Origin of the sequence: Paenisporosarcina sp. HGH0030 (assembly GCF_000411295.1) — a bacterium.
In the GTDB taxonomy this organism is placed as follows: domain Bacteria; phylum Bacillota; class Bacilli; order Bacillales_A; family Planococcaceae; genus Paenisporosarcina.
The window spans coordinates 488,667-604,009 of sequence record NZ_KE150421.1 but is presented as its reverse complement, the minus strand read 5'-3'; the positions used below and the strand labels follow the sequence as shown (position 1 = coordinate 604,009).

105 protein-coding genes, 5 pseudogenes, 1 riboswitch and 1 other annotated feature (2 of these 112 cut by a window edge) are annotated in these 115,343 nt (G+C 36.3%); of the genes and pseudogenes, 20 read left to right on the top strand and 90 right to left on the bottom strand.

The features are described 5' to 3' along the window. The 12 genes from HMPREF1210_RS03010 to HMPREF1210_RS02955 all read right to left on the bottom strand — a co-directional run. Positions 1-200 carry the 5' portion of a hypothetical protein gene (locus tag HMPREF1210_RS03010; RefSeq protein ID WP_016427129.1) on the bottom strand. It extends 10 nt beyond the left edge of the window, so the window shows 200 of its 210 coding nt (coding positions 1-200); it begins with the start codon at positions 198-200; the stop codon falls past the left edge of the window. Between the two features lie 191 nt (positions 201-391). Beyond that, entirely contained in the window at positions 392-895 is a 504-nt protein-coding gene (locus tag HMPREF1210_RS03005; protein WP_016427128.1) for a DinB family protein, read from the bottom strand. A 144-nt stretch (positions 896-1,039) separates the two neighbouring features. After that, the gene (locus tag HMPREF1210_RS03000) at positions 1,040-1,714 is read right to left on the bottom strand and encodes a hypothetical protein (RefSeq protein WP_016427127.1); all 675 of its coding nucleotides are present in this window, start codon (positions 1,712-1,714) and stop codon (positions 1,040-1,042) included. A 191-nt stretch (positions 1,715-1,905) separates the two neighbouring features. Continuing rightward, positions 1,906-2,289, bottom strand: coding sequence for a hypothetical protein (locus HMPREF1210_RS02995; protein ID WP_147640283.1), 384 nt, complete (start codon positions 2,287-2,289; stop codon positions 1,906-1,908). A 291-nt stretch (positions 2,290-2,580) separates the two neighbouring features. Further along, positions 2,581-3,459 (bottom strand): AraC family transcriptional regulator, encoded by an 879-nt coding sequence (locus tag HMPREF1210_RS02990; RefSeq protein WP_016427125.1) that lies wholly within the window; start codon positions 3,457-3,459, stop codon positions 2,581-2,583. A gap of 207 nt (positions 3,460-3,666) precedes the next feature. Continuing rightward, complete coding sequence (locus HMPREF1210_RS02985; RefSeq protein ID WP_147640282.1) at positions 3,667-4,065, bottom strand: hypothetical protein; 399 nt, start codon at positions 4,063-4,065, stop codon at positions 3,667-3,669. Positions 4,066-4,680: 615 nt separating this feature from the next. Beyond that, the gene (locus HMPREF1210_RS02980) at positions 4,681-4,875 is read right to left on the bottom strand and encodes a hypothetical protein (RefSeq protein WP_016427123.1); all 195 of its coding nucleotides are present in this window, start codon (positions 4,873-4,875) and stop codon (positions 4,681-4,683) included. A 137-nt stretch (positions 4,876-5,012) separates the two neighbouring features. After that, entirely contained in the window at positions 5,013-5,327 is a 315-nt protein-coding gene (locus tag HMPREF1210_RS02975) for a hypothetical protein (RefSeq protein ID WP_016427122.1), read from the bottom strand. A 159-nt stretch (positions 5,328-5,486) separates the two neighbouring features. Then, positions 5,487-5,834: a hypothetical protein gene (locus HMPREF1210_RS02970; protein ID WP_016427121.1), complete on the bottom strand. Its 348-nt coding sequence runs from the start codon at positions 5,832-5,834 to the stop codon at positions 5,487-5,489. A gap of 227 nt (positions 5,835-6,061) precedes the next feature. Further along, a complete protein-coding gene (locus HMPREF1210_RS02965; protein ID WP_036659335.1) occupies positions 6,062-6,556 on the bottom strand; it encodes a hypothetical protein in 495 nt (164 codons plus the stop codon). A gap of 440 nt (positions 6,557-6,996) precedes the next feature. Then, positions 6,997-7,218, bottom strand: coding sequence for a hypothetical protein (locus HMPREF1210_RS02960; protein ID WP_036659334.1), 222 nt, complete (start codon positions 7,216-7,218; stop codon positions 6,997-6,999). 267 nt (positions 7,219-7,485) lie between these two features. Beyond that, positions 7,486-7,674: a hypothetical protein gene (locus tag HMPREF1210_RS02955; RefSeq protein ID WP_016427118.1), complete on the bottom strand. Its 189-nt coding sequence runs from the start codon at positions 7,672-7,674 to the stop codon at positions 7,486-7,488. 355 nt (positions 7,675-8,029) lie between these two features. Here HMPREF1210_RS02955 and HMPREF1210_RS02950 point away from each other — a divergent pair, with 355 nt between their 5' ends. Then, on the top strand, positions 8,030-8,464 hold the full coding sequence (locus HMPREF1210_RS02950) for a DMT family transporter (RefSeq protein WP_016427117.1): 435 nt from the start codon (positions 8,030-8,032) through the stop codon (positions 8,462-8,464). Between the two features lie 185 nt (positions 8,465-8,649). Here HMPREF1210_RS02950 and HMPREF1210_RS02945 read toward each other — a convergent pair whose 3' ends face one another. Continuing rightward, positions 8,650-9,399, bottom strand: coding sequence for a hypothetical protein (locus tag HMPREF1210_RS02945; RefSeq protein ID WP_016427116.1), 750 nt, complete (start codon positions 9,397-9,399; stop codon positions 8,650-8,652). A 259-nt stretch (positions 9,400-9,658) separates the two neighbouring features. Between HMPREF1210_RS02945 and HMPREF1210_RS02940 the strand changes: the two genes are divergently transcribed. Next, positions 9,659-10,114, top strand: a complete 456-nt coding sequence (locus HMPREF1210_RS02940) for a hypothetical protein (RefSeq protein ID WP_016427115.1) — start codon at positions 9,659-9,661, stop codon at positions 10,112-10,114. Positions 10,115-10,418: 304 nt separating this feature from the next. Here the strand turns inward: HMPREF1210_RS02940 and HMPREF1210_RS02935 are convergent, their stop codons facing one another. The 6 genes from HMPREF1210_RS02935 to HMPREF1210_RS02905 form a co-directional block, all read right to left on the bottom strand. Continuing rightward, on the bottom strand, positions 10,419-10,844 hold the full coding sequence (locus HMPREF1210_RS02935; RefSeq protein ID WP_036659333.1) for a membrane lipoprotein lipid attachment site-containing protein: 426 nt from the start codon (positions 10,842-10,844) through the stop codon (positions 10,419-10,421). Positions 10,845-11,078: 234 nt separating this feature from the next. Further along, positions 11,079-11,303, bottom strand: a complete 225-nt coding sequence (locus HMPREF1210_RS02930; RefSeq protein ID WP_036659332.1) for a DUF3953 domain-containing protein — start codon at positions 11,301-11,303, stop codon at positions 11,079-11,081. Between the two features lie 107 nt (positions 11,304-11,410). Beyond that, positions 11,411-12,310, bottom strand: coding sequence for an aminoglycoside phosphotransferase family protein (locus HMPREF1210_RS02925; RefSeq protein ID WP_016427112.1), 900 nt, complete (start codon positions 12,308-12,310; stop codon positions 11,411-11,413). Between the two features lie 214 nt (positions 12,311-12,524). Then, positions 12,525-12,749 carry a hypothetical protein gene (locus HMPREF1210_RS02920; protein WP_016427111.1) on the bottom strand — a complete coding sequence of 75 codons (225 nt, stop codon included), beginning with the start codon at positions 12,747-12,749 and terminating at the stop codon, positions 12,525-12,527. 1,184 nt (positions 12,750-13,933) lie between these two features. Beyond that, positions 13,934-14,320: a DUF5071 domain-containing protein gene (locus tag HMPREF1210_RS02910; protein WP_016427108.1), complete on the bottom strand. Its 387-nt coding sequence runs from the start codon at positions 14,318-14,320 to the stop codon at positions 13,934-13,936. A gap of 129 nt (positions 14,321-14,449) precedes the next feature. Then, positions 14,450-14,812: a YxiJ family protein gene (locus HMPREF1210_RS02905; RefSeq protein ID WP_016427107.1), complete on the bottom strand. Its 363-nt coding sequence runs from the start codon at positions 14,810-14,812 to the stop codon at positions 14,450-14,452. Between the two features lie 418 nt (positions 14,813-15,230). Between HMPREF1210_RS02905 and xerA (HMPREF1210_RS02900) the strand changes: the two genes are divergently transcribed. Then, positions 15,231-16,070: a site-specific tyrosine recombinase/integron integrase gene (gene xerA / locus HMPREF1210_RS02900; RefSeq protein ID WP_016427032.1), complete on the top strand. Its 840-nt coding sequence runs from the start codon at positions 15,231-15,233 to the stop codon at positions 16,068-16,070. Positions 16,071-16,151: 81 nt separating this feature from the next. Here xerA (HMPREF1210_RS02900) and HMPREF1210_RS02895 read toward each other — a convergent pair whose 3' ends face one another. From HMPREF1210_RS02895 to HMPREF1210_RS02870, 5 genes are all read right to left on the bottom strand, one after another. After that, complete coding sequence (locus HMPREF1210_RS02895) at positions 16,152-16,484, bottom strand: hypothetical protein (protein WP_016427106.1); 333 nt, start codon at positions 16,482-16,484, stop codon at positions 16,152-16,154. Between the two features lie 170 nt (positions 16,485-16,654). Then, a complete protein-coding gene (locus tag HMPREF1210_RS02890) occupies positions 16,655-16,843 on the bottom strand; it encodes a hypothetical protein (RefSeq protein ID WP_016427105.1) in 189 nt (62 codons plus the stop codon). Between the two features lie 209 nt (positions 16,844-17,052). Next, the gene (locus HMPREF1210_RS02885) at positions 17,053-17,256 is read right to left on the bottom strand and encodes a cysteine-rich CWC family protein (RefSeq protein ID WP_016427104.1); all 204 of its coding nucleotides are present in this window, start codon (positions 17,254-17,256) and stop codon (positions 17,053-17,055) included. A 465-nt stretch (positions 17,257-17,721) separates the two neighbouring features. Further along, positions 17,722-18,147, bottom strand: a complete 426-nt coding sequence (locus tag HMPREF1210_RS02875; RefSeq protein ID WP_016427103.1) for a hypothetical protein — start codon at positions 18,145-18,147, stop codon at positions 17,722-17,724. Positions 18,148-18,245: 98 nt separating this feature from the next. Beyond that, the gene (locus HMPREF1210_RS02870) at positions 18,246-18,677 is read right to left on the bottom strand and encodes a hypothetical protein (protein ID WP_016427102.1); all 432 of its coding nucleotides are present in this window, start codon (positions 18,675-18,677) and stop codon (positions 18,246-18,248) included. A 179-nt stretch (positions 18,678-18,856) separates the two neighbouring features. Here HMPREF1210_RS02870 and HMPREF1210_RS02865 point away from each other — a divergent pair, with 179 nt between their 5' ends. Both HMPREF1210_RS02865 and HMPREF1210_RS02860 read left to right on the top strand, forming a co-directional pair. Beyond that, positions 18,857-19,177 (top strand): winged helix-turn-helix domain-containing protein, encoded by a 321-nt coding sequence (locus HMPREF1210_RS02865; RefSeq protein ID WP_016427101.1) that lies wholly within the window; start codon positions 18,857-18,859, stop codon positions 19,175-19,177. Positions 19,178-19,196: 19 nt separating this feature from the next. Further along, the gene (locus HMPREF1210_RS02860; protein ID WP_016427100.1) at positions 19,197-19,445 is read left to right on the top strand and encodes a hypothetical protein; all 249 of its coding nucleotides are present in this window, start codon (positions 19,197-19,199) and stop codon (positions 19,443-19,445) included. Positions 19,446-19,689: 244 nt separating this feature from the next. On the opposite strand, the gene HMPREF1210_RS02855 is transcribed toward HMPREF1210_RS02860, so the two are convergent. The 24 genes and pseudogenes from HMPREF1210_RS02855 to HMPREF1210_RS02740 form a co-directional block, all read right to left on the bottom strand. Then, on the bottom strand, positions 19,690-20,199 hold the full coding sequence (locus HMPREF1210_RS02855; RefSeq protein WP_036659330.1) for an HXXEE domain-containing protein: 510 nt from the start codon (positions 20,197-20,199) through the stop codon (positions 19,690-19,692). Positions 20,200-20,259: 60 nt separating this feature from the next. Further along, positions 20,260-20,472, bottom strand: coding sequence for a DUF6366 family protein (locus HMPREF1210_RS02850; protein ID WP_016427098.1), 213 nt, complete (start codon positions 20,470-20,472; stop codon positions 20,260-20,262). Positions 20,473-20,732: 260 nt separating this feature from the next. Next, positions 20,733-20,873 (bottom strand): hypothetical protein, encoded by a 141-nt coding sequence (locus HMPREF1210_RS18310; RefSeq protein WP_016427097.1) that lies wholly within the window; start codon positions 20,871-20,873, stop codon positions 20,733-20,735. 97 nt (positions 20,874-20,970) lie between these two features. Next, positions 20,971-21,180 (bottom strand): hypothetical protein, encoded by a 210-nt coding sequence (locus HMPREF1210_RS02845; RefSeq protein WP_016427096.1) that lies wholly within the window; start codon positions 21,178-21,180, stop codon positions 20,971-20,973. A gap of 334 nt (positions 21,181-21,514) precedes the next feature. After that, positions 21,515-22,039 carry a glyoxalase/bleomycin resistance/extradiol dioxygenase family protein gene (locus HMPREF1210_RS02840; protein ID WP_016427095.1) on the bottom strand — a complete coding sequence of 175 codons (525 nt, stop codon included), beginning with the start codon at positions 22,037-22,039 and terminating at the stop codon, positions 21,515-21,517. A 51-nt stretch (positions 22,040-22,090) separates the two neighbouring features. Then, positions 22,091-22,717 carry a type 1 glutamine amidotransferase family protein gene (locus HMPREF1210_RS02835; protein ID WP_016427094.1) on the bottom strand — a complete coding sequence of 209 codons (627 nt, stop codon included), beginning with the start codon at positions 22,715-22,717 and terminating at the stop codon, positions 22,091-22,093. Between the two features lie 110 nt (positions 22,718-22,827). Beyond that, positions 22,828-23,793 (bottom strand): YafY family protein, encoded by a 966-nt coding sequence (locus HMPREF1210_RS02830; RefSeq protein WP_016427093.1) that lies wholly within the window; start codon positions 23,791-23,793, stop codon positions 22,828-22,830. Positions 23,794-24,400: 607 nt separating this feature from the next. Continuing rightward, on the bottom strand, positions 24,401-24,859 hold the full coding sequence (locus HMPREF1210_RS02820; RefSeq protein WP_016427092.1) for an SMI1/KNR4 family protein: 459 nt from the start codon (positions 24,857-24,859) through the stop codon (positions 24,401-24,403). 1,400 nt (positions 24,860-26,259) lie between these two features. After that, on the bottom strand, positions 26,260-28,122 hold the full coding sequence (locus HMPREF1210_RS02810) for a bifunctional homocysteine S-methyltransferase/methylenetetrahydrofolate reductase (protein WP_016427090.1): 1,863 nt from the start codon (positions 28,120-28,122) through the stop codon (positions 26,260-26,262). Then, positions 28,119-29,312 (bottom strand): cystathionine beta-lyase, encoded by a 1,194-nt coding sequence (gene metC / locus HMPREF1210_RS02805; protein WP_016427089.1) that lies wholly within the window; start codon positions 29,310-29,312, stop codon positions 28,119-28,121. The genes HMPREF1210_RS02810 and metC overlap by 4 nt, the downstream gene beginning before the upstream one ends. Beyond that, positions 29,312-30,424 (bottom strand): methionine biosynthesis PLP-dependent protein, encoded by a 1,113-nt coding sequence (locus HMPREF1210_RS02800; RefSeq protein ID WP_016427088.1) that lies wholly within the window; start codon positions 30,422-30,424, stop codon positions 29,312-29,314. The genes metC and HMPREF1210_RS02800 overlap by 1 nt, the downstream gene beginning before the upstream one ends. 238 nt (positions 30,425-30,662) lie before the next feature. Next, positions 30,663-30,824: a YezD family protein gene (locus HMPREF1210_RS17470; RefSeq protein ID WP_016427087.1), complete on the bottom strand. Its 162-nt coding sequence runs from the start codon at positions 30,822-30,824 to the stop codon at positions 30,663-30,665. Between the two features lie 230 nt (positions 30,825-31,054). Further along, positions 31,055-33,355 carry a 5-methyltetrahydropteroyltriglutamate--homocysteine S-methyltransferase gene (gene metE, locus HMPREF1210_RS02795; RefSeq protein ID WP_016427086.1) on the bottom strand — a complete coding sequence of 767 codons (2,301 nt, stop codon included), beginning with the start codon at positions 33,353-33,355 and terminating at the stop codon, positions 31,055-31,057. A gap of 146 nt (positions 33,356-33,501) precedes the next feature. Continuing rightward, positions 33,502-33,607: riboswitch (SAM riboswitch) on the bottom strand. Between the two features lie 262 nt (positions 33,608-33,869). Then, on the bottom strand, positions 33,870-34,379 hold the full coding sequence (locus HMPREF1210_RS02790) for a hypothetical protein (protein ID WP_016427085.1): 510 nt from the start codon (positions 34,377-34,379) through the stop codon (positions 33,870-33,872). Positions 34,380-34,535: 156 nt separating this feature from the next. Then, complete coding sequence (locus HMPREF1210_RS02785) at positions 34,536-35,021, bottom strand: hypothetical protein (protein WP_016427084.1); 486 nt, start codon at positions 35,019-35,021, stop codon at positions 34,536-34,538. A gap of 123 nt (positions 35,022-35,144) precedes the next feature. Continuing rightward, positions 35,145-35,675 (bottom strand): DUF5412 family protein, encoded by a 531-nt coding sequence (locus HMPREF1210_RS18305; protein ID WP_231391041.1) that lies wholly within the window; start codon positions 35,673-35,675, stop codon positions 35,145-35,147. A gap of 137 nt (positions 35,676-35,812) precedes the next feature. Then, positions 35,813-36,178, bottom strand: a complete 366-nt coding sequence (locus tag HMPREF1210_RS02775; protein WP_016427082.1) for a hypothetical protein — start codon at positions 36,176-36,178, stop codon at positions 35,813-35,815. A 419-nt stretch (positions 36,179-36,597) separates the two neighbouring features. After that, on the bottom strand, positions 36,598-36,816 hold the full coding sequence (locus HMPREF1210_RS02770) for a hypothetical protein (protein ID WP_036659328.1): 219 nt from the start codon (positions 36,814-36,816) through the stop codon (positions 36,598-36,600). 144 nt (positions 36,817-36,960) lie between these two features. After that, a pseudogene (locus HMPREF1210_RS02765) lies at positions 36,961-37,244 on the bottom strand (DUF3784 domain-containing protein). Between the two features lie 366 nt (positions 37,245-37,610). Next, a complete protein-coding gene (locus HMPREF1210_RS02760; RefSeq protein ID WP_016427080.1) occupies positions 37,611-39,389 on the bottom strand; it encodes an ABC transporter ATP-binding protein in 1,779 nt (592 codons plus the stop codon). Continuing rightward, on the bottom strand, positions 39,389-41,143 hold the full coding sequence (locus tag HMPREF1210_RS02755) for an ABC transporter transmembrane domain-containing protein (protein ID WP_016427079.1): 1,755 nt from the start codon (positions 41,141-41,143) through the stop codon (positions 39,389-39,391). Before HMPREF1210_RS02755 ends, HMPREF1210_RS02760 begins: the two co-directional genes overlap by 1 nt. Positions 41,144-41,327: 184 nt before the next feature. Continuing rightward, positions 41,328-42,584 carry a hypothetical protein gene (locus HMPREF1210_RS02750; RefSeq protein WP_016427078.1) on the bottom strand — a complete coding sequence of 419 codons (1,257 nt, stop codon included), beginning with the start codon at positions 42,582-42,584 and terminating at the stop codon, positions 41,328-41,330. A gap of 690 nt (positions 42,585-43,274) precedes the next feature. Then, positions 43,275-43,748 carry a YjdJ family protein gene (locus HMPREF1210_RS02745; protein ID WP_016427077.1) on the bottom strand — a complete coding sequence of 158 codons (474 nt, stop codon included), beginning with the start codon at positions 43,746-43,748 and terminating at the stop codon, positions 43,275-43,277. A gap of 315 nt (positions 43,749-44,063) precedes the next feature. Then, positions 44,064-45,314: an MFS transporter gene (locus HMPREF1210_RS02740; protein WP_016427076.1), complete on the bottom strand. Its 1,251-nt coding sequence runs from the start codon at positions 45,312-45,314 to the stop codon at positions 44,064-44,066. Positions 45,315-45,947: 633 nt separating this feature from the next. On the opposite strand from HMPREF1210_RS02740, the gene HMPREF1210_RS02735 reads away from it, so the two are divergent. Both HMPREF1210_RS02735 and HMPREF1210_RS02730 read left to right on the top strand, forming a co-directional pair. Then, on the top strand, positions 45,948-46,571 hold the full coding sequence (locus HMPREF1210_RS02735; protein WP_016427075.1) for a LysE family translocator: 624 nt from the start codon (positions 45,948-45,950) through the stop codon (positions 46,569-46,571). A gap of 79 nt (positions 46,572-46,650) precedes the next feature. Then, entirely contained in the window at positions 46,651-47,868 is a 1,218-nt protein-coding gene (locus tag HMPREF1210_RS02730) for an MFS transporter (RefSeq protein ID WP_016427074.1), read from the top strand. A gap of 360 nt (positions 47,869-48,228) precedes the next feature. On the opposite strand, the gene HMPREF1210_RS02725 is transcribed toward HMPREF1210_RS02730, so the two are convergent. The 11 genes and pseudogenes from HMPREF1210_RS02725 to HMPREF1210_RS02670 form a co-directional block, all read right to left on the bottom strand. Further along, positions 48,229-48,825, bottom strand: a complete 597-nt coding sequence (locus HMPREF1210_RS02725) for an NADPH-dependent FMN reductase (RefSeq protein ID WP_016427073.1) — start codon at positions 48,823-48,825, stop codon at positions 48,229-48,231. Between the two features lie 19 nt (positions 48,826-48,844). After that, positions 48,845-49,828, bottom strand: coding sequence for a ring-cleaving dioxygenase (locus tag HMPREF1210_RS02720; protein WP_016427072.1), 984 nt, complete (start codon positions 49,826-49,828; stop codon positions 48,845-48,847). A gap of 124 nt (positions 49,829-49,952) precedes the next feature. Beyond that, positions 49,953-50,198, bottom strand: a pseudogene (locus tag HMPREF1210_RS02715) (MarR family winged helix-turn-helix transcriptional regulator); the annotation flags it as partial. Positions 50,199-50,805: 607 nt separating this feature from the next. Further along, positions 50,806-51,168 carry a YrdB family protein gene (locus HMPREF1210_RS02710; protein ID WP_016427070.1) on the bottom strand — a complete coding sequence of 121 codons (363 nt, stop codon included), beginning with the start codon at positions 51,166-51,168 and terminating at the stop codon, positions 50,806-50,808. Positions 51,169-51,929: 761 nt separating this feature from the next. Then, positions 51,930-52,700, bottom strand: a complete 771-nt coding sequence (locus HMPREF1210_RS02705; RefSeq protein ID WP_016427069.1) for a DUF817 domain-containing protein — start codon at positions 52,698-52,700, stop codon at positions 51,930-51,932. A 269-nt stretch (positions 52,701-52,969) separates the two neighbouring features. Next, positions 52,970-53,275, bottom strand: coding sequence for a DUF2975 domain-containing protein (locus tag HMPREF1210_RS02700; RefSeq protein WP_304412218.1), 306 nt, complete (start codon positions 53,273-53,275; stop codon positions 52,970-52,972). 670 nt (positions 53,276-53,945) lie between these two features. After that, a complete protein-coding gene (locus tag HMPREF1210_RS02695; RefSeq protein WP_016427067.1) occupies positions 53,946-54,344 on the bottom strand; it encodes a DUF1259 domain-containing protein in 399 nt (132 codons plus the stop codon). A 694-nt stretch (positions 54,345-55,038) separates the two neighbouring features. Further along, positions 55,039-58,761, bottom strand: coding sequence for a S8 family serine peptidase (locus HMPREF1210_RS02685; RefSeq protein WP_016427066.1), 3,723 nt, complete (start codon positions 58,759-58,761; stop codon positions 55,039-55,041). A gap of 595 nt (positions 58,762-59,356) precedes the next feature. Further along, positions 59,357-60,601: a helix-turn-helix domain-containing protein gene (locus tag HMPREF1210_RS02680; RefSeq protein ID WP_016427065.1), complete on the bottom strand. Its 1,245-nt coding sequence runs from the start codon at positions 60,599-60,601 to the stop codon at positions 59,357-59,359. Positions 60,602-61,168: 567 nt separating this feature from the next. Continuing rightward, positions 61,169-62,965: an ABC transporter ATP-binding protein/permease gene (locus HMPREF1210_RS02675; RefSeq protein ID WP_016427064.1), complete on the bottom strand. Its 1,797-nt coding sequence runs from the start codon at positions 62,963-62,965 to the stop codon at positions 61,169-61,171. Next, positions 62,965-64,887, bottom strand: a complete 1,923-nt coding sequence (locus HMPREF1210_RS02670) for an ABC transporter ATP-binding protein (RefSeq protein WP_016427063.1) — start codon at positions 64,885-64,887, stop codon at positions 62,965-62,967. The genes HMPREF1210_RS02675 and HMPREF1210_RS02670 overlap by 1 nt, the downstream gene beginning before the upstream one ends. Positions 64,888-65,084: 197 nt before the next feature. Between HMPREF1210_RS02670 and HMPREF1210_RS02665 the strand changes: the two genes are divergently transcribed. Further along, positions 65,085-65,774: a response regulator transcription factor gene (locus tag HMPREF1210_RS02665; protein ID WP_016427062.1), complete on the top strand. Its 690-nt coding sequence runs from the start codon at positions 65,085-65,087 to the stop codon at positions 65,772-65,774. Continuing rightward, positions 65,761-66,951, top strand: a complete 1,191-nt coding sequence (locus HMPREF1210_RS02660) for a cell wall metabolism sensor histidine kinase WalK (RefSeq protein WP_016427061.1) — start codon at positions 65,761-65,763, stop codon at positions 66,949-66,951. Before HMPREF1210_RS02665 ends, HMPREF1210_RS02660 begins: the two co-directional genes overlap by 14 nt. 20 nt (positions 66,952-66,971) lie before the next feature. Here the strand turns inward: HMPREF1210_RS02660 and HMPREF1210_RS02655 are convergent. Both HMPREF1210_RS02655 and HMPREF1210_RS02650 read right to left on the bottom strand, forming a co-directional pair. Next, positions 66,972-67,839, bottom strand: a pseudogene (locus tag HMPREF1210_RS02655) (IS3 family transposase); the annotation flags it as partial. Between the two features lie 217 nt (positions 67,840-68,056). Then, complete coding sequence (locus tag HMPREF1210_RS02650; protein WP_016427059.1) at positions 68,057-71,872, bottom strand: S8 family serine peptidase; 3,816 nt, start codon at positions 71,870-71,872, stop codon at positions 68,057-68,059. A 615-nt stretch (positions 71,873-72,487) separates the two neighbouring features. On the opposite strand from HMPREF1210_RS02650, the gene HMPREF1210_RS18580 reads away from it, so the two are divergent. Beyond that, positions 72,488-72,682, top strand: a complete 195-nt coding sequence (locus HMPREF1210_RS18580; RefSeq protein ID WP_196930492.1) for an ATP-binding protein — start codon at positions 72,488-72,490, stop codon at positions 72,680-72,682. Next, positions 72,619-72,792, top strand: coding sequence for an ATP-binding protein (locus HMPREF1210_RS18575; RefSeq protein ID WP_081637818.1), 174 nt, complete (start codon positions 72,619-72,621; stop codon positions 72,790-72,792). The genes HMPREF1210_RS18580 and HMPREF1210_RS18575 overlap by 64 nt, the downstream gene beginning before the upstream one ends. Positions 72,793-73,128: 336 nt before the next feature. Here HMPREF1210_RS18575 and HMPREF1210_RS02645 read toward each other — a convergent pair whose 3' ends face one another. After that, positions 73,129-73,446 (bottom strand): hypothetical protein, encoded by a 318-nt coding sequence (locus HMPREF1210_RS02645; protein ID WP_016427058.1) that lies wholly within the window; start codon positions 73,444-73,446, stop codon positions 73,129-73,131. A gap of 249 nt (positions 73,447-73,695) precedes the next feature. On the opposite strand from HMPREF1210_RS02645, the gene HMPREF1210_RS02640 reads away from it, so the two are divergent. Both HMPREF1210_RS02640 and HMPREF1210_RS02635 read left to right on the top strand, forming a co-directional pair. Beyond that, on the top strand, positions 73,696-74,373 hold the full coding sequence (locus HMPREF1210_RS02640) for a response regulator transcription factor (protein ID WP_016427057.1): 678 nt from the start codon (positions 73,696-73,698) through the stop codon (positions 74,371-74,373). Further along, on the top strand, positions 74,363-75,838 hold the full coding sequence (locus HMPREF1210_RS02635) for a cell wall metabolism sensor histidine kinase WalK (protein WP_016427056.1): 1,476 nt from the start codon (positions 74,363-74,365) through the stop codon (positions 75,836-75,838). The genes HMPREF1210_RS02640 and HMPREF1210_RS02635 overlap by 11 nt, the downstream gene beginning before the upstream one ends. Before the next feature lie 624 nt (positions 75,839-76,462). On the opposite strand, the gene HMPREF1210_RS02630 is transcribed toward HMPREF1210_RS02635, so the two are convergent. After that, positions 76,463-80,635, bottom strand: a complete 4,173-nt coding sequence (locus HMPREF1210_RS02630; RefSeq protein WP_016427054.1) for a S8 family serine peptidase — start codon at positions 80,633-80,635, stop codon at positions 76,463-76,465. A gap of 626 nt (positions 80,636-81,261) precedes the next feature. Then, a complete protein-coding gene (locus HMPREF1210_RS02625) occupies positions 81,262-85,443 on the bottom strand; it encodes a S8 family serine peptidase (protein ID WP_016427053.1) in 4,182 nt (1,393 codons plus the stop codon). A gap of 519 nt (positions 85,444-85,962) precedes the next feature. On the opposite strand from HMPREF1210_RS02625, the pseudogene HMPREF1210_RS18570 reads away from it, so the two are divergent. Next, positions 85,963-86,325 (top strand): annotated as a pseudogene (locus tag HMPREF1210_RS18570) (transposase); the annotation flags it as partial. Positions 86,326-86,640: 315 nt separating this feature from the next. Here HMPREF1210_RS18570 and HMPREF1210_RS02620 read toward each other — a convergent pair. The 13 genes from HMPREF1210_RS02620 to HMPREF1210_RS02560 form a co-directional block, all read right to left on the bottom strand. Further along, on the bottom strand, positions 86,641-86,919 hold the full coding sequence (locus tag HMPREF1210_RS02620; protein ID WP_016427052.1) for a hypothetical protein: 279 nt from the start codon (positions 86,917-86,919) through the stop codon (positions 86,641-86,643). 318 nt (positions 86,920-87,237) lie between these two features. Continuing rightward, a complete protein-coding gene (locus HMPREF1210_RS02615; RefSeq protein WP_016427050.1) occupies positions 87,238-87,762 on the bottom strand; it encodes a GNAT family N-acetyltransferase in 525 nt (174 codons plus the stop codon). 68 nt (positions 87,763-87,830) lie between these two features. Further along, positions 87,831-88,961: a DUF4362 domain-containing protein gene (locus HMPREF1210_RS02610; RefSeq protein ID WP_016427049.1), complete on the bottom strand. Its 1,131-nt coding sequence runs from the start codon at positions 88,959-88,961 to the stop codon at positions 87,831-87,833. Positions 88,962-89,240: 279 nt separating this feature from the next. Beyond that, a complete protein-coding gene (locus HMPREF1210_RS02605; protein WP_016427047.1) occupies positions 89,241-90,302 on the bottom strand; it encodes an ABC transporter permease in 1,062 nt (353 codons plus the stop codon). Between the two features lie 4 nt (positions 90,303-90,306). Continuing rightward, on the bottom strand, positions 90,307-91,173 hold the full coding sequence (locus HMPREF1210_RS02600; RefSeq protein WP_016427046.1) for an ABC transporter permease subunit: 867 nt from the start codon (positions 91,171-91,173) through the stop codon (positions 90,307-90,309). A gap of 169 nt (positions 91,174-91,342) precedes the next feature. Next, positions 91,343-91,864 (bottom strand): GrpB family protein, encoded by a 522-nt coding sequence (locus HMPREF1210_RS02595; RefSeq protein WP_016427045.1) that lies wholly within the window; start codon positions 91,862-91,864, stop codon positions 91,343-91,345. Between the two features lie 83 nt (positions 91,865-91,947). Further along, positions 91,948-92,460 (bottom strand): hypothetical protein, encoded by a 513-nt coding sequence (locus HMPREF1210_RS02590; RefSeq protein ID WP_016427044.1) that lies wholly within the window; start codon positions 92,458-92,460, stop codon positions 91,948-91,950. Between the two features lie 26 nt (positions 92,461-92,486). Then, positions 92,487-93,047, bottom strand: a complete 561-nt coding sequence (gene lepB, locus HMPREF1210_RS02585) for a signal peptidase I (RefSeq protein WP_016427043.1) — start codon at positions 93,045-93,047, stop codon at positions 92,487-92,489. 120 nt (positions 93,048-93,167) lie between these two features. Beyond that, positions 93,168-93,395 carry a hypothetical protein gene (locus tag HMPREF1210_RS02580; protein ID WP_016427042.1) on the bottom strand — a complete coding sequence of 76 codons (228 nt, stop codon included), beginning with the start codon at positions 93,393-93,395 and terminating at the stop codon, positions 93,168-93,170. Between the two features lie 162 nt (positions 93,396-93,557). Continuing rightward, positions 93,558-94,928, bottom strand: coding sequence for an argininosuccinate lyase (gene argH / locus HMPREF1210_RS02575; protein ID WP_016427041.1), 1,371 nt, complete (start codon positions 94,926-94,928; stop codon positions 93,558-93,560). Then, positions 94,925-96,133 carry an argininosuccinate synthase gene (locus HMPREF1210_RS02570; protein ID WP_016427040.1) on the bottom strand — a complete coding sequence of 403 codons (1,209 nt, stop codon included), beginning with the start codon at positions 96,131-96,133 and terminating at the stop codon, positions 94,925-94,927. The genes argH and HMPREF1210_RS02570 overlap by 4 nt, the downstream gene beginning before the upstream one ends. A gap of 560 nt (positions 96,134-96,693) precedes the next feature. After that, on the bottom strand, positions 96,694-97,446 hold the full coding sequence (locus HMPREF1210_RS02565) for an SDR family oxidoreductase (RefSeq protein WP_036659324.1): 753 nt from the start codon (positions 97,444-97,446) through the stop codon (positions 96,694-96,696). Further along, positions 97,433-98,377, bottom strand: coding sequence for an MBL fold metallo-hydrolase (locus tag HMPREF1210_RS02560; protein WP_016427038.1), 945 nt, complete (start codon positions 98,375-98,377; stop codon positions 97,433-97,435). Before HMPREF1210_RS02560 ends, HMPREF1210_RS02565 begins: the two co-directional genes overlap by 14 nt. A gap of 234 nt (positions 98,378-98,611) precedes the next feature. Beyond that, positions 98,612-98,822: a binding site (T-box leader), on the top strand. 45 nt (positions 98,823-98,867) lie between these two features. On the opposite strand from HMPREF1210_RS02560, the gene proC reads away from it, so the two are divergent. The 3 genes from proC (at position 98,868) to HMPREF1210_RS02545 (ending at position 101,727) form a co-directional block, all read left to right on the top strand. Further along, positions 98,868-99,680, top strand: coding sequence for a pyrroline-5-carboxylate reductase (gene proC, locus HMPREF1210_RS02555; RefSeq protein ID WP_016427037.1), 813 nt, complete (start codon positions 98,868-98,870; stop codon positions 99,678-99,680). 50 nt (positions 99,681-99,730) lie between these two features. Continuing rightward, positions 99,731-100,753, top strand: coding sequence for an NADPH dehydrogenase NamA (gene namA, locus HMPREF1210_RS02550; protein WP_016427036.1), 1,023 nt, complete (start codon positions 99,731-99,733; stop codon positions 100,751-100,753). A gap of 338 nt (positions 100,754-101,091) precedes the next feature. After that, on the top strand, positions 101,092-101,727 hold the full coding sequence (locus HMPREF1210_RS02545; protein WP_016427035.1) for a cupin domain-containing protein: 636 nt from the start codon (positions 101,092-101,094) through the stop codon (positions 101,725-101,727). Positions 101,728-102,932: 1,205 nt separating this feature from the next. On the opposite strand, the gene HMPREF1210_RS02535 is transcribed toward HMPREF1210_RS02545, so the two are convergent. Continuing rightward, positions 102,933-103,199 carry a CPCC family cysteine-rich protein gene (locus HMPREF1210_RS02535; protein WP_016427033.1) on the bottom strand — a complete coding sequence of 89 codons (267 nt, stop codon included), beginning with the start codon at positions 103,197-103,199 and terminating at the stop codon, positions 102,933-102,935. A 524-nt stretch (positions 103,200-103,723) separates the two neighbouring features. Here HMPREF1210_RS02535 and xerA (HMPREF1210_RS02530) point away from each other — a divergent pair. Continuing rightward, a complete protein-coding gene (gene xerA / locus HMPREF1210_RS02530) occupies positions 103,724-104,563 on the top strand; it encodes a site-specific tyrosine recombinase/integron integrase (protein ID WP_016427032.1) in 840 nt (279 codons plus the stop codon). Positions 104,564-104,793: 230 nt separating this feature from the next. On the opposite strand, the gene HMPREF1210_RS02525 is transcribed toward xerA (HMPREF1210_RS02530), so the two are convergent. From HMPREF1210_RS02525 to HMPREF1210_RS17230, 12 genes and pseudogenes are all read right to left on the bottom strand, one after another. Then, positions 104,794-106,155, bottom strand: a complete 1,362-nt coding sequence (locus HMPREF1210_RS02525; RefSeq protein ID WP_016427030.1) for a DUF4179 domain-containing protein — start codon at positions 106,153-106,155, stop codon at positions 104,794-104,796. Beyond that, on the bottom strand, positions 106,124-106,669 hold the full coding sequence (locus HMPREF1210_RS02520; RefSeq protein WP_016427029.1) for a sigma-70 family RNA polymerase sigma factor: 546 nt from the start codon (positions 106,667-106,669) through the stop codon (positions 106,124-106,126). The genes HMPREF1210_RS02525 and HMPREF1210_RS02520 overlap by 32 nt, the downstream gene beginning before the upstream one ends. A 256-nt stretch (positions 106,670-106,925) precedes the next feature. After that, positions 106,926-107,303: a hypothetical protein gene (locus HMPREF1210_RS02515; protein WP_016427028.1), complete on the bottom strand. Its 378-nt coding sequence runs from the start codon at positions 107,301-107,303 to the stop codon at positions 106,926-106,928. Positions 107,304-107,516: 213 nt separating this feature from the next. Further along, complete coding sequence (locus HMPREF1210_RS02510; RefSeq protein WP_016427027.1) at positions 107,517-107,708, bottom strand: hypothetical protein; 192 nt, start codon at positions 107,706-107,708, stop codon at positions 107,517-107,519. A gap of 271 nt (positions 107,709-107,979) precedes the next feature. Further along, positions 107,980-108,183, bottom strand: a complete 204-nt coding sequence (locus tag HMPREF1210_RS02505) for a cysteine-rich CWC family protein (protein WP_016427026.1) — start codon at positions 108,181-108,183, stop codon at positions 107,980-107,982. A gap of 150 nt (positions 108,184-108,333) precedes the next feature. After that, positions 108,334-108,630 (bottom strand): hypothetical protein, encoded by a 297-nt coding sequence (locus HMPREF1210_RS02500; protein WP_016427025.1) that lies wholly within the window; start codon positions 108,628-108,630, stop codon positions 108,334-108,336. Positions 108,631-108,711: 81 nt separating this feature from the next. Then, positions 108,712-108,921, bottom strand: a complete 210-nt coding sequence (locus HMPREF1210_RS02495; protein WP_016427024.1) for a hypothetical protein — start codon at positions 108,919-108,921, stop codon at positions 108,712-108,714. A gap of 62 nt (positions 108,922-108,983) precedes the next feature. After that, the gene (locus HMPREF1210_RS02490) at positions 108,984-109,175 is read right to left on the bottom strand and encodes a hypothetical protein (RefSeq protein WP_016427023.1); all 192 of its coding nucleotides are present in this window, start codon (positions 109,173-109,175) and stop codon (positions 108,984-108,986) included. Positions 109,176-109,815: 640 nt separating this feature from the next. Further along, positions 109,816-110,053 (bottom strand): annotated as a pseudogene (locus tag HMPREF1210_RS18295) (TIGR03943 family protein); the annotation flags it as partial. Between the two features lie 41 nt (positions 110,054-110,094). Continuing rightward, positions 110,095-110,625 (bottom strand): HAD-IIIA family hydrolase, encoded by a 531-nt coding sequence (locus tag HMPREF1210_RS02485; RefSeq protein ID WP_036659322.1) that lies wholly within the window; start codon positions 110,623-110,625, stop codon positions 110,095-110,097. A 465-nt stretch (positions 110,626-111,090) separates the two neighbouring features. After that, positions 111,091-112,188 (bottom strand): copper resistance D family protein, encoded by a 1,098-nt coding sequence (locus tag HMPREF1210_RS02480; RefSeq protein ID WP_016427021.1) that lies wholly within the window; start codon positions 112,186-112,188, stop codon positions 111,091-111,093. Continuing rightward, positions 112,185-112,730, bottom strand: a complete 546-nt coding sequence (locus HMPREF1210_RS17230) for a copper resistance CopC family protein (protein ID WP_016427020.1) — start codon at positions 112,728-112,730, stop codon at positions 112,185-112,187. Before HMPREF1210_RS17230 ends, HMPREF1210_RS02480 begins: the two co-directional genes overlap by 4 nt. A 149-nt stretch (positions 112,731-112,879) precedes the next feature. On the opposite strand from HMPREF1210_RS17230, the gene HMPREF1210_RS02470 reads away from it, so the two are divergent. Next, positions 112,880-113,257 (top strand): metalloregulator ArsR/SmtB family transcription factor, encoded by a 378-nt coding sequence (locus HMPREF1210_RS02470; protein ID WP_016427019.1) that lies wholly within the window; start codon positions 112,880-112,882, stop codon positions 113,255-113,257. Further along, a protein-coding gene (locus HMPREF1210_RS02465) for a heavy metal translocating P-type ATPase (protein WP_016427018.1) crosses the window boundary here: on the top strand, positions 113,254-115,343 show its 5' portion. 19 nt of this gene lie beyond the right edge of the window; 2,090 of the gene's 2,109 nt are visible here — the first part of the coding sequence; it begins with the start codon at positions 113,254-113,256; its stop codon lies beyond the right edge, outside the window. Before HMPREF1210_RS02470 ends, HMPREF1210_RS02465 begins: the two co-directional genes overlap by 4 nt.

Sequence of the window (115,343 nt, the reverse complement as noted above, 5' to 3'; positions counted from 1 at the left end):
CAGTTGATTAAATGTTTTTTTACTATCTTAAAAAGAGTCATTCCTTTGTTATAAACATATCTTTCTAGTTTAGCTAACCAACTATTTCCGTTTTCTCCATTGGCTATTTGAGAAGCGTGGTTTTTATGAAATTCAGCTACACGTTTATTATGTTCTTTATGACGATTGTAATTTCTGATGTGCAAAGAGTTATTTTCCATTTTTCTACTCCTTTCTTTAAATATTCCTTAATTATATTACTAAGATCGATGAAATAAAAGAACTCCTTCCTCTTCAACTAACCTGTCCCGTTAGTTCAATAAGAAAAATGCTTCACTCCTTATTGAAGTAAAGCACCCTTTAGTTGAGGAACTGTTCCATTTAAAGTGGATGGTGCTTGAGTTACTCTCATCTATTTTGAATATAGGTAAAGTCCGAAATCTTGCATAACGGAGGTGTGCCCCATTTGCCGCAACATAGTAGCTATATTGCCACGGTGATATGATCCGTGAGTGACAACGTGTAGTACCGATTCAGAAATAGAAGTTTCAAGCAACCCAGCATATGGATTATCCACCACAATCAACTTTTCAATATCTTCTTGACTTTTCAGAAGTGCTTTGTTTCGTTCAGCTAAGTCTAGAAATATTTTTTTCATTTCCTCAATACTTTTCGTTTCCACATGTTCTCTTAATTGATTCGTGAACGCCATTGCATCATTCATACTTTTACCTGAGATAATGTCAAACCATGCATAATCTGTGAGATAAATGTGAGACAACACCTTTGATACCGAAGAAAAACCACTCTGAATTTCCTTATGATAAATTTCCTTTGGAAGTTCTTTTAAACGATCAATTATAACTCCATTTGCCCATACGTGGTAGTTGTACATTTTTAATGCTGGGTGTGTCATATTAAATTCCCTCCATTTCCACTTGATTTAGTATTGACATTTGATGCCACAATATTTATATGCTGTATTATTTATAATAATCCTTCTTTAACTAAAGCCCCCGTTAGTTGAAGAAGACTAATTTAACGAACTTTTATCTTCAATTTAATTTATTTTTTTGCGACTAAAGTTATTGACTATAACCTGTACTGTTACAGTCTCAGTTATTAAAGAGGATTTAACTTCCTTTAACGCGCCCTTAACTTCTTTTTCAATTTCCTTTCCACGATCGATGCTTGCTGAATCGTTTTTTTGGATGGTTGTGTTTATTACCACAATTAACATCTTATAATTTTTTTCTATAAGTACATTTTCAATTTCTACGAAGCCTTTACCTTTTAGGTCCTCTTGAATTGTATTTATTAATTTACTCAATTGCCCCATTTGTTCTAATTCAGCTTTGTTATCATTTGTTATTTGAATATAAGCTCCGATTGCATAATCCTTAAAAATTGTTTCTTCTGCCAACATCTCAACTATCCTCTTAATGTCATTTTCCACTTTATTCAGATACTGCGGGGTACCATTTACCCGTACACCAATGTCTTTACTTTGGTGATTTATACTGATTCCTGCTATATCTAAATTTTGTTCCTTCTTTAGTTGAATTGTTATTTGTTTTGATAACATCCGGGTATTCTGGATCAGAACCTCATCCGATTGTTCTTTCTCAGATTTAACAGTTGAAGCAACTACAATTTCTTGATGCTGATGATGAATCCATATTCCACCCAATAACATACAACCAAGTGTACTCACTAAGGCAATATTTCTTTTCAAGAATCAAAGCTCCCTCTTTATTTATTGATATATCACCGGTTCGCATCACAAAGGTGTCGAAGGAATTTTCTCGTTCATTTATTGTATGCCCATTTCTAAGGGCCTATCAATAAAACAAAATGCCCTATACATTATCCTGTCTCTTTGTAATATGAAAAAATGCTTTACTCCTTATTGATGTAAAGCACCTGTTAGTTAAAAAATTCACTTGGAATATTCCACAAAATATAGTGTTTTGAATATTGTTTGGTTTCTACAACTAAGGTCTCTTCATCGTTTTCAAAGACAAGTCCTGAACCCATTTGTTCTTTATAATCCCATCCCTTTTCCTTCATAAATTCCTTTATGACATTGTATCGAGAATTTCCAGTATTCGGTGATACATACCTATTACGAATCTTTGATTCAGAAAATTGTTCATAATCACTATTTGAAAGTTCGAGACCCATTATTGAAGTCAGTATAGGTATAGGATTCCCCTCTTGAAACAAAGCACTACCGAATCTTAATGTAATTAAACCGGTCATTAGAATAAGTAACAAAAGCATTGTCAAAAAATTTTTTTTCAAATCCATCCTCCTAAAAACAAGTTTCTTCCATCTAAAATTTTACCAAAGTATTAAGTTCCTTATTAAACTAAACTGCCCCGTTAGTTGAAGAAGTTCAACAAAATAAGCGTTAATCCTTCTTGGATCAACGCGTCGAAAATACTCAATAAGCTGCCAATGTAGCCCTATATGCCAATTCATTTAGCCTAATATTATTTATTTGCATTCTGTTCTTAGCAAGCGTTAATCCGTCTTGGATCGACGCCCATTTAGTTTAATAAGAGCATTACCTACAAAGTAATCAAATTTTTACAGTCATTACTCATTAAAATCTAGATTACTTGGTTGTTTCGGTAAATGGTCTTGTGAAAGCATATTCGTCGTAGCTACTTTCTTATTCACTTCCTCAAAATTGAAACCGTCTGCCCATACTTTCCCTTCGCCAATAAGTAAAACGCCAAAGTGAATGGAGACACTTTCTTCTGGAACATCTAAAATGATAGAATAGTGATTCCACTCTGTAGTACCTTGAATAGAACGATTATCCATATTATCAAATTGAATTGTATCACCAGAAAAATTATCAATTCGAAGCCAAGCACCACATTTTGTCACCTGTTCTGTTTTTAAGAAACATGACATCTTTATTCGTTTTCCTTTGTAATCATCTGATTGGAAACCTTGCATCATTGTCGCAAATTGTTGTTCATTTGCCTCACCTTTCGCATAAAGCAATCCCGATTTTGTCCCTGTGTGGAATACATCCCCGTCTACTATTAATTCATACAGTTCCGGATTAGAACCACTTAAGTTCCATCCTTGAATTTGTTCTTGTGTGTTCATATCATTCTCCTCCTTTATCATTCGTACAACTATCATCACCTGACGATATTTTCCTGGCGGTAAGCCGTAAACATCTTTAAACGCTCGTGTAAATGCCTCTTGAGATTGAAAACGGAATAAGAAGGCGATTGTTAAAATTGATTCATCTGTTTGTAACAGAAATGATGCAGCCGTCGCTAAACGACGTAAACGTATATATTCCCCAATCGACTTCCCTGTTTCTTGTTTAAATACACGTGATAAGTGATATTTCGAATAACCAATGACGGAAGGAAAAATATCCATTTGGATTTCTTCCGTCAGATTGCCTTCGATAAAAGAGACTGTTTTTTGCGTTATTTCACTGTAATACAACTCACTCACCTCAAAATCATCATAACGAATAAATAGAAAGAATTTTTGATAAATATTGCTAAGATAAATTCCTTATTATATGTATAAATCTACTTATCTTTCTGTTTTTGACCACCTTCAATTTCTCATCTCTTCAACTAAACTGCCCCGTTAGTTCAATAAGAAAAAGGCTTCACTCCTTATTGAAGTAAAGGACCCGTATAAGACTTATTTGATTTTTTGTAACAATAATTCAGAATCATATTTCAGGTTACTTCTTGTTTCTTCATCAAGCTCTCCTGAAACTTTTTTCACAGGGTATTTCTGCTTATTAATTGTATAATGCTTCAGTTTAAGGAAGGTACTCAAGGGGAAATCAAAATCATACCATTGTTCTCTGTAGCCAATAATTCCGTGTCTTTTAATTAAGGCATCTAACTCAATTAAAACAATTCTTAAGAATTCATCATATGGATATTCAGTTTTAATTAGTGTTTGAGAGTTATCTTTGCTGCCTAATTCTTCATAATGCACTACCTCAATAAAAAGTATTTGGTTTTCTTTTAATTCAAAAGACCAAACAATTCCCTCTGGCTCACCTTCCCATTCACACTTAGTTTTTTTCATTACCTCATCTTTTGGGACACAAAAAGAGTTTAAATACATTAATGACTTAAGAAAATCATCTAAACAATTAGTTAAATAACACAATACAAGTAGCCCAGCCAATTCCACTAAGATAATATTTGAACTCCATTTCGATCTCACCTTTCCCCATACTTCTAACTTCGTTTATCCTTGTTCCACAATCCGTTAGGATAGATATTGTTAATAGCTTATATAACTAACCTGCCCCGTTAGTTGAAGAAGGTTATTTAAAATTATTAATATTAAAGTGGAACCAACTTTTATACTTTCAATCCACGCACTCACATGGTCCTCTCCAAATCTTCAATTCCATTAGTTTATTTCATGCCGTTTATTGGATGCAATCAATTCAAAATTATAATGATGTATCCTACGTTCTGAATATTCGTTGGCAATTTAATTCCCTTGATCCACCTTAGTCTTAAGTGCTCGCATCATTTCAATAGGAGTAAAAAATAGAATTCCACTTATTCCACCAACTAAAAAGCTATTTGGAAGGATGAGTTTGAGAAACAAGCCTGGATGCTCCGATAATCTAAAATACAACAAAATAAATAGAAAGGTTCCAATTAATGTAGCCCAGAAATATCGTTTTCATCTAGCGCCAATTGATGATTTATTTTCTGTAATCAATAAAGTTGGAAATCCAATAAAAAAGTAGACTAAATATACGCTAAGAGACCCTATAAGAAAGAAAAAATTTACATGTCCATCCATAGAAATAATGTAAAGTTGAGCTAATACATAAGCAATAACTGCCATAATAAATGTATACCCGAGTTTTTTCATTTCTGTTCCCCCAAGATTTTAACGTAGGTAAAAAAATTATTAGAAATTACTCAAATACGCATTATTATCTTAAACTGTAATTTTCTAATCTTAGCACCGAGGGTCTTCAACTAAAGCCCGTTAGTTGAATAAGAAGTTTAATTTTCGACTGTTTTTATATTGAATTTCATATGGTCTAAATCCCAAACATCTTCATCAGTCTTTGAAGAGACAGTTACTTCTAGTTTCTGCCCAATGCTATATCTCTCCACATCATCAACAGGTATTTCGTATACTTTTCCGTCTTTTCTACCTTCATCAACCCCGCCATATTCTTTAATAACTAACATTTCTTCTTCAACAAGTATCTCCTCTACTGTTCCTGTGAAAGTAAAGCTCTCTTGATAATTAGAACAACCAGCAATAAGTAAAAAAATAAATAATAAAAAACTTATTGAGATTTTATTTTTCACAATAACACTCCCTTGAAAAATTAGATGCTTAATACGTATTAAAGTTATAAATTGTTGTTCAACTAAACTGCCCCGTTAGTTTAATAAGAAAAAATACAAAAAATGCTTTACTCCTTCTTGAAGTAAAGCACCCGTTAGTTGAATAAGGAAATAAAGAAATTATTTCTCTTGTACATCAAGGTTTTCATAAAAATCCTCAACGATTGGATGAATATCTGGTTCAGTATAATAGTAATTTTCATTTACTTCTGTCAGTCCGAACTTGAATGTTTGTTCATCATCTTGGAAAAGAGTAATTGAATAACGCCAACCCACTCTTTTTTCTTGATTCTCATCTGGAATGAACTTTATATCTTTTATTTCGCCTAAGAATTCCTTTATTATCTCATTCTCAGTGACTGTTTTTTTATATCCCGAACTCCCATCTACTATCACTATCTTAGTTACATCATCAAGGTCTTTCTCATAGAATTGGGAAAGTGTTTTTGTTTCTAATTCACATCCCACTAAAGCGAACGCAATAAAAAAAATAAGACCAAATGTCTTTTCATCTATATTCCCCCCCTAACCACTTAGACTTTAATTTTATTAACAAGGTTTCAAATAATTCCTTGTTCAACTAAACTGCCCCGTTAGTTCAATAAGAAAAAGGGCTGTTTAAACAGCCCGATGATCTTTAACTAAAGCACCCGTTAGTTTAAGTGTAAATCTTCACATTCTTAGGTTGTAGACACTTATTCCTTCCATCCTACTGCTATATCATTGGAGGGGAATTCAATAATCAATTTAATTTGAGGTGAATAAATATATCTGTCCCAATTTCTAACCTCTTCGACTCTGTGAATAATTTTAATCAGTTTTGTTTTAATGACATGTTGAAAGTTAAGGTCAATAATATAACATATTTCATTATTTACTTTATGATTTTTAATTACTAGTTCTGCTAATACACTTTCATAATCAATAAAGTTAGAAAATATAGTTTTGTAAAACATAAGTGTCCATTCAATTCCATTATTACCAAATGGAAATTCTCCAAATAATTCATCTGTGATTCTTTTAGAATCTTCTTTTGATAAAATTTCTACTTCCTCTTCAGAATCAGTATTCGGAAATAACTCATTAACTTCCTCTAAAACAGTTTCGTATTCTCTTTTTTCCTCTTCTTCTATTCCTTTTTGTTTTTGCTTGTCTAGCAACTCTTTTAAACGTTCCTTTTTATCCTTCACCATATTCATCCTAATTATTTATTTGAGTGATATATTATTTTCCATTTTTCACTAAGCTGCTGCGTTAGTTGAACAAAGTGGTAACCAATCTTCTGTTTCAGTATGGCTAGAATCTATTTTGCTTTCTTTAGAACTCTTACCATTTTTAAATCTTTTCATTTATTAATAACGAAAAATCGTAATAATACTTTTTTACAGTTTCTCCTAATGGATTTAAAAGTTCATCACTATTTTTCCTTCTCCTAAAACTTCGATTTTAACATCACCATTTTCAAAATTAATTTTCACGCTACACTTGTAATCAGTATGCAAAGAAAATGTCCTCCTTATTTAGGTGTACTCATGAACAACTTATTGAATTAACCTCTCTGCTTGGTTAGTTCAATAAGAAAAAGGGCTGCTAATCAGCCCGATGATTTTTAACTAAAGCACCCGTTAGCTTAGGATGAATTTTTTACTTCTTTCTTCTGTTCCTTACGGTAAAAAAAACGCCATATATAAAAGATAGTCCATGCTATTACTAACACTAACAAACGAATATATTGATACTTTTGTTCACCATAAAATATAATGATGCTTCCAATAATAAACGCTGGTACCGCCAAATAAAACCACATTCTTACTTCCTTATTTTTAAAACTCAATTCAAATCGTTCACTCATTTACCTACACCCCGTATATTACTTTCTTCTAACCTTTCCTTTAATACGCTTGAAACGAATTAAGGTTCCAGATTACTTAATTTTTCCACTTCGATTAAACAAAATCCATTTTCTTATTCAACTAAACTGCCCCGTTAGTTCAATAAGTTCAACCAAAAAAGCGTTAATCCTGCTCGGATATCAACGCAACTTTTTTGCAAACGTCGCGACTTTATTCAAAACATCGCATCTTTATTTCAAAACTACACCAGGACATTGTTTTTTTTATTAAGCTACTTGATATATTCCAACCATTCTTCCCTTTTCATAGCGACCAACTAATTGTTGTTGTTGATATACGTCTACAATACAACCTCCATATTTGGAAAGTGTAGTGGCTGTGTATAAAACATCCGCTTCGAGTTGTTCGTTACATGGAATGGTTTTTTTCTTATCAATCACTAACGAGTATGTCATACCGTGATACCTCGCTTTTCAGTAATTGTACTGTCTACTCCCATACTTTCTAGCACGAATCTTGACGTTTCCACATTCTGATTGCGATGGTTTTGCGGTGACGATTTGTTTAATTTTTCAGATAATACAAAAGGTGTTTATATACCTTTCCATTAAAACCGTGTTGATTGAGGTTTTTTTATGTAGAAAAAAACACAATTGTATTTAAACTAAGGACGATATTTTTTGATTCTTTTCATTTAATAGACAAGATACTCTACACTCATCCGCGAGTGTGAGGACAGACTCAGTAGTTTAATATAGACATTGTTCGATGTATGATAGGGTTATGGAATATATGAAGGAGTTGTGTTCGATGAAGTGGATGTATTTACTGATGTCAATCGCTGGAGGAGTCGCAATTGGCATTCAAGCGATTGTTAACGGTGGATTAGGTAAGAAAGTAGGCACTATCGAAGCGTCTTTTGTATCCTTTTTAATCGGAACAATTGCTTTATTGATTACGATGCTATGTTTTGGAAAAGGCAATTTGTTTGCCATCAATGAAGTACCTAAATGGCAATTGATTGGTGGATTGCTGGGAGCTTTTTACGTATTTATCTTGGTCATGTCAGTTCCTAAAATTGGCGTAACCGCTGCTTTTTTTTCAATTATTGCTGGACAAATTTTGATTTCAGCCATCATTGACCATTTCGGTTTATTCGGAGGCCAAACATATCCTTTAAACATAAAAAAAGCAATCGCAATTTTGCTGATGTTCGGTTCCATTTATTTATATAACCAGAAGTAGTCAATTGCAACAGGTTAATAGAGTCTGCTTGTCAGTAGCATTAATTACGAATCCATAATAATCAAGAAAAAGAACTGAACGATTATGAAAGAAAAGGGATGATTAACATCCCTTTTCTCAAATATAAAATGAAAAAGAAGTTCAACAAAAAAGGCATTAATCCTTCTTGGATTAATGCCTTCATTTCACCTAAACATTGAATTAGCAATTTTAAGTAAATCATCTACTATGATATTTTGATTTTGTGTACCCTTTAAGCCGATTGAATACTTTAAATTGGCATGGTGAAACACAAGTTGATGACCAGGAGGATAGTTTGGTTGATATAATGCTTTAATTCCATTGTTCAATGTATAAAATTGATCATTCTCGCGTTTTAATGACTTTAAACCAACGGTGTTTGGTTCTACTTTTATCTGTAACAATCCATTAAAATTAACATTTTTATATCTTAACATAAGAATATCATTGTTTACATTTCCATCTACATGAGTAATTTCAAAAGGAAATTCAGATGCGGTAAGTATCCCTGTTTTGTTCTTATTTTTATATTCCTTTATGATATGTAATTCATTCATAAACGGATTGGAACCATCATACACAACATTGATATCCGTTATTTCATCTTTACTGATTGCTATTTCCCAAATAAAAGCTATTCTGTTGGAACTCTCTTCATCATCGAAATAGGCAAGGGACACAATAACATTTTCTTTTGGTGAAGGTAGACCCGAGAACCCCCTTATCGGCGTTTCTTCCCTGATCTCAGGAATCTTAACATTTAAAGATAAATATGTTCTCGCCAGTTTTTCATCTTTTTTAGTTAATGCAATAATATAGTCTCTAACTAATTCACCACTATTTGAAGCATTAGTTACACTATCTTCATTTATTGCCTCTGCACTTGGTGTTCTTTCCCAATGGATATACAACATAGTTGTTAAGCAATAGCAATACTGATGCTTTTTTCATCAAATCACCTACTTTTTAAGGTAGGATTTCCTTGAGATAAAATAATATTCTTGTTCAACTAATCTGCCCCGTTAGTTAAACAAGAGCTGTGAAAGCAGTTGAATGAACTTCAACTAAAGTTCCCGTTAGTTGAACAGCTCATAACTTAGCTGTTTTATCATAAAATTTTTCGTATGAAGTTAACGAAACTGAGAATAATGAGAATAAGGAGGTGTAGAAATTTTGAAAAGCAAATTTATTATAATTTTATTAACCACTTTTCTCTCGTTGAACGTAGCTTGGAATGTGTTTGCGAAAGATAAACCAGAAGATGAATTTTATTCTTCATTGTCAAAAAATGAACACGAGTACAAAGAATATCAAAATGCTACATTAAATATCAGGAAAAAACTTAATGGTAGTAGTGAATTACGTGATCTTGAGAAAGAACTAGACAAGTATAATTTTGGAGATTTATCTTACGATTATCCAGATATTGAGGTTTATTTTTTTGCTTCTATTTACGAAGATAAGCATATGCTCATAACGAAGTATGCTATTTATGATTTAAAAGGTAAATTTTTGAATGGTGGAGTTGGGCGAACCGCCAAAAAAGAAGCTGTATTAAATGGTGAATTTAATGGATGGAAAGACAATGTGGGAGAAGATGAACTATCCGATAATAATCCAACTGATTAAATCGCTTTTATTATCCTTAAAGTACAAAATCCTAAACCCGAGTATAGGTCGATACTCAGAGACCATTACCATCTGCACGATAGTCCTTATAAACAAACTAAACCACCATTGAACTTGGTGGTTTTTATAATGGTTTTCTTATTAAAACATCTATTCTCACTTGTTCCACTAACCTGCCCTGTTAGTTCAATAAAAAAGGGCTGCTTAAGCAATCCGATGAACTTTAACTAAAGCACCCGTTAGTTGAATAAGGCATCTTATAACAATTAACAAAAGAGCTTAGTGTTTCATTAAACATTTTTTATTAGAAATTACTTTTAATAAAGATTTCCCCATCATCTTCGGTGCTAATTTTAATTCCATCAATAAACGGTTCATTTTCTAAAATATCCTTTTTTGATAAATCTTTCGTGTCGAAAATCACATAGCCTTTAACCATAATGTTGTCTTCATTAAATTTTTTCTCTGTAATTTCATTCTCCATTAGTCTTTCATTAATCCAATCAGTTAAAACAATTTCAATAGATTCTTCAACTACTGGTAATTTCCCTTCGTTGCTTATAGTCATTTCATAACTTAACTTTTGCTTATCCAATGTTTCATCCACTCCACCGATAGAAGCCATCGCATCAGCAATTTGTAAATCTTTATTTTCTTCTTTCTCGACAGTTGTATTTGAACAACCAGTAAATATAAATAACGTCAATAACAAAACAAATATTTTTTTCACATTTAAAATCCCCTTTGGATACCTTACCACCATAAGAATCCGTATTTTATATACTTGTATATTTAACTAACCTGCCTCGTTAGTTCAATAAGAAAAATGGCTGTTTAAACAGCCCGATGATCTTTAACTAAAGCACCCGTTAGTTTAAGTAAGATACTTCACAAACTTTAATAGAATTGGTTATTTATTTAGGACTTTACACTGAATTAGTTGAAAATTTCTCCCTAAATTTAATTAGAAACTAAATAAAGCCACCGTAATAACTAATAATGATACTGGTATAAAAAACATACCCAAACTATTTTTACCTTTATTTTTAAATTCCTCTATTCCTATAATTGCAATAAAAATTCCAAGCAATAAAGATAATATTGGACCATACAAAAAATCTTTAGTAATTAAGCCGTATGCTGAAATTGCTATTACAACTAAAGCAAGAATTATTTTAATAATTTTCAACTCAATTCCCCCTCGAATTATTGAACTAAACTGCCCCGATAGTTCAATAAGAAAAAAGGCTTCACTCCTTATTGAAGTAAAGCACCCGTTAGTTGAATAAGAAGATTTCATAATAAGTTTATTTTGTAATCTTCTATTATTGTCGAAATAGTTTTATATGCTTCTTCTGCTTTCACATTATCAGAATATTTGTAGGCATCATATGTTATTAATGCTTTCCACAAAGCCCATCCTCTTGCCCTATTCCAAGTTCTTTCGTCCATGTTTATTATATCCTTGAATACTTTTCTACTGGTTTCATCAAAGAAAGTCCAAGCCATTGCTGCATCACATGAAGGATCTCCTACTCCCAATATACCAAAGTCAATAACAGCACAGAGCTTTCCATCCTTAACTAACAAATTTCCAGGGGCTATATCCCCATGAACCCACACAGGCTCTGACTCCCATTCGGAATTTAAAGCTAAGTTCCATATTTCACTCAACATACCTACATCAAAAGTCTCTTCGTTGTTCTCAATAGCATCTTGGGATTCTTTATTGTATATAGCTAGTGACGCACCCCGATAAAAATTATGCCTACCAGCTAAAGGACCTCCACTAACATCAACATCTTGTAACTCATTTAAAAATGTCCCCAAGTCTTTAGCAAGTCGATTAAGGTCATCAATATTACTATGAGATAAGTGTTCTCCCTCAAGCCACTTATATATGGACCATGACCAAGGATATTCTTCATTTGGATATCCTTTAGCTATTGGCATAGAAATTGACAAGGAAAGTTTTTCAGCTAATACCGGAATCCACTTTTGTTCCTTTTCCACTTGAGGAGCGTAGCCTGCTGCACTTGGTAACCTTACAATCATGTGCTTACCTAAATGAAATGTTCTATTATCATTTCCACCATTTTTTACAGGTGCTATTACTAAATGAGACCACTCGGGAAATTGTTCCTTTATTAGTCTTGTTACTAAATCGATATTTATAATCACTAAACACCTCTCCATTCTTTTTCCTAAATCCTAATGGATATTATCTTCCATAACCCTTAAAAACGTTCTTCAACTAAACTGCCCCGTTAGTTGAAGAAGAATTACTCTAACCTTCGTTAAATAAACCGTATCGATTTTGTTTAAGCAGCTCAGTGAACAGCATCCGTTGAGGATTTTGTTAGAAGGACTGAACAAAAGGTTATTATATAACTGGATAAAACAACGCATTTTATGTTCCCAATAGAAGAATAAAATAAGTAATTCCGTAAATAGGAAGTGCAATTGTAGTAATTAAATACATTGTCATTTCGCCTTTAGAAAGTTTTCTTTTCCACTTAGTTAGCTTAAGTTGCCTACGATAAATAATGCTGGAAATGAATATTAATATAAAAGTTAAATCCTTTATGTTTTCTAAAACGGTAATCAAATAATCTGCTCCTTTAGGGTTTTGCAATAATTTGCCCCTTTATATTAAATGACGAAATAACATAAAAAAGAATCTCGTATTTAGATAGCAAAATATGAGACTCCTGAACACCTTCCCCTATTGTTCAAAAATTTACATATATTAACTTATTCAACAACATTCCAAAAAAGCCTTCTTATTGAACTAACCTGCCTCGTTAGTTTAAGTGTAACAATTCACAATGGATGGCCGAAATCTAATTGATGTTTTGGACGTAAAAATAGACCATCGAAATGATGGTCTTGTTTAACTAAAGCACCCGTTAGTTTAAGTGCAATGTTTCACAATCTTTTTTATTCAGTAGTGAGCATAATAGAACTGAACTGATCTTATTTAGTGTGTTCCAGCATAGCAGTACATTAGAGCAAAGATAAAAATAAACGTTAAGACTGCTCCTAAAACATTTTGGTTATGAGTGCTTTTTCCATTCATTAAGTTCTTCAAAAAAGTAGTGAAATTTAAAAACCATACAACTCCTAATAACGGTACGACAAGCCAAAGCATAATTAACATAAATACTCTCCTTCCCATTTACAAAATATTATTAAACTAAACTGCCCCGTTAGTTGAATAAGAAAAAATGCAAAAAATGCTTTTCTCCTTCTTGAAGTAAAGCACCCGTTAGTTGAATAAGAGTAACAATCGTCCCAAAGAATTAAGTGGGCTAATAATAAAAAATATGAAAAATGAAACTATCCATTTTATGGTACGTATTACAAATATACCTTTAATTATTAATTTCAGATAAAAGCATTGGCAAATGAGATGTACTTTGCATGATACAAATTTTAGCAATAGCAGAATGGAGAGGAAAATAACATGCTAAGACCAAATAGTAAATACGTAGCTTATTCACTAGTTTTAAGTACCATAGCTGTTGGTTTAATGCTTTCTCATTTCATTTCGTCTTCTATAAAATCTTTTCCATACATTTTTGATATAGGTTTCATTTTATTAGGAATATCATTTCTTCTATTTTCAAACACCGAAATAAATAGCAAAAAATCTTTTTATCTCTATTTGATATGTGGAATTGTAATTATTGTTCTTTCTTTACTCAATATTTATAAACAACTATAATTTACATGAAAACTGTTAGCTTTCATGTTCTATAATTTCATATATATATTCAACTAAACTGCCCCGTTAGTTGAAGAATGGATTATTTTATTTTAGATTGTTTCTAAAATTTCTTTTGCGATTTCATCAAGTTCTTCTTCGAGTTCATTTTGTGTGGGTGTTTCGGCCACTCTTGTTAAATACTCTTTAAACTGAACTCTCGACTCTACTGGCAATTCAATAACTAAAAAGTGAAGTATATACCACTTCCAGTTATCATCATCTGAAGATAAAACATCTTGCACATGTGGAACAACTTCTTCTGGAAAAGTTAAAAGCAGTTCCAATACGCTTGGTGCCACTGGCCAATTAATATCTTGTATCCATTCGAGGAGGCCAGGCAGTAAAGGTAATATTTTATCTCTATCCATTTTTTTAATCATTTCAACTCTATCATCATCAGTTTTATGTCTAGGCAAAATATCTTTAAAGCTTTCCATATGTATCACTCCATTAGGTTTTTATACATGGCAATCTATTTATTATATCAATCCTTATTGAACTAACCTGCCCGTTAGTTCAATAAGCTCACTGATCTTCAACTCAAGAACTCGTTAGTTCATCAAGACTTATTTATTCTGAATAATAACGAGTAATAATTCTCGTGCCTTTTCAAAATTTACAAGTTCTTTATAAAAATGAGGATAATTACTTACAGAATCTTTTAAAAATGAATGTTTAGGATAAAGTGAAAAAAAGTCTTTATATAGGAATTGCAGTTGATTATTAGGGATTTTTTTATTACCTAATACATAAGAGGAACTTCCTGCGATAAGCATACAAAATTCATTAAAATCTGCATCCAGCCAATCTTCTTCTGAGATACTATCCTCGAAATCTTTTTCAATCTGTTCAATATCTTCGTTTGGGAATTCATTCATTAATTCTGTATTATAAAGATTTTCAAGTTCACTGATAAAATCATTTTTCATTTCTACCCCACCTGTATGTAATTCATTTTCCTAATAAATATATCTAAAACTGAAAAAACCTTGTTCAACTAACCTGCCCCGTTAGTTCAATAAGAACTCCACAGGGATTTATTTAATAGTAAAGTTTCGAATAACATCAATAATTAATGGAATTCCACATACTACTAACATTAAAAATCCAAAATATCGAAAAATCAATTCAACATGTTCCATGACGTCTCTCCAAAAGAAAAAGGAGGGTATAGGAAAAATCATTAATATAAAACCAACTATAAACCCATAGAAAAAGGTTCTTTGTCTATCCAACCTCTTCACCCCTTCAACTATCCTAACCCGTTATTAAACTATCAATATGTCTTAATTTCGATAGAAATGGCAATATTTCCTTTAACGATACTTTTTTTGAGGGGGAACAAAATTGCTACTGTCAAAAGCATGGGAAGCATTTGAATCTGATAAAAGGATTGAAGGCTTTTCTCCACAGACCTTAAAGGCTTATCGGCTCCAATTGTCATTACTTATTGAATATTTTAAGGATATTGAAATAACAACTCTGGACACAATTCAATTGAAAGAATACCTTGCGATTTCAGGGAAGCATTTAAAACCAGCAAGTCTTGCACATAGAATCCGATTTCTGAAATCATTATTCCGATGGTCCCATGAAGAAGGCAACATACTTAAGAATCCAGCTGCAAAAATTAAAGAACCGAAAGTGGGCAAGCGGATACCCAAGTATTTAACCGAAATGGAAATCGAACTTTTGCGTGAAGCCTGTCATTTACCAATTGAAAAAGCAATCTTTGAGTTAATGTTTTCGACGGGTTGTCGGATCGGAGAAATCGTTTCGTTAGAAAAGAACCATATTAATTGGTCCAATCGATCTGCAATAGTCAGAGGAAAAGGCGATAAGGAGAGGGAAGTTTATTTTAATATACGGTGCGACATATGGCTTAAACGCTATATGGACAGTCGCACTGACAATGACCCAGCCATCTTTGTCACTGAAAGACACCCCCATATAATGAGTGTCGCCCAAATGAGGTACATCATCAAGAGGATTTCAAATCGTGCTGGAATTAATAAAGAGATCCATCCCCATCAACTCAGACACAGCTATGCTACTCATCTGTTGAATAATGGAGCACCCATCGAAGTCATTCAAAGTCTACTGGGTCACGAGAAGAGTGAAACTACCCGAATTTACGCTCAACTAAGTGGAAGGTTACGGAAAGAATATTATCAGAAGTACTTTTAAATAAAAGGAGCAACGTCATTAAATGACGTTGCTCTATATTGACTAAAGCACCCGTTACTTTAATAAGGAAAGCTTACTTATTTACTCTCTTAAATCAATTTTCCATAAAAACTCATTTGAAATTTTCTGTGCAATTTTCAATATTTCATCCTCCAAAGCACCATCAGAGTTATCTGGAAATTCAATCTCAATTAAATTTATCCCTGTAAATTCATCTGCGGAATCATACGCATAATTACCTTGTAAATTAGCATTAATTCCTCTAATTATGATACTGGAGCCACTTAACTCCTTAGTAAACACCAATGTACTTAGTTTAGTGCAATTCATATTTAATATTAAGAAATTTCCAATGACATCAGTTTTAATAAATGAAGCAAATTTATCTGAATGAATACTTATGTAATCGTACATACACTTCCCCCCGAATCGAAGATACTTAGGTATTCGATAATCAACTTACCTATTCCCGCATCTTATTGAACTAACCTGCCCCGTTAGTTCAATAAGAAAAAAGCTGACTAGCAGCTCACTGATCTTCAACTAAAGCACCCGTTAGTTGAATAACTACAAACTAATATGATCTACCGTTTCTGAATCGCTTTAAACAGTAGATGTACAATTCCACCTATAACAAATGCATAGGCTACAACTAATGAGTCTTCAACTTCTTTAAAAGGTTTACCGTGAGTAATTATGAAAAGTAATATCCCACAAATAATCATTACGCTGCCTATGAGGTATTTATCCAAGAATCTAATTAATTTATTCATTTATATACCTCCTCCAATCTGCGAGAGATCCTATTGAACTAACCTGCCTCGTTAGTTTAAGTACATTTTTTCACAATCTTTATAGTGATATTAACATAAATATCCAACAAAAAAATCACCTCAATTCTAAGAAAAGATCGAGGTGAGATAATTTTAATCAAACTTTTTTATATTAGAAATTATCGAACTTTGTTTTAAATGATCCAACTTTATTTCAAAGCTACAGCTTCATCCCTATATTTATTTACACATTTTTTACATATACAATTCTTCCTTATATTCTCTGTAGGAACTAACTCAAAGATTCCAATAGGAAATACGCCTTCTGTATCACACCAGCAGTTACCGTGTTCTACTCTTCCTGTCATACATTCGTTTTCCTCTCCACATATAGGACAATATTTATTAGCCAATTATAACCCCTCCACCCCTATTAAACTAAACTGCCCCGTTAGTTCAATACATAATACATACTAATTTTTGTATATATCCCATTCGCCATTTGACCCATGGTATGTTTCAATTGAAAGTTGATATTTTCTAGTGCACTTTTCACACTGAAAAGTATGGTAAATATTATCGTTTGGCCAAGTACCACCAGATTTCAAATCATTTATATCACAATTACCTTCGATAAGTACAAGTGTGCCCTGGCTTATTATCGCTTTAAGTTGATTTAATAGATTAAAGTATTGGTAAGGCGATGTTATTGGTATTTTCTCATTGAAACCTTCACAATTTAAACATTTCATTTCCTCACCTTTTCATCTTTAAATACACCACTTATTGAACTAACCTGCCCCGTTAGTTCAATAAGAAAGAAGATCCGTCTAAGCTGTTCACTGATCTTTGACTAATGCACCTCGTTAGTTGAAGAATTACTTTTTTATTGTGAGTAGTGTTTTCTCGGCTACTTCAATGTCATCCATATCAAACATACTGATTTGGATTGTTTGGTCTAATTCCTTGTTTCTTTCCTCTGATTCCTCACCAACCCAACAAGTATATAATTCACAATAGTCTCCTTGCTCAAGATGACTATCCAGAATTTCAAGTAAAGCTTTCAAATATTGTTGTTTTTTTTGGTAATTGTGAGGTGAATTTTTTTTATCCTCTTTGTATAAAGAAAGACCTATTCTTTCAGCAGTAGCTACTTCATAAATATGTTTAGTTGTAATGTGTTTACGAACATTTTCTCTCTCATATTTACTCGAAAAGTTATTACCTACAATAATTAAGTCCTCGATTTCTTCATCGCTAATTGGAAGCGTGAAATTACAACCTAAATAATTCGTCAAACTCATTTGAATTCATTCTCCTTTTGGTTTACCTTATTGAACTAACCTGCCCCGTTAGTTGAAGAAGGAACACCATATCGATTCAGTATGCCCTCTATTAAAGGCTAAAATATTTTCCAAATTGAAAATTCTTCTTTTTGTCTTTTTAAATTTATCATTTGTTTCTGTCCATTGTTCGAGATGAATTCAAATTTATAAGATACATTATCTTTCGGACTGCTTCCTAATGTATTGCAGTAGTAATATAATCTTGCATCGTTGGGTTCTTCATTTTTCGAACCTTTACCTGGATATTCATTCCTTTGATTGCCTTCGATAAAAACTAAATTTTCAGGTTGTCCTAAACCCTGTTTCAAGGGGAACAACTGAGCCTCCCAATAATGTCCTGTTGAAACATATTCAACCTTCCAATCTTTATTTTCAGAATAACCGACTAATATGGGAGGAGATGTGAAATATTTAACCGCATTACTAATCGGAATCATTGCCAAAACAATTAATATAACACCTAAGATTTTGCGTGATTTACTAGTCAAACATTAAACCCCCTATTCTGAAAATGAGGCAGCTGGTTATTCAACTAAAGCACCCGTTAGTTGAACAACAACTCTTTCTTAATTATCCAGTAAACTGCCCACACGACAATTAGAGGAACTTAGATTATTTCCATAATTTATATTGCATTTAATAACAACCTGTAATAAAATACTTACATATGATATATTTTAATTCAGGAGACCAATTACTTAAATTTTTTGAGGCTTTATCGAACCCACAAAGGCTAAAAATTATTGCTGTATTATCGGAAGGAAAACAGTATGTTAGCCAACTTGCACGAGAATTAAATATGAGTAGACCGTTACTATACCTACATTTACAAAAATTAGAGGAGGCAAATCTTGTTTCAAGTGATATGGAAATTTTAGAAAGTGGTAAAGCAGCCAAATACTATATGCTTAATTCATTTAATTACGAAATCAATGAAGAATTAATTTTTAAATTAGCTTCTACCTTAACTATGAAAAAGAAGAATTAATACAAAGGGGATTGTTTGGATGAATGAAATAATGAGCATTTTTATACAACACAGTGTAATTTTGAGTTTTATTATAGGTTTATTACCGATTTTAGTAATTGGATTAATAACTTTATTTATAATTAACAAACTTTTTAAAAGGTACGAACAAAGGGCAAATAATAAGCTGTTGCTTGAACGTGAAAATACAGTATTATTGCAAAAAAGTGTGAACGATTTAAATGATCGATTAGTAGTTATCGAGAAAATGCTAAAGGAAGTAGAATAAAATCTTAGATTGTATATGGTGATCAAGAAGTATTTAACCAAGGTCTTCTTATCACATCTAGTAAACCTAAAAAGCTGATTTCTTTAAACAATAGAAATCAGCTTTTTATATTATTCAAAGAACAATTCTATAGGTATTCCTTGTTCAACTATCCTGCCCCGTTAGTTCAATAAGAAAAGGGCTGCAAAGCAACTCAATGATCTTCAACTAAAGCACCCGTTAGTAAAATTAGCATATTAGATTTCTATCCTACTTTTTTTCCAATCCAATGAGCAAGCAAAGCAACTGGGATAATTAAGAGACAAAAAGGTAAGCATAGAAAAATAATTTCCCATGTAATTACTTCATTCACTAATAATGAACGATATAAAACTGAACTGTATGGAATGATGACAATCAACGAAGTAAATGCACCAGGCGTAACGGAATGAAGAATGATAGATTGACCTATATGAGTAAAAGCGTGTAGAAAAAAAGCCAATGTAATAATGGTAAAAGTATAAATATTACCAAGTAATCCTTGAATCACATATTGATTTGCCATAACGGTTGAACTACTTACGAATAGAAATATAACTAATACGGCAACTGCAAACTGGGCTGTTGACATAGAAAATTGTTTAATGACTCTATCCGCAATTCTTTCCGGCAATATGTCATATATCCTAGTTGAATTTCTCTTCATCCACCCTTCAGCCATAATAATTTCTTCAAAATCATGAAGGATAAACATAATTGGAAATAACCATGACAATCAGCCCGATGATCTTAACTAAAGCAGCACTCGTTAGTTAAAGAAGGTTAAATAAAATCTTTAAAAAAACAGTTTATATAAAACATATCCAACTATTAAAACAACAATTAGTATTCCTGTTCCTTTCCAACCCATACCACCTGTTAAATCAGTTAAATTTTCATTTTCACCTCGACTAAATCCATCTCTCAATGCACCGCCAGGACTTTTTATCAGTTCTTTTTGTCTTAATCTTTCTCTTTTTTCTTTTGGAGTTTCTTGTCTATTATTCAAACCAAACACCCCCTATGATTACTTTATTCTCTAATTTCTTTGGGTTTACCTTCTTTTACTATCCTGCTACTTTAGTAAAAAATGTCTCCACTTATTTAGAAACGCACTCGTTAGTTGAAGAACTCCAACCACCACGGATAATCAAACTGACCATCTGAAATCTGATAGAAGTGTCCAAATATACCAAGATGAGTAATCCCAGATTCGTGAGCTACAATTGGAGTGTAGGTTGAAAACATAAAAAAGTTGACTCTTTCAACTTAAATATGAATACTTTCCGGTATTTCTTCCAAACCAATAAACTGAAGGTATTCCTGTTTTGTTGGGTTTGTCGCCATAGATAAAATAAAAATAAGAACAAGTAAGGCACTAATCATATGCCTCTTCTTTATCTTTTTCATTATCATCAAGCCCCCTCGGAAAATATTTTTTCTTATTCAACTAAACTGCCCCGTTTAGTTGAATAAGTAATCGAAATTGTCACCTCAATGATATTCTCTAAAAAATAATGACGGCAATTAATAATCCTAATCCGACAAGTATGCCACCTATTAGATCGTAATTGTTCCATAAAAAATAAAATGTGCTTTCATTTTTAAAATCATACGAACTTACTCTTTTCATTAACCATATGCCAAATATAACTAGGAAAATGAGTCCAAACAAAAGTAACATTGGAGTATCTTTTATATATACTTCAGCTTCCACAATAAATCCTCCATCGATGTATGTATTTTCAACTGTACGCGGTAGTTCAATACTCTTACTCTACCTGCATGATTATTTGATTTAATCATATCATCTATATCTATCGCTCATGAAAAAAAGAGCTGCATAAGCAGCCCATTGATCTTTAACTAAAGCACCCGTTAGTTTAGGTGAAACATTTCACAATCTTCCTTAGTTTAGCGATGGAGTATAGGAATGATACCCTCAAAATTTTGAAGTTTCTATTTTCGCCAACTATTTGGCACCAGCATTTCTATTACATCATTTCGGCAAATTGTCACTTTTAACACTTTTTATAAAGCGGTTATTGCATTTATTCTCCACTAAAGCTTTTGGCCCATTCAGCAACCCTCCGACTACTTTCTTCTTCTGACAAATCTTCAATCCTAGTCATAATAGACCATCTTACTCCAAAAGGATCCAATATACTTCCGAATCGATCACCTGAAACAAAGCTTGCAACCGGTTCCCTTACTTTTGCTCCTCTTGCTACCGCGTTTTCAAATACCTGATCAACATTAATTACGTAAATTCCTAAAGAATAACACGCATTGTCTTCATCTGGCGGCAAGGCCAATTTATATGCCGGATTCGCTGTTCCCAGCTGCAAAAAACCATTTCCAAAATCTAATTCCGCATGAACAATTATTTTATTGCCATTTCCATCTGGATATTCAGTAATATCCTTTACCCTTGCATTGAAAACAATTTTATAGAACTCTATTGCTTCAGAAGGATTCTTCACTGTTATAAATGGGGTAATAGATGTAAAGCCGTTGGGTGTTCCATTCTTTGTATATTTACCTGACACTGCCATATATTTTTTGCTTTCAGTCATTTTTACTCCTCCTTTAAATGATCATAATATATCAATTTTATGCTTATACCTTCATTGGATTGAATTCATCAACTCATAGAAATATTTGGATTCATGAGTCTTATTAAGACTGTACCAGGCATCTAATGTTTTTGAAGAAAACACACCCAGAGCTTTCAAGACTTGTACAGAAAATTCCAACGGAGCTATTCCGGATGCAGTGATCAGTTTTCCATCAGTTACAGCAGACTCCATTTTGTAATACTTTTCGCCCGTGTAAGTGGGACAGATCATTTTAAGGTATTCCAGATCATTACTTGTATGCCAACGTGAATTCAGCAATCCTGTCTGGGCAAGCCCCATTGTAGCACCACAAATCGCTGCAACCAATATACCTTCCTTTAAACACCTCTCAACTATTTTTAAGATGGGTTGGTGAATTGTTTCTGTCCATGTATCTCCACCGGGTAAAATCAATGTATCTGTGCATTCAATGCTGCACTCATCCAGTTTGATGTCAGGCAGTATTTTCAATCCCCCCATTGTAGTTACAGGAGTCTTTTCAATTCCCACGGTAACTATTTTTGATGGGGCCAACCCTTTTTTATAATATCTTCCCGAGTTCAGTTCGGCAGTTAAGTAACCTATTTCCCAGTCTGCCATTGTGTCAAACACATAAAGATATACCGTATTATTCATTTACAAGTTCTCCTTATTTTACAATTCATCAAGTGATACCAACCATCCATCAGTAATCAATGATTATCATCATAATAAAATAACTTCACTGACATCTGCTGTCAGTGAAGTTATTTTATTTGATAATATTCCATTAACTCCGACACAACAGCAACAAGTTTTTCTTTCAAACTCTGTGGTTCGATTACTTGAATGGATTTCCCGTATGATAGGAGAAAATAAGGGACATATGTATGAATTGATTTTTCCTCAAGTAAAAAGATTGCTTGATTTGATGTCCGCTCTTTCAGATGATGCCCCAAAAACCAATGCAGGCATAAGTCATCCAATGCCTCTGACCTGCCTCCGATAATTAAAGAAATTAACCCATCCTTGCCCGCTAAATCAGGTAACAGATTTTGCATAAAAAATTCACGGGCTGAAAAAGCTTCGGAACGCTTAAATATTTTTTGAGTACGCTTGATTTGTAGAATCCGGTCTGCCCGAAAGCTGCGCATTTCATTCCTTAGGTGGCAAAATGCAACAGTATACCATTTATTGTTCCAGTAAACCATTCCATAGGGGTCTATCACCCTATTCATGGATTGTTCTTCATGGCTTGTGCGATAATCAATTTCTACAGAGAATTCGTTTGCTACAGCCTGCTCCAATTCCGCTAATACCGGCTGAACAGAAGGGTCTCCCATGCGGTTTATAACTTCAAATCCGGCTAAATGACGGCTAAGTATACTTTCCTGCTCCTGATTCGAATACATTTTCAATTTTGATGTCGCATTGCCTAATGCCTCAGTCAAAGGGTATCCGGCTTCTTTTGCAAAAACAGCAGCATGAAGAAGTGCCTTTTTTTCTTCAATATCAAATAGCAGAGGTGCTCTGACAAAATGATTCAGCAAGCTATACCCGCCATTATGACCTGTATCGGATATTATAGGCACTCCACTGGCACATAGTGCATCAATATACCGATAAACTGTTCGTATATTTATTTCTAACTTTTCTGATATCTGTTTTGCAGTTATTTTTACGCCCGAATTCAGCATCCATAGAATGGCCAGCATATTATCGTTTTTCGGCATAACTTGAACCCTCACCTTTTATTAAACCTCAATATTTTATAAATATCTTTTTTATCTTCTCAAAGATCTAAATTATTAGCTTTGCGAGTCGCCTGCATCCCTTTATTCATCAATCTTTCAGCCTTTCAATCCTCACGCAGCATTCAACGTGACTCGTCTGCCTATCTTTCAACTTCCTTGAGTGGTACTGTCACATCTCTTTTCGTACCATCAATATTATACACTTCACATGAGCGGAGTGTTTGTGGCAGCACTGAGATGTTGGTGGGTTTACCAACTTTGCTACAAAGTCTCATTACTATTTACGGTCTCTAAAATTTCTACCTGCTTACTCAATTATATTACGTTCAAAATCAAACCTTAGCATTTCATCTCTTTGCACAATCAAGAAATGTAGTAAATCCCTTTCTTCAATAGATGCAAAATAATATTTCAAGTCGGTACTTATTGTACTAACCTGCCCCTTTAGTTGAACAAGAAAAAAGAGCCACCTAAGCAGCCCGAGGATCTTCAACTAAAGCACCCGTTAGTTGAAGAAGGAAAACCTTGCTTCCCTGTTAAAGCAAAGCACTTTTGAATTAAGCTATATAGTCCTCAGCAGTTAATCCTATAGAGAATTATTTAATAACTCTGATAAAAAATCTCCAAAGTTCTCTGCAATCATTTCAAAAGATTGTTCCTTTATCGGAAGCCCACCAATAAATGAAACAACAGGTGCATTGTCATCATTATTACTCAGCACTTTTGAACAATCTAGGCAGAAATACTCGCCATCATCAGCGAAATAAAAGCAAATTAGATTATTAGGCAAATCTTCTGTTTCCCTTAATTCTTTGGTAATCCAAATCATATTCGGGATTCCTGTTTCATCAGTTCCTAGACCATAAATTTCTTGTCCAAAAATATCTCCCAAACCATATTTCTTTAAAAACGCCCTATAACTTTTAGGAAATTTCACCATTAATTTATTTTCTGCATCAATAATTGTCTGTTCATCGATTTCACCTATAAAATCAGCTTCTTCTTGATTAGCTTCTATAATTTCTAGTGCTTTATTTATCGACATTTATTCTCCTCCGTACCAATCAATTTGTAATTATTTTAACACCATTCCTTGTTCAACTAAACTGCCCCTTTAGTTCAGTAAGAAAAAAAGCCGCCTAAACAACCCATGATCTTTAACTAAAGCACCCGTTAGTTGAAGAAGAACTAAGTTGTTATTTTTTTACTGAAGTTATCTTTACAAGGAAGAAAGAAATTACCAAAGAAATGAATCCAAATATAAAGACATTTAGCCAAGATATTTCTAGATTGAAAGGAGATATTTCCTCCATATTAAAAGTGTATAAGGACCACCATTCATCCCCTGTCGACAGAAAGACAGAAGCAAACAACCAAACACCAAATAACATAACAGCATTTACAAGCCAAAGGATTATATTCATGTTTCACTCCCCAATTTAACCGCTTTACAATTAATTCATTTTTGCATTCTTGTTAAACTAACCTGCTCCGTTAGTTTAAGTGAAAGCCTTCACATTCTCCAATTTATTTTAACATAAATATCCAATTAACCCATTAAATTATTTAGATATAAAATATTGAAATAATCGGATATGTAACAAAACTCGTCCTTTTCTGAACATTACACTAGGTGGATCATAAACATGTCATTATACAATTGTGTGTAATAAAGCGATGATTCACAATTGATTATCGCTTAATATATGTTCACTAGTTTCTAAATCGTTTAATCTGGTTCTCCAGTAACTCGTTCGAAAACAGATCAATCCCTCTTCTAACCTGCTGCATTGGATGGATGCTTTTTTGCGTTAATCCTTCTTACCATTCCAATATGTCACAATAAAAAACCGCCAAAACCCAGTGTATATCAGAGGATTAAGCCGGTTATCTCGAACAAGAAAATTCAGGTTAATTACGACATTATGATATCTCTTGGCCACGAAAAGATAGAAACAACGATGATTTATTTAGAGAAAGTATTTGCGAAAGAACGTCATGCAATCCATCAATGGAAACCAGAAGTGTTTGGTGAATATATATAATAGTGGAAAACAAAAACCCTTTAGTTAATAAAACACTAAAGGGTTAATCTTTTGGATAGTTAAAATAAAGGAACACGCCGTTTGCCGTTTATTGCTAACTACATCAATTTTCCAGTATTAAAATGTAATAATGCCTGTTTACAGTACCAGATCACTACCGAGATAAGAACAAATATATTTATACATTTTTTTAGTTCCTATGATCCACTTTAGTCTTACTAGCGCTCGCATAATTTCAATTGGAGTAAAATAAAGAATTCCACTTAATCCCCCACAAATAAGCTATATGGAAGAATCAGATTGATAAACATTCCTGGATGCTCTGATAATCTGAAATATAACAAAATAAATAGAAAGATTCCAATTAATGTTGCCCCGATATACCGTTTGCATAGTTGAATCAATGAATGGTGCTTACGGCAATTTTGTTCCTCTGCACTTCGCTTGCACGCTGACGGGCATATAGAGCCAACTCAACGGTTAGTTCATAACGTAAAAATGGTGTAATTAAATAAATCCCATTAAACAAGTCTAATGCTGTATCAATTAAAGACTTCGTAATTTCGATTCCTTCTTGTACCGCCTGAACCGGGTTATCATTAAATTTTGCCATGCGGTCACGAATCGTTTTCGAGATTTTGATTCCCGGTACTTCATTATGAAGAAACTCAGCGTTTTTACTGCTTAGTAAGGGCATTAAACCAATATATATAGGCGCATTAAGATGTTTGGTAGATTCGTAAATTTCGAGTAATTTTTCCTCTGAAAATACAGGTTGTGAGATGAAATAATCGGCGCCAAGCTGTACTTTCTTTTCAAGGCGCTGCACCGCTTTATCTAGATAACGGACATTTGGATTAAAAGCAGCAGCAATGCTAAAAGCAGTTTTTTGGCCAAGATCTTTTCCTGAAAAAGATAAACCTTCATTAAGTTGTTTTATCATTTGAATTAGCTCAAAGGATGACACATCATAAACAGAAGATGCTCCTGGGAAATCGCCTACTCTAGCTGGATCGCCCGTTATCGCAAGTACATCATTCATCCCTAAAGTGTGTAGGCCCATCAAGTGGGATTGCAGACCGATAAGGTTGCGGTCCCTGCAAGCTATATGGATGAGTGGTCGCATCGCCAGTTGAGTTTTAACTAGGTAACCCAATGACTCATTTGAAATACGAACAGAGGCAAGCGAGTTATCAGCCAGTGTAATCGCATCGATTCCCACTTCTTTTAAAGCTTTTGCTCCCATGAAAAATTTTGTTGTATCTAATTTCCGAGGAGGATCTAACTCAACAATAATCGATGGTTTCTTCTTTACAATTTTCTCAAGAGGCGGGAAATCCCTTTTTATTGAAATTACTTCCACAACTTGTTTAGGTGGTCTTATTTTTACGTCCTTTTGTGTAATTGGAACCACATTTTTCAATTCGGAAGCAATGGCTCTTATATGTTCAGGTGTAGTGCCGCAACATCCTCCAAGAAGACCAACTCCTTCATTGCGGAATGCCAGTGCTGACTTTCGAAAGTACTCCGCATCACCTTCATAATGAAATTTCCCATCCGTATATGCAGGCAGACTTGCATTTGGATAGGCAGAAAGAAAAGCATGTGCTGGAATCTCAATCTGTTCAAGTGATAACAACGTATGATGTGGTCCGAGGCGACAATTCAGACCAATGACATCAGCACCAAGATTTTCTAGCCGCAAAAATGCTTCATTGACAGGTGTTTGATCTTGCAAAATCCCTGGCTCTTGAAGTGCTAGTTGTGAAATGATTGGCAGATTTGTTTCCTTACGAGTGATTGTAAGAACGGCTTCAAGCTCTTGAAGGTCATAGAAAGTTTCGAGGAGAATCCCATCAACCCCTTCTAATAAAAGGCAATATAACTGTTCCCGAAAGCTTCGTTTTAGGTCCTCTAATGAAATAGAATTGGGCTTTACTCCCCGATTACCACCAATCGTCCCAAAAACATAAGCGTCGTTCTTAGCTGCTATTTTGGCATTATGGACAGCGGCACTATTGATTTCTTTTACCGAATCTTCCAGTCCATACCTTTGCAGCTTTAAATAATTTGCTGCATACGTGTTCGTCTGAATCACATCCGCACCTGCACCTATATACGCTTTATGGACGTTTTGAATTTGTTCCGGATGGGATAGATTCAGTTCCTCAAAGCAGCAATCCGTCCCATACGAGTATAGGAGAGTTCCCATGGCGCCATCACCTATTAATATTTGGTTTTTTAATTTCTCCAAAAAACTCATTGGCTCTCTCCTCCATGATAGATAAACTGTCTATCTTGAACATGCTGAAAGGCTTGTGAAAAATCATTAATAAGATCATTCGGATTTTCAAGGCCGACCGATAAGCGAAGAAGGCTATTTTTGATGCCACGTTTTTCTCTTTCCGCTTTTGGCATCGCCGCATGGGACATTTTAGTCGGATACGATAAAATCGTCTCTACAGACCCAAGGCTTACTGCAAATACAGGGAATTTCACATTCGAAACAAATGACCGAAGTGCATCCTCATTGGCAAGTTCAAATGATAAAACCGCACCTGGACCATCTGCCTGGTTTTTTTGAAGCTGATGTTGCGGATGACTTTCTAGACCCGGATAATAAACCTTATCGATAAGCGGGTGGCCTTGTAAAAATTCGGCGAGTAATATTGCAGATTTTTGTGATTGTTCGAGACGGACATATAGCGTCTTGAGCCCTCTTAGCACGAGCCATGCGTCCTGAACACCCAGAATAGCCCCAAACGAATTTTGTAAAAAACCCAGTCTTTTCGCTAATTTCTCATCCTTGACAACTGCCAACCCAGCGACAACATCGCTATGCCCTGATAGAAATTTGGTTGCACTATGCAGCACAACATCAGCCCCAAGTTCAAGTGGTTTTTGCAAGGCTGGAGTGAGAAAAGTGTTATCGACGAATGTTAAGGCATTATTTTCTTTTGCTAACTTGCTAACCGCTTTGATGTCTGTCACCTTCAATAAAGGATTGGAAGGTGTTTCAACATAAAACACTTTTGTATTTGGCTTAACGGCTTGTTTTACTTGGATCAGATCCGTCATATCGACAAAGCTATAGTCAATTCCGTATCGGGACAGGACTTCGGTGATTAATCGATAGGTACCACCATAAACATCATCTGAAATCACGACATGATCCCCTGAAGAGAGAAGCAGAAATGCCGTTGAAATCGCTGCTATCCCGGAAGAAAAAGCGAATCCATATGTTCCACCTTCTAGTTCCGCAATTACCTCTTCTAGCGCATTCCTTGTCGGATTAGAGCTGCGACTGTAATCATATTTTCCAAAATGATCGATATCAAATTGATGAAAAGTTGACGCATGTTGGATCGCTACACTCACTGCGCCAGTATTCGGATCAATCTTATGACGATTGTGTAAAAGCCTTGTTTCAAAGGAATATTCTATGTTCTCCATTACATAATCATCTCCTCTCTTATGTGGACAAAAGCTTGCTCAAGGTCTGAAAGCAAATCTTCTACATCTTCAATTCCAACTGATAAACGCAATAATCGATTGCAAACACCTGCTTGAATTCTAATCTCTTCAGGGATATCAGCATGTGTTTGAGTGGCAGGATAGGTGATGAAGCTTTCTGTTCCTCCTAGGCTTTCGGCAAATGTAATAAGGGATAAACCTTGTAAAAAAGGATTAATCCATGACTCTTCTTTTAGGCGAAAAGAGATCATTCCACCTTTTCCTGCATAAAAAACGTCGGTTACAGTTTGAAGATTGGAAAGGTAAAGGACAACTTCCCGAGCATTTTTTTCATGCCGATTCATTCGTAGAGATAAAGTTTTCATACCGCGCATCAATAACCAGGAGTCAAATGGACTAAGCACAGCTCCCGTACTGTTATGGTAATGCGCTAGTTCCTCACATAGTTTTTTTCCTTTAGCAACAATAATGCCAGCAAGAACATCATTATGACCGCCTAAATATTTGGTTGCGCTGTGGATTACAATGTCAGCACCAAGTGTGATTGGTTGTTGCAAGAGAGGCGTATAGAAAGTGTTATCGACAATCAGCATAATTCCGTGTTTCTTGGCAATTTCCGAAACAGCGGAAATATCTGTTTTCTTCATTAAGGGGTTTGTAGGCGTTTCCAGAAAGATGGCTTTTGTTTGAGGGGTAATCTTTAATTCGATCGCTTCCGGACAACATGTGTTTACGTATTGACACTTCAATCCCCATTTTTTATATCCTTGTTCTAATAAACGATAGGTACCTCCATATAAATCTTCACTAACTAACCATTCATCACCTGATTGAAAAAGGGACAAAACTGTCATAATTGCCGCCATTCCAGAACTACAGGCGAAGCCTTGATCACCATATTCCAAATCTGATATTGTATTTTCAAGGAGCTGACGTGTTGGATTTCCCGTACGACTATAATCAAACTCCGTCGATTGCCCAAGCCCTTCATGACGATAGGCCGTAGAAAAATAAACAGGGGGATTCACAGCCCCTGTAACCGTATCACTGCGGTTTCCAATTTGAGCAAGTTGTGTATCGATTTTATACATCCCAATCACTCCTCTAATAAAAATGTTGATGCACATTAAAACGGTGTTCTCCATTGTGGATCATCAGTTAGTGATACTCTCACTGCAGATTCTTACATCGTTAACTTATTCCAATCTATTTTCTTAACCCTAGGATATAAAAAAGACCTCTTGATTCCATAGAATTGTCAATAAACAATCCTACTGAATACAAGAGGCCTCCAGTTGTCCGGTGAGCTTCTTTAATATTTTAATTTTTTCAAACAGAAAACCGTTGCTTTTCTATGCGATTTATTTGAACAATTTTCCCTTCATGAAACGTAATTTGTAGCTCTCCAAAATGCAAACCTTCAAGTGCTTTTGCGATAACTTCAAACTTTTCCTTTTCCTTTTCCTTACCTTCTTTCACCAAATCTCCCATTCACTCAACTCCCATATGCTTACATTAACTCAATATACTTGACCTCTTATTTAGCAGATTTGAATAGCTCTGCTGTAATTGGCACTGTTACAATTCGATTCAGTTGTTGCCGTGGTCTCAAAGACTCTTTATAGGTAGGACTTATATAGAAGGAACAGCCTATGCTTGTGCGAAAGGGTCCCAAGATTTTCTATTTCACTTTCATTATTCGGATATTCCACTCTGGAAGTTTATGACCCTATATTCACGAGCAGCTTTTCTCTCGTTTGTTTTGCTACTTCAACCATTATCTTAAGTGCTGCAACCGTTTCTTCAAGACCTCGTGTTTTCAAACCGCAATCAGGATTAATCCAGAACTGATTTGGATCAAGAACTTGTAGGGCACGATCAATGTTTCTACTCAGCTCTTCAAGCTTTGGTACACGTGGACTATGAATGTCGTATACACCAAGACCGATCCCTTTGTCATACGTGTTTTCTTCAAACGATTGAATTAATTCACCATGACTTCTTGATGTTTCAATCGAAATAACATCAGCATCGAGTGCTTTAATCGCATCGATAATATCTTTAAAGTCCGAATAACACATATGGGTATGAATTTGTGTATCGTTTTGTACTGACGTTGTTGCAAGTTTAAACGCATAAACTGCAGCGTCAAGATACCCTTCCCATTTTTCACGTTTTAACGGCAGCCCTTCACGAATTGCCGGCTCATCAACTTGAATCATACGAATTCCATTTTCCTCAAGCGTTTCAACTTCTTTTCGAAGCGCAAGTGCAATTTGATTGGCAACAACATAGCGTGAAATATCATCGCGTACAAACGACCAGTTTAAAATTGTAATTGGACCTGTCAGCATTCCTTTTACAGGTTTGTCAGTTATTGATTGGGCATATAAGGATTCTTTAACTGTTATCGGTTCTATAAATGACACGTCACCGTAAATAAGTGGTGGTTTCACACATCGCGAGCCATATGACTGGACCCAGCCAAATTTCGTGAATTGGAAGCCATCTAATTTTTCACCAAAATACTCAACCATGTCTGTACGTTCAAATTCCCCATGTACAAACACATCTAGACCAAGTTCCTCTTGAATTTCAATCCACTTTTTAATTTCTGCTTTTATATATGTTTCATATTCTGTATTCGTTAACTCGCCTTTACGCCATTTTAATCGGTTCTTTCTTACTTCTTGAGTTTGCGGAAAACTTCCGATTGTTGTTGTTGGAAGCAGTGGTAACTGAAAAGCCTCTTTTTGTATCTCTTGACGGACTTTAAATATTGCTTTTCGTTCCGCTTTATACGTATGCAAGTTTTGAATGTCTTCTTGAACTTGTGTGTTATTTCGGAATGATGATTTTTGTAACGCTTGAATCGCTTCTGTACTTGCACTGATTTCTTTTTGTATCGCTTCTTTTCCATCGTTTAAGCATTTTGTCAGTAGAACAATTTCATGTAATTTTTCATTAGCAAATGATAATGCTCCTTTTAGGACGTCATCAAGCGTTTCTTCACTTTTAACTGTCACAGGTACATGCAATAAGCTTGATGAAGATTGTACAATTAGACGATCTTTTGAAACGACATCCGCAATCTCTGCAAGAATTGCAGAATGATCATTAAGATTCGCACGCCATATGTTTCGCCCGTCAATAATACCAGCAGCAAGAACCTTATCTTTTGGGAAACCATACTTTTTCAAAGCAGCAAGATTTTGACCATTATCATATACAAAATCAAGTCCAATTCCTTTAACAGGAAGTGAGATGACATCTTCGTAATGTTCAATGCTTTCAAAATATGTTTGTAATATCAGCTTTATGTTTGGCGCTGCATCATGCAATGTTTGATAGATATCCTTAAATAACGCAACATCTTCTTTGGAAATCGTTGTAGATAAAATCGGTTCATCGATTTGTACCCACTCTACTCCTTCTTTTTGTAATTCACGTAAAATGTCAGCGTAAAGCGGTACAAATTTTTCAACAACTGCTGTAAACTCACTTTCTTTATAACCCTTTGACAGTTTTACAAATGTGATAGGTCCCAAGATTACAGGCTTTCCTTCGATATTAAGTTTCTGTTTAGCCTCTTTATAAAATTGAAGTGGACGGTTTTCAACAAGAGTAGGTACTGCTTCATTAAGCTCTGGAACAATATAGTGATAGTTTGTGTTAAACCATTTTGTCATTTCAGATGCAACAGCACCTTTATTGCCTCGTGCTATATCAAAATACGTTTCAAGCGATACTTTACCGCCGTCGTATTCAAAGCGTTTCGGTACTAATCCGAACATAACGGCTGTATCAAGCACATGATCATACAAACTAAAGTCTCCAACTGGTATCAAGTCAATTCCTAAATCTTTTTGTTTCTGCAGATTGTTTAGTCGAATCTCCTCAATTTGTTTTAAGAATGATTCTTTTTCTAGTTTCCCTGCCCATAACTGCTCCAGTGAATTTTTCCATTCGCGTTTTACACCAATTCTTGGATAACCTAAATTTGAACTTTTCACTTTGCTCATAATATTTTTTACACTCCTTCTATTTTTATATTTTCATGCCCATTTCTATTTGAAACAGAGCAAATGAACCCATATTTCTAAAAACAAAAAAGCCTCTTCTTGGAAGCAAGAAGAGGCTCATCATTAAAAATATGTGACAAGATCTCAACTCATCTTCCAAGCATAATCGCTTGAAGGAATTGGCACAGTGCTCATAATGAGTCTGTTGCCGAGGTTTCAAAGGGCCTTTCCCTCCACCTCTCTTGATAAGTAGAAATTAACTATTTAGTTTTATTAATGGTTTAAATGGTATCAGTTTTGCTCGTTTTGAAATCAACGAATTTCACTTATTTATTATAATAATACAAACATTCAATAAAGTAAATAAATTCCTGAAATTTGTTTTTTCCTGTTTTTATCTTTTTACAAAGTACACTACGGATGTAAAGAACAGATTAAAGGGAAGCCCCAATAGTATTTGCTCGTCGTGGAATCGATGGAAATAAAATGAGCATGATTGCTGCTGAAGCAGAAACTATTTACAATAATTAATACTGTTTGTTAGAACACTTGGTCCTAACTTACCTGTTTTGGAATTTGAGAGACGCACCTGAACTTCGACATTCTTCATTTCTGCTGTAATTAAATCAAATCGTCCAGCCCAACTTGGACCATTCTCCTCTGGGGTTGGATAAAGCTTAAAACGCCAACTTATTTCTTTTGGAACAAACGCAAAACCTTCATAGCTATCGAAGTCTCCATACGAAGACGGTTCAGGAAGATGAACAGCGAGAATACTTATATTAGTTCTTGCAAAACTTGGTGGATTTAATTGCACTTTATAGATTAATGCTACACCTTTTGTATTCGTCAGACTTTTATCAACAGACTCCAATGTTAGGCTACAGGGCACTGAAATCACTTCTAATAATTCATCATTTTCTTCATTTATTGCCTTTGCTTTTGGTGGTCTTTCCCAAATTACAAATATTAGAGTTGTTAAACTTAATAGCAATAGCAAAAATATAACTGATATTTTTTTCATCTAATCACCTACCTAATTTTAAAGGTAGTATTTCCTTATGATAAGACAATATTCTTGTTCAACTATCCAGCCCCGTTAGTTCAATGAGAAAAAGACCGCTTAAGCATCTCGATGTTCTTCAACTAAGCACCCGTTAGTTGAACAATAATGCAGTAGCTATTTTAACTTTTTCATCGAAACCGATTTATCTGGGAAGTGTAAGAGTATATTTCCTCCTGATGACAAAATGACTTCAAATGATAATGTTGATTCGTTAATTGGTAATAATTCTTCAAACAACCAGTCATCTATTTCACGATTATTAATAGGTTTATCATTATCATAATTCAAGTGTTGAAATTGAAAGAACGAGACATTGTCAAAACTCAATATCCAAACATCGTCACTGGAAACAGTGAAGTGAATGTTTGAGTGAAGGAGACTTTTATGTTCAATTTCAATTTTTATAAGTCTATAATCGTGAAAACCCCAAGAGTTAAAACGATTAAAAATATCTTGAGGCAATCTATCAGATAATGTATTGAATACCTCTTTGTATTTTTTTGCATTTTCCATCCATTGATTATCTAATTTATCCAATTCTTCATCATTCGTGCCATCCATATTTTGAGCTAAATGCAATTCATATAATAAATATTTCATTTTTACAGCCCCTTTCTTTTCAGTGTTTCTTCAACTAAACTGCCCCGTTAGTTGAAAAAGAAAAAAGGGCTACCAAAACAGCCCAAAGATTTTTACTAAAGTAACCGTTAGTAAAAAGAATTATTAATCCGAAAAAGTTTCCCCTTTATCTAAGTTCAAAGTGTGATTATTTATTGTAATAATACCGTTATTTGTCCAAGCCACATCTGCCTTGTGCATATTGTCATCATAGTAGATATTCTTCTTGAACCAAAGGGGACCATCTACTATTCCTACTACACTAATAGAAGTAGCTGCACCACCATTTAATGTGTAGAAGTTGATTGTCGTTTTAGAATCGGGTGATTGGGTTGTTGCAATGGGTTCTCTTGCAAATGTATTCACTACTATCCCTAATAGAAAAATTGCTGAAAGGGGAAATGCAATTAAGACAGTCATCCAACTTCTCCATCTTGCTCCCCTGTTGCTTTTGTCTCTAAATCCCGAAATACCCATAAAACAAGTAGTAAACGTGAGCAACAATAAAACCGAAGCAGGTGGTGCAACTGACCACGAATGGTTATAAGAAGCATATAAAGTCTGTAAAGAAAGAACCGTTACTAACAAGCATAAAAGAAAAGACCACAAATTATATTTTCTTTCCACTATTTCCACTAAATTACCTCCCGATTAGAAGTTCTGGTGTTCCCCAAAAAATCTTCTTCTTCAACTAAACTGCTGCGTTAGTTGAAGAAGAAATGGTCTTACTCCTTATTAAAGTAAAGCACCCGTTAGTTGAAGATCATTCATTTCTATTCACCCGGCATATAGCCTATTACTTCATTGGTTTCAGGGTCAACAAGTATTAAAGGTGGACCAACTACAACGTCCTCTTGGTCTATAAAGGATACCCTTAATACTTCTTTCCCTTCATAAGTTTTATCCAGTAATTCATAGCTATTATCAGCAATCGTTTTTTTCACATCAGCACTTTTCCAGTCCGCTATAGCACTGCCACCCCAACCTTTTTCTTCGATGAAATCCCAAGCAACTTTTCTAATTCTTTCATAGCTATCTGTGCCTTTGGAATTCACTTCATCTTGTTTAGTCGAACAACCACAAATCAGTAAAATTGATAATACTGTTAATGTTAAGAAAAAAATCTTAACTTCATTCACTTGGCACCCCTTTTTAAAATCAACTGTTCTTCAACTAACCTGTTTCGTTAGTTAAAGAAGCTATTGCATATAATCATATTTGATTTCTCTTTATGTATTTAATTGAAATCACAGTAGCTATGATTGCAACTATAAAAATACTAAGTGGATACATAAGCTGTAACAGTAAATTGTGATCAGGGCTCGTTATCCAACCTACGTACTCCTCAGCCAAGGTATAAAAAACATAGAATTAAATTACAAACACAAAGATGTTTACAAATTTATTCATGAATTAAGACATCCCCCTTCCCTTTGCTAATTTATCTTCCTCAACTATACAGTCTCGTTAGTTCAACAAGAAAAAATGCTTCACTCCTTCTTGAAGTAAAGCGCCCGTTAGTTTAAGAGTGGAACATCGACAAATAATACACTTGGTATTATTCTTGTACCTTTTTAATCAATCCGATTGTATGTACTATTTTTAAATCAAAAAATGCAAAAGCACCACATATGCAGACCCCTAAAATCATTATTGCTGTAAAAAACCAGCCTTCTCCCCAAGTAACTATCAAAGAATATAAACATCCCGAAGCAACAGCTAATGAACCATATTTCGTTCTCCATTTTTCTAGTTTCGATTGGTTTTTTTCTTCCAAAGTTTTATTCCCCACAATCCTGGTTGTTAGCACAATAGCGGTTGCTCTTAATGAACAAACGCACCCGTTAATTGAAGTACAATCCTTCACAAATGTTTAAATAATTTTTTCAAATTAACTATTCAAGTATTAACTGATAAACATTTACTTTTTAAACCGATTCCCTGTATTAGCGTATATAAGCGTAAACACGACAATACCGATAAATAATATGAGACCAAAAACAAATAACCAATTGTTTTCATATGCTTCACTAAGTACCCAAAATACCATACTGAATGATAAAGCGAACATCATTTTCCCCATAAACTTACAGAATGCAACCGTATCATATTTTTTTTTTCTTCTTGTGGCAACGTGTTAAATCCAGCAATTAAAAATGAGCCTTTACCATTCGATAGAATAATTCCTAACATTACGAATAACACGATGATTAAAATTGTTCCAAAAACAATAAACCCTCCCTGCTACCTATTACATTATTTTAGTACGATTAGATTTCAGAAATGTTTCATTTTTTAATTAAACTGCTGCTTTAGTTCAATAAGAAAAAAGGCTTTTCTTTCTAAGAAAGTAAAGCCTTTTGAGTACTACTTCAACATTTCGATATACATATAGAGGTTGTCTACAACTTTACTGTTTCCAGTAATTCTATATTAGACACGAACCCTTGATTCCCCTTTAAATTAATACAATATTTTTCCATTTAACAAACCTTTGTACATTATTTGCTATATAAAAATGTCTATCAAATCTACTTACAATTTGATAGACATTTTGATTAGCTATGGGTTTTATACTGCTTCTTCCACTATGCCGTTCTGCAACAGGTACATTTTGTGATACAAGCCTTTTTTTGCAAGCAACTGTTGATGATTGCCCTGTTCAACAACCTCGCCTTGATGAAGGACTAAAATCAGCTCTGCATCTTGAATCGTACTCAAACGGTGGGCAATGGCAATCGTTGTTCGTCCTTGTCGCATTTTTTCAAGACTTGATTGAATTGCCACTTCTGTTTCCGTATCGATGTTTGCTGTTGCTTCATCCAGCACCAAAATCTTCGGATCTGTTGCCATCGTACGGGCGAATGCGACAAGTTGACGCTGACCACTTGAGAAGGTTGAGCCTCGCTCGGTTACTTTTTGCTTATAGCCTTCTGGCAACAGATTGATGAAGCCGTCAGCTTGAACAAACTCTGCAGCAGCACGCACTTCGTCATCCGTCATACTTTGCTTGTGCAAACGAATGTTGCTTTCAATATCCCCGAAGAACAAGAACGGATCTTGTAGCACAAGTCCCATTTTATCCCGTAATTCCTGAGCTTTGAAATCTTTTACAGATTGTCCATCTATCAAAATATCACCTTGTTCAAACTCATAAAAACGCATCAATAAATTGATGATGGAACTTTTCCCACTTCCGGTATGGCCGACAAGCGCTACCGTTTCCCCAGGATTCGCGGTGAAGGAAATGTTTTTCAATACATCTGTTTGTCCATCGTAAGAGAATGTTACATTTTTGAATTCAATTTTCCCAGCATCAATCCGTGCATTTGTGTTCGCCTGACTTGGCACAAGTTCCTTTTCATCGAGTAGCTTGAAAACACGGGAAGCCGCTACAATGGCTTGTTGGAAAATCGATAAACGTTGCATAACTTGATTAATCGGTTCAAAGAATCGGTCAATATATGTCACGAAGGCGTAAATCACACCAACTTCGATCGTATTGCTGAATGAAGTTACCCCGAAATAGCTTAGCAACATAATCAGCGCAAGTGCATACACCAAATCAATCGCGGGACGCAGCAACAGACTATCCATTTTGATATTACGCTTGCCTGCTTTCCAGTGCTGTTCATTGATGTCATTGAATTCATCTTTCAATCTCGGTTCTTGTCGGAATGCTTGAATCATGGACATGCCTTGCAAGGATTCAGCCAGTTTTGCATTTAATTGACTCAATCGCTCACGCAAATCTTGGTAAAACACCGAGCTGTAACGACGGTACGTTTTTATAATCATAAATAATATCGGCAATAGCAATAATGTAACGAGGGCCAGTTTAACATTCAGAATGAACATCGCGATGTATACTCCGACCACTAAGAAACCACTTTGCAAGAACCCGACCAAGACACTGACAAACATATCTTTAATGGCTTCCGTATCATTCGTTACGCGAGACACAATGCTTCCGGCAGGCGTTTTATCAAAATAACGCATTCCGAGGTTTTGTACTTTCGTAAAAACATCAATTCGCATTTGCTGAATGATTTTCAGTGCTATCTCCTGGAATTTCAGCAGCTGGAAATAACTGATGAAAACATTGGAGATTTGAATGAATAAGTACGCACTCGCCAGTCCGACTAACGGTCCTGTCGGAAAGTTTTGAACGGTCAAATAATCATCTATGAACGTTTTAATCAAAATAGGTCCAACAACGTCCCCGACTACGGTAAGGCCAAGTAGGAATAACGCAAATGTAATGACCTTTTTATGTGGCTTCAAATAGGAAATGAGCCTTCTTAAGATGATGCCTTGATCTTTTCCTGTTAGCTTTGGCTGTTCTTCCATTACACCTCACCCCCCATTTCGACAAGTGCTTCTAATTGTTGTAACTGATACATTTCGTAGTAACGTCCTTTTTGGTCCATGAGGTCTTCATGGGAACCTTTTTCAACAATTGTTCCTTCATGAAGCACGATGATTTGATGTGCATGTTGAATCGCGCTCAATCGATGTGCGGTAATAATGGTCGTTTCATCCAGTCGGGATGCTTTTAACGACTCAAGGATTGCTTCTTCTGTTCGCGCATCAACTGCAGATAGCGAATCGTCCAAGATTAACAACTCCGGCTTCATCATCAATGCACGGGCAATCGAAATCCGTTGCTTTTGTCCACCAGATAACGACACGCCTCGTTCGCCGACAATGGTTTCATAACTATTCGTGAATTTCAGTATGTCTTCATGAATGTGTGCGAGCTGAGCCGCTTCATACACTTCTTCTATTGGAGCACTTGTATTCGCAAAGGCAATATTTCCAGCAACCGTCGTTGAAAACAAGAAATGATCTTGCGGTACATAACCAATTGCTGAACGCAGTCGTTCTTTTTTGTAGGCATTGATGGAATGGCCACCGTAAGTAATCCACCCATCGTATCCTTCGAATTCACGTAATAACAATTTCAAGATAGCTGTTTTCCCTGAACCCGTCTTGCCGACAATTCCTAACGTTTCTCCACGTTTCAGTGTGAAGTGAACATTTTTCAAGGCAGCGCGGTCATCTTCCGGGAATTTAAATTCATCGATATGAACATCCAGGTCGCCTTGCGCTTTTACATCTAGTGCATGTTCCGCGTCATCAATATCGATTGGTTCGGCAAGCAATGCGCGAATCCGATCGTAAGAAGCACGTCCTCGTTCAACAATGTTGAATAACCAACCGAATGCTAGCATTGGCCAGACTAGTAACCCAAGATAGGCAGTAAATGCAATCAAATCCCCGATGGACATTTCATTTGCCATGATAAATCGTGCACCGAACACGATTGATAGGAAAAACGAAGTACCAACAATTGCGGATATTGTTGGATCGAATAGTGAATCCACTTTGGCTACGTGTATGTTCTTTTCGACTACGTCATCCGATAACTTTACAAAGTCTTGGATGTCTTCTTTTTCCTGACCAAATGTTTTAATGACTTTGATTCCCGAAATACTTTCCTGTGCTTTATCGTTCAAATTCGAGAAGGCTTCCTGGGCAAAGTGGAAACGATTATGCAACATTGTTCCGTAGTAATTTGTCAAATACGCCATGATTGGCATGGGAATCAATGCAATGAGCGTCAATTTCCAATTGATTGTAATTGCCATCGCAGCTATAACAAACCCACCTGTAGTCAATGAATCGACTAGCGTCAAGACACCCGCTCCTGCCGTCTGTTGAACGGCTGATAAATCATTGGTCGCATGTGCCATCAAGTCGCCAACACGGCGCTTTTGATAAAACCTAGGTGACATGCGGGTAAAATGTTGGAATAAACGTTCTCGCAATTGACGAGCAAGTAAAATTGCCGAACCAAAAATCATCGTGCGCCAGTAATAACGAATGATATACATGGCCAGAGCGGCACCTGCCAGGAACAGCAGCCATTTCATAAGTGCTTCGCCTGTTAAAGTACCCAATCTAATTTCATCGACGACATATCCTATTATTTTAGGTGGCAGCAGTTGCAAAAATGCAACGACCATCAGCATCAAGATGCCGAAGATATACTGTTTCTTTCTCTCTTTAAAAAACCACCCTAAATCTAAAAATACTTTCACGCAGTAATCCCCCGATTCTTTTTTTCAGACTTTACTAGTTTAGCAAATGTTTGGAATTTATAGAAGATACGAAATAGAAATTATTCGGATTGGGAAATAGTTCGAATAAGCGATGTGAATTTTCTCACATCGCCCACACCCCGGCCATACTAGAATGGCCAGGGTGTAACATCTCCCTCTTCTTTTATTCGGCTTTATGTCCCCCAATTAACTTGGAACGGGCTCGGGCTGTTCCGGCGTCTGTATAGGAAACGGCACGCAGTAAAGCGGCCGAACCATATTTGCTGCGAATGTGATCCATGGCAGAACCTAGCTTTCGCTTTCGCCACTTTTCCGCTTCAAACAGGCTGAGCTGCATCGAATGCTCAGGCTCCATATTTGACAAAGTTACGGACAGTCGTCGGACAGGTCGGTCATCAAAATGTTCATCCAGCAACTTCACACACATTTTATAAATTTTCATTGTGTCGTTTGTGGCTTCTTCCATCGAACGGGAACGATGAAACCCTCCGCCAAAGGCATCTTTACTGTACTCGGCACCGAGATGAACGGTACGCCCGACTTTCCCCGCTTCCCGCGCACGTCTTGCCACGTCTTCCGTCATTTCAAGAACAACGGCAAGAATATCTTCCTTCTTACGATAATCACGAAATAGAATTTGCCCTTTTCCGTAACTGACTTGCCCTTCTATGAGGGGTGCACCGAGGTCGGATAAATCGATTCCCCAGGCGTGATGGTACAGTTGGTTTCCCATGACTCCGAATTTTGCTTCAAGCGTCGCCAACTTCGTTTTCGCAAGATCTCCGACTGAAAAAATCCCCATGGCATTCAAGTTTTTTTCCATACGCGGTCCAATGCCCCACATTTCACGAAGTGGAGATACTGGCCATAACTTCGTTGGGACATCGTCATAAGTCCAACGAGCGAATCCTGTTTTTTTGGCATCCAAATCAAGCGCGAGCTTCGACATCAACATATTCGGACCCATGCCCATCGCAGATGGCAATTGAAACTGCTCCAGTAAATCGTCCTGAATGCGCTGGATAGTTTGCTCGACAGGTCCCCATAATCGCTCCGTTCCTGCCAAATCAATAAAACTTTCATCGACGCTGTAGACATGAATCGCTTCTTTTGGCACATACTCACTGAGCAAACGGGTAATTTCCATAGATACCCGCACGAAAAAGCCCATTTTAGGTTCAATCAGCCGAATATCTGGGTGATCCGGTATTTCAAATAAGCGCGTACCTGTCTTCACGCCAAATTCTTTTTTTAATGGTGGGGAAGCCGCTAACACAATGCTTCCCTTCTGTTGTTGATTCCCAATAATCGCAATCGGGGTTTTCATCACGTCAAGTCCTTCATCCGCTGCCGCACAGCTTGCATAAAATGACCGCATATCGAGACAAACGATTTTCCGATCGGGATATTGTTCATACATGATGTTCTCCTCCTTTAAAACGAACAAATGTTCTTAAACGAATTATACCCCGAACGAATGTTCTTAATCAATGGATGGAAAACATTTTCATTTTTGAGATGAGGAAACTTTCAGGTTGAAGGAATGGCACTCCAGGTAGACAGAATGGGAATCTAGGTAGACAGAACACTCGTCCAGGTAGACACAACGGTTCTCCAGGTTGCACAAAATCACGAAACCTAAATTTTTCAAAGAAAAAAGCGTTCGAAAAATATCGAACGCATCAGAAATCAATCACGTAGCATGAATGAATGCAAAGTGTAGCAGCACCACTAGAAAAAACGACGATAATTAGTAAGGCTATTCCTATTAGGTTGACATCCTTTTAATTAGGTAAGAAATACTGAAATAGATATAACGAATAGAACCGTTACTAAAAGAAAGGGAACTAATGCCTTTCTTATTTCATCTTCGCTTTCAGCTTTCTTAACCTTCTTTCTATAATCAATCCAACTAATAAACGTTACAATTGAAATTAAAATTACATATGGAAGTTCTTCCAGGTGAATCCCCTCTTATCCCCGATATTTGACTCAAAAATCTAACCCTTTTTATAACTAACCTGCTGAGTTTGTTGAATAAGGAAAAGGGTTTCTTCATTGCCCCTTGATCTTTAACTAAAGCATCAGCTAGTTGTATAAGTAATACAATTTAATATATTTCACTTGTCTTATTGTTAATAAATCTATTTAACGCAATAACAATTGAAATCATCCCTAGTAATAAAAAACTTATGAAAAAACATTTCAAACCAATAGTTGGAGAATTTGATACAAAACCACTTAATACCAAGAATATTACGCCAATAGATATTAGGAAATACGAAAACAACTTATCGTTACGTTTGAGTAGAATATATCCTAAAAGGACTAGAATGTACGTACTACTGAATAACATAATTAAAGGAAATGTAGGTAAAAATTTAGCTGCATATACAAAATAGTCAATTGTTAAAATATCGCTTGCTTGCTTCACAGGACCATTTAACATCTCAGAAAAGATAGCTGTATGTTTCCATTCCCAAGAGACATCTAATATTTTACTTCCCTCATACCATGAAGCTAGAGCAGAAAAGATGAAAGCCATTGATGCTACAGATAAATGGATAATAATTTTAAAAGACATGTTTACACCTCCAAGATATACTCAATATTAACATTAATTTACATTTTAGAAAAATTACAGAGGAGGTGATATTGAACTAATCTCCATATGTAGTTGAACAAGAAAAAAATGCTTTACTCCTTTTTGAAGTAAAGCACCCATTAGTTGAACCTAAGTATTATACAATCATCCCATTTTTCGTCGTTCCTGAATAAGAAAAGATTATACACTTCGGTTGAATTACTTTTCACTATTTTTATGCATTTTTCAATACTGTTCATATTTCTTTTGATATTTAATATCTTCTGCCAGGCTATCAAGTTCTAAATGTATTTATTATAAGGTTAAATCAGATGACTCTGGAACAACTACAGGCTCACCTGCTTTTAATAATACTTTGTTTCTTCCTAATAACACGCCAAGGATTAACATAAGCACTCCCGTACCCAATAGAATCCATTCAACTCTCACAACATCTGCCATAGGTCCAAAAATGAGCATTCCTATCGGCATCATAGATGTAGCAATCATCCCAAATACACCAAATACTCTACCTAAGTAATCACCCTCGACTCGCTCTTGAATCAGTACAGTCGTCGGTGTATTGAAGACTGGCATTGTCACTCCGAATATCGCCATGAAGAGTAGATAAGCCCAAAACATTGGCATAATCCCTAATGCAATCGTACAAACCCCCATAATAATACTTGCAAGTGTCATCGTATGCACCTTATTTGAAAAGCCTCCCCACGAAGCAATAATACCTCCGCCTGCCATCATTCCAATCGAAAAGGCTATTTCAATTGCAGTTAACCGCCATACATCATCACCAAAGCTCCGAGTCACTTGTAAAGGAGTTAAAAATGCTGCAGGCGCCATCAAAACAAATAACATCGCGAAATACAAAAAGAACGTTTTCAAAAAAGCGTGGTTATTAATATATGTTAAACCTGCTTTAAAATCAGTAAGATAGCTTGTTGTTTGTACCTCGGATGCCTTTGCATGTACCTGAATTTTTAAGAATACAAGCAAAGTTACGATTGCTATAGCTGCAGTTACCACATCTATAAAGAAAATACTTTCTAATGTGGCCATTGTCAGCATTGCCGCACTTACCATAGGAGACACGAACATAATAATAGCCTGTATACTTCCGTTAATTCCACTTACCTTCGTCAGTTTATCTTCTGGAACAATTTGCGGTAAAATAGCCCCTACTGCTGGACCTTGAATACCTGCTCCTATAGCTCTAATACCAGCCATAGCAAAAAGTAGCCAAACTGCCTCATATCCCATTAAGAAGACAATTGCCATGACGAGAGTTGCAACAGCAATTAATCCATCCGATAAGATGATGAGTACCTTTCGATTGTATCGATCTGCCCATACTCCGGCAAAAGGCGATAAAATAAAAGTAGGGATGAATCCACATAAAATAAACAGTGTCATCATCATTCCTGATTGTGTAGTAAGTGTAATATGCCACATAATCGCATATTGAACCAGAGAGGAACCAAAAAGTGATATCGTCTGGCTACTTAAAAAGATAATAATATTCTTTTTCCAATTTTCATATTCCATATTCATTTTCTTCACGACCTTTTCTGTATATTTCCTACAATGAAAAGTAAATGGTTAAGGTCTTTTTACTCGAATCGAAAAAGAGTAGTTACATTACTATTTTTAGACAACAAAAAAAGAGGGTAGATTCAACCTCTCTTTTTTTGATAAACATAAAAATAAAGTTTTCCTAAAGAGACAGACTAATCCCATTTACTCCATACTTAAGCAGAGCCTTGACCATATGCAATTAACGGTTCAAAGTTCGGATTCTAAGTCTCATAGATGCTGTCAAAAGGAAAACCTCCATTACTTTTAGTAAATTTAATTTTACCATTGCTTTTTTTCCAGTTCAATAAATAGATGGAAATATTTTCATTTCCAATAAATTCTATATTGCTTAATGATATTTTTCATTAGATTACTCAAGGTGATAGAAGACTGCTTTAGATTTAGCAACAAGTTCCTGTTTATCATTAAACATTGGTATACAAAATGGTGATTGCCCTTATCTAGAATTATATGAATTATCATCGGTATGGTGGTGTCGGTTTTAGTTTTCGGGATATTCTATTATTTATGTGTACTATTTTATATTAGTTGTAGAGAATACGGCTTCTGAATAAGATGCTAAGACATGATCTTATTGGAGGGTTTTCCATGCATTCATTCTTTACGTATGTATTTCTTGGAATTTCATTGGCAGCACCTATCGGCCCAGTAAAAGCTACGCTGATAAATACAGGCATCAACAAAGGCTTTTTTCGTGCATGGATTTTCAGTCTTGGAGCCTTGTCTTCCGATATCCTGTACATGCTTTTAGTGTACTTCGGAATCGCTAAATTCATCGATTCACCATTTATGCAAACGCTGCTCTGGTCTTTCGGATGCTTTGTCCTCATTTATACGGGGATTGAAAATCTGCTTGCGCTCCACAAAACTAAAGCAAAAACAATGACCAAGACAAATCGAATTCGACATACATACATAGCCGGCTTATTCATGGCGTTTCTAAACCCTTTGACGGTCCTTTTTTGGTTAGGTATTTATGGTTCCCTCCTTGTAGGGTCTTCTGAACCATTGGCAGGATATGAAATCTTCATTTGCAGTGGAGCCATATTATTGGGAATTATGATGGTGGATTTAACTATGTCCTTATTGTCCAGTAGCGCCAGCAAAGTGCTTTCGAATAACATCCTGACAGGCATTTCCATGATATCCTCCCTTTCCATGATTTGCTTCGGCGTTTATTTCGGCGTCCAAGCCTATCATTCACTTTTCTAGCAAATCGCACCCGCATAAAAATGTACGTCTTGGAGACCCTAAATACGTTCCTCTATATGAAATTTTCTGAGGTGTATGTATGGAAAACAGTGAAAAAAAAGTCAGTACATGGTGCATTGTCAGTATGGCTTCAATTCCACTTGTAATGACATTAGGAAATTCAATGCTAATTCCCGTTCTTCCCATTTTGGAAAAAACGGTGGGTATTTCTTCGTTTCAGTCGAGCATGATTATCACAAGTTACTCAATAGCAGCCATTTTCCTCATCCCAATTGCAGGCTATCTATCCGATCGATTTGGCCGTAAAATTGTCATATTGCCTAGTTTGATTTTAGCCCTAATTGGTGGATTAATTGCCGGTTTCGCCTCCTGGAAACTGGATAACCCCTTCGCCTGGATTATCATCGGGAGAATTTTGCAGGGAATCGGTGCCTCTGGTGCCTTCCCGATCATCCTCCCACTCGTTGGGGATTTGTATAAAGACGATGATGAAAAAACTAGTTCATGTCTTGGCATCATCGAAACTTCGAATACGTTCGGAAAAGTGATTAGTCCAATATTAGGAGCTACTTTCGCTTCTTTCTTATGGTTCCTTCCATTCTTCTCCATTTCCTTTTTCAGTCTTATTTCAATAGTTCTTATTTTTTTCTTTATCAAAGTACCCCATGAAAAAGAGGAGCCAAAGAAATTCAAGGAGTTCCTAAGCAACAGTAAGCAGACATTCCAAGAGGAAGGAAAGTGGCTATCAGCCGTCTTTCTCAGTGGTATTTTTGTTATGCTCATTTTATTCGGCACACTTTTCTTTCTATCGGAAATTCTGGAGAAAGAATACGAATTGAAAGGAATTAAGAAAGGCTACGTTCTGGCCATTCCTCTATTAATGTTGTGTATCGCTTCTTTCATTACGGGCCGCAAGATCAAAGGCAATCTATACAAGATGAAAAAAATGATGCTAGTCTGTCTAATTGCTTTATCTGTGAGCGTGAGTATGGTTGGAATATGGGCCGACCGACTTTGGGTCTTGCTCACTATTACCAGCCTTGTCGGAATTGCCATAGGTGCCATGCTACCTGTTCTTGACGCACTCATAACGGAGAATATTGATAAAGAAGAACGCGGTACCGTCTCATCTTTCTACAGTTCTGCTCGTTTCATTGGCGTGGCAGCTGGACCACCAATCATGGCGCTGGTCATGAACAATTATCTCAATGTTAGTTATTTGACGGCAGGTGCACTAGGTGTTATTTTGACTTTTCTTGTATTTAAGTTCATCGATGTGAAAGAAATAGAGAACTAAATGCTTATCAAAAGGAGACGATACCAGTTATTCTTAACTGCTATGGCCTATTGTTAAATTAAAGTACTTGTAAGTTTGCACAAGGTGTAGAAAAATTATTACATTAAGTGCATATAATTGCCGACCAGCATTAGATAAGCAAGCGCTAGATGCCATTAACTATCCAGCTATTTTGTCCATCATGTTTTCCTCATATTCTTTATAAAATCGGTAAATAATATTTTCTCTATAATTTCTGAGCAAAACCTTCAATCAGCTTGATATCATTTTGCTCAGAATTTATTCAACTTCAATAAAACCCAAAATGTACATGATAACATGTACATTTTGGGTTTTTGTTATGATTTACATCTTTGAAAATTACTTGCGTATTGTGTTTAATGCAGTTGTCCAAGGGATAACTTGATCTAACATTTGGTTTACTGAAGCCGCTTGAACTTCAGCTGGTTTGAATACTGTTCCGTTTTCGAAGTCTGTAAATAGTGATAGAGCTGGGTGTACACGAACATGCGCTACTAGTAATTCACTTAAAATCCCGCGTAAATGTTCTGTTGCACGAGCCCCACCTACAGAACCATATGATACAATACCAGCTGCTTTATTATTCCACTCATCACGTAGGTAATCTAATGCATTTTTTAGTGCGCCTGTAATAGAGTGATTGTATTCTTGTACAATGAATATGAATCCGTCTTGTTTTGCAATGATTTCTGACCATGCCCCTGCACCTGATGCATCGCCGCCCGCTTCACCTAAAAGTGGTAGTTTATATTCCGCGATATCAATAATTGTGTAATTTGCGTCACCACGTTTATCTGCTAATTCTTTTACCCATGATCCTACTTGTGGACTTACGCGCCCCTCACGTGTTGATCCTAAAATAATACCTATATTTAATTTTGTCATTGTTTTTCCCTCCATTTTTTGTGCTCCAAATAATTTAGTTAAAAAGCCCATTTTTTGTTATTTCACCTCCTTACAAATACTCTTTTTCAATTTCAAGTGTGCTTCGAACCGTGTTGATTGGTCGTACTGATGCCTCAATTTGTTCTCTTTTTCCTTCAAGAAATGGTGGTAACGATAATATTTCCCCTACTGTTTCGTAAGGCTCGTCCCCCATAAATCCAGGACCATCTGTTGCCCATTCAAAAAGGATTCCAGGTGCTACGCGTGCATATAGTGATTCAAAAAAGAATCGATCAACATACCCTGACGTACCTAAACCATATTCTTTCAAACGTTCGATCCACTCATATAATACCTTTGTATCTTCCACGCGGAAGGCTGCATGATGCACTGTACCGAATCCTTGTCGGCCTGCTGGAAAAATCGTATTGTGCTCCACAATCACTTGTGCACCATTTCCACCTTCGCCCATTTCAAATAAATGCATAGAACCCTCTTCTGCGATTTCACTCATTAGCATTACTTTTTCCAATACTTCTTTATAATAATCATACTGAGCGATACGAACATGAATAGGTCCTAAACCTGTAATTGCAAATTCAAGTGGTACCGGACCGTTCTGCCAAGGTGTCCCTGATGAAACACCTTCATTGAATTCATCTGAAATTAACATATATTGTTGATCATCAAAGTCAACAAATGAAATTGTTTTCTTATCAAATACTGCTTTAATGCCTGTATGTTTTACTTTGTACTTATCAAAACGTTTCACCCAATAATCAAGTGCCGCATCGGTCGGTACACGAAAAGCCGTTTTATAAATCTCGTTCGTTCCGTGTGTTCCTTTTTGAATACCTGGAAAATCAAAGAACGTCATATCTGTACCGGCAGAACCTTTATCGTCTGCAAAGAATAAATGATACGTTTGAATATCATCTTGATTTACTGTTTTTTTTACTAGACGCATTCCTAATACATATGTGAAAAATTCATAGTTTTTCTCTGCACTACTTGTAATCGCTGTTACATGGTGAATTCCTTTTAATTGATTCATTATGGTTCCTCCTTTTTATATCAAATTAACAATTCTCGAATTCGAGATAATTAATAAAAAAATTATAGTTTCTTTGCTTGATTACTTAATTGATTAAGTAGTTCAATCATTTTGGACATGCTCAACGAACAACAAACTTCTTCTGTTCAAGCTTATCTACCTCATAAGTAATACTACTACTTGAAATGAGAACCTTTTTGCCAATCAATTGAATTGGTTGATCGCCTTTATAATAGAGTAATTCTAATACAGCAAACTCTGTTGGATTCAAGTCAAATCTTGCTGCATCTTTTCTGATCACTTCCTGAATCGATTGGGCTGCACGAAGAATAATAGAAACAGGAAGCAACTTTTTTTGAGTTAAAACCAATAGTATCACCACTTAACTATCTTCAATGACAATATCCTTAATTCAAATATCTTTAATTCAAACTAAATATAGCATGATTTTAGAATTAATGCATCACTTTTGTTCGATTTCCAAGGGATCGTATCCATTTTAACAGGAACGACGAAATGGTTTTTACAAGCATTGGAAAAACAGGAATCTAAAAAAAAACTGCAAAGTGCCTGGACTTTAAAAAAATATTGTAATTCACTTATCTTGATCTTGATGCCAATTCCATAATCATTAACTGGCGGCCGCGAGAATTGTTCTTCTATCAGTTGTAATGCCTCCATAATTCAAACCAAGGCATTGGTTTGCACTACTTTTATATAGTAGAGGTGAAGAATAAGTCTTGGCAGCTTTGGGGTTTGGAATCTGTTGGTTTATAAAAAAGTTTAATCAAAAAATTCGTCTTATTAAGTTGATTTCCCCAATATAAAAGAGCCTGTTTTTGAAAAAAAGATTGATCAAAACAGGCTCTTTAAATATTTCACGGGAACGATTTTTATAAAAAAGCTTGATCAGTTTCTACCTGTGTTGCTCAACAATCACGCCCGATTATTGAAGTTCGGTTTTAGACTAATCCACTTCACATATCTACTTTATGAAGCTTCAAGATAAAGACTGCTGCCACGATAAGAAGGGACACCGTCAGAAAAGTAACCGCGAGCGCGCTTTGCCCACTTGCGTACAAAGCTGCGGAAGCAACAATGAACACAACCAGCTTAAGCGTAGTTCGTATGGGAAAGGAGAAGATGGGGAGCGACGCCTTCGGGGAGAGAAACATACCCCATAGAGTGGCTATGACTAGTGGCGTGGCAACCGCGAGTATAATTTTGACCGCTACCCCTGTCTTGATATGATAACCCCAGTAACTGAACGCAGCCATTGCACCAAGCTCCAGTAGAAAGAATCCGGTGAGGACGCTAACACCTATCCATTTTATTTCCATCCGACTCTTCCTCCTAATAAAAAGAATTAAGAAACTAATGTTAATTTTTTTATATACAATATGTTTCGGCCATATTCTAAAATCCTGCCCTTTAACTTAATAACAATTATTTCAAAATTCCGTGATTTTAGCAATCGCTTTATTCCAGAAAATGGCCCTTTAATTGAACAATACTGCTGGAGTTTAAAGGTCAAAAGAAAGCCCCATATTAATACAGGGTTTTATCAAACTTTTTTACAAATTATCAAACTTTATTTTAAATCAACAGAATCCGTTAATAAAACCTACCTGAACTTGTACTGGTACGCTATTCCAGAATATCGGAGTATGATTTGGTTCATTTCACTCAAAATTACTGAGTTTGTCTTTGGATTTTTCTGAAATTATTATTAATGGACGTTTACGCTGAATTAATCCTATATAATAATGGAGTTACATCGAACTTAACCCTACATTTCTAACCTGCCCTGTTATTTTAATTAACAGTAACAGCTGACTTATCAGCCCACTGATCTACAACTAAGCTATCTAAAGTTTAAGTGAATATTTTCACAAGAACCCCTAATAAATGCATTCCGGGAGTATTGTTAAATCAAAAGCTATTTAAAAAGAAAAAAGCAACAATTCGAACGTTGCTTTTTCCAGTTTATCTTATTCAGAATTTTGTACGCTAGGAGTACTTCAACCTAAAAATGTCGAATTCCTTACTATCCGACTTTTTTATAAAAGCGATCTGAACAGTAATAAAAATTGTCTAGTATCTATTCTAGTGGAATTTTCCCCTTAACCCGCTTTAACGTCGCTACTATAAGGAAGCTAACAATCACTAATAGGAGCCATGAACTCACCTTTCCTAGGTGAACGAGACTCCATGCATCGGTTTGGTTTGGATACTCCCAAGCTCCAAAGAATGTTGCGATATTTTCGGCTATCCAGATAAAAAATCCGATGAGCACAAAAGAAAGTGCGAGTGGCATACGGTAACGAGTTCCATCAACCACGTAAGTGACCCATGATTGCCAAAAGACGATAATTACGAGTCCAGATAACCACCAACGAACGTCAATCCAATAATGGTGGGTGAAAAAATTCAAATAAATCGCAGCTGCAAGAGGTACAACTACCAGAAACGGTGGCCACTTTACTAGTTCAACATTAAATCTCCTCCACGCCTGGCAAAGATAACTCGCTACACTTGCGTACATGAATCCGCTATAGAGAGGCACTCCAAAAATTTTGAAATATCCTTCCTCTGGATAAGACCAAGAGCCCATATGTACCTTGAAAATTTCAAGAGCAAGTCCAATAAGGTGGAACAATGTGATAACCTTTAGTTCATCCCGTGTTTCAAGCCCAGAACGTATCATCCACCACTGCATCAGAAGGCAGATGATGAGTAGCCAGTCATACCGTGGTAGAAATGGAAGTGGCATGATCTGTGTAAAAGCCAAAGAGGCAAAAATAACGACAGGAAACAAACATGATAAAGCCTGCTCCCAACCAAAACGAACGAGTTTTTTTAGTGCTCTCATGATTTGTGCCTCCTAAGGTTTTTACTGAATATTTGTAAGTCCTGCTTAGTAAAGTAGTTAAATAGATTTAGGGGTATGTACATAGGTTCACCGCCGGATGTTAAATATTTCCACTTCAATAATCTTGGGTGTCTTCATTATTTCGGTATTCTTAAACATCTCCGGGTTGACACTCTAAACCTCTACAAAAGTTCTGTAACGCTAATACCCCTATTGGGCAAATTTGCCAGCATCACATCAATATTAATTGTAATTTCCGTGTTATTCACTCATACCGTTAAAGCATTTTCATCAATAGCTCCTTTTAAAAGCTTTTGAAGTACAGCCGCAAAGGTTGCAATTACGCTTGAAGCAAAAGTGCACATTAATCCCAGGCTTATAACACCTGCTACATCACCTTCAATAAATAAAACTACGAATATAATTCCTAATACAATTAAGGTACTGATTGTGATTGCACTGTACTTTATATACCTCAAAGCGTTAACAGATACCTCCGAGAAAGCCTTGTTCCTAACTATGTAGGTTAATAGTTTAAATGCTTGATACAACGCAACAAAAAATGGAATAGACAATACATACCCACACACTAAAAAAGGATATTGCAATTAAGCAGTCTCTGGATTCGCTTCTGCATCTCTACTGGCTATCCAAGGCAACCAAAATATACAAAGCAAGCACTGTAATTCCAATAAGAAAAATCTAACTTTAAGTAAATTATTGATCCTTGTTTACGTTTCATAAAAAAGCGCCTCACTTATTTTATTTTTGTCAATTTGACTTTACCACACGATTTATCGTTTTAAAATAAAAAAATATTGTTTTCAATTACATTATTATTGTTTCTGAATAATCCTATTAATTTTCGACAAAATAAAAAGCATTCCTCATTACATGGAAATGCTTTATAACTTTAAACTATTCATTTTATTACTCTGAACCTTTAAGCACCCAACCTGAACTTAATTCTTTTTGTTATACCAGTAATTATCGACTTTATTTCACATTTCAATGACTCAGTCTTAAGATATTCTTTAATGGAATAGAGTTTGAAAATAGAAAGTTCACTTATCTGCTTCTTGACCAACATGTCCAGATGTAATCGTTTGTATTACTTTTTCTCCTAGCATTTACTTATCCCCTAAGTCGATAATCGTTTAATAAGAAAAACAGGGTTGTTTGTCATAGAAGACCTATTATACAAAGTAAAATCACAGGAGACCGTGGTGCGTTAATTAAAGTATTTTATCTACTTCCCCTTAGAGTCCTTAGCGCTTCTGCAACTTTATGAGCAAAAGTTAATGGTGGTTCTACAGATTGAAAATTAATATAAAGGATGTTGGGTTTCGTATAAAGCCAATTGTTATGCAATGCACTGATAATTATTCCATTTTTCACAAGTGTGTTAACAAAATAAGGGACTTCTTTTTCAAGAATAACTGTTACTCCGCGATTAAGAGCGTACCCGTATTGATCTAAATCTTCAAACATGATTTCAGTCTCAATGTTTCCTCGAACTGGACGTCCTTGAATTGTGACTGGAATATCACGATTAATTTCTACGGAGCAAATACCATTTTCGATATCTGGTTTTCCGTTAAGAATTTGGCCGAACTGTTGACAAAGAGTGTTGAAAGTTTCCATTAGACACATCCTTAATATTTTATTCAGTTTATGTTCGTGCCAGTAACTTGGTTAATTGTCTTAGGTGGAAAATTGAACAGTAAAGTAATTACAAACAATTCCTCAAATCGATTTCTGTAATTCAAGAATTATTTTTCTTCATCTGAGTGGTTAAATAATCAACTTGTTTTTGTATTTCTGCCACTTGTTTTTCTAGATCACTTTGACTTTGTTGGCCTTGAATATCACTCTTCATAGCTTCTTCTAAGGGAAAATCATTTTCCCATTCACACGACGATTCAATTCTTTTCCTCCTAAAAAATTTGTAATGAACAGACTTCTTGACCAACGTATTTATAATGCTTGCAATGAAATTCTTTGTGAATAAATAACAAAAGAAGAGAAAAAAGATTTACTTGAAGATTAATACCGTTGAAACCTTATTAAACTAACGGGTGCTTTAGTTGAATAAGGTAAAAAACAAAAACGGCGAACTCGTAATTAGTAAGCCGCTTTTGTTTGCTCGCTATGCTTTGATGGTTATGTCTGTATGAAAAACGTCAGTCAGCTTTTCGTCACGGATCCATTCAATCAACAAGTCATACCATAGATTTTCAGTGCAGGTTTTTACAGCATCTACCTTCAATAATTATTGTGGGACTAAAAATAGCATACCCCTCAGCTAGTGAGGGGTATGCTATTAATCTAATTGATGTTATCTCAAACCATAAGCCTTAATAATTTCCTGAGAAATTTTGATTCCTTGGTCATCCCAAGCGGTTGCACGGAGGGAAACATATTTGTTTGTCGTAGGATTGTTAATCTTAGCTGTCCAACGATCATCCGCTGTACGCTCAAGTTTTACTTTTTTCCATGACTCTCCTTCATTAAAGGAAACCTCTAATGTAGCTCCCTCTAATTTACCGTAACCCGCTACATCATCAAGTTTTGCAACAGAAAGTTCGATTGCAGTGGATGGTGCAGCTAATGCATTGCCGTTCATATCTGTTGCAACTTTGTAGTCAAGAGAATAGAACGGAAGCGACGTTTGGAAATCCTCACCTTTTCCAGACCAGAATGTCCATTCCGTATGAGTACTTAAAGATGTTGTCCAGCGATTCGGATCACGCTTTGCATCACTTACTAACCGGTATTGTGTTTTTTCTTCTGGGACTGGATTAAATAAATATAAAGCCTGTCCTTTTCTTTCGCTAAGAAGGGTATCTCCTTGGAACAATTTAAGAGTTTGATTTTTCACGGAATCATCATAACCGATACCGCCTGTAGAGCCATTCCCTGAATCTGCCCAAGCAGGAATATTAAATTGTAAATAGTTCCCTTGGCGGTTAGGTGTCCAATAACCAACTCCCAAACGAGGACGAGCTACTGGTGAGAACCAGTCTTCTTGAAGCTTTTGACCTTTTTCATAGGTAACAGCAGGCTGGCGAACTTCCCAAGGACTGTCTAATACTTCTGTATGGTGATACCAGAGTGTATCTTTCACTGCTGAAACCCACTCTGTTCGAACAGATGGCAACTGTAATTTGTATAAAAACCCAACAGCTCCTCTTGTGTACGGACGCAGATCATAACGGAACTCTCCGCCAGGTGCTTCACGGTCTGATTTGTAACGCGTATCAATCTCGACTAGTTCATTGTTAGATGGTGCATATTTTAAATTCTTTGGAATCTGGTCTTGATGCACATCCATTAAATCATAGACATAAGGAGTATTTACTTCACCTTCAACAAACAATTTCAGGTCACCGGAACGTGCTGCTGAAATCACTTTATCGCCTTCACTTTTACTGATTCCAGCCACGGCAAGAGGAATATCTGTATAATCTGGATTTCCTACAAACACATTGAATTCCTTATCTTCATTGTTTACGATAATCAACAGCTTTGCACCCGCTGCATATGCCGCAACGGCCTGCTCAGATGGCGTAACTTCCGTGTTGCGATCGACGACAACCGCTTTGCCTTTTGCTTTCAGACGCTCATAGTCAACTGCTGTTCCTTTTCCTGCATAAACGGTTGATAAGTTATATTTTCCATCAAGACGTGTACTTCCAGCCAACGGAATATCATCCAACACTTTTCCTTTAAAATTGATCTCAAGGGAAGGTTTTATTAAACGCCAGCGAGTCAAAAATTCGAAGTCTCCTGTCTTAACTTCCTTTGTTGGGACAGCATACATTTTATCGTTCCACACAGGCATTAAATAAATGTGATTCATTGTTTTGCCATCAAGAGAACGGTAGTATTCCATGCGCTGATAGCTTGGTTCTGTATTCTTCGGCACTTCTGCTGAAATTTCTTTTGCTTGTCGAGCATCAAGTTCTACTGTTTGAGGACCGTCTAATTTAATCTCTGGTGTACCAACCAATGCCACACCTTGGTGATCTGTTTCAGTATCTACTTCCATCATAGACATAGCTGAATAGGTTCCAGCGGGTAAACGAACTTCTGTTGTTCCGTTTACAGCAACAAATTCAGGATCCATGTTTTTGTTAACGAGTCCAACATACGTAAGGGTAGGGTTCCCGTTACGGTCAGTAGCGTTAAACGTTAACGGATACTTTTCCTCTTCCTTTACCATACCCATTGAAGTATGAGCCACTTGTTTGCCATCGGCATCTGTTGCTGTCAGGTGTCCTTCATAACGAGAGCCTAATTCACCAAGTGTCGGGTTCAACGTTACCGTTACGTCTTTCGTACCTTTTGCCGGGATAGTAATTTCACTCTCAGAAACGGTTAACATACCATTTGGTGCGGCATCATCTTTTGTATTCTTAAAATCTGCTTGAAGATTTAAGGTTAAAGCGGAGTCACTGTCGTTTGTATACGTGACCGTTTTCTGTACAGGCTGAGCATTATCATGTGGCCATTTGAAAAATCCAAATGATATAGAACCAGTTGCTCTCACTGTGCTGAATGCAGCTGCTGGTACATCCAATCGACCCGATCCGATATGATAAGGCGAGTAATCTAATTTTTTTGACGTACTCATCAACGCTTCTTTTAGTTGAGTTCCATTCCACTCAGGGTTCTTCTGCAGAAGGATTGCAGCAGCACCCGCCACATGTGGAGTTGCCATGGATGTACCACTCATGCTTTTGTAAGATCCGCTTCCTGATGAAAGACCAGATCGAGCTGCAACGATGTCAACACCCGGTGCAGACAGGTCAGGTTTCAATCCCATGTCTCCATAACGAGGCCCTTTGGAAGTGAAATAAGCAATGTTGTCTGACTTATCAACGGCACCGATTGTTAATGCAGCATCTGCAGCTCCTGGTGAACCGATGGCCCCTTCATAACCTGAGTTTCCGGCAGCTATGACAAAGAGTGTCCCTTTGTCTTTGCTTAGACTGTTTACCGCTTGAGCCATAGGATCTGTTCCGTCACTTGGCTCGCTGCTTCCCAAACTCATGCTTACAATCTTGGCGTTGTCTGAAGCCCATTCCATACCGTCAATAATCCAAGAATCCAAACCGCTTCCTGAGTCGTTTAATACTTTACCAACGAGCAACCGAGCTTCAGGAGCAACCCCTTTGTTCTTCCCTCCAGATGCCGCACCTGTTCCCAGTACCGTTGAAGCAACGTGTGTGCCGTGTCCATGAGCATCATTCACCGTTTCACCGGGTACAAAGCTTTTCGCCTCGTCTATCTGACTTGCCAGATCAGGATGATTAGGATCGATACCTGAATCGAGTACCGCCACCTTAACACCTTTACCTGTAAAACCAGATTCCCAAGCCGTTGGGGCACCAATCTGAGGTACGCTGTTGTCTAAAGTGGCTTCCACTTTTCCATCCAGCCAGATTTTTTCAATACCTTGCTCAAATAAAGCCGCGTTTGATTTACCCTCAGGTGTGATATCTTCCCAGAACGTATCCGCTTCATTTTTGGTAGCAGAGAGGGCAACAGCGTTAATACTCTCTAACACGCGAGCTATTTTAGCTCCTTTTGGTTCAGCTTTTACTTGAACGGCTTTGCCTTTTTTTTCTGTATATTCTAAGATAACGGGTAGAGACGAAAGCGTTTTGTCATCATAGCCATTTTCGATCAATTCCGTTACATTAAACAAATCCTTATCTAACTTATCAGCAGCGAGGTAAGGCATAGCTGACCCTGGAATAACATACGTATCTTCACCAATATTTAGAATCTGAGCACCTGCACCATTCCGATCAACAGGTTCCACGTTAATTACGCTTTTACCGCCTTCAATCTTCTTAATGGTCACGACATCACCTGTAATAAGCGTGATCTTTTTTTCATCTGCGCCATTGATACTGTTTACAATAGAAGAGGTTTCAAGTGTCTTTTCAAGCGATGTTTTATCAATTGCTTTAACGTTATAAAAGGTTGAGGCAAGCATAACTGTAGATAAAGAGGTTGCTATAACTGTCTTCATGTTCTTTTTTTTCAACATATTTTCCTCCTAAAAAAGCAATTTATAAAACAAATGCATCTAGTAAGATCTGTCTTGATGTAGGGAACTCACTGTTAAAACAAATACGGGAGTTAATAGTTTGCTAGTATGTGGAAAGAAAAAACCTCCTTTGGCCAATTAAAGATTCTGAACAGGAGTATGTTGTTCTAGATGAAGGATCAGTTGATATTTAATAGGCACTGAATTTAATAGAATTCTATACCTCTTGATTTAAGCAGTCGATGGGGGTTATTTAAGAGGGTTTTAGGACTAATAATTTTATCAAAAACAGCTTTTATTTTTTAAAAAAGTTGACGTCTATATCCGAACTACTATAAAAGGGGTTTTTTTACAGGGTCTTTTGACTATTTATTTTCCTAAACCATTAAAATCATTTCGGTCAAAGTGGCCTACCAACAAGATGATGAAACATACGTTAAGTAGATTTCTAGATAAAAAGCCGATTACTCCTTAGCGTAGGAATAATCGGCTTTTGTTTTAACGGACTGTGAATCAGCAAAACGTGGTGTTTAACTATTCTATGTATGGATCAGGTATCCAACTTTCTATCAGTAGTTCATTATCATTAATATCTTCATTCAAAATGATAATAACTTTTTTCACTTGTCATTTTATCGGATGCTAGTTGAAAGGCTTTTTCTTTTTGGTTCGATTTAACATAATACAAAAACAGTTTTTTTTCATAATGTAGTTTTACAAACTGATTTCCGTTGGCGATGAGAATGGGAATGGCTGTTTTCTCAATATACTCATATAGCTCCTTTTCATTTTGATAGATAGTATGAAGTTGGATTTCAAAATCCATTTGTCTAGGATCTTGATTTTGCTTTGTTAATTTTAATCCTTTTTTCGAAAGTTCGATAAGCTCTTCTTCGGGAAGGAGCCTCCCTTCATAGCAGGTAGAAATATACCCATTAAGTGATGTTAGATAATGAGATGTCTTTTCAGTTATTAGTTCCAATGCTTTTTCATACGACTGTTTAGCCTCGGAGTATCGTTTTCTTCTAAAATATTCAAATGCTATATTGTGATAGACTTTAGACGCTCTATCAATACAGTTGACTGATTCACAGACTTTCAGCAACTTTTCGTATTGTTGTTTGGTTTCATCCATATCATAAGGTTCCTTGGAATTAAGCTGGACTAAAAGTAGGGTTTCTGTATCAATAATTCTTAAGATATTTAATGTGCTTTTGAAAAATTGTAAAGCCTTTTGTCCATAAAAATAGGAAAAGATAGTTGATTGAATTGAATGGTAGGCTATTGCCAAATGATAATAGTATTCTAAGTTTGAATAATTGTTATCAATTTTCTTTAATGTTTCAATGCAAGACTTGAAATTACCTGTCAGAAACATGTAGATACCGTCTATGTGGTTTAAGAAATTTTGTTCATCAGAATCAAGGTCATTGTACTGATTCCTCATCGTTTCTATGATTTTTTTTGTTTTAGGCTTTTCATTTACAAATAAATAATACCTTGCCAAAATTAGATAGTATTGATTTTTAAAGTCAGCTAGAAATCTTAAAGATTCGTTTTCTATTTCTTCTTTAAGTTGATAGATTTCTTTTGAGTCTATCATAATCAATGCGTTATTCCATTTGAACAGTTTTTCTTTTAGGAAAAAATAGCGAGAGCGTTCAATATTCATTGTTATCCCAAGTTTTTTTGCAAGTAAATCCGTAATTTCATGAGAATACTCCGTAATCCCGCGTTCTATTTTGCTAAGATGTGTGACGGAACAAATTCCTTGAGCAAGTAGGCCTTGAGTTAGCCCTGACTCTTCGCGATAGAATTTTATTAATTTTCCTTCAATCATAATACACCCCCAGGTAAACGATTTTCTATTTATTATAGGGAAGTATATCTCTTTAGTCTATTAAAGGATGTCTGATGAGAATGAAAATTACTCTTCTAATTTTTAATTAAAATATAACCTACCCCCAATGCGATGTTCGGAAAAGTACACTTTTACGAACTGCTTTGAAGTGCCCCTATTTAGTCATTTATATAGTTCGCAAAACTATAATATCTTTTTATGAACGTTCTCTTTGTAAACCACACTTTAACGACCTCTTGTGGGTAATAAGAAAAAGCTATCCTCATAGGATAGCTTCTCTTCAACTAAGACACTTGTTTTTCTTGCTCCTTCTTCAACTAAAGCACCCGTTAGTTGAAGAAGATATTAATAAGTCAGTCTCTTTGAAAGATAATACTGTTGATTGTCTTTAGTAGGGTGTTCTTCTATTACACCCACTATTTCCTGCTGTGCGCACAAAAATACCACAACCTAAAAGGCTGTTGTATTCCAGAATATAGATTTACAAGAAGATAGTTTTAAAACACTAGGTGAAATTAACAATTCATTTTGATTAACTAAAATACATTACTTTCTCAACGCTACTGCAGGCTCTGTAGAAATTAACTTGTGGCTTGCTTTCATGCTAATTACAATTACAACAACGCCTGTGGAAAGTATTGATAGTACGATTTGTACTGGGTTGATGATAATTGCCAAATTGAAAATCATGCCGACTAAATACGTACAGCCAATAAGGACAGCTTGAGATAAAGCTGACATTGTTGCTAAAAGTAAATTTTCGCTGACAATCATTTTCCGTATTGTTCCTTTATTATATCCCAAAGCGGACAGTAGCCCTATTTCCTTGTATCTTGAATTTTGCAGTTTGATCAGTAATACGGAACTGATAAACAAACCAATTGCTAAGATTAAAATAGAAACGATTAAGAACAAACGGCTAAGATTGTTAAATGTATTTTGCAAAACTTCTACTTCTTTGGCTGCAGTTTTACTGTCGATTTTTTTGTCAACTAGCATTTGACTGACTGGCACAATATCTTCAAAGTTCTTTACATCATAACTGATGGAGTAGTTTTTTTCGTTTTTCACATTTTGGTAAAATTCCTGTTCGATATCGGAGCTTACAAAGAAATCATCGTAGTCTGCGTTAAAGACGCCGCTTATCGTAAGCGTGTATTCTTTATCTCCATAATTTAAGGTAACTTCTTTACCAAGCAAACTACTAATATCATTTTCAAATTTTTTAGCGAGGCTCGGACTAAGTGCTATTTCTTTTTTATCAGTTTTAGGCATAGCACCATATGACATCTTTTCAGTAGCCTTTGCCATTGGGTATTTTTCTGCTAAAGCTTCAGTTTTATCGCCTATCCTTAAAGTAATATCCGTTATTTTGTATTGGTAATACACATTTTCGATACGCTCATCGGATTTCAACAATTCAATAACTGTTCCATCATCCTCACCTTTAATATAACCGTTGTTAAAGGCAGTGTTTTTATCTTGAAAATGCGCAATATTCTTGTCCATTATATTCCCGGAAGATAAAGACAACATAAATACAAGGATACTGATGGAAATTGCCAAACTGACAGCCATATAGCGTGTAATATTCACTTTGAAGTTCTTAAGCCCCCGCTTGAAAGCAGATACTTTACTAGCGTTATTTAAACTGAGTTTATCATCACAAGCAACAGCTTTTTGAGTGTTGGTATTTTTTGCAATAATTTTCCCTTTCTCAATATGAACGACTTCATCTGCAAAACTACAAATCTTTTGGTCATGCGTAATCACAATCACCAAACGTTCTTTTGAAATCTCTTTTAAAAGTCCCATAATTTCACTGGAGTTTCTACGGTCTAATGCTCCTGTCGGCTCATCCGCCAAGATAATACGAGGATTACTAATCAACGCTCTTGCAATAGCAACTCGTTGCTTTTGACCGCCTGAAAGATTTTCGATTTTTTCATTAGTCTTTTGTGATAATCCCAGTTTATTTAGCAGCTCTTTGGCATTTTCTCTATTTTCTTCTTCACTTGCAGTATTTAGCTCACAAGAAAGCAAGATGTTTTCAAGAACGGTATATCCTCTTAAAAGATGGTAGTTTTGAAAGATAAACCCGATATTTTCTCTGCGATACGCACACAATTCATCGGCATGCATCTTGCTGATAGAAGTACCACAAACCGTAATATCACCACTGTAATCACTGTCGAAGCCTGCAACCAAATTAAGCAGAGTGCTTTTACCGGAACCCGATGCTCCTAAAAGACAAACAAGTCCTTGGCTTGGAAAGTTAAAACTTGTATCCTCCAAAATAAGTGAATGATCATATCGTTTTGTAAGTTTATTTATCTGTATCACTATCTGTCACCTGTCTTCAAAGCTATTGCTGTCTTGGTCATTATGAAGGAAATAGCCGTTGTAAAGAAAGCCGCAGCCCCTACTAAAGCAATGAATATCACGCCCGAAATCAACATCTTAGAATTTAAAATACTTGCGCTAAACAAGCCTTTAGTAGCTATATTGATAAGGGGTGATGTAACAAGCATTAACAAAATTGCTGTCATGATTTCCGTTATCTTTTCTGTCAAGTTAAGCAGACTAAAATGAGCACTATTAAAGCCGCTGACTTTATAAATTGCAAATTCTCTCTGTCTCATAAAACCTGTGATCAGAGAAATAGCAATAACCATAACGACAGCCAAAGTCCCTATGAACATACTTGCTGAGCCTGACTGTTCGGTTGTTTGCTCATTTAATCTAACAATATCCTCGACAAGTTCAAATTGACCAAGAGGTACAATGCCTTGTGCGTTAAGCTCATCTTTTATGGAAATCATATCAGTTGGCGTCTTCGCTCGAATAAGAAAATTCATTGCGTTATTTTCAATTCCTGCTTGTCTTCTCAAATCATCAAGTGCAGCTTTGCTGAAGAAGAAAGAGTCGTCAACAGTAAACTCAGAAGAGACAGTATTATCTGCAACACCTACGATTGTTGCGGTAATGGATGCGTCTTTTATAACAGGCTCACCTGTGTCCCAATTGAAAATACCGCTGCTAAAATCAATTTCTTTGCCGATTGCTTGCTCGTTTGATATGCCCAACATTTTAACAAAACTTTTTGGAACAACAACCTCATTGTCTTTGCCTGTCGGCATATTTCCTGCTACTAACTTATTGATTGTCGGAACAGTACCTGATCCTTGTATTTGATATTCTTTCCCGCTAACAGTTACTTTTATATTATCAAATGCTTGTAAAAAAGCAGTAAAATCAACGCGCTCATCGCCTACATATTGATCATATAAGCCACCAATATCCTGTGATATATCAGCGTTCGGCTTTTCTTCCTGATTATCGCCTGCGCCTTCTGCACTGGTAAAGCTACCAACTATACTAATATCTTTAAGTCCATCACCATAAGTATCAATCAGCTCGTCAAAATCACCTTGGCTGCTGCTCTCAATTGTCCCACTTACAGTTGTAAGCAAAAGGATACCTGCAATCATTAGAGAAAGGGCTGATACTAAAAATCGTCCAAATTTACTTTTAACATTCGATTTGGTCATTGAAAAAGCATTTTTAATCGATAAGCGATGACTTTCACCATATGTGAGTTTTTCTGTTTTCGTTACATTTTTTTGTGGTAATGCTACAAATTCTCCCTCATCTAAATCTATTACGTTTGAATTACTGTCAATTAAGTTGACATCGTGGGTTACAACGATAACTGTCCTGTTTTTAGAAATAGCTTTCAGAATATCCATTGTTGTTTCTGAGTTTTTTTCATCCAATGCACTTGTTGGCTCGTCAGCGATAATAACCTTTGGGTTTTTCATAAGCTCTCTTGCGATGGCAACACGCTGTTTTTGACCGCCCGAAAGAGAGTTCACTTTTCGTTGTGCAAGGTCAAATATTTTGAGTTCTTTTAAAACCTTTTCCGCGTTCTTATGATTTTGTTTATTTTTTAAATACTGTGGTATCAACACATTGTCTAAAACCGATAAATCTTCGAGCAAATTAAAGTCCTGCCAAACAAATCCAAAGGTATTGTTGTAAAAATAGCTTTTTTCATTAGATGTTAATTCTTTAATATTCTTTCCGCAATAGTAAACTTCTCCATCAAAATCTTGTTCCATACCGCTGATGATTTTCAAAAGAGTCGTTTTACCACTACCCGATGCACCAACTATAAAATTCAGCCCTTTTCCCATCGTAAAGGAAATATTATTCAAAGCGAATTCGCCGTTGTATTGTTTCGATACATTCTTAATTTCAAACATCTGTTTACTCCTATCTACTATGTTAGTTTTTAATTAATCAATCTTATTAATTACGTTTTCTTGAACATACATTTTTTGTTCAACTGAACTTGTATCACTATTGTATATCAATGGACGTTAAATCCTTGTTAAGTGATGTTCGCTTAACATAGATTTAACGCATACTTACAGTACAATAGAATAAGAGGTGTTTTTGGATGAGAATACTAGTTGTAGAAGACGAGCTTGATTTGCAGGAAGCAATTGCAGATGGGCTTAGAATAGATGGATATGCAGTTGATACCTGTGACAACGGTGAAGATGCTTACGAGCTTTTATATGAAGTGAATTACGATTTGGTTGTACTTGACTTAAACCTCCCGCAAATGGATGGGCTAGAGGTTTTAGAAAAGATACGAGATGAAAAGCCTGAATTAAAGGTACTTATTCTCAGTGCAAGAAGTAGTGTTAATGACAAAGTGAAGGGCTTAGACATAGGTGGAAATGATTATTTGGCGAAGCCATTTGATTTTGCCGAGTTGGAGGCAAGAATACGAAACTTGTTAAGACGAAAATTTGTACAAGAAAATAGTATGCTTTCATTCGATGTAATTAAAATCGATTTATCAAAGCGTATAACAGTTGTTAACGACAATGAAATAGCACTTACAAAAAAAGAATTTGCATTGTTTGAATATCTTTTGCTTCACAAAGATAGAGTGGTTAGCCAAGAAGAACTGATTGAACATGTTTGGGATCAGAATGCAGATATCTTTAGTGGCGCTATTCGGGTTCATATTGCAACTCTCCGAAAGAAGCTAAAAGCTGTATTAAACTATGACCCCATTGGAACGAAAATCGGTGAAGGTTACTTTTTATTAGAAAAGAGTGGTAATGAAAATGCTTAAAAAAATGCCCATTCGATTACGACTTACTGTTATGACCGTTGCTCTTTTAACTGTCTGTTGTGTAGGAATTACCTTAATATTAAATTATTCTGCTATTAAAATGGCTACAATAATTGATGCAAGTGCCGTATTACCGGCACAAGAAGTCGGCGAAGAAGGATGGATTCATGAAAGCACTCCAGCAGCGTCTAGCAGTATGACCCCTTCCGTTTCATCAGAGGTTTCCCAAAAAGCAAAAATAGATTTTAGAATTGAAAGTATTATTTATATGCTTTTAGTTATTATTAGCGGGGGATTTTCAACCTACTATCTTTCGGGGAAGGCATTGAAGCCACTTGATACGCTAAATGATCAAGTAAAAAACATAAATGTGCATAATTTATTTGAAACATTGTCCGTGCCGCCTACAAATGATGAAATTGCTGAGCTTACTAGTACATTTAATGAAATGACGGATAAATTGAATGATTCTTTTATGATGCAACAAAGATTTTCCCTAAGTGCCGCCCACGAGCTTAGAACACCTCTTGCTGTGTTACAAACAAAAGTTGATGTATTTAAGAAGAAAAAAACACATACAACCGAGGAATACGATGCTCTTATTTACGTTATTGAGAAGCAGACAAAGCGCTTGAGAGGACTCGTCTCTAGCCTTTTAGATATGACGAATTTGGACGATAAGCGTGAGCAACGCAGCATTTGCTTAAAAGATATTTTTGAGGATATTATTTCCGAGCTTTCTCTTATCACGAAAGATAAGAATGTTACAATGACCTTAGATTGTGATAATAGCGTTGTTTTTGGAAACACTGACCTATTGTATCGTGCTTTTTACAACCTTGTGGAAAACGGAATTAAGTACAATATTGACGGCGGCACTGTTGAAGTACTTGTAAACAGATTAAGTAAGGAACAGGTTTCAATCAAGATTATAGATACTGGTATCGGCATTGCCGACAAAGACAAAAATAAAATATTTGAACCTTTTTATCGTGTTGACAAATCACGCTCCCGTCAACTGGGTGGTACAGGCTTAGGTCTTTCAACTGTTGACAGTATTCTCAAAAAGAATAACGGTACGATTACTGTTACCGACAATGAAAGTAACGGAACTTGCTTTCATGTCATCTTAAATAGTGAGTCTTCACAAAAAAAAAGGACTGACCCCTGTATTTAAGACAGAGGTCAAAAAAGCATTTATCCAACCCGTTGTCGGTGTTGTATCGGCGACTGGTTGTTTAGTTTCGTTGGTATTCGGATATAGTTATAATACTTTAAATAGTCTTTGACAGTTTGTTCTACGATTGCCTTCGTAGAACAAACTGTCAAAGTAGAACGTTTCAGACTTTAATGCTGAATGAAACGATTCGATGGGGGCATTATCAGCGGGCATACTTTTATGGGACATGCTCATGATAATGTCTTTTCCTTTAACAGCTTGTTGATATCGATAAGATGTGTAAACCGAACCTTGGTCACTGTACGGCGTACACCCTTCGGGCAAATTATCTAGTTGGGGCAAGGTATTCAACACAAAATCAGTATCTTGGCAATCACCAATCGAATAGGCGATAATCTCGCCATTATATAAATCTTGGATACTTGAAAGATACAACTGTTTCTGACCAAATGACAAGTAAGTAATGTCTATTACGAGCTTATGTAAAGGTGCAGTTGCTTCAAAATTACGGTTCAATAAATTAGCTTCGAAATAGTAGGGTTGTCTAGTTAGTTTACGTTTTTTCATTTTCACTCGACACTGCCAACCATATTTTTGCATGATGCATTGTATGACTTTATGATTCACGCGTATTTCTTGACGTAAGAGTGCAGTAATTTTCCGATAACCATATTGAAATTTATGTTCTCGGCAAAGTTCATCAATACGTCGCTCAATTGCCTGACGAGATCTTGCATCAGTAGATGCCTGTTTCCAACGATAGTAGGTAGATCGTGCAATTCCTAAGTTTGTACATATATTCTTCACACACATCGTTTCTTTCAGTGTCTCTACTAACTGTCCAGCTACTTCTTCAACCACTTCCTCTCCAACTCTGCGTACTTTTTAAAACCTCAATCTAACGGTTTTCCACTTCTACTTTTAAATATTGCATATAAAAGACTATGCTACTACTCATTTGTTGAATAATGGAGCACCCATATGGGAGTTCAATAAGAAAAGGAGTTGCCAAAGCAACTCCACAATCTTTAACTAAAGCAACCGGTATTTACTTGGTAGCTTTTTATATAAAGCCACTGAACTTTATGCAAAACTATTGTAACTACCGCTTGTGTTTGCCCACAGCGTAGGTCTTAATTATAGTCTGTTCGATCTGGCTACCGTTTGCGTCCCATGCCTTGACGCGAAGCGAAACGTAGCCAGTGTCTGGGTTTTTCACCCACACTTTGTAGTGGCCATCTTTCCTATTATCCACTTTTGTTTTGCTCCATGTGTTGCCGTCGTCCGTAGATACTTCGACCTCTACCCCTTGAATGTCTGGAGTAGCACCTGATTGAGTGACGAATGACAGGTCAAAGTGGTCGGTAATGCCACCCTTTGCCTGGTTCTCATTATCTAGGCCAATGTTATACCTCGGCCACAGTAGCGCAAGGTTTTCTTGCCCATCTGTTGGTCGCTGGGACTTGAATGTCCAAGCTGTGCTGGTCGTTGTAGCCAGAGAGAACCCGAACCATTCTGGGTGCGATGTGTCCGCTGTGATCTTATAAGTCGCCGGGTTTGAGCTGACCGCAAACTTACGCGAACTTTGGTCCGCTAACTGAGAGCTGAGATTCCCGTCTTGGTACAACCTCCAAGTGACCTTGTTTTTACTATTTGAATAAAACCAGCCGTAGTGCCCCGCCTCGCTATCACCGAAATCATTCATGTTTAGGTTTAAGGTGTCTCCCTCGCGATACGCCGAGGTATTCTCCGGTCCAGATGGAGCGTTCGCCGCGCCCATCCAAGTCTCTTCTTTCTTGTCGCCCGGCGAGTAGATGCGATATGAGTCCTTCATGTTACCCGTAAGATCAGTAACGTCTGGATAGAACTGATGGGCCCATCTGAAAATCTTTATATCGGTTTTGTTGCCTGTGGAGTACCACTCTTCCCGGTCCGGTGTTTTTTCCTCGAATTTATCAAGGAATGCAAAGAAGCCACCTTCGTCCTTACGTAATGCCACGGCCCAGTCGCCAGACTTCAACCAGCCATTTGGCCTGCGGTAGTGGGCCTTCACAACGGTAGAGTTTTCTTCTGTCACCGCGTCAACAGGATTATCCGGAATTTCACCATTAATCATCGACGCATAATTGTACACGTACGGACTGTTGGCGATTCCATGCAGCTTGATCCAGGTAGGACCATTGGCGATTCTGTTGAAGAGCACTTCTCCGTCGCTTTGGCCAAGAGTATAGGCCGGGATGACGACGTTGTCAATTATATATACACCTAGATTGAACCTCTCCCCGTTGTTATTGACGACGATCACTCCTGCGGCGCCAGCACCCATCACTGCTTTTATTTGGTCTCTCGGATTCTGTTTCGAATCGCTGGTGATGACCGCTAGCTTTCCATGGATGTCTATGCCGCTGAGATCCGCTGGTAGTGCCACGCCGACGTTGACCGCTTGGAGTGTCTTATCGCCGTCCAACTTAGGCGCAAAGTGCACTGGCAGAAGCGGAATCGACTCGTTCATATTGTCATCATAGGTTGCCTTGATAGCAGGGGCGTAGTTGCGCGAATGGAAGTTGAACTCGAACAAACCAACATTATTTGGCGCCTTGACTGGTAACACGTAGGCGTGAGTTTCGCCAATAAAATTCCTCATGTAGTCAAATCCGAAGTGGTTTGTGTCCATCCGCTCGCGGACTCCGAATTTCCAACCGTGCTTTTCGGACTCCTTAGGCGTTGTAACTTTGATCTCCTTGGCTAATCGGGCATCAAACGTGATCTCTTGCTTCTCATTACTCTTTAGCTCTATCATAGGCACTGAGGCTAGGGTATAGTTCTGAGGTATTCCGGCCTCGTCATTTGTGTTTAGTGTACTAATTACCGCGTAACGTCCCGGCTGCAAGGATAATCTGGTCTTCCCGCTGCTATTAGGATATACCTGTTTACCAACCCCCGTGTCATGGTTGAACCACACCATATCGCCTCCAGCCGGTTTTCCGTTGCGATCGATCTCATTAATTACTAAATCAACTAACGGTTCTGTTTTTGTTCCACCAATAGTCGTGTTAATGATTTTACCGTCACTTGAAGTAGCTTTTACCACTGCTTGATAATCTGCAATAGTGCCAAGCGATGTATCAAATGTTACCTTCATCTCACTGTTGCCATGTGCTGGGACAGTGACCACTGACTTGCTGAGTGTGAACATTCCAGCCGGTGCCGCTGTTTGATTCTCATTCTTGGCTGTCATGACGAGATTCAATGTCATATCACTGTCAGTTGGGTTGACATAATTATATGTCTTTTCTATTAGTTTAGTATCAACAAACCCGGCTCCCATACTGACAACTGCAGGACTGCTATACACGTTAGCCTCTAAGGCTTTCGTGATATCTACACGTCCGCCACCTTGTTGATTAGCTGAGTAGCGGGTATTTGCTACTGCAGTACCAGTTAATACCTGCTTAATATGGTCTCCTGACCAATCAGGGTGTCTTTGTTTCAGAATGGCTGCAGCACCGGAAACATGTGGTGTAGCCATTGATGTACCATTGGCACTAGTGTAGTAGTTATCAACGGCCGTACCCATAGTGGTTCCTGCTGCACGAGCAGCTACGATTGCTACTCCTGGTGCCGTAATCTCAGGTTTAGCTCTGAAATTATTGATAACAGGACCGCGACTTGAGAAATTAGCCAAAAATTCGTTTGCGCTTTTGTCAACTGCCCCAACGGTCAATGCTTTTTCGGCTACCCCTGGCGCACCAATGGTACTCTTATCTGGACCCGCATTACCTGCAGCAATAACAAATAGTGTGTTGCTTGTATCACTCAAATTGTTGACCGCTTGACTCAGTGGATCTGTTCCGTCGCTTGGTTCATCCGAACCAAGGCTCATACTGACAACATCGGCCTTTTCCTGAACTGCCCACTGCATTGCTTCGATGATACTAGATGTAGAACCTGATCCTGCGTTGCTAAGCACCTTCCCAATTAGAAGTTTTGCACCAGGAGCTACGCCCTTATATTTACCTCCAGAAGCAGCGCCTGATCCCGCGACAGTCGAAGCAACATGCGTACCGTGCCCGTGGTGATCTACATAATCTTCACCCGGTACGAAACTCTTCGCTTCAGCGATAGCATTTTTAACATCAGCATGATTCGGATCGATCCCAGTATCTAAGATAGCCACTTTCACACCTGTGCCATCATACCCTGCTGCCCACGCTGTAGGTGCTCCAATTTGTGGAACACTCTTGTCCAACATCACTTGCACCGGTTTGTCAAGCCACAACTTGTTTATGCCATCGGCAAGTTTCGGTGCGGTCGCAGCTTTGGAGCTGTCATCGTCTACCGCTTCCCAGAACTTCGCCGACATCGATTTGCTCGCCTTTAGCGCCACACCATTAGCGCTATCTAATACCTTGTCCTTTTTTGAACCTGCCGGAGCAGCCTGTTCTAACGCTTCGTCCGTATGACTTTCTGTGCCTGAGTAAGTCGCGATCAACGGGATATCGGAGACGTGAGCGTCGTCGTAGCCGTACTCGACCAACTTGGTGATATTAAACAACTCGCGGTCAAGCTCATTTGCTGCTAGGTACGGTTGTGCCTTATCCGGGATGAGGTAGAAATCGTCTCCCAAACTCAACGTGGTTACACCTACTTCGGTTCCATCAGGGTTTGGAGCAAGCGTTGCTGATTGCAAGCCGTCGGCGTTTTTTTCCAGCGTCACAACTTCGCCCGTGATAAGGGTAACAGTGTGCGAGTCGACAACCATGTTGTTCTGCAGTTGCTTGGACGCCTGGTTGGCCGGCGTTTTGGAGGTGGTGGCATCATAAGCAAATGAGTGAACAGTACTTGTTGACAAAAGTACTGCAGATACCAATCCTGCGGTCATTACATTAACAATTTTTTTGTTTCTCCTCTTTCTCATAAAATTTCCCCCTTTTCCTTACTAAATAGTAGATTAATATATTTGTAAAAATGTGGTGGTTTCGTGCTAATGACTTAACTTCACATTTAGTACACTGATCTGTCTTTCAACATCAGGTTATTAAAATTTTTCAACTAATCTAGCATCTACTGAGTTTATTAACCAGTTATTAAATATTCAGAACTATCAATCAATTAACTTCATCATCCCACATTTCTACTTTTCTGAAAATTAAACTTAGGTAGTAACTTTTGTTGTCATTGGTACTATACCTATATAAAACAAAAGTGCTATACCAAGAGTGATATAATAAGAGTCAGGACATTATCAAACTCCTGTCGTCCTAACATCGAAGAACGAGGATTTTTTAAGAGCAAGTGAAGAAATAATTACAGACAAGATATTTGGACTATGTAAAAGTCGATCAAACAGATGGTCAAAAGAAAAAGCTATTCACCTTAAAGCTACAGCGCATTTACGTAAAGGATTTTTTGAGGATATTATTTCCGAGCTTTCTCGTATCACTAAAGATAAGAATGTTACAATGACCTTAGATTGTGAATATAGTGTTGTTTTTGGAAACACTGACCTATTGTATCGTGCTTTTTAACCTTGGTGGAAAACGGAATTAAGTACAATATTGACTGCGGAACAGTTGAGGTTATTGTAAACAGATTAAGTAAGGAACAGGTTTCAATCAAAATTATAGATACAGGCATCGGCATGCCGACAAATACAAACAGAAAATATTTGAATCTTTTTATCGTGTTGACAAATCACGCTCCCGTCAACTGGGTGGTTCAGGCTTAGGTCATTCAATTGTTGACAGCATTATCAACAAGCATAACGGTACGATTAATGTTACTGACAATGAAAGTAACGGAACTTGCTTTCATGTCATCTTAAAAAGTGGGTCGTGATCAAAACATGTACATGACTAAGAGCCGTAGTGAATCATTTCTTCGTAAATGTCAAATAGCGCCCAAGTTTTCACATGGGCGCTTTGCTCTATACTTTAATTAGTTTTTTTTAGGACATGGCAATCAGTTGGAATTGTCTTCAACTAATGTAAGAGTTGATAAAGTACTATCTAATCAGTTACTTCTACTTCGTTGAACAGATAAAGAGTGAGCTGATTCGGATTAGTTTCTAACTAGATGCACCGAATTTCTTTTGTTGGTTGAGGTTCTGTACCTGCAACCAAGTTAAGGATACTCTTTAAAGCTCTGATCACTAAAATTTTTTGATTTGGATTTCTACTTTGTTACAGTTTCTTTTTTTTTCGCTTCAAATGCTGGTGTCACTACTGCTGCTGGTGTAGATTCAACTGTTGGTGTCGATCCCTCTTTTGTGTTCTTTTCTTCTTTTGGTGTCACTACTGCTGCTGGTGTGGATTCAACTGTTGGTGTCGATTCCTCTTTTGTTGTCTTTTCTTCTTTTGGTGTCACTTTTACTGCTGGTGTCGATTCTACGGCTGGTGTCGATTCCTTTTCAAAAAGTGGAGAAGCTAAAGCCGATCCTGCAAATACTGAAACTGCTAATGTCGTTGCGCCTAATAATAGAATTTTTTTCATTTTAATAATTCCTCCTTATTTTTAGTATGGGATGTTGTTTCCCACACTTCAAATTTATCTAATTAATGTGACAACAATATGACGATGTAAAAAATGTAGTGTATCACCCTGACACACGGGCAGTAACCTACAGTTAAATCAATTGCTTAGATAGAAAATAATGAAGCGTTGTCATTTTACCGACATATTCAAGCTATACACTAACGACTTAGCTTTTTTTTCAAAGTATCGTAGAAAGGATGTTTTGTAGTGAAGCGCATCTTACTTATTGAGGACGAGTTACCAATTGTTCAGATATTAAAAGTATATTTGGAAAGAAAGGATTTTTCGGTTGCTTCCCATTCAGGCGAAGGTAATGTAGTTCAATTTTTTTTAAATTATAAACCTTCATTGGTACTTTTGGATTTGATGTTGCCTCAAAATGATGGGCTAGAGATTCTAAAACAAATCCGTCAATATGGTAGTTGTCCTGTCATTATCCTAACAGCTAGAGGTAGTGTGCCCGAAAGACTAGCAGGGCTTGGACAAGGGGCTGATGATTATATCACAAAACCATTCGATCCTGAGGAAGTTGTGGCTCGAGTTCAAGCTGTATTACGCCGTTCCTCACATTTAGAAGATAATGAATTAATTAGATTAGGCCATCTTGTAATAAATCTTACAACTCATACTGCCTCTTTTTATGATGAATTAATTCCTTTGTCACCACGTGATTGGGGACTGCTTGCTTTCCTAGGAAAACACCCAAATCAATGCTTTACTCGTGATCAACTCTTGGATTATGTTTGGGGTATGAATTATAACGGTGCAGATAGAGCTGTAGATGCTTCAATTAAAAGAATTCGTCAACACTTGTGTGATTGGTCTTCAGATGAGGGCGAAATTAAAACAGTACGTGGAACGGGGTATATGATACGTGTTAACTAGCTTACAGTCTGATAAAAGTATCCCTTTACTTCGTTTTTGGACTCGAAGATATGCGGGTGTACTAATAGCCATTCTTATCATTTTAGGGATTATCGCTGGTGTATTGCTAAAAGTAAATCAAAATCAACAAAGTTTTCAAATACTCCAGGCGAGAGCTGAACAACTTAGCGCTTCATACATACACGCTACCAATATGGTGCAATCACAACCCAGTTTTCACCAAGGTCAAATACCTAGCGTACCTTCCACTCCCGTTCCTATACCTGCTTTACCAACGGAAGTAGTCCGTCCTGTTGCTCAAGATTTTATGCAAATTTTTAATGAAGAGGGTCATAATCTTGTTAACTTTTCGAGTCTAGATATATCAATATCCGAGACTCTTGCTAAAACACCACCTACTATAGAAAGTGTTCTAAGCGGTAAAAAAACTAAAGAAAAAATTGAATATAAAGATGTTACATGGCTCCGTGTTGGCATGCCTCTAAGTATAGATGGGAATGTTATTGGTGCTTTATATTTAAGTACCCCTTCACCAGAATTGTTTTCGGAAAATATAGAAACTTATGGACTTCTTGTACTTATTATTTTAGGTGTCGCATTTGGAGGTTGGCTTGTAATATATCATCTTTCTAGAAAATTAATACTTCCCTTACATCAATTAACTGAAGCTGCGAGAAAAGTTTCAGAAGGAGATTACTCACCGAATCTTCCTTCAGCATCGAAAGTAAAAGAGGCTGAATTACAACAACTATTTTCTTCTTTTAAGATAATGACAAAGCGTTTGCAACAACTTGAACAAATGAGAACTGATTTACTTGCAGGCGTTTCTCATGAATTAAGAACCCCTGTTACTTCGATTCGTGGGATGATTCAAGCCGTCCAAGGAGGCATTGTCACAGGGGAAACAGCAGATCAATTTTTATTAACAACGTTAGAAGAAGCTAAGAGAATGCAAAAAATGGTAGAAGATTTATTAGATTTTGCGTCATTAGAATCCAGCACTGTTCATGGAGAGTTTGTATTATTCCCTCTCTGGGAGGTAATAGAAGAGGTAATGCAACAGGTTCATTCTATAGAAGGTTTTAAAGATATAGACTTTGATGCCTCTCCTTTAATCAAACCACTGAAAATAGTAGCAGATAGAGGTCAAATTAAGCAAATTCTACTTAATCTCTTAATGAATAGTGCAGGAGCAGAAACTACTAAAATCACCTTAAGCATGACTATTGAAGACAAAAAGCTATACCTTGATATATTAGATAATGGTAAAGGGATTGCAGAACCAGAAATTCCTTATATTTTCGAACGATATTATCGAGGAGACAGTAAAAGAAAGAAGAAGCAGGGATTAGGACTTGGGTTACCATTAAGTCGATTACTTGCTGAAGCTAATAATTGTGAATTGTTCTTGGTATCAACCTCACCGCATGAAACTATATTTCGTCTCATGTTACCTATTGAATGAACAATTAAGTATATATTTTAGTCAGTGTTGGATCAGATGGAGGTAATAGGCTTTTAAAAGTTTTGTTGTTACCATGCATTTTCTCCGGCAATAACTGGTATGCCTCTTTTTAATGCTGCATTGTTGATAAAAGAATTGTTTAACTATTACATTAAAATAAATCAAACTAATAAAGCTTTAATAATGGCGGAATTACTAATCAATCCTGAATAAAAGGCGTGTCACTTATAATAAGTGATATGCCTTTTTTTACCACCACAAATCACCCAACTAGCAAAAGCACCTAGAATAGCTAATAGTAAACCCTTCATAAATTCCCGGCCTCTATTAAATTCCTTTTAGTTAAATAAAAAGCGCATTTCTCATTCCTGAAGAAGCTCGTCATGGAACATCCGCACTGCATGGATAATCCAGAAAAGCCCCCGATCGTATTTAAGTCAGTCAGATATTTAAAATGTCCCCTTATGGAATTGATACTTTCTGAACGCAGAGAGATTGATTTCAAAAGTAAATAAAAAACCTTAACCCAATAAAATACAGGGCTAAGGCTTCGTAAGATCCTATTTAATTACTATAGTAAGTCATATTATGGTTCTTCATTTGATTATAGAAACTAGCTTAGGATTATTTTAATCCTAACTGAATTAACACAGTATCTAATGTAGAACCTTTATACGAAGTTTTCGCTTTAGGTGGATTTGGAACTGTACTATTTTGTAATTCATAGTTATTAATAAGAAGATCCATATCCTTTTTATCAACAATCTTATCGAAGTTAAAATCTGTAGCTACATTATTAGTTCCCCAATGTTTTTGTAACTCGATTGCGTCTAATACATCGATTACATCATCCTTATTAACATCACCAGCTGGTGCAACATTTAAAGAATCTCTGAAATATCTACCTATTAATTCTCCACGAATGTCATCAAATAGGTAGTCTACTGTTTCATACATTGTAAAGTGTCCAGGAACATCTACTTTAATCGTATACGGCTTTGTATCTGCCTTAATACCATCAAAAACATAATCACCTTGTTTTGATGGTATTGGTGCTTCAAGTATAGCTTTTCCATCAAATGATGTTAATGTTACTTTCGTTCCTAATGTCCTGTGATCAATTGCATAATTCGATTCGCCTGTAGTTGGATTTTTCGCACCTTCTATTTGTACTGAACCAGTTAATCTTGAAACTTTTGCATTTACAAAATAATTATCTATATAAGTGAAAACATTTTTCATTTCTACATTTGATTGGTCAATAGTCGTTCCATAGAAATCCCATCCAATTGAAGGTTCTGTAGTATAGCTTTTATCTAGACTTTTTACGTCAAAATTAAATAACTGTAGGTCCTCAGGTAATGTTTTATCACCTAAATACGTAAATGTAAACGTATATTGTAATTTGTTTTCCCAAGTTGTTGGTGCAGTTGTTACTGAAACTTGTGCGTCGCCATATTGTTTAACCGAATCGTTAACAATTACATTTTCAATTGCACCTTGATTCTTTTCTACTTGCATTGTTAATTTTGTCGTTTTTAGGTTTTTAACATTATTTGAACGAACTGTATAATTTATCGTCTCTCCAGTAGTTATACTTTGTTTATTTGCTTTCAAATAATAGTAAGGTGTTGTATTTTTTGTAAATACAACGTGTTTGAAGGAAGAAGCATTCCTTGCAGCATCTAAAGCATAGAACACTATCGGTAATTTTGCATATTTACTATCAACTAAAATTTGATCTGAATAGTTACCATTTTTATCAACACGAATAGGTTTTGAAGGAAGTGGTGATGCATACGAATAACCAAATGAATTACTTGATTGATCAACGGGAATACCGTACTTTATCGCCTCATCGATTTCAGGATCATTTATGTTGAGCTTAAAGTCATATAACATTTGTCCCTTTGAATCTAGATCGCTGTCACTATACTCTATTACCTTTTGGTCTAACGAATCAAAGCTAGATGTAAAATTTGGTGTTCCATACTCCAGCATAAAATCTTGTGCCTTAGAGAATGTTTTTCCACTTTCACTTGTTCCTACTAGTTTCAATTTATAATGACCAGGTCTAATTAATTTATAATCACTACTGATCGGATTTTTTGAATCACCTGTAAACGGGAAGTAAATCGCACCTACTAGTCTTGAAAGAGTATATACTTGATTTTCATTCATTACGCCTGTATTGAATGTTCCAATTAACCCTAAATCTTCACCTGTCTTTGGATCTTGAATGACAACATCTAATGTTTTCATATGTGATTTTAATGATAATGAACCAGCCATAAACGGATAATCAAATGCAGTTACGTTTGTTATTTTGTTTGAATATATTGGATTAAGTAGTTCTAATGTATCGATTCCCTCGTACACTACACGGCCACCAAAAGGAATTTGATATTGCTCATTTGGATCTGCATTATTTGTAAAGACGATATATCCCTCATATGTTCCTTTTTCGGCTGTTTTCGGAATGTTCAAGTCAAATTTAATTGATTTTTGATTAATTCCATTTACTTTAACTGAAGTTGGACCTGTTAAGGTCACTCCATTTTGAGCTGCATCTTTGGAACCTCTTAATCCTGTTTGGAATTTAACATTTACACTAAATGTTTTTGCTTGTTCACTTCTATTATTCACTGTAATCTTACGTGAATCATTAATATCTTGGTCATCAAATCCATATGAACCAAAACTGATTCCACCCGTTAATTCTTTGATTAACTTTTGTTTTCCATTGATACTTGTAGGTGTTTGATCTACTACTTCAAATTCAACATTCGAATGAATTGCTTCATATGCATCTACTCGTCCACTACCGATTTCAAATACACTATAATTTTTTGAAAGTGGATCAGCCGTATTCATTAAAATTGATTTAATGTCTTCAGGCTGGAGACTCTTATTGGATTGTAATAGTAATGCTGAAACACCTGCCACATAAGGTGTTGCCATCGATGTACCTGATAATCGTTGATAAGCATACTTGTAGTCTTCAGCTTTTGAACCATCAACAGTTTTATCATTTATATAAAATGGAACGGTTGAAAGGATTGATACTCCAGGTGCGACAACCTCTGGTTTAATATCATAATTTACACGAGAAGGACCTCTAGAACTAAATGGTGCTAACTCATCGGATGCTGTTTGTATCTTAGTAAAATCGCCAAATGTGAAATCAGTTTTACCAGTTTTTAATGCTTCCAAGATCGTTAATCCTTCTTCATTTGAAACAGAGAATGAAGGAATCGCATTAACTGATTCACCTAAAAAGGACTGAATTGCACCCTCGGCCTTGTTTGCTTCATCATTATACATGATAACGCCAGCAGCACCTTGTTCCTTGGCATACGCAATTTTAGAGTCCAATGTATAAACTCCTCGGCTCATGAGTACAAATTTCCCTTTTATGTCTTTTCCCGCATAACCCGTTGGATCTCCGAGCCCCACATCAACAAGTTGGAGAGTTTTTCCTTTTAATGTAGATAAATCATCTTTATAGTTTTTTGATAATTGTCTTAAATTGTAATTCTCCCCATTATGTGCACCTGCATATTGATAAATATCAATTGCAACAGATGATGCACCGACAGTTAACGCTAAGGCTGCAGCACCTGGTGAACCTAGCGTATAATTTTTATCGCCACTATTCCCCGCTGCAACAACGGTTGTTACTCCACTTAATACTGCATTGTTTACAGCAATTGAAGTTGCATATAATGGATCATTAAGTGAATTACCTAATGACATATTAATAACATCCATATCATCCTTCACAGCTCGATCGACAGCTGCAATTATGTCATCACTTTGTCCGCTGCCATATGGTCCAAGCACTCGGTACGCATAAATATCTGCTTCTGGTGCTGCTCCAATTGTTGTATACTCACTATCCGTTACTCCACGGCTTCCAATAATCCCAGCAACATGAGTACCATGTTCTGTGTAATAAACCGATGATCCATTAGATTCAGGTTTTCCTGATTTCTTCCAATCCGCATAAGTTGTTTCCATTGGATCATTATCATCATCGACAAAATCAAATCCGCCTTTATAGGCATCCTTTAAATCTGGATGGTTATAATCAATTCCAGTATCTAGAATACCGACTTTAATCCCTTTACCGGTATAGCCTTCTGCATGTAAACGGTTTAATCCATCATAAGGTGTATAATTTGCGATATTGAATTCATCTGCTTTTAATGGATCATTATCTTTTCCTTGAACAGGCGGATCAATCGTAAACGTTTCGTTACTCCAAACTGATTTGACAACTTTTGATTTTAATAGATTCTGAATTTGATTTGCAGGTAAACTCATTGAAACACCATTTAATGCATTTTTATATGAGCGATTAATCTTATAATTTACTTTTTTACTCTTTTCATCAACTAATACTTGTCCTAAATCTTTTTGAAATGTTTCATGATCTTGATCAACTAAATTTGATGCTTCAGAATCTGATAATTGTTGACCTTCTGATGCCGCTTCAATCTTAGCAACTTTTGCTGGTTTATTTGCAAACTCGACAATTACATGGGTTTGTTCCGTTGTCGTTAAATCAATATCAGAAGAAATTTGAAGACCTGTTGATTCATTTGTAGTCATTTGGTTAAGTGCTGCTCTTTGTTCTGGTGTTAAATTAGCAAGTAAATTTTCAGTATTCGAATAGCTAACCGCTTTCGCAGTAGTTGGTACTTGTACAATAGAACTTAAAATAAAACTAGATGATAGAGCAAATACAGCTAAGCTTTTCACGACCTTACTTTTGTTGTTTGCTTTTTTCGCCATTTTCTTTCCTCCCAGTCTCTGTCTCTTTAATACATATGTAGTGAAATGATTTACGAAACAATGATTCTAATAGGTTTTAAGAATTTATTTAGAATTCATCTATTTTCGTTGATTCATTACAATTGCATAAGCTAATTATCGAGAATATTTTGAGTTGTGTAAATTGGGGGAATATTTCATTAATAAATGGTAAAAATAGCTTTTTTTCATCAGTTTTTTTAGTCGTAAAGATGTAGTTGTGCAAAATTATGTTATTTATTTTGTGAAAATGATGAATGAAGGGAATCTAAATTTGGGGGAATTGTACAAAACTATTGAATACTGTTAATTTGGTATAAAATATTTTTTCAATACGATCTATATTCTTAAGAACAATTAAGAACTATTATAGAAATAATAAAAAACAGAGAAAACCTATCAATGAACTGAACCCCGATTGTGGAAGATATTTAAAATGCACACTTATGGAACTGATGCTTTTTGAAAGCTGAGAGATTGATTTCAAAAGTAATTAAAAAACCTTAACCCAATAAAATAAAGGGTTAAGGCTACTTAAAATCCTATTTAATTACTGTGTAGTAAGTCATAAAATGGTCCTTCCTTTGATTATAGAAACTAGCTTAGGATTATTTTAATCCTAATTTAATTAATACATCATCTAACGTTACACCTTTATACGTTTCTTTCGCTTTAGGGGGTTTTGGAACAGAGTCATTTTGTAATCCATAGTTTTTAATTACATAGTCCATATCCTTTTTATCAACAGTGCCGTCGAAGTTCAAATCGGACCCTGATGTATTTTTACCCCAATTTTTTTGAAGTTCGATTGCATCTAATACATCAATTACATGATCTTTATTAACATCTCCCGCTTTTCCTGGAGATAATAAATAACTCATGTCCCTTCCGATAATTTCACCACGAACGTCATACGATAAAACGATAGACTTAGACATCGTAAAATGACCTGGTACATCAACCATCACTGTATAAGGATTTTTATCCGCTTTTATTCCACCAGCAATGTAACTACCCGTTTTGTTTGTAATAGGAGCGTCAACAACTGTTTTTCCATCATAAGAGGTGACTGAAACCTTTGCGTCAATGGTTCTGTGGTCTATTGCGAAATTCCTTCCGCCTGTTAAAGGATTAAGCATACCCTCAAACTGTAATGAACCCCATAACCTTGAGTAGGTTGGTTTCAGTTTAAAACTCTCCATATAGGTATAAACATTGTTTGTTTGTACATTTGATTGATCGATGGTCGTTCCTTTCATCTCCATATCAAACCAGTTGGTAGTCGTACCTTTCGAATATAGGTTAGATGTTTGTAAGTCGAAATTTACTAACTGCATATCTTCTGGTAAAGCCTTCGTTCCTAAATAGTTAAATATAATCGTATAATACGTATTTAACGTATCTGATGTGGTGGTTACAGCGACTTCTGCATCTCCAAATTGCTTCACTGCATCACTTACAACGACATTTTTAATGGTGCCTAAGTCTCCATGGTCTTTAATGACCGGAATAGTCATCTTTGCCGTTTTTAAGTTTTTAATATTGTTCGAACGGATAGAATAATTGACCGTTTCTCCACTCGAAATAGATTGTTTATTTGCTTTTAAATAATAGTATGGGCGAGTATTCGTAACAAAAGCTACCCGTAGCATTGTCCCAGCATCTGCAGTAAAGTTTCTTGCTGCATCCATGGCATAGAACTGAACTTTTAAAGGTGCTGCTTGTTGTTTGACTAGGATTTGATCCTTGTAATCCCCATTTTTATCCGTATAGATTGGATCATATGGCCATGGTCCATTGTAAAAGGAAACAACGGAATTGCTTGATTGATCAACAGGAATACCTAAACTTTTTGCCTCTTCTGTTTCAGGATCATTAAGATGAATATTAAAGTCATATAACATTTGTCCATTTGAATCAAGCTGACTTACATCATATTCAATCACCTTTTGATCTAACGAATCAAAAGTGGAAGTCATCGTCGGTGCTCCAAACTCGTAGATAAAAGGAGCTTCTTTTGTGAATGTTTTCCCAGCATTATTTGTTCCAACCATTTTTATTTTGTAATGACCCATCTTTGCAATGACAAATTGATCGCTAATCGGATTTTTCGCATCACCTGTGAACGGGTAGTAAGACCCAGCAAATCCACTTGTATTAGTTAATAGTTGGTTTTCAGGCAATAAATGCCCATTGTAAGATCCTAATAATCCAAGATCTTCACCCGTTTTGGCATCTTGTATTACTACATCTAAAGTCCTCAAATGTGACTTTAATTGGAAATTAAATCCAAGGTAAGGAATGGCATTTTCTGGCCAAGCTGTATCACCCGAGTACATAGGATTAATAATCGAAAATGTATCAATTCCTTCGTTTACTACTCGTCCACCAAATGGAATTTGGTAGTTTTCCGTTGGATCTTCATTATTTGTCAATACGATATATCCCTCATATGTTCCTTTTTCAGCTGTTTTTGGAATAGACAGATTAAATTTGATGACTCTCTGGCTATTTCCTTCTATATTGACTGAAGTTGGCCCATCTAATGTGACATTATTTAAAGCTGCATCCTTTGAGTCTCTTATTCCAGTTTGGAATTTCACATTCACATTAAATGTTTTAGCTTTTTCACTTCGATTATTTAACTTAAAATTTCTAACTTCTGAAATATCCTGGTCATCAAACCCAATCGATCCAAAGCTAAATCCACCAGTTAATTCTCTTATTGTTTTCTCATTTTTATGATTAAGAGTAGCTGTTCGATCATCTACTTGAATCTCAACATTTGAGTGAACGGCTTCATAGGCATCCACTTGACCACTACCGACTTCAAATACACTATAATCTTTTGATAACGGATCAGCTGTATTCATTAAAATAGATTTAATGTCTGCTGGTTCAAGATTGTCGTTCGCTTGTAATAGTAACGCGGATACACCTGCCACATAAGGTGTTGCCATGGACGTACCGGATAAACGGGAGTAGCTATATTTATAGTCCTCTGGTTTAGACCCATCGACTGTTTTATCATTTATATAAAATGGAACAGTGGAAAGAATGGCAGCACCAGGTGCTACTACCTCTGGTTTAATATCATAATTTACACGTGATGGACCTCTTGAACTGAAAGCTGCTAATTCATTGCCAGACGTTTTTACTTTCGAATAATCGCCGAAAGTAATATCTGTTTTACCCGCATTTATGGCAGCTAAGATCGTTTTGCCTTCCGTGTTTGTGACAGAGAATGTAGGAACCGCATCTACTGATTCACCTAAAAATGTCTGGATGGGACCTTCTGCACTATTTATTTCATCATTATACATAAGTACCCCAATGGCACCTTTTGCTTTTGCATTTTTAATTTTATCTATTAAGGCAATCGAGCCCCGCTTAATGAGCGCGATATTACCATCTAAAATCTTTCCATTAAATTCAGCAGGCCTACCTAGTCCAACATCAACAAGTTGATAGGTTTTTCCTTTTAATTGCGTTAAGTCATCTTTATAGTTTCTTGCTAGCTGTCTTAATGAATAATTGACCCCATTCTGTACACCAGCATATTGATAGACATCAAGTGCAACAGTAGACGCACCAACCGTTAGTGCCAGTGCAGCAGCTCCAGGTGAACCTAGTGTATACATTTTATCTCCACTATTCCCCGCTGCCACAACGGTCGTTACCCCACTTAAAACGGCATTGTTAACAGCAATGGAAGTCGCGTAAATGGGATCATTTAAAGAATTGCCTAATGACATATTAATAACATCCATACCGTCCTTCACAGCACGATCGATTCCGGCCAAAATGTCATCAGTTGTACCTGACCCATATGCACCAAGTACACGATAAGCATAAAGATCAGCTTCTGGTGCTGCACCTAATGTTTTATATTCACTATCAGCTAAACCTCGGCCACCAATAATACCCGCAACATGTGTACCATGTTCAGTATAGTAGGCACGACCACTACCTATTTCTGGTTTACCTGATTTTTTCCAATCGGCATAAGTTGTTTCCATTGGATCATTGTCATCATCGACAAAATCAAATCCGCCTTTATAGGCATCCTTTAAGTCAGGATGGTTGTAATCCATTCCTGTATCAAGTATCCCGACTTTAATTCCTTCACCAGTAAAGCCTTCTGCATGTAGACGATCTAGTCCATCATAAGGCGCATAATTCGGCACATTTGCTTCATCCGCTTTTAATTGTTCGCTATCAGCGGTAGGTGGATCTATTGTAAATGTTTCGTTGCTCCAAACTGATTTTACTACTTTTGATTTTAATAGGTTTTGAATTTGATTTGCTGGGAGACTCATTGAAACACCATTAAATGCATTTTTAAAGGAACGATTAACTTTAAATTCTACCTTTTTATTATTATCCTCTGATAATAATTGTTGGACATCTTTTTTGAAAGTAGCATGATCTTTATCAACTAAATTTGATGCATCTTCCGCAGATAATTGTTTTCCCTCTACACTTGCTTCAATTTGTGCGACTTTGGCAGGCTTATTTACAAACTCAATAATGACAGAAGTCTGTTTCGTTGAATTTAAATCTGTATCTGAAGAAATTTGAAGACCTGTTGATTCATTTGTGGTCAACTGGTTAAGTGCTGCTCTTTGTTCTGGTGTTAAATTAGCAAGTATATTTTCAGTATTAGAATAACTAACCGCTTTCGCAGTAGTAGGTACTTGTACAATAGAACCTAAAATAAAACTAGATGATAGAGCAAATACAGCTAAGCTTTTTAAGACCTTACTTTTGTTGTTTGCTTTTTTTTCCATTTTCTTTCCTCCCAGTCACTTTATTACATATGTAGTGCAATGACTTACGAAACAATGATTCTAATAATAATTTTTTTGTTTCTCCTTTTCCTCATTAAACCTCTCCCCTGCCTAACTAAATAGTAGATTAATATATTTGTAAAAATGTAAAGGTTTCGTGCTGATGACTTAACTTCACATTTAATACACTGATCTGTCTTTCAACATCAAGTTATTAAAATTTTTCAACTAATCTAGTATCAACTGGGGGTTTATTCAATATTCAGAAACATCACCCAATTAACCCTCATCATCCCACATTTCCACTTTTCTGAAAATTAAACATAGGATGTATCTTGTGCTGTTCTTGGTTCTATACCTGCTTAAAACAAAAGTACTATACCAAGAGTGACATAATAAGGGACAGGACATTTTTTTATAAGTGATTTTTAAATAAGTAAACGGAACAAGTTGATTTCGAACGGCATAAATGACTGCCTGTGTTACTGGCAAATTACTAGTTTATGTGGAGGATTTAGAATGAATCCAGTCGTTGGTCTGGATGTTTCAAAAGGGGAAAGTCAAGTTCAAGCATTTTTTTGATAAAGGCAAACCATATCGTAAGAGTTTAAAGTGCCTCATACTGTTGAGGGGCTTAGTTATCTTGAAAAGCGTTTCTTGAGGATGTGAAAAGAGTGACTGGTAAGAGGCCATCACTAGTTTTAGAAGTTACAGGGTATTATCAAACTCCTGTTGTCATTACTTGGAAGAACGAGGATATTTATTAATTATTATCATCCGTTGATTTCATACAAAGCAAGAGGATTAAGTTTAGGAAAAGTGAAGACAGATGCCGTTGATGCCTATCTTCACTGTGAGTTGTTCTATAAACAGGAGTTAGAGTAACGCATTCGTTAGTTGTATAAGGAATTAAACGTTTAAGTTTTTTATGCCCCTTAAGTTTTAAATTGATATCCCTAAATTAATAGCTTGGATAACGTAACTTTCATGTTCTTCTGATTTTGAATCAATTAGATCGTTAATAATCACAGTTATAAATTTTCTCTCCCAAAAAGTTACCTCATATTTTGTGTATAAAGTCGTATATTCTCTTTTTACCTATCAGTTAGTTCAAGAACATCTGCACTTAGTTGAATGATGCCCACATTCTCAATTTTCCCTTTATTTGTTATTCAACTAATTTGCCTTTTCTTTACTTTAAGAAAGGTTGTTTTTTTCTTTTAGATATTTTAAATAAGCATCTTTATCTTTGAGATGATTTGATGAGCCATCATCTCCTATAACATTTTTAGAGTCTGTATCAGGAGTGGGTGCAAGGATACCAAGTCTTTTGTGAATTTCGTTAAGTAAGGAGACCCCTTTAACCAAGGAACCAACAACAATTCCAAAAGCAATGCACCCACCAATGATCGGACCCATAATAAATAGAAAATAACCTAAAAGTGCAAATAACACTATTGATAGTAGAAGTTTCATTATTCATTACCCCTCTTATAATTAGTCACAATCTACAAAAAAGAGAGCTCAACACATTCAACTTTCTGAGATTCATTTAAATATTGTTTCAACAAATAGACATGCCCTGATTACCCCCACCCAAAGTACCAAAAAATGTAAAGATAATAACGATACGTAGCAGTTCTAATAACGTTTTCATTCTGCTCCACCTGCTTAAAGGAATTAATCCATTTCATTTTTTCAAACGAAAAAATTTGTGAATGCGAATTTGTATCATAGCTCTTAATCTCATAAGCACTCGTTTGTTCTATAACAATTTGTTATTCCCAATGGTTTTCACTTTAACAAAGAATAAATATCAGTATCAAACGGAACATCATTTTGATACATATAATTTCTCAAAGTTCCTTCTTTTACAAAGCCTAATTTTGTTAATAGCTCATTAGATGCTTTATTTTCAACGAAAACAACTGCTCCAATCCGCATTAAACCAAGTTCTTTAAAACCATAGGAAATCACTTTACTAACAGCTTCAGTCGCATATCCTTTGCCCCAATGTTCAGGAAAAAGTGCATAGCTTATATCTGCTCGCTTATGTCCTTTTGACCAATCTTGTAACCCAATTGTTCCGATAATTCCATCCGTACCTTTCATTTCAATTCCCCATTTAATACCACTTTTTTCATCGTAATTCTTCGAAAAATTCCTGACAATTTGTTTTACCTGATCTACACTTGTTAATGGATTTTGTCCGTAATAACGCAATACATCTGAATTAGAGAAACAATTTAATATATCTAATGCATCAGATTCAATGAGTTCTCTCAAAACTAACCGTTCAGTTTCTAATATAGGAAACATTCTCTCACTCCTTTTGTTTAATCCTAGAATCCCCTTTACATTTAAAGGGAGAATAATCCGACACTAAATTAGTCGTTTGCATTTATCTCTATCTTCTTAATTTCTTTCACATTTGCAGATCCTGGTTTGGATCCTCTTACAGTTCCTTTTAAGGTTGCTTGAACTTTATCGCCAATACTGAACTCCGTGGTATTGACGCCTTCTAAATTGGTAAAGTCAAACACAAACGAATTCATATCTGATTGAGGCAGTTCAACTTTGATCCATTCAAAATCAAGCATATTAATTTCTTCAACTATTAACATTGTATCCTTCGTCATTTCTAGGACATAACCTTGAACTTTGATTTCTGGTTCAACACTTTGCTTCTTATCAGATTGCTCGATAATGTATTCTGCAACCTCTGTTAATTTCACACCATCCACGCTTTGGTCGCATGCAGCCCAGCGAAATACTCGTTGACCACTGTTAATGTGCACCTTTAATTGATAGTTCATTATATCCTCAATATCACACATCGCCTTCAGATCTTTTTCAGCTAAGTAATTTGCAAACACTAATCTATTAAACACCTCTTGCTTTATATGTGGTGGTAAATCAAAATCGGCCATTACTTCTGTTTCATTTACAGTGATTTCTTTTTTCGCCTGTTTTGTTAAAGTATTGATTTCATTTTCGAGCTCCTCTCCATACATCAGCTCAAACTCAAAAAGATCCTGCTCACTGCTGTCGTAGCTTATTTGTAAAATGGTATCCATCCCATAAGGAATACCATTACAGTCGATCGCGATATATGAAAGATTGGTATCGTTAGCTTCCTTAACCATATTGCCACATTTGTTGGTAATGATTTCGCCACTTCCATAAGTGTCTCTGCTATAATCGTTCTTCACTTCAAGAGATTCTCCGTTATATGTTAAATCAGTTACTATTGGGGCTCCTTCAATCGTGTAGTGGACAATACGTAAATCTGAAGCAATCCCGTTCTGTATGTTGTCATAGAAACCCTGCATTTGTTCCCAGCCCTCAACTCCTCCATGGGTATCCAGAACATCAACATTATCTACGCCCTTTACCTCGAGTTTATATCTATCAGCTTTTTGCGTTCCTCCTTTGATACTGTCATTACCGACCGTGTTGCAACCAACTAGAAGGATAATTAACATTAGAAGGATATTGATATACGTAAAATTCTTCATCGGCTTCTCACATCCATTTTACGAATTTGTAATGAATACCTCTGCCAAAAGATAAAAGAAAGACATTCCTCTTTTGAAGTAAAGTCCTATTAGTTAATAAGCGTATGTATCATTGTTATTAAATATATTTCATAGTAATGGTACCCTTGCCCTTTTTGTAATTTACAGTCGCCATTGCCCCGTTCACCAAGATATTTTGTGGTGTGCTAACTGTTCCCTCCTCAAAAAGAAATTCTAAGTCTCCCTTGATACTATGAATAAATTCATATTCAGACCACTTCATTTGATTAATTTAACGTTGGATAAATGAATCCTCTCAAATGGACGATCACCTTTAATGGTTTCAATTTCAATTCGTTTTTGAACAGGCTCCCTCATGCTATCGACAGCTGCTAATACTCTCGTCAAGCCTTCCATCATCCCTTTTGCAGAAAGGATTAGAAGCGAAATGAACAGAATTGGAATGAAAGCAATCCACGGATAGGATGTCCATAAAAATTCCCACCACATTCCAAGCAAACCAGCCCATTCGTTTGAATTGGAGATTTGTTTTGTAAAGCCAAATAAATCTCCACGTCTCATATATCCTCCTATGAATAACCCAAGAACAGCTAAATGGGACATCAAAATCAGCGTGTGAATGAAATCCCTTAAGAAAATAATCGCCAGTTGAGGAACTAAAAAAGGTTTGATATGTTTGGTGACAATTCGCCAATTACTGGCACCAAGCGTCCTTGAACTTTCGATAAATTCCTTCTTATAAATGGACTTTACTTCATTTGCAATCAAGATCGAATTTGTTGGAATAAATAGAAGGGCAAAAATAACGAAATAGAATAGTATCCTGCTCAAATATGGCAATGGCTCCGGCCCTTTGATTAAGGCACCATCTACAAGAATCATCTCCACTTCTGAAATTAAGATTCCGTTCAATAGTAGAAAGGCCAATAAAGTCATTGGGAAGTAATTAAATGCATCCGCTATTGATTTAAGGGGTTTTTCAATTTTCTGAAGGAAGAAATGAATAATAAGCCCAATCCAAATGGATGGGAAAACGCGGAGAAATGTAATAATCAATGCCGCTGCAATTGTATATTTTGCGCCTACAAGCATGACGATAAATAAATCACGTCCAAAATTGTCAGTTCCTAAGGGTGGAAAGTTTTTATAACTGTAAGGTGCAGGTAATGGTTTCCCCTGGCTATCATAAAGTAATGAAGCTGTAGGAATTCGATCATTAAAGAAGAAAAAATATAGCGTGCTGACTAATAACAGGCAACTGATGGTGAGGAAGCCAGAAAGAAACAACTTGTTTAAAAGAAGTCTTTTTATGATAAACACGTAATCACCATTCCAATCTTTGGCCAGTATATTTTTCTATAAGGCTAGTAATGACTGCATAGATAAGGAAAATCGGAACAAAAAACATGATCAATGTGAATGCGATCACATTCGGATTTGGATAGCTCATTATAAAAGTAAAGATTCCATAGATGTTGAATAGTTTCTCGAAAATTACCATTGAGGACAATAAATATAGAACAATCGTTTTACTATGACTAAAAATGCTTGGTGTGATATTTCTCAGCACATGGTAAAAGAAGATTTCCGTTTTATTAAAACCTTTACTTCTTGCCAATTCTACGTATGATTTATTCCATTCTTCGCTTACTAAATGAAGGTTGATTCTGAAAATCATGAATGCAGGAATCAAGGCCAACGTAACAATCGGTAAGAAATAAGTTTGGTTCTGGGATGAGCCTGCTACAGGAAATAACAAATGACCACTTTGCTTGAAATATAAAATAACAGAAAATTGAATGAGCATTATGATGAATAAGTCGGGTAAGGATTCCAACAACGATATGGTTCTAGATACCATATCGTTTATTTTTTGGGGAAGCAGGACTGTGAAGTACGTAATTAATAAACCGAAGATAATAGCTATACATAATGCCGAAATAAAAATGGTTAATGAGTAAAAGTAGTAATCCCAAAAATTCAAGAAAATCGAATACTCATGGTTGGTCGGTCCTAAAATGATTAATTTTTGAGGAGCAATAAGAGACGTGACGATATGCCACACATTGTCTAGAAACAAAGTGAAATCAAGTTGGATACCATTTGTAAATAATCCTACAAAAGCACTCAACAAAACGATACCGAGTACAACATAAAGAAAACGTGTTAAGACTCCTAAACTTGAAATCATTTCAATTCTCCACCTTAAGTTTATAATCCAAAAAATTACACTTAAAGTTAACATTACCATACTGTCATTAATTGCAATAGACATTAATTGTCTTTTCTGATTATTTATTATTCAACAACAAGAATTTGAACAAAAGAAAAAGAGCTACGTATGTAGCCCAAGAATCAGATCAGAATTGTTGCGAAGTCCACTTTTCAACTTTTTTTATCAATTGTTTGATGAATGCTTCTTTTCCCTCCTGGTACTCATATGTGTTATCAGGAAACTGTGCTGCTAATTTCACTTTAAGCTCTCCATATTTCTGGGCATCCAATGGGTGCGTAGTCAAGTATGCTTTAAAATCCAGATGTCTTTTGATATTTTCATGTCCAAACTGATAAATATGTAAGTGGTGAGTTCTATTACTGTTACCTTTTGTAAAGTATCGTCTATACATGATGCCATTCTCACCTCTCGGCTTATAACCAATCAGCATCATATTGTCATTGAAGTCTTCCACTTTTTCGATGTTTTTCACTACGAGCAAAATGTCTATAATCGGTTTTGCATATCCGATTGAAGGAATAGACGTACTTCCAATGTGGAAAACATCGACCCATTCAACTTTAAATATTTTTAAGAGGATTTCCTCTTCTCGGTTGTATGCTTCTTGCCAACCTTCAGTCCAGGTTTGTATGTTAGTTTTTCTCATTGGAACTCAATCCTTTCGATTAAGCGATAAAAAGTTTACTAGCATCTAACAAGAAGCCTTACATTTTTAAAGACCAAGTTACTTTATTTTTCATTTAACCAGTCTTCCACTTTTTCACTCATCTCTTTTTCTAAACTCTCGATGGTTTCGGCATCATGCACTGCTATTTTTGCGTATTTTTCCGGAAACATTTTCTTTATGGAAGAAGCGTACTGATTACCGTTCTTTGGTTCAATGTATTTAATAACTTCATAACCAGAATCAGCTTTCTTCAATTGTATCAACGCAGGTAACGAGTGCCCCGATTGACTTTCGACTCCATTTGCCTTATTGAATCCACTGAAATATGACCACATGTATACGTTTATTACTCCATTTTCTTCACTGGTCCCATAGATTCTGTGGACTTCAAATTGTTTCTCTGATGGATAGTATATGCCCTTGTATTTTTCTACGATATAATCCGAAATAACTTCATCCATTTCTTCTGTCACATGTGAATTTCCATCCTTGATCTCGGGAACATCTGGAGCACACCCCACCAAAAATATCGATAGAATCAGGAGAAACCATTGATTCATTTGCCACCTTTTCACTATAAATTTCTCCCTATCATATATAGTTATTGAACCCGACCGATTTCATTTAGTGGCCAAAAAGCAACGCTTGTGCTGCCTATGACTTCCTTCATCGGGACTAAACCAATTATTCGGCTGTCTGTACTGTTACTCCGATTGTCTCCCATCACAAACAAGTAACCATCTGGAATCACTTTCTCTCCTGTCAGTTCTTCAAGGGTGAAATCCTCTGTTAAAGTACCGCTGCTCACTTCGTTTTTATTTGATTCCAAATAGGGTTCTTCTTGAGGTTCACCATTGATAAATAATTGATCATTTTTATAAGCGACATGATCTCCTGGCAATCCAATCACTCTTTTAATATAATCTTGTTTTTCAGTTGCGTGGAAAACTACGATATCATACCGATTTGGACCTTCAACTTCGTAGCCGATTTTATTAACAATCATCCGCTCTCCATTTTCAAGAGTCGGCATCATTGATTCCCCGTCGACAACAATCGGGGTGAATAAGAAATAACGAATTAGCCAAGCTGCAATAAAGGCAATGAGCAATGCTTTTGCCCACTCCCAGACCTCATTTTTTTCTTTTTTAACTTGTTCCATCCTTTGGCCTCCTGGCATCTAAAACAATAATTGTTCGTTTCTATTCCATTACATGATTTTTTTATTTCACTTACTACGAAGACGAAAAGTAAAAAGTAAAAGTTTCAAATCAATATTGAGTCATTTAATCTCAGAACCATTTGCGAAAGTTAATCCTTTTTCAATTAATGCGCGTCGGGTAATATCAAGCGCTTTCGGACCCATTCCATGTAATTTCAAAACCTCAGCCTCACTAACTTTAGTTAATTGCTCAAGCTGGAGATATCCAGCTCCAACCAGTGCACGTCGTGCTGGTGCGCCTATTGAAGTTGGGATGTCACTTATTAAACTACTATTATTTTTCGTCATTACTTCTCACCTTTCTTGAATGATTATTCAAAATAAAATTGTTAAGGATTAATTTCTATAATCATCCACTTATGTCCTTCTTTCCACCTTTTCAAAACTACGAACAATATAAAACTAAAAAAACATCCCACCTGTCAGCTACTGCTTACAAGCGGGATGTTTTCATACTAATGATTTTGCTTTTTCAATTTGCATACGGACTTGGTCAAAACCAGTTCCCCCAAGCGAATTTCTTCGCTTAACTGCCGCTTCGGGTGACAGTACATCGTAGATATCGGGTTGAATTAAACTACTGGCTACCTGCAAGTCTTCTATCGTAAGGTCCAACAAGTAAATGCCGCGTTGGATACATAGGAAAACGAGCTTCCCTGTGACTTCATGTGCTTCTCGGAACGGCATACCTTTTGTCGCCAAGTAATCGGCAAGTTCCGTAGCATTTGAAAAGTCTTGATGCACCGCTTCATTTAATCGCTTTGTGTGGACAGTCATGGTTCTTACCATGCCTTCAAAAATTTGAAGAGATCCATTCAAAGTCTGAACCGTATCGAACATGCCTTCTTTGTCTTCTTGCATATCTTTGTTATACGTGAGTGGCAATCCTTTAAGCGTAGTCAACAGGCTAAACAAGTTCCCGTACACACGACCCGTCTTTCCGCGGATTAACTCGGCCATATCCGGATTTTTCTTTTGTGGCATGATGCTGGAGCCTGTGGCGAATGCATCGTCGAGTTCAATAAATTGAAATTCCTGGCTCGACCAAAGGATGATTTCTTCAGCGAAACGTGATAAGTGCATCATCACAAGTGAGGCATTACTTAAAAATTCCACGATGAAATCACGGTCACTCACGGCATCCATGCTATTTTGGTACACTTGCTCAAACCCAAGGGTATTGGCTGCTTTTTCACGGTCAATCGGGAAAGTCGTACCTGCAAGTGCGCCGGCACCTAATGGTGAAATATCAATACGTTTAAGTGATTCAGACAAACGTTCCTGATCACGCTCAAGCATCCAGAAGTATGCCATCAAATGATGAGCAAACGAAATGGGTTGCGCACGTTGCAAATGCGTATAGCCAGGTGCAATGGTTTCAACATGTTGCTCTGCTTGCATTAGTATGGCTTGTTGAAATGCTTTGATGCTCTCAATAATTTCTTGTACACGAGTTTTTAAAAAGAGATGCATATCTGTTGCGACTTGGTCATTTCGACTACGTCCAGTATGCATTTTGCCCCCAACTGGCCCGATCAAATCAATCAACATTTTTTCAAGATTTAAATGAATGTCTTCGTTTGCAACTTCAAATACCAACTCATCATTCGTTGCTTTTACTTTCAATTGCTCCAGACCGTCGACAATCTTGCTAACATCTTCAGCAGGTAAAATTCCGCAGTCGCCAAGCATTTTTACATGTGCCATGCTGCCCGTCAAATCTTCCATGACGAGTTGTTGATCAAAGCCGATGGATGCGCCAAATTCATCAACCCATTGTTCAGCAGACTTTTGAAAACGGCCGCCCCATAGTTTGGTCATTCCGACACCTTCTCTTTTCCTTTGTTAACCATGGCATGAACCTTTGTCGGAAGTCCCCATAGCTCGATGAAGCCCACAGCAGATTCATGGTTGAATTCATCATCCGTAGTATAAGTAGCTAGTTTTTCGTCATACAGTGAATTTGGCGATTTACGTCCTTCAACAATTGCATGACCTTTAAATAGTTTCACACGCACCACACCGTTGACATACACTTGCGTTTCTTTAAGGAAAGATTCTAGTGCCACTTTTAATGGAGAGAACCACAATCCTTCATAAATCAGTTCAGTTAATTTTTTCTCGATAACAGGTTTGAAATGAGCCAGCTCTTTAACGAGAGTAATGTCTTCAAGTTCTTTATGCGCTAATAATAGTGTGTGAGCACCAGGCACTTCATATACTTCACGTGACTTGATACCGACTAAACGGTTTTCGACATGGTCAATACGTCCGATTCCATGTTTCCCAGCGATTACATTCAGCTCGGAAATGAGCTCAGCCAATGGATAGGAAACTCCGTCCAACGCAACAGGTACACCTTGTTCAAACGTAATCTCAATCAAATCGGCTGTATCTGGTGTATCTTCTAGTGCAACGGTTAAATCATATGCAGCTTCTGGTGGTTTAGCCCAAGGATCTTCTAAAATACCGCATTCGTTTGCACGACCCCATAAGTTTTGATCTATTGAAAATGGACTATCTAAGTTTATTGGAATTGGAATGTTATTTTTCTTCGCATAGTCTATCTCTTCTTCACGAGACCAGCCCCACGCACGAACAGGTGCGATTACTTCCAAGGAAGGATCCAATGCTTTGATTGATACTTCGAAACGTACCTGATCATTGCCTTTTCCTGTACAGCCATGAGCTACGGCATCTGCTCCGGTTTGGTGTGCGATTTCAACCAATTTTTTTGAAATCAACGGACGGGATAAAGCCGAAACCAATGGATATTTCCCTTCATACCATGTGTGTGCTTGAAGTGAAAGTAATGCATATTCGTTCGCAAATTCTTCTTTTGCATCAATCATGTAACTTTCAACAGCACCGACTTGCAGTGCTTTCTTTTTAATGAATTCTAAATCTTTTCCTTCACCTACATCTAGACAAACAGCGATTACATCGTAACCTTGTTCTTTTAACCACGGAATTGCGACGGATGTATCTAGACCACCTGAGTATGCGAGAACTACTTTTTTGTTCATTTGTCATTCCTCCTGAATGTATGTTTATTCACATTTAATGAATTAATATACACAGATAATAACATGTTATAAAAATGTATACAAGTGAATACTCATACATTTAATAAAGTTTAACTATTCAAAAAAAAGAGTAACCGTAATGGTTGCTCTTCAGACTGTAGACAAAAAATAAAAAGAGTGAATATAACTGTATACTAATCTAATCTTTGCGACGAGTAACCGCAGGAGCAGGTGTTTTCAGACGCCTCCACTCCAATCAACGGATTTCGCTTCTGTTTGCGTATCCCTTCATATTATTTCATTAGTAAAATGGTCGGCTATTTCTGAAGACTCCTGCGGAAAAACTAAATAAGCTAGACCCCACAGGCTCAGCTGTCATAGAAAGCTAAGCCGAGGAGGCTAGCGTTTCGTCCGCGGAAAGCGAAAGAAATAGCCGACCATAATTTTTTTCGATTGAGTGCAAGAGATAAGAATGCGAATTTTTATACTTTTATATTGATTAATATTCTTTTGTCAACAAGTTGAAAAAGCAACCGCATTGGTTGCTCTTGATTACATTCTTATTTCTTCATGAAAAAATTTCGTCCTACGCGTTCAATTAGCCCGGGAGCCATATTGTATGCTTTACTCGAAATGCCCATATACCAAGGCAAATCCACTTCACGTACAGGACGTTCAATTACTCTGACAATCGCACTTGAAACTTCCCCGACTGATAACAAGAACTTTTTAAGTGAACTTTTATATGTACCCGTTGAATCCGCTAAATCCAGAAATGGTGTATCGATAGGTCCCGGATTGATGGTCGTCACGTAAATCCCATGTGGCTGGACCTCCATTCGTGTAGCATTTGCGTAACCGAGAAGCGCGTGCTTCGTTGCTGCATACACAGACGCTTTTGGTGTGGCGATTTTTCCAGCCTGTGACGCAACATAAATAAGATGTCCTGATTTCCTTGTCATCATTAAAGGTAAAATCCTGCTTGTCAATTTCATGGGAGCTGTTACATTAATACGCATCATGTCATCAATTTGTTGGTCAGAAGTATAATGTGCCAAAGCAAACGTTCCCACACCTGCGGAAAAGACGACAACCTCAGGATCCGGACATTGACTCAATACAGTTTCTAGACCTTGATCTGTCAGCAAGTCAGCTTCAATTGCATGAATTCCGTGAGATCTAAGATCTTCGAGAGCAGATTTAGAACGACCTGTGGCATATACAGTGTATCCTTGTTGGCATAAATCTTTTGCAACCTGTAGCCCAACGCCACTTGTCGCTCCTGTAATCAAAACAGTTTTAGGCTTGCCCATAAGTGAATACCCCATTTTGGTCGCGTGACTCGATGGCAAGTTCTTCAGCAAGCAAATAGTCTACTTGTCCTATGGTTTCAGAAAGTGTCAGACCCAGTTCTTTCTCATAGACAAATGGAAATAATTTTTGTGTGATTTCGAAAATGGTCAGTTGTTCTTCAGCAAGCATCGCGTGTACTTTCATCGCACGGTCATGTTGTTTTTCTAAGCGATGCGCAATCAATGCATGGACATTGAATACTTCATTGCCATGACCACTATAAATTTTCTCTACTGGCATGGTCAGGACTTTTCTCAATGATTCGTTGTATTGAATCATGGCTTGTGGACGTCTAGCACTTGGATCAAGTGGAGGCTCAATTAAAGGATTTGATGAGATTTTTTCTAAGATATGGTCCCCACCAATCATCACTTTGCTATCAGCATGCCAAAAAGAAACATGACTCTGTGCATGACCAAGCGTTTCAACGACCGTCCAACCTGGATGTCCAGGAAGTGCATCGCCTTCCTCCACTGTCACATCAAGTGGACGATTTCCCATGAAAGCAACTGGACGTTTCATTTTCTCGACCCACGCATGATATTTCTCTGGAACACCTTCTTCAATTAAACGTTCCAAATAAAACTCATCATGGTAGGCAAAAAAAGCTGGATCTCGAGTCAACCAAAGGTCATTATAGACATGCCCATATACTTTTGCATTTGGAAAAGCGTCAATCCAGCCTGCATGGTCAGGGTGATGGTGCGTCAAGAAAACTTGCTCGACGTCATTGAACGAATAGCCCGCTTCTTTTATCCCTCGTTCCAGTGCTGTATAAGCTTCGGGTGTTTTTGGACCTGCATCAATTAATGAAAGCGTATCTCCTTTTAAAAGATAAGCATTAACGTCCCCTACAGCAAAAGGTGTAGGCAATATTAGTTTGTGGATCATATGGCATTCTCCTTAAAATGAATCACTATTCACTCTATTGTACAAGTTTTCCAAGTTCGCGTCACTTTTAAGATTAGTGAAAAAAATGAGGAGTAACAACGAATTCACGAAAGTTGAACAAAAATGGAAAAGTTGCACCCATCTCTGCATACAATGAAATAATTATCTTTCGAATTTTTATTCAACAGTTGACAACTCTTCGTAAGCAAGCCTATAATTTCAATAATTTAGAACGTTCAGGCTTTGATAAAGAACAGTAATCATGTTGAAGGAATGTAGAGAGTGTGTTCACCGGCTGAAAGACACACTTCCCGCTCACAGGATGAACCTACTTTTGAGCCGCCATGCAAACATGGCCGTGCCTTCGCGATAAGAAGGAACAAGTTGTGTTCCATGTGGGGCAAAACAAGGTGGTACCGCGGAAACATGCGTTTTCGTCCTTTCATTAGGACGGGAGCGCATTTTTTTATACAAAAAAGGAGGAGTAACAATGAAAACGATTGTATTTGTTGGAGCAGGTTCGATGGCCCAAGCGATGATTCATGGCTGGATGAAAGAGGCAACTGTTGCCCCGCAGAACGTATTTGTTATGAACAAATCCGATCGCAAGAAGTTGACTTCCCTTCATGAAACATACGGAGTACAACTCGTTTGTGATGACAAGGAAATTTTGAAAACGGCCGATTTGATTATCTTGGCAATGAAACCGAAAGACGTCCAGGCGGGCATGCAGGCAGTTGCCCCTTACCTTTCGAAGACTGCTGTTGTGTTATCGATTCTAGCAGGAGTTCCAATGGCGACAATCGAGCAAGGTCTGGGCGAACGTCCACTTGCCCGTTGTATGCCGAACACTTCCGCAACCATCGGGATGTCTGCAAGTGCTGTGGCCTGGAATGAACAAATGAATCAAACTGATAAAGAGGAAATTATGCAACTGCTGAGTACTATTGGCTCCGTCATTGAAGTGGAAGAAGATCAGCTGCATGTCATTACGGCTTTATCAGGCAGCGGTCCTGCTTATGTCTATTATTTTGTGGAAGCCTTTGAAAAAGCGGCGGTCGCAAGTGGGCTTGCCCCACATGTTGCACGTAACTTACTTGTCCAAACTTTGGCTGGTTCAGCAGAAATGTTAAAACAGTCAACCGATTCACCAGCTACACTTAGAGCACATGTGACAAGTCCAGGAGGGACAACAGAAGCCGGAATCCAAGCTTTACAGGAAAAAGGATTTATCGACATGCTTGGAAGTTGTTTGAACGAAGCCGAAACACGTTCCCGTGAGCTTGGGAAGCGCTATATTTAGGATAAATTTGCTATACTACCTCATATACATAAAAGGAGGAATAGCATTTTATGGCAAAAGCTAAATTATTCGAAGAATATTCAATCAAAAATGTAACATTCAAAAATAGAATCGTGATGGCACCGATGTGCCAGTATTCAAGTCATAATCAAAATGGGCATGTTGAAGATTGGCATCACGTCCATTACCCAACACGTGCAGTTGGCCAAGTAGGATTGATTATTTTAGAAGCAACGGCAGTCTTACCCGAAGGCCGAATTTCTGTAAAGGATTTAGGCATATGGAGTGATGAGCACACAGCAGGTTTGACTGAACTTGTTCAATCCATGAAATTACATGGCGCGAAAACGGGTATCCAGCTCGCACATGCCGGTCGTAAATCAACGGTGGATGGTGACATTTTCGCCCCTTCCCCTCTTGCATTTAATGACCAATATAAAACACCAGTTGAGATGTCAAAAGATGATATTGCTAATACAGTCAATGCTTTTAAGGCTGGGGCAATTCGTGCCAAAGAAGTTGGATTCGATGTCATTGAACTGCACGGTGCACATGGGTACTTAATCAATGAATTTTTATCTCCATTAACAAATAAACGTTCGGATGAATATGGGGGCAGTGACGAAAACCGCTACCGCTTGCTTCGCGAAGTGATTGACGCAGTTCGTAGCATTTGGGAAGGTCCATTGTTTGTCCGCATTTCCGCACATGATTATACGGAAGGCGGCATGACACCAGAAGCGTATGTAACGATGACCAAGTGGATGAAAGAGCAAGATGTTGATTTGGTTGACGTAAGTTCGGGAGCAAACGTTCCTGCATCCATCGATTCATTCCCTGGCTACCAAGTTACGTTTGCTGAAACGATTAAACATGGGACTCCGATTGCTACAGGTGCAGTCGGGATGATTACTTCTCCACTTCAAGCTGAGGAAATCCTGAAGAATAATCGTGCTGATTTAATCTTTTTGGCACGTGAATTATTACGCGATCCATACTGGCCATATCGTGCAGCAAAAGAACTGCGTACGGAAATCAAATCACCGATCCAATACGAACGTGGCTGGCTATAAGATTATGGAATAGCAAAAGGACCTTTTGCTAACGGATTCATTTTCGAAATACAAAAATTTAAATAAGAAGCAATGCAAAAGGGTTATCAATTCCTATATGAATTGATAACCCTTATTTTTTATTATTACGTTTATTCTGTAAAATTCTCATCTCTAGACAACCAAAAGGTAAATCAAAAAGAATTGGTACTCTACCCGGCCTTAGTTTTATTGTTAATAATACTTCTTCTTTTTTTGTGAAATTTTCGTTCGTACTACACAACAATTCAATTTAAAACATATCATGCGAAGAATGTGCTTAATCTGCATATTACAATAGTTTAAAGGTAGGTCGACTTATGAGTTCACCAATTGATTACACCTCAAAAAATACGCAGTTTGCTTTTGATGTTAATAAAAGTCCTTTCTTTAAAAAAGATAACCAAAACTTAATAAATATTTTAGGAAAACAGCAATTAAATACTTTGAAGAATTTATCTTTACTTGATATTTACCTTAGTGCCACCAATGTCGTCGAGCCACATTATCACCCTAATGCTGAAGAGCTTGTTTATTGCATTTCTGGAGCAGTGGCTGTTTCATTACTAAATCCATTTACTAGGCAATTTCAAAATTATTCAATTACTCCAGGGGAAGTTGTCAACATCCCCCAAGGCTGGTGGCATTATGAATTTGCCACAGAGGATTCCACACATCTACTTGCAATCTTTGATGCCCCAACGCCTCAAGTAATTCTTGGTTCCGATATTTTGAAGCTGACACCTGCAAGTATTATGGCGCATACCTATTGCTTGGATAAAAGGGAATGGAAAAAAGCCATCGCCCCGCTTGATCCCCCTACTTATATCGGACCACCTACGAGCTGCATAAAGACTGAAGAAAGCAATGCGCTTTATTCATGTAACATTAATCAATACGATAGCCATACAACGCAAGAATATAATCCCAACAACAATCCCTACCCCAATCATTAAAGGAGTCATTTAATTCCATGGCAAAAGAAGATTCTATACTTAATTGGTCAACCTATAGAAACTTATCAATATATTGAAGACGTGCATGGGGATTCTATTATCTGCAAAAATCCCTCAAACAAAAGAATAATAATTAATATAAAAGTATAAAAATTGAGTTCTTATTTTTGCACTCTATCGAAATTTCCGCGGACGAAACGCTAGCCTCCTCGGCTCAGCTGTCTATGACAGCTGAGCCTGTGGGATCTAGCTTGTTTCGTTTTTCCGCAGGAGTCTTCAGAAATAGCCAACCACCTTCCAACTTAAATATTTTGCAGAGACACGCTTACAGAAGCAATTTCTTTTGATTGGAGTGGTTGCGGCGGAAAACAACTGCTCCTGCGGTTACTCGTCGCAAAGATTAGGAACAAATTCCCATTGGACCCAATCTTTTCAGCGGGAACAGCACGAGCTGAAGAACCCGCAGGAAACGAATAGTGCAAATGTAAGTTTGCACTATTCGTTTGCGACGAAGCGATGTAGGAGCACCGGTTTTTCTAGTGACGAGGAGACTGAAGCCGTGCCCGCGAAACGCGTCCGCCACTGTAACCTTTGAATAAAGATTGATAGAAATTTAGCGAGAATCCTCAATTTTTTGGTGAAAAACAAACCTCTTATTTTGAACAAAGTTTGATCAAAATAAGAGGTTTCACCTGTTCATTGCTATTCACTTTTATAAAAAAGATTGATTATTTCGGAAATCGAATCTTCAACTAAAAGCACCCGTTAGTTCAATACATAATACATACTAATTTTTGTATATATCCCATTCGCCATTTGACCCATGGTATGTTTCAATTGAAAGTTGATATTTTCTAGTGCACTTTTCACACTGAAAAGTATGGTAAATATTATCGTTTGGCCAAGTACCACCAGATTTCAAATCATTTATATCACAATTACCTTCGATAAGTACAAGTGTGCCCTGGCTTATTATCGCTTTAAGTTGATTTAATAGATTAAAGTATTGGTAAGGCGAAGTTATTGGTATTTTCTCATTGAAACCTTCACAGTTTAAACATTTCATGTCCTCACCTTTTCATCTTTAAATACACCACTTATTGAACTAACCTGCCCCGTTAGTTGAAAAAGAAAAAAAGGGCTACCAAAGCAGCCCAAAGATTTTTACTAAAGCACCCGTTAGTTGAACAAGTAATTTCAAAACGCTATAGTGGATTGAAATTTTTGTCTTTGGCGTAACCCCCAACAACAGGTTTTACAACATTGTTTTTATATATCATTTCGCTTACTCCAAACAACTTGAAATTCCTTTGTGCTTGTCTCAAAGAGACTTCATTTGCCCCACCTTCAAAATCCGGATCCTCATTTTGTACAAGATCATCTTCCCAAAAACAAACTTTACAAATATCATAACTATCCCGTGTTCCTTCTCTAAGAGTTTTATATCCACAACATTGGCATGTATATTTCATATAATCACTCCGACACTTTATAAATTTTATCATACTGCCTGTTCAACTAACCTGCCCCGTTAGTTCAAGAAAAAAAGTGCTACTCCCCAGACTTGAAGTAAAGCACCCCTTTTGCTCAATAATTTACATATATTAACTTATTCAACACATTCGAGAAAAAACCTTCTTATTCAACTAAACTGCCCCGTTAGTTCAATAAGAACTCCACAGGGATTTATTTAATAGTAAAGTTTCGAATAACATCAATAATTAATGGAATTCCACATACTACTAACATTAAAAATCCAAAATATCGAAAAATCAATTCAACATGTTCCATGACGTCTCTCCAAAAGAAAAAGGAGGGTATAGGAAAAATCATTAATATAAAACCAACTATAAACCCATAGAAAAATGTTCTTTGTCTATCCAACCTCTTCACCCCTTCAACTATCCTAACCCGTTATTAAACTATCAATATGTCTTAATTTCGATAGAAATGGCAATATTTCCTTTAACGATACTTTTTTTGAGGGGGAACAAAATTGCTACTGTCAAAAGCATGGGAAGCATTTGAATCTGATAAAAGGATTGAAGGCTTTTCTCCACAGACATTAAAGGCTTATCGGCTCCAATTGTCATTACTTATTGAATATTTTAAGGATATTGAAATAACAACTCTGGACACAATTCAATTGAAAGAATACCTTGCGATTTCAGGGAAGCATTTAAAACCAGCAAGTCTTGCACATAGAATCCGATTTCTGAAATCATTATTCCGATGGTCCCATGAAGAAGGCAACATACTTAAGAATCCAGCTGCGAAAATTAAAGAACCGAAAGTGGGCAAGCGGATACCCAAGTATTTAACCGAAATGGAAATCGAACTTTTGCGTGAAGCCTGTCATTTACCAATTGAAAAAGCAATCTTTGAGTTAATGTTTTCAACGGGTTGTCGGATCGGAGAAATCGTTTCGTTAGAAAAGAACCATATTAATTGGTCCAATCGATCTGCAATAGTCAGAGGAAAAGGCGATAAGGAGAGGGAAGTTTATTTTAATATACGGTGCGACATATGGCTTAAACGCTATATGGACAGTCGCACTGACAATGACCCAGCCATCTTTGTCACTGAAAGACACCCCCATATAATGAGTGTCGCCCAAATGAGGTACATCATCAAGAGGATTTCAAATCGTGCTGGAATTAATAAAGAGATCCATCCCCATCAACTCAGACACAGCTATGCTACTCATCTGTTGAATAATGGAGCACCCATCGAAGTCATTCAAAGTCTACTGGGTCACGAGAAGAGTGAAACTACCCGAATTTACGCTCAACTAAGTGGAAGGTTACGGAAAGAATATTATCAGAAGTACTTTTAAATAAAAGGAGCAACGTCATTAAATGACGTTGCTCTATATTGACTAAAGCACCCGTTAGTTTAAGTGTAATCATTCACAAACTCACTAAAGCTTCCTTTAGCTAATTAAAGTTGATACAACTTTGATATAAGTTTCCAATTATCAAAAGCTTTTTCTTCAACAATTTAAATTTTGTTTATAAAAAAGCCAACCCTCGATAAACAAAGGTTGGCTATTAAAAGATTTTCCATTTAATTTAAATCAATTTTAACTTTCTCTAACTCAACAGGAATATTGGCACTCAATGAACCCATATTAACTCTTATTACATAGTCATCTAGGTTAAAATCATCAATTTCACTAATATCAAATGTGCTTGTAAAGCGTAAGTTATCTTTGTTAATTACTTCGACTGAGTGTTTAATCGGCTTCTCATAAATCTCTTTTTCTGATTCTTTAACCAAAGTGACATCATTTCGGGCAAAATTACTAAAAACCGTAAAGTGTTGATTCATGTTATTACCATTATTTATTTGGAAATCAAAAGTAATGCTCTTATCTGTCTTGATAATATTTTCTATTCCAACAGCTAAATCTTGCCTTTCAGCATTAACTTCGACAGGAGTTGCTTCATCTAACTTAATAAAATGATCAGGTTCACTTAATGCCACTTTAGGAAGAACCTCTATATAACTAGTTTCTCCCTTTATAGACTGTGGAATAATACTTCTGCCTTTAACAATAATTCTATTGTTCTCTTTGACAGTTTCTAGGTCTATTCCGTCTATGGAGATATTGATTTCTTTACCTTGATCATCATATGCCTCTAGTCGTACTTGATCATGTTTTCCTTGAATTGGAAAAGTAGCTGTATAATTAATAGCTGTTGATGCTTTACCTTCAATAATTGAATCGAAATGAACATTAATTTCTGCATCCTCTTCGTTAGTTCCTTTGTCAACATATACTGTCTCGTATGGTAATTGGTTTATCGGAACGTCGAATCGCCAACTTCCTTCCTTTGTACCTATTCTCTTAAATTCAAGTGGGAAAGAAGTTTCTGAAGGTAATTCTGTTTTTGGATAGCTTAATTGTATATGCCCTATATAGCCATTCTCTGATGGCTCCATATATACGATTTCTTTACTATCAGAAATGCCATCTTTACCATCAAATATTTCATAAAACCCTTGAACACTTCCATCTTCTTCCGTTTTTACATTTCCTTTAACAGAAAAAGCAACTCCTACGACAGCTCCATCATAATAAGCATTTGTAATAGATACATCTACACCTTTATAACTATAGGTTTGATTCAATTCTGTTATCAAATCTTGGGATTGTAAATCTCGACCTACAGCATCACTGAAAGCAGTATACACATTTCCTAGAAACGGTACTTCCGCCATAACGTGAGATATTGAAGGAGAAATGAAACTTGAAGAAATAAATATAGTTGCAGCAGCAACTGAAAACCATACAACTTTTGTACTTTTTTTATTTTCGGGTCCATTATGACTAGCACGTTCCTTTCCGGACTTTATTGCATTTAAAACACCATCTTTAGGTACTTCAATTTTCTCATATACTTCTCGAAATGATTTTTTCTCCATTACAGTTCATTCCTCCTAACAATTTTTTTAATCGATCTTTCCCTCTACTCAAATAAGTTTTTACAGTACTTTCCGGTATGTTCATCACATTAGCCACTTCACTTATAGGGAGATCATGAAAATAAAAAAGAATGATAGCATTTTTATGCTTTTTATCTAGACTATTAATAGCCTCTAATAAGTCTAGAATCTCCTCTCTTTTTTCCCTTTTATCCGCAGTAAGCTCGATCATATTGTTCAAAGGTAATTCTTTCTTGCTCTTTTTTAAGACATCATACGAACAGTTTATAAGTATTTTTGTTAGCCAAGTTAAAAAGAACTCTTCATTTTTCAATTTACCAATTGATAAAAAAGCTTTATAGGATGTCTCTTGAACAACATCCAAGGCATCTTCCCTATTTCGAACATACAAATAAGCAGTACGGTACAATTGATCGCCGTTTATAACAAGAAGTTCCTCTAGACATCCCTTGTTTCCCTTTATCGACTTTTTAATTAGGTTAAGTTCTTTCATCAATTTGACCTCCTTTCCGCTTATTAGAGCTAGATTATTATAAAAAAGTTTCAACTTTTTCTTTTTCAAGGAAAAAACAGCGGTTCTGCCAACATTAAAAAAAGAGCGTCTCATGACGGCTCTTATTATATAGCTTTCTATATCATAAATTTCGGGAGTTTTAGGAACTTACTTCAACTAACCTGCTGCGTTAGTTCAATAAGAAAAAAGGCTTCACTCCTTAATGAAGTAAAGCACCCGTTAGTTGAAGTAAGCATTATTGTTTTAAAACTTTTTTTATCTCTGGAGTTGCTTTGAGTACGCCAAAGACTTTCAGAGATTTAATGGTTTTAATCGCTAATTCTTCGTCTATGTCGTCTGCAAAAACCAGCATTCCAACTACTTTAATATCTAATATTTTATTTTGCTCCAAGACTTTTTCTAGCGATTCTCTATTGTAATGGCTAACTCCAATTACATATGACTTGTCAGTAATGATATTATCAACAACATTGGCATGAATCGATAATTGATTACGGATAGATGTTTTAATAAAGTCAGTACGATTAGAATAAAACCCCTGTTCAACTAATAAATCAACCTTTCCCAAATCCACAACATTCATGTTTATTGTTATCTTTTCAGTTTCAGCCATCTGATTACCATCCTCTCACCATCTAATTTTATATATATGTTATTATACAACTAAAAATAACCATCTGTAAAACATCTACACAGATGTTTTACAGATGGTAAAATATAACTTTTTTAATACACTTATTGAACTAACCTGCCCCGTTAGTTCAATAAGAACAAATGCTTCACTCCTTATTGAAGTAAAGCACCCGTTAGTTGAATATATTTTCTTCTAATCATCTGATTCCCCGAACAATTTTAGCCCAACTGCCCCAACTGTAAGTGTAGCCGCAATTACGGTTACCACAAATATAAGGTCATCAGCTGAATCAGTACTGTAATTTACAATATATAGCCATGCCAACTCAAAAAATAATACTAAAACCCATAAATAATAAAATCCTTTTATTTTATCCTTATTCACATTTTCTCCCCCTTATTATGTATTACTACTGTTGAGAATACCTGCACATATCTAATAATTGCTTGGTTTGCAAATTTAAAAATTTTATTTTCTTATTCAACTAACCTGCCTCGTTAGTTTAAGTACATTTTTTCACAATCTTTATAGTGATATTAACATAAATATCCAGCAAAAAAATCACCTCAATTCTAAGAAAAGATCGAGGTGAGATAATTTTAATCAAACTTTTTTATATTAGAAATTATCGAACTTTGTTTTAAATGATCAAACTTTATTTCAAAGCTACAGCTTCGTCCCTATATTTATTTACACATTTTTTACATATACAATTCTTCCTTATACTCTCTGTAGGAACTAACTCAAAGATTCCAATAGGAAATACGCCTTCTGTATCACACCAGCAGTTACCGTGTTCTACTCTTCCTGTCATACATTCGTTTTCCTCTCCACATATAGGACAATATTTATTAGCCAATTATAACCCCTCCTCATTCTTTCACAATATGAATCAAATTCGACATAAAAGAGAGATGAATTCTCACCTTTTTGTTCAACTAACCTGCCCCGTTAGTTCAATAAGAAAATGGCTGACAATCAGCCCGATGATCTTTAACTAAAGCACCTGTTAGTTGAAGAACTCCAACCACCACGGATAATCAAACTGACCATCTGAAATCTGATAGAAGTGTCCAAATATACCCAAATGAGTAATTCCAGATTCGTGAGCTACAATTGGAGTGTAGGTTGAAAACATAAAGAAGTTGACTCTTTCAATTTGAATATGAATACTTTCAGGTATTTCTTCCCAACCAATAAACTGAAGGTATGCCTGTTTTGTTGGGTTTGTCGCCATAGATAAAATAAAAATAAGAACAAGTAATGCACTAGTTAAATGCCTCTTTTTTATCTTTTTCGTTATCATCAAGTCCCCCTCGGAAAAAATATTTATTCTTATTGAACTAACCAGCCCCGTTAGTTAAAGAAGTTGAGATAAAATAGCAGGTTAATTTGTCGACTTATTATGTACCCCTTTATTTCCAAACTTCCTAATATAGAAAAAAGTACAAGTAAGAACTGCACCCATAATCATCCCGATTACTGTTAAGTTTATTCCTGTCCCCGTGTTAGTACCATCTGCACGAAAAGATGCATTAGCATATAACGAGACGCAAACGATAATGAAACCAATCCATTCAAAAATCTTAGTTCTCATCACTCAAACCCCCCCGTTATTAATAAATTATAACATAATTTACCAATTAGAAACCGACCCCCTTATTGAGGGTTATAAATCAATTGAAGTCCAAAAATATCAGGCAATATGAAGATTAAAAATAGCCCTGTAAACGAGAAGGTTATAAATCTTTTTCTATCTAAACCAACTCTTAATTCCCAAAGTCCCAGACAAACTAAATACAAACCTAACAGTGTACTAATCATTGGTAAGATTAAGATATTAATATCCATTCAATTTCCCCCTTGATATAAAGCACTCCTTAAAACCCCTTCCCCTTTTGTTCAAAAATTCACATATATTAACTTATTCAACAGCATTCCAAAAAAGCCTTCTTATTGAACTAACCTGCTCCGTTAGTTTAAGTACATTTTTTCACAATCTTTATAGTGAAATTAACATAAATATCCAACAAAAAAATCACCTCAATTCTAAGAAACGATAGAGGTGAGATAATTTTAATCAAACTTTATTAATAAATGATCAAACTTATTTAGAAATTATCGGACTTTGTTTTAAATTGTCAAACTTTATTTCAAAGCTACTGCCGCAATGGAAATCAACATTTACTTGCATAGGCTCTTTTTCAATAGTATACATTTATATTCACTCATTTCTTTGTTTGTCTACAGTCTGAAATGACTGCCGATTAAAGGCAGTCATTTTTGAATCCATAGCAAGATTTTCTTTGGGTTAATTATTTTCATGAAGTTCTCATCGATTAGTCAAGTTCATTAACGAGTGTTTACAACTGTTCCTCTTATCTTGATTTATTGTTCCATCTGAAAAGCCCACCCTTTTCTACTATTTTATTACAAGTGGTAAGGGAAACGTTAAAAGTAGCTATTTTTACGTTTCTTTTCACAAAAAAAATTAATATGTACTATATACATATTGGTCTTTCGGATCTGTTGTTTTTTTCAACCTTTTACAGTTAACACAGGGATTGTTGATATAAAAGGCTGATAATAGACGACGAAAGCGTTCCTTTAACATGTATCCATCCGTAATCTTCAATTTTCATATCCTCAAGAAATTCACCTAACATCCCGAAAACACCTAAATCTGCTACACAATGTATGATACCGAATCTAAGAACAAACAGTTGCCTAAAGCGGACACTATCTTCTTAAAGCGAATAACAAGCATGCTTTACTTCGCAGTGGCATCTTCTATAATCCAATCCACAGCACTTATTAAGTCCGGGAAAACAGCATCTGCAAGTGGATCACTCTTACCCAAGAATACTCCCTTTGTCCCTGCCTTTTTCCCTGCAATAATATCTGTATCGGTGTCTCCCACCATGTAGGATTGAAATAAATCAATATCATACTTTTTACTGAGATCTATAATTAACTTGCTATTTGGCTTGCGACAGGCGCAGCCCGATTTTGGTTTATGAGGACAATAAGCCACGTCATGAATAACTGCCCCTTCCTTCTTTAATTCAGAAATCATATGGTCATGTATTTTATTGAGCTCAGTTTCTTTCATGAATCCCAATCCAACACCGCCTTGATTAGTTACTACAAATATGAAATCAAAGAAAGGATTCAATTTTTTAATGGCTTCTGGAACACCAGGTAAGAAGTATAGCTCATGTGGCTTATTTACAAATTTAACTCTATCCGTTAGCACTTCATTAATAACTCCGTCACGATCCAAAAATATAGCCTTCTTCATTAAAATCACACCTTTACATGTATTAAACCTCGTTCAATAAAGACAGGCTTATGCGTATTTGAGGTATATCTTCAAAATTACGACCAACACTTTTTTGATGAACTGCTTTTTCAATCTTCTATTTTATTACCTTCCATTAATTTTGCGAATTGTTTCATTTCTGGATTCAGTTTAGGAATGAAATTGCTATTAAGTTTGAAATATACATTGTCTATAGAAAAACCGAGAATATACTGTCTTTGCAGTTTTTCCTCGGTTTGCTCTCTTTAAACATTTACAATTTTCAATGAAAATATCCATGCACTTTATGTATTACATCTATTATATATATCGCGAGACTTGTTCCTGACTTTTATTGCTACTCATAACTACAATCACAGCCAGTAAAGCTACCGCAACAATTGTTACGATTACTGCAAACTTCATATTGGAATTCTTTAAGTTCAACACTGCTATATACTTTAATTAGAAAACTACACTGTTCATTAACCCTAAATACATGGAAATCATACATAAAATGCTCATACTAAAGGCTATAAGAGGCGAGAACTTTTTCATCGTCGCAACCCAAGCAAAGGATAAGAAACAGATGGATAGTCCAAAAAAGAGAATCCCTAACATGTTTAAATCCATGGAAGCATCGATGGGTAAAGAAATAGATTCGGAGTAAACTGTACTAAATAATCTCGCCATTCCATTACTGGCAGCTTCTGAGTCAATGTCATGTGGTGCTTCTTGTTGTGCAAGGACAGCTGTCGCCGAGAAAATTAATAGTAGAGTAAAACTCTCCGCTTTAACCCAATTACGTGGATTAATAGTTGAGTCCTTTTGAATTTTTCGCTTCATCCAAATTCCGTTGATAATTGCAAAAAAGATTATGGGAATAAGTATTAAGTGCTTAATAAGCAAAGATTGTCCATATGGGAGAATCCAAGTATCTGCATAATTGTTCAAATCAATAACTAAAGTCATCAGAAAGTACCCTGACGCAGCTACTACCAATAAGCAGCTTATGGCTACGGGCGTAAACCATTTTAAAAATGTTAACCAGTTTGCAGAATTCACCGAAAACCAGCTGACTACTATCAATATGCCGACCCAAATTGTTACCGCTAGGAAATGGATGCAATGCGCTACAAATCCACTCCACTCGTTCAGAGAGGCTGAATGACTCGCCCATCCCAACGCTAAGAGAAGAACAAAGGTGAAGGACAATGAAATGACCGTGTGAATTTTTTTAGTGAAAATCGAGAAGATGGAAACATACAGATAAAATGCAATTGATACAAACAGCGTAAATGACCATGCTTGCCCGACTTCAAAGGTAGAAATTACATTTTGTATGGTTACCCATAACCCAATGTCCTCGTAAAGAAAGAGTACGAGTCGTATTACCGGAAAGAGGGAAAAGATCACAATTCCTAAAATAGAAATCTGAATCCATCGTTTTCGAATGGTTATTTCCGGTTTTCTACTACCGGGTATAAGTGACAAGATGAGTGAACCCGTTATCAGTGAAAAACACAAATATAATAGCGTCTCAGATAAATAAATCAAAATCATTTACTTTCTTCCTTTCTCAACAACCAAAAAGTTGTGCAAATTGCTATCAATACCAATAACAAAGCCGCGCTAATCATTATGTTATTTGAGTCTTTCGCCTCTTTAACTACTTTTTGATCATTAACGTCACTAGGGGGAGAAATAATCTCTTCAGGGCTCTGTTGATTGGGAACTTCAGAATCTGTTTCCTTCGGGAGCTCCACTCTAAATGAGAAGGTATTTTCAATTGGGTGCCCATCTGCCCCGATTATTTTCCAGTTAACAGTGAACTCTCCTTCTTCTAAAGGTTCCGAAAACCTACCGATCATTTCATTCTGTTTTATTAAGAGTTCTTCAATATGTACCTCTCCCCCATCTTCATTGATTACTTTAAGAATACTTGTATTCTCAACTGTTGTGTTAAACAGTAAGGTTATGCTTGATAATTCTTCTTTTACGACCTCTCCATTTGCAGGGGTAGAACTTGAAAGTCCAGAATGTCCCAAAGCAGAAGGACTAAATATAAAAAGAAATAATAATGTTAAGATGATAAATTTTTTCAACTCTAATTCCTCCTAATGTCTCTTTCCATGATTGTAACAAGAAAAAATTCATATTCAAACAAACATTTGAATATCATTATTGACAATTTACTGTCCCTTGCATACACTAGCAGTAACAATCAAACAGATATTTGAATGAGGTGGGTATAATGACTAAATTAGTGAAAACAAGTCCAAAAGATATATGTGAAACGACTTGTTTTGATACAGACGTAATAAAGCGAGTTAAACCTAGAATTGAAGAAATCAACAATGTCGAGTTAATATTTAAAGCACTTTCTGATGCAACAAGATTAAAAATCACGTATGCATTGACTATTGAAAAAGAACTGTGTGTTTGCGACGTGGCAAATATTATTGGAACTTCGACAGCTACTGCCTCTCATCATTTACGCTATTTACGTGATATGGGATTAGCTAAATATCGAAAAGAAGGAAAACTCGTTTTTTATTCAGTTGTCGACAATCACGTCCTACAGTTGGTTCGTATTGCACTTGATCATTCGAAAGAAGGTTGGAACAAATGAGTGAAGACAAAAATGTATACAGATTGCAGGGACTATCTTGTACAAATTGTGCTGCTAAGTTTGAAAAGAACATACGGGATATCGAAACGGTCAACGATGTACAGTTAAACTTTGGTGCCTCAAAACTGACTGTTCTCGGGAATGCTTCGATAGAAGAATTAGAAAAAGCAGGTGCATTTGATGGTATTAAAGTAGTTCCGGCAAACCAGAAAGTACAAGAGAAAAGAGAGTCGTTCTGGAAAAAAAGAGAGAATCAAAGGACGTTTATTTCTGCGTTACTCCTTCTTCTGGGATACATATCTTCAGTAATATATGATGAAGAGAGTAATCAAACCATCTTTATTTTCGGATTATCAATCTTAATTGGTGGCTACAATCTCATTAAAGTAGGTTTGGTCAATTTAACAAAACTTCAATTTGATATGAAAACATTGATGACCATTGCCGTGATTGGTGCTGCTATTATCGGTGAATGGGGAGAAGGAGCTGTCGTCGTCTTTCTCTTTGCGATAAGTGAGGCATTGGAAAGCTATTCGATGGATAAAGCACGACAATCTATTCGCACTCTAATGGATATTGCACCAAATACTGCGATTATCAAACGCGGAAAGAACGAGTTCGACGTGGCGGTTGAAGACATTCAAATTGGCGATGTCATGATTCTGAAGCCGGGTCAAAAAATTGCCATGGATGGAGAGGTCATTCTTGGCCAATCATCCATTAATCAAGCATCAATTACGGGAGAATCTGTTCCGGTTCACAAAATGATCGGAGACGAAGTATATGCAGGAACGTTGAATGAAGAAGGTTCATTAGAGGTTCGTGTAACAAAACGTGTAGAAGATACTACAATTGCCAAGATTATTCATTTGGTCGAAGAAGCTCAGGCTGAAAAAGCGCCCTCTCAACAATTTGTTGATATGTTTGCTAAATATTACACACCAGCCATTATGTTAATTTCATTATTAGTTGCTGTGTTCCCTCCCCTATTCCTCGGTGGAGATTGGAGTGAGTGGATTTATCGTGGCTTGGCAGTCTTGGTGGTTGGATGCCCGTGTGCTTTAGTAGTATCAACTCCAGTAGCCATTGTAACTGCCATTGGAAACGCCGCAAGAAATGGTGTGTTAATTAAAGGCGGTATCCATTTAGAAGAAGCCGGTCGCTTGAAGGTTGTTGCATTCGATAAAACTGGAACTCTGACAAAAGGAACACCTGAAGTAACGTCCGTTGTTTCCCTATCAGAAATGAACATTTCGGAAATTCTGCAGCTTTCAGCATCCATCGAAAAGTTTTCTCAACACCCACTTGCATCAGCCATCTTGAAAGAAGCTGAAAAACAAAAAATCGAATTGGTACCGGTTGTGGATTTCCAATCGATCACAGGAAAAGGTGCCAAAGCGACGATTGATGACCAGGTTATCTATATTGGAAGTCCAAATTTATTTAGAGAAACTCACTCTATATTAAGCACAATTGAAGCCCAAGTTAAAGCTCTTCAAATGGATGGGAAGACGGTCATGTTACTGGGCACTGAATATGAAATCAAAGGACTCATTGCAGTAGCTGATCAAGTGAGAGAAAACAGCCTAAATGTCATCAAAAAGCTTCACAAATTGGGTATTCAAAAGACTATTATGTTAACGGGCGATAATCAGGCAACAGGCAGTGCTATCGGTAAGCAACTGGAATTAACTGATGTCAGAGCTGAATTGATGCCACAAGACAAATTAAGTGTGATTAAATCACTCAGAGAAGAGCATGGTAAAGTTGCTATGGTTGGAGATGGAGTAAATGACGCTCCTGCTTTAGCAAGTGCAACTGTTGGAATCGCAATGGGAGGTGCTGGAACCGATACGGCGCTCGAAACAGCTGATATCGCTTTAATGGCCGATGATTTAGAGAAACTCCCATATACCATTGCATTAAGCAGAAAAACGTTGAACATCATCTACCAAAATGTTGCATTTGCCTTTGGGTTAAAAGTATTGGCCCTCGTGTTAATTATTCCGGGTTGGTTAACGTTATGGATGGCAATTTTTGCAGATATGGGTGCAACGTTAATTGTAGTACTCAATTCATTAAGACT

Coding starts and splice junctions, on each gene's coding strand:
- HMPREF1210_RS03005 (WP_016427128.1), bottom strand. CDS start 895: ATGACACACCCAGCATTAAAAATGTACAACTACCACGTATGGGCAAAT.
- HMPREF1210_RS02995 (WP_147640283.1), bottom strand. CDS start 2,289: ATGGATTTGAAAAAAAATTTTTTGACAATGCTTTTGTTACTTATTCTA.
- HMPREF1210_RS02985 (WP_147640282.1), bottom strand. CDS start 4,065: ATGAAAAAAACTAAGTGTGAATGGGAAGGTGAGCCAGAGGGAATTGTT.
- HMPREF1210_RS02980 (WP_016427123.1), bottom strand. CDS start 4,875: ATGAAAAAACTCGGGTATACATTTATTATGGCAGTTATTGCTTATGTA.
- HMPREF1210_RS02960 (WP_036659334.1), bottom strand. CDS start 7,218: ATGAGTGAACGATTTGAATTGAGTTTTAAAAATAAGGAAGTAAGAATG.
- HMPREF1210_RS02955 (WP_016427118.1), bottom strand. CDS start 7,674: ATGACATACTCGTTAGTGATTGATAAGAAAAAAACCATTCCATGTAAC.
- HMPREF1210_RS02950 (WP_016427117.1), top strand. CDS start 8,030: ATGAAGTGGATGTATTTACTGATGTCAATCGCTGGAGGAGTCGCAATT.
- HMPREF1210_RS02945 (WP_016427116.1), bottom strand. CDS start 9,399: ATGTTGTATATCCATTGGGAAAGAACACCAAGTGCAGAGGCAATAAAT.
- HMPREF1210_RS02925 (WP_016427112.1), bottom strand. CDS start 12,310: ATGGAGAGGTGTTTAGTGATTATAAATATCGATTTAGTAACAAGACTA.
- HMPREF1210_RS02910 (WP_016427108.1), bottom strand. CDS start 14,320: ATGGAAAGCTTTAAAGATATTTTGCCTAGACATAAAACTGATGATGAT.
- HMPREF1210_RS02905 (WP_016427107.1), bottom strand. CDS start 14,812: ATGAAAAATGATTTTATCAGTGAACTTGAAAATCTTTATAATACAGAA.
- HMPREF1210_RS02895 (WP_016427106.1), bottom strand. CDS start 16,484: ATGTACGATTACATAAGTATTCATTCAGATAAATTTGCTTCATTTATT.
- HMPREF1210_RS02890 (WP_016427105.1), bottom strand. CDS start 16,843: ATGAATAAATTAATTAGATTCTTGGATAAATACCTCATAGGCAGCGTA.
- HMPREF1210_RS02875 (WP_016427103.1), bottom strand. CDS start 18,147: ATGAGTTTGACGAATTATTTAGGTTGTAATTTCACGCTTCCAATTAGC.
- HMPREF1210_RS02865 (WP_016427101.1), top strand. CDS start 18,857: ATGATATATTTTAATTCAGGAGACCAATTACTTAAATTTTTTGAGGCT.
- HMPREF1210_RS02860 (WP_016427100.1), top strand. CDS start 19,197: ATGAATGAAATAATGAGCATTTTTATACAACACAGTGTAATTTTGAGT.
- HMPREF1210_RS18310 (WP_016427097.1), bottom strand. CDS start 20,873: ATGAAAAAGATAAAGAAGAGGCATATGATTAGTGCCTTACTTGTTCTT.
- HMPREF1210_RS02840 (WP_016427095.1), bottom strand. CDS start 22,039: ATGACTGAAAGCAAAAAATATATGGCAGTGTCAGGTAAATATACAAAG.
- HMPREF1210_RS02835 (WP_016427094.1), bottom strand. CDS start 22,717: ATGAATAATACGGTATATCTTTATGTGTTTGACACAATGGCAGACTGG.
- HMPREF1210_RS02830 (WP_016427093.1), bottom strand. CDS start 23,793: ATGCCGAAAAACGATAATATGCTGGCCATTCTATGGATGCTGAATTCG.
- HMPREF1210_RS02820 (WP_016427092.1), bottom strand. CDS start 24,859: ATGTCGATAAATAAAGCACTAGAAATTATAGAAGCTAATCAAGAAGAA.
- HMPREF1210_RS02810 (WP_016427090.1), bottom strand. CDS start 28,122: ATGAGTTTTTTGGAGAAATTAAAAAACCAAATATTAATAGGTGATGGC.
- metC (WP_016427089.1), bottom strand. CDS start 29,312: ATGGAGAACATAGAATATTCCTTTGAAACAAGGCTTTTACACAATCGT.
- HMPREF1210_RS02800 (WP_016427088.1), bottom strand. CDS start 30,424: ATGTATAAAATCGATACACAACTTGCTCAAATTGGAAACCGCAGTGAT.
- HMPREF1210_RS17470 (WP_016427087.1), bottom strand. CDS start 30,824: ATGGGAGATTTGGTGAAAGAAGGTAAGGAAAAGGAAAAGGAAAAGTTT.
- metE (WP_016427086.1), bottom strand. CDS start 33,355: ATGAGCAAAGTGAAAAGTTCAAATTTAGGTTATCCAAGAATTGGTGTA.
- HMPREF1210_RS02790 (WP_016427085.1), bottom strand. CDS start 34,379: ATGAAAAAAATATCAGTTATATTTTTGCTATTGCTATTAAGTTTAACA.
- HMPREF1210_RS02785 (WP_016427084.1), bottom strand. CDS start 35,021: ATGAAATATTTATTATATGAATTGCATTTAGCTCAAAATATGGATGGC.
- HMPREF1210_RS02760 (WP_016427080.1), bottom strand. CDS start 39,389: ATGGAAGAACAGCCAAAGCTAACAGGAAAAGATCAAGGCATCATCTTA.
- HMPREF1210_RS02750 (WP_016427078.1), bottom strand. CDS start 42,584: ATGTATGAACAATATCCCGATCGGAAAATCGTTTGTCTCGATATGCGG.
- HMPREF1210_RS02745 (WP_016427077.1), bottom strand. CDS start 43,748: ATGTCTTTTAAAATTATTATCCATTTATCTGTAGCATCAATGGCTTTC.
- HMPREF1210_RS02740 (WP_016427076.1), bottom strand. CDS start 45,314: ATGAATATGGAATATGAAAATTGGAAAAAGAATATTATTATCTTTTTA.
- HMPREF1210_RS02735 (WP_016427075.1), top strand. CDS start 45,948: ATGCATTCATTCTTTACGTATGTATTTCTTGGAATTTCATTGGCAGCA.
- HMPREF1210_RS02730 (WP_016427074.1), top strand. CDS start 46,651: ATGGAAAACAGTGAAAAAAAAGTCAGTACATGGTGCATTGTCAGTATG.
- HMPREF1210_RS02725 (WP_016427073.1), bottom strand. CDS start 48,825: ATGGGCTTTTTAACTAAATTATTTGGAGCACAAAAAATGGAGGGAAAA.
- HMPREF1210_RS02720 (WP_016427072.1), bottom strand. CDS start 49,828: ATGAATCAATTAAAAGGAATTCACCATGTAACAGCGATTACAAGTAGT.
- HMPREF1210_RS02710 (WP_016427070.1), bottom strand. CDS start 51,168: ATGGAAATAAAATGGATAGGTGTTAGCGTCCTCACCGGATTCTTTCTA.
- HMPREF1210_RS02705 (WP_016427069.1), bottom strand. CDS start 52,700: ATGAGAGCACTAAAAAAACTCGTTCGTTTTGGTTGGGAGCAGGCTTTA.
- HMPREF1210_RS02695 (WP_016427067.1), bottom strand. CDS start 54,344: ATGGAAACTTTCAACACTCTTTGTCAACAGTTCGGCCAAATTCTTAAC.
- HMPREF1210_RS02685 (WP_016427066.1), bottom strand. CDS start 58,761: ATGTTGAAAAAAAAGAACATGAAGACAGTTATAGCAACCTCTTTATCT.
- HMPREF1210_RS02680 (WP_016427065.1), bottom strand. CDS start 60,601: ATGATTGAAGGAAAATTAATAAAATTCTATCGCGAAGAGTCAGGGCTA.
- HMPREF1210_RS02670 (WP_016427063.1), bottom strand. CDS start 64,887: ATGTTTGAAATTAAGAATGTATCGAAACAATACAACGGCGAATTCGCT.
- HMPREF1210_RS02665 (WP_016427062.1), top strand. CDS start 65,085: ATGAGAATACTAGTTGTAGAAGACGAGCTTGATTTGCAGGAAGCAATT.
- HMPREF1210_RS02660 (WP_016427061.1), top strand. CDS start 65,761: ATGAAAATGCTTAAAAAAATGCCCATTCGATTACGACTTACTGTTATG.
- HMPREF1210_RS02650 (WP_016427059.1), bottom strand. CDS start 71,872: ATGAGAAAGAGGAGAAACAAAAAAATTGTTAATGTAATGACCGCAGGA.
- HMPREF1210_RS02645 (WP_016427058.1), bottom strand. CDS start 73,446: ATGAAAAAAATTCTATTATTAGGCGCAACGACATTAGCAGTTTCAGTA.
- HMPREF1210_RS02630 (WP_016427054.1), bottom strand. CDS start 80,635: ATGGCGAAAAAAGCAAACAACAAAAGTAAGGTCGTGAAAAGCTTAGCT.
- HMPREF1210_RS02625 (WP_016427053.1), bottom strand. CDS start 85,443: ATGGAAAAAAAAGCAAACAACAAAAGTAAGGTCTTAAAAAGCTTAGCT.
- HMPREF1210_RS02620 (WP_016427052.1), bottom strand. CDS start 86,919: ATGAAACTTCTACTATCAATAGTGTTATTTGCACTTTTAGGTTATTTT.
- HMPREF1210_RS02615 (WP_016427050.1), bottom strand. CDS start 87,762: ATGTTTCCTATATTAGAAACTGAACGGTTAGTTTTGAGAGAACTCATT.
- HMPREF1210_RS02610 (WP_016427049.1), bottom strand. CDS start 88,961: ATGAAGAATTTTACGTATATCAATATCCTTCTAATGTTAATTATCCTT.
- HMPREF1210_RS02600 (WP_016427046.1), bottom strand. CDS start 91,173: ATGATTTCAAGTTTAGGAGTCTTAACACGTTTTCTTTATGTTGTACTC.
- HMPREF1210_RS02595 (WP_016427045.1), bottom strand. CDS start 91,864: ATGAGAAAAACTAACATACAAACCTGGACTGAAGGTTGGCAAGAAGCA.
- lepB (WP_016427043.1), bottom strand. CDS start 93,047: ATGGAACAAGTTAAAAAAGAAAAAAATGAGGTCTGGGAGTGGGCAAAA.
- HMPREF1210_RS02580 (WP_016427042.1), bottom strand. CDS start 93,395: ATGACGAAAAATAATAGTAGTTTAATAAGTGACATCCCAACTTCAATA.
- argH (WP_016427041.1), bottom strand. CDS start 94,928: ATGACCAAACTATGGGGCGGCCGTTTTCAAAAGTCTGCTGAACAATGG.
- HMPREF1210_RS02570 (WP_016427040.1), bottom strand. CDS start 96,133: ATGAACAAAAAAGTAGTTCTCGCATACTCAGGTGGTCTAGATACATCC.
- HMPREF1210_RS02565 (WP_036659324.1), bottom strand. CDS start 97,446: ATGGGCAAGCCTAAAACTGTTTTGATTACAGGAGCGACAAGTGGCGTT.
- HMPREF1210_RS02560 (WP_016427038.1), bottom strand. CDS start 98,377: ATGATCCACAAACTAATATTGCCTACACCTTTTGCTGTAGGGGACGTT.
- proC (WP_016427037.1), top strand. CDS start 98,868: ATGAAAACGATTGTATTTGTTGGAGCAGGTTCGATGGCCCAAGCGATG.
- namA (WP_016427036.1), top strand. CDS start 99,731: ATGGCAAAAGCTAAATTATTCGAAGAATATTCAATCAAAAATGTAACA.
- HMPREF1210_RS02545 (WP_016427035.1), top strand. CDS start 101,092: ATGAGTTCACCAATTGATTACACCTCAAAAAATACGCAGTTTGCTTTT.
- HMPREF1210_RS02535 (WP_016427033.1), bottom strand. CDS start 103,199: ATGAAATATACATGCCAATGTTGTGGATATAAAACTCTTAGAGAAGGA.
- HMPREF1210_RS02525 (WP_016427030.1), bottom strand. CDS start 106,155: ATGGAGAAAAAATCATTTCGAGAAGTATATGAGAAAATTGAAGTACCT.
- HMPREF1210_RS02520 (WP_016427029.1), bottom strand. CDS start 106,669: ATGAAAGAACTTAACCTAATTAAAAAGTCGATAAAGGGAAACAAGGGA.
- HMPREF1210_RS02515 (WP_016427028.1), bottom strand. CDS start 107,303: ATGGCTGAAACTGAAAAGATAACAATAAACATGAATGTTGTGGATTTG.
- HMPREF1210_RS02500 (WP_016427025.1), bottom strand. CDS start 108,630: ATGATAACGAAAAAGATAAAAAAGAGGCATTTAACTAGTGCATTACTT.
- HMPREF1210_RS02495 (WP_016427024.1), bottom strand. CDS start 108,921: ATGAGAACTAAGATTTTTGAATGGATTGGTTTCATTATCGTTTGCGTC.
- HMPREF1210_RS02490 (WP_016427023.1), bottom strand. CDS start 109,175: ATGGATATTAATATCTTAATCTTACCAATGATTAGTACACTGTTAGGT.
- HMPREF1210_RS02485 (WP_036659322.1), bottom strand. CDS start 110,625: ATGAAGAAGGCTATATTTTTGGATCGTGACGGAGTTATTAATGAAGTG.
- HMPREF1210_RS02480 (WP_016427021.1), bottom strand. CDS start 112,188: ATGATTTTGATTTATTTATCTGAGACGCTATTATATTTGTGTTTTTCA.
- HMPREF1210_RS02470 (WP_016427019.1), top strand. CDS start 112,880: ATGACTAAATTAGTGAAAACAAGTCCAAAAGATATATGTGAAACGACT.